This is a genomic window from Bifidobacterium sp. ESL1133 (assembly GCF_058107325.1).
Window position 1 is genome coordinate 1 of sequence record NZ_JBYLUI010000003.1, and the last position, 115343, is coordinate 115343.

The 115343-nt window shown below is 57.3% G+C and carries 76 protein-coding genes, 3 tRNA genes and 2 pseudogenes (1 of these 81 running past the window's edge); 19 read left to right on the forward strand and 62 right to left on the reverse strand.

Features of this window, described 5'->3' with window-relative positions:
* Window positions 1–247 (forward strand): hypothetical protein (locus AC3B5A_RS03665; RefSeq protein ID WP_489798981.1); only part of this gene is annotated, 247 nt, incomplete at its 5' end.
* Between the two features lie 372 nt (window positions 248–619).
* Here the strand turns inward: AC3B5A_RS03665 and AC3B5A_RS03670 are convergent.
* The 8 genes from AC3B5A_RS03670 to AC3B5A_RS03705 form a co-directional block, all read right to left on the reverse strand.
* Window positions 620–1405, reverse strand: a complete 786-nt coding sequence (locus AC3B5A_RS03670) for an HNH endonuclease family protein (RefSeq protein WP_489799262.1) — start codon at window positions 1403–1405, stop codon at window positions 620–622.
* Between the two features lie 126 nt (window positions 1406–1531).
* Window positions 1532–4180 (reverse strand): ATP-binding cassette domain-containing protein, encoded by a 2649-nt coding sequence (locus AC3B5A_RS03675; RefSeq protein WP_489798983.1) that lies wholly within the window; start codon window positions 4178–4180, stop codon window positions 1532–1534.
* Window positions 4181–4316: 136 nt separating this feature from the next.
* Window positions 4317–5396, reverse strand: coding sequence for a LacI family DNA-binding transcriptional regulator (locus AC3B5A_RS03680; protein ID WP_489799264.1), 1080 nt, complete (start codon window positions 5394–5396; stop codon window positions 4317–4319).
* A 98-nt stretch (window positions 5397–5494) separates the two neighbouring features.
* The gene (rnhB, locus tag AC3B5A_RS03685; protein WP_489798985.1) at window positions 5495–6208 is read right to left on the reverse strand and encodes a ribonuclease HII; all 714 of its coding nucleotides are present in this window, start codon (window positions 6206–6208) and stop codon (window positions 5495–5497) included.
* Window positions 6205–7086, reverse strand: a complete 882-nt coding sequence (gene lepB / locus AC3B5A_RS03690) for a signal peptidase I (RefSeq protein ID WP_489799266.1) — start codon at window positions 7084–7086, stop codon at window positions 6205–6207. The genes rnhB and lepB overlap by 4 nt, the downstream gene beginning before the upstream one ends.
* A 2009-nt stretch (window positions 7087–9095) precedes the next feature.
* Window positions 9096–9467 (reverse strand): 50S ribosomal protein L19, encoded by a 372-nt coding sequence (gene rplS, locus AC3B5A_RS03695; RefSeq protein WP_489798987.1) that lies wholly within the window; start codon window positions 9465–9467, stop codon window positions 9096–9098.
* A gap of 316 nt (window positions 9468–9783) precedes the next feature.
* A complete protein-coding gene (gene pgi, locus AC3B5A_RS03700; RefSeq protein WP_489798989.1) occupies window positions 9784–11478 on the reverse strand; it encodes a glucose-6-phosphate isomerase in 1695 nt (564 codons plus the stop codon).
* A gap of 130 nt (window positions 11479–11608) precedes the next feature.
* Window positions 11609–12790: a mannose-1-phosphate guanylyltransferase gene (locus tag AC3B5A_RS03705; RefSeq protein ID WP_489798991.1), complete on the reverse strand. Its 1182-nt coding sequence runs from the start codon at window positions 12788–12790 to the stop codon at window positions 11609–11611.
* 118 nt (window positions 12791–12908) lie between these two features.
* Here AC3B5A_RS03705 and AC3B5A_RS03710 point away from each other — a divergent pair.
* Both AC3B5A_RS03710 and AC3B5A_RS03715 read left to right on the forward strand, forming a co-directional pair.
* Window positions 12909–12984, forward strand: a tRNA-Thr gene (locus tag AC3B5A_RS03710).
* Between the two features lie 230 nt (window positions 12985–13214).
* Complete coding sequence (locus AC3B5A_RS03715; protein WP_489798993.1) at window positions 13215–17531, forward strand: RCC1 domain-containing protein; 4317 nt, start codon at window positions 13215–13217, stop codon at window positions 17529–17531.
* Here AC3B5A_RS03715 and AC3B5A_RS03720 read toward each other — a convergent pair.
* A complete protein-coding gene (locus AC3B5A_RS03720) occupies window positions 17452–18072 on the reverse strand; it encodes a 4'-phosphopantetheinyl transferase superfamily protein (RefSeq protein WP_489798995.1) in 621 nt (206 codons plus the stop codon). The two genes, AC3B5A_RS03715 and AC3B5A_RS03720, sit on opposite strands and share 80 nt — an antisense overlap.
* Before the next feature lie 289 nt (window positions 18073–18361).
* Here AC3B5A_RS03720 and AC3B5A_RS03725 point away from each other — a divergent pair, with 289 nt between their 5' ends.
* Window positions 18362–18718 (forward strand): DUF1516 family protein, encoded by a 357-nt coding sequence (locus AC3B5A_RS03725; protein ID WP_489798997.1) that lies wholly within the window; start codon window positions 18362–18364, stop codon window positions 18716–18718.
* Between the two features lie 387 nt (window positions 18719–19105).
* Here the strand turns inward: AC3B5A_RS03725 and AC3B5A_RS03730 are convergent, their stop codons facing one another.
* From AC3B5A_RS03730 to AC3B5A_RS03760, 7 genes and pseudogenes are all read right to left on the reverse strand, one after another.
* Complete coding sequence (locus AC3B5A_RS03730) at window positions 19106–21250, reverse strand: InlB B-repeat-containing protein (protein ID WP_489798999.1); 2145 nt, start codon at window positions 21248–21250, stop codon at window positions 19106–19108.
* Window positions 21251–21339: 89 nt separating this feature from the next.
* On the reverse strand, window positions 21340–21480 hold the full coding sequence (locus AC3B5A_RS03735) for a hypothetical protein (protein WP_489799001.1): 141 nt from the start codon (window positions 21478–21480) through the stop codon (window positions 21340–21342).
* A gap of 236 nt (window positions 21481–21716) precedes the next feature.
* Window positions 21717–24656: pseudogene (locus AC3B5A_RS03740) on the reverse strand (beta-ketoacyl synthase N-terminal-like domain-containing protein); the annotation flags it as partial.
* 86 nt (window positions 24657–24742) lie between these two features.
* Window positions 24743–31118: pseudogene (locus tag AC3B5A_RS03745) on the reverse strand (fatty acid synthase subunit beta domain-containing protein); the annotation flags it as partial.
* Window positions 31119–31233: 115 nt separating this feature from the next.
* On the reverse strand, window positions 31234–32826 hold the full coding sequence (locus AC3B5A_RS03750) for an acyl-CoA carboxylase subunit beta (RefSeq protein WP_489799268.1): 1593 nt from the start codon (window positions 32824–32826) through the stop codon (window positions 31234–31236).
* 8 nt (window positions 32827–32834) lie between these two features.
* Window positions 32835–34709, reverse strand: coding sequence for an acetyl/propionyl/methylcrotonyl-CoA carboxylase subunit alpha (locus tag AC3B5A_RS03755; RefSeq protein ID WP_489760400.1), 1875 nt, complete (start codon window positions 34707–34709; stop codon window positions 32835–32837).
* A 124-nt stretch (window positions 34710–34833) separates the two neighbouring features.
* Complete coding sequence (locus tag AC3B5A_RS03760; RefSeq protein ID WP_489760399.1) at window positions 34834–35808, reverse strand: biotin--[acetyl-CoA-carboxylase] ligase; 975 nt, start codon at window positions 35806–35808, stop codon at window positions 34834–34836.
* 113 nt (window positions 35809–35921) lie between these two features.
* Between AC3B5A_RS03760 and AC3B5A_RS03765 the strand changes: the two genes are divergently transcribed.
* The 3 genes from AC3B5A_RS03765 (at window position 35922) to AC3B5A_RS03775 (ending at window position 42587) form a co-directional block, all read left to right on the forward strand.
* Window positions 35922–37955, forward strand: a complete 2034-nt coding sequence (locus AC3B5A_RS03765) for a DUF6020 family protein (RefSeq protein ID WP_489799003.1) — start codon at window positions 35922–35924, stop codon at window positions 37953–37955.
* Window positions 37952–38902: a PucR family transcriptional regulator gene (locus AC3B5A_RS03770; protein ID WP_489799005.1), complete on the forward strand. Its 951-nt coding sequence runs from the start codon at window positions 37952–37954 to the stop codon at window positions 38900–38902. The genes AC3B5A_RS03765 and AC3B5A_RS03770 overlap by 4 nt, the downstream gene beginning before the upstream one ends.
* A gap of 331 nt (window positions 38903–39233) precedes the next feature.
* Window positions 39234–42587 (forward strand): RCC1 domain-containing protein, encoded by a 3354-nt coding sequence (locus AC3B5A_RS03775; RefSeq protein WP_489799007.1) that lies wholly within the window; start codon window positions 39234–39236, stop codon window positions 42585–42587.
* Between the two features lie 24 nt (window positions 42588–42611).
* Here the strand turns inward: AC3B5A_RS03775 and AC3B5A_RS03780 are convergent, their stop codons facing one another.
* From AC3B5A_RS03780 to AC3B5A_RS03805, 6 genes are all read right to left on the reverse strand, one after another.
* Window positions 42612–44087: an amino acid permease gene (locus tag AC3B5A_RS03780; protein ID WP_489799009.1), complete on the reverse strand. Its 1476-nt coding sequence runs from the start codon at window positions 44085–44087 to the stop codon at window positions 42612–42614.
* Between the two features lie 889 nt (window positions 44088–44976).
* The gene (locus AC3B5A_RS03785) at window positions 44977–45555 is read right to left on the reverse strand and encodes a thiamine phosphate synthase (RefSeq protein WP_489799011.1); all 579 of its coding nucleotides are present in this window, start codon (window positions 45553–45555) and stop codon (window positions 44977–44979) included.
* Complete coding sequence (locus AC3B5A_RS03790) at window positions 45545–46732, reverse strand: HipA domain-containing protein (protein WP_489799013.1); 1188 nt, start codon at window positions 46730–46732, stop codon at window positions 45545–45547. The genes AC3B5A_RS03785 and AC3B5A_RS03790 overlap by 11 nt, the downstream gene beginning before the upstream one ends.
* 41 nt (window positions 46733–46773) lie before the next feature.
* Window positions 46774–47916 (reverse strand): PfkB family carbohydrate kinase, encoded by a 1143-nt coding sequence (locus AC3B5A_RS03795; RefSeq protein WP_489799015.1) that lies wholly within the window; start codon window positions 47914–47916, stop codon window positions 46774–46776.
* Window positions 47916–49478, reverse strand: coding sequence for a purine-cytosine permease family protein (locus AC3B5A_RS03800; protein WP_489760390.1), 1563 nt, complete (start codon window positions 49476–49478; stop codon window positions 47916–47918). The genes AC3B5A_RS03795 and AC3B5A_RS03800 overlap by 1 nt, the downstream gene beginning before the upstream one ends.
* A 5-nt stretch (window positions 49479–49483) precedes the next feature.
* Complete coding sequence (locus tag AC3B5A_RS03805) at window positions 49484–50647, reverse strand: ADP-ribosylglycohydrolase family protein (RefSeq protein ID WP_489760389.1); 1164 nt, start codon at window positions 50645–50647, stop codon at window positions 49484–49486.
* A gap of 437 nt (window positions 50648–51084) precedes the next feature.
* On the opposite strand from AC3B5A_RS03805, the gene nrdF reads away from it, so the two are divergent.
* Window positions 51085–52080 (forward strand): class 1b ribonucleoside-diphosphate reductase subunit beta, encoded by a 996-nt coding sequence (gene nrdF / locus AC3B5A_RS03810; RefSeq protein ID WP_489760403.1) that lies wholly within the window; start codon window positions 51085–51087, stop codon window positions 52078–52080.
* Window positions 52081–52315: 235 nt separating this feature from the next.
* Here the strand turns inward: nrdF and AC3B5A_RS03815 are convergent, their stop codons facing one another.
* The 8 genes from AC3B5A_RS03815 to AC3B5A_RS03850 form a co-directional block, all read right to left on the reverse strand.
* Complete coding sequence (locus AC3B5A_RS03815; protein ID WP_489760388.1) at window positions 52316–52972, reverse strand: hypothetical protein; 657 nt, start codon at window positions 52970–52972, stop codon at window positions 52316–52318.
* On the reverse strand, window positions 52965–54185 hold the full coding sequence (dapE, locus tag AC3B5A_RS03820; protein WP_489799017.1) for a succinyl-diaminopimelate desuccinylase: 1221 nt from the start codon (window positions 54183–54185) through the stop codon (window positions 52965–52967). The genes AC3B5A_RS03815 and dapE overlap by 8 nt, the downstream gene beginning before the upstream one ends.
* A gap of 60 nt (window positions 54186–54245) precedes the next feature.
* Complete coding sequence (locus AC3B5A_RS03825; protein ID WP_489799019.1) at window positions 54246–55802, reverse strand: Maf family protein; 1557 nt, start codon at window positions 55800–55802, stop codon at window positions 54246–54248.
* Between the two features lie 77 nt (window positions 55803–55879).
* Window positions 55880–56845, reverse strand: a complete 966-nt coding sequence (gene thrB, locus AC3B5A_RS03830) for a homoserine kinase (protein WP_489799021.1) — start codon at window positions 56843–56845, stop codon at window positions 55880–55882.
* A 27-nt stretch (window positions 56846–56872) separates the two neighbouring features.
* Window positions 56873–58240 (reverse strand): homoserine dehydrogenase, encoded by a 1368-nt coding sequence (locus tag AC3B5A_RS03835; RefSeq protein ID WP_489760384.1) that lies wholly within the window; start codon window positions 58238–58240, stop codon window positions 56873–56875.
* Window positions 58241–58350: 110 nt separating this feature from the next.
* Window positions 58351–60078, reverse strand: coding sequence for a diaminopimelate decarboxylase family protein (locus AC3B5A_RS03840; protein ID WP_489799023.1), 1728 nt, complete (start codon window positions 60076–60078; stop codon window positions 58351–58353).
* A 216-nt stretch (window positions 60079–60294) separates the two neighbouring features.
* Window positions 60295–62100 (reverse strand): arginine--tRNA ligase, encoded by a 1806-nt coding sequence (gene argS, locus AC3B5A_RS03845; RefSeq protein WP_489799025.1) that lies wholly within the window; start codon window positions 62098–62100, stop codon window positions 60295–60297.
* 209 nt (window positions 62101–62309) lie between these two features.
* Complete coding sequence (locus AC3B5A_RS03850; protein WP_489799027.1) at window positions 62310–63500, reverse strand: DUF6382 domain-containing protein; 1191 nt, start codon at window positions 63498–63500, stop codon at window positions 62310–62312.
* Window positions 63501–63633: 133 nt separating this feature from the next.
* On the opposite strand from AC3B5A_RS03850, the gene AC3B5A_RS03855 reads away from it, so the two are divergent.
* On the forward strand, window positions 63634–63888 hold the full coding sequence (locus AC3B5A_RS03855; protein WP_489799028.1) for a hypothetical protein: 255 nt from the start codon (window positions 63634–63636) through the stop codon (window positions 63886–63888).
* Between the two features lie 85 nt (window positions 63889–63973).
* Here the strand turns inward: AC3B5A_RS03855 and AC3B5A_RS03860 are convergent, their stop codons facing one another.
* The 13 genes from AC3B5A_RS03860 to AC3B5A_RS03920 all read right to left on the reverse strand — a co-directional run bounded on the left by AC3B5A_RS03860 (window position 63974) and on the right by AC3B5A_RS03920 (window position 81608).
* Complete coding sequence (locus tag AC3B5A_RS03860) at window positions 63974–64384, reverse strand: hypothetical protein (RefSeq protein ID WP_489799030.1); 411 nt, start codon at window positions 64382–64384, stop codon at window positions 63974–63976.
* A gap of 110 nt (window positions 64385–64494) precedes the next feature.
* Complete coding sequence (locus AC3B5A_RS03865) at window positions 64495–64965, reverse strand: hypothetical protein (RefSeq protein WP_489799032.1); 471 nt, start codon at window positions 64963–64965, stop codon at window positions 64495–64497.
* Between the two features lie 231 nt (window positions 64966–65196).
* A complete protein-coding gene (locus AC3B5A_RS03870) occupies window positions 65197–65766 on the reverse strand; it encodes a hypothetical protein (RefSeq protein WP_489799034.1) in 570 nt (189 codons plus the stop codon).
* 42 nt (window positions 65767–65808) lie between these two features.
* Window positions 65809–67383, reverse strand: coding sequence for a T7SS effector LXG polymorphic toxin (locus tag AC3B5A_RS03875; RefSeq protein ID WP_489799036.1), 1575 nt, complete (start codon window positions 67381–67383; stop codon window positions 65809–65811).
* 50 nt (window positions 67384–67433) lie between these two features.
* Complete coding sequence (locus AC3B5A_RS03880) at window positions 67434–67994, reverse strand: hypothetical protein (RefSeq protein WP_489799038.1); 561 nt, start codon at window positions 67992–67994, stop codon at window positions 67434–67436.
* A 55-nt stretch (window positions 67995–68049) separates the two neighbouring features.
* Window positions 68050–68340 carry a hypothetical protein gene (locus tag AC3B5A_RS03885; RefSeq protein WP_489760374.1) on the reverse strand — a complete coding sequence of 97 codons (291 nt, stop codon included), beginning with the start codon at window positions 68338–68340 and terminating at the stop codon, window positions 68050–68052.
* Window positions 68341–68342: 2 nt separating this feature from the next.
* On the reverse strand, window positions 68343–68798 hold the full coding sequence (locus AC3B5A_RS03890; protein WP_489799039.1) for a DUF4176 domain-containing protein: 456 nt from the start codon (window positions 68796–68798) through the stop codon (window positions 68343–68345).
* A gap of 26 nt (window positions 68799–68824) precedes the next feature.
* Entirely contained in the window at window positions 68825–73474 is a 4650-nt protein-coding gene (gene essC, locus AC3B5A_RS03895) for a type VII secretion protein EssC (protein ID WP_489799041.1), read from the reverse strand.
* 108 nt (window positions 73475–73582) lie between these two features.
* Window positions 73583–73876 carry a WXG100 family type VII secretion target gene (locus AC3B5A_RS03900; protein ID WP_489760371.1) on the reverse strand — a complete coding sequence of 98 codons (294 nt, stop codon included), beginning with the start codon at window positions 73874–73876 and terminating at the stop codon, window positions 73583–73585.
* An 85-nt stretch (window positions 73877–73961) separates the two neighbouring features.
* Entirely contained in the window at window positions 73962–78950 is a 4989-nt protein-coding gene (locus tag AC3B5A_RS03905; RefSeq protein WP_489799043.1) for a hypothetical protein, read from the reverse strand.
* Entirely contained in the window at window positions 78947–79492 is a 546-nt protein-coding gene (locus AC3B5A_RS03910) for a hypothetical protein (RefSeq protein WP_489760369.1), read from the reverse strand. The genes AC3B5A_RS03905 and AC3B5A_RS03910 overlap by 4 nt, the downstream gene beginning before the upstream one ends.
* Window positions 79489–81210, reverse strand: coding sequence for a serine/threonine protein kinase (locus AC3B5A_RS03915; protein WP_489799045.1), 1722 nt, complete (start codon window positions 81208–81210; stop codon window positions 79489–79491). Before AC3B5A_RS03915 ends, AC3B5A_RS03910 begins: the two co-directional genes overlap by 4 nt.
* Window positions 81211–81535: 325 nt before the next feature.
* Window positions 81536–81608, reverse strand: a tRNA-Arg gene (locus tag AC3B5A_RS03920).
* 170 nt (window positions 81609–81778) lie between these two features.
* Here AC3B5A_RS03920 and AC3B5A_RS03925 point away from each other — a divergent pair.
* Complete coding sequence (locus AC3B5A_RS03925; protein ID WP_489799046.1) at window positions 81779–82393, forward strand: CYTH domain-containing protein; 615 nt, start codon at window positions 81779–81781, stop codon at window positions 82391–82393.
* Window positions 82394–82506: 113 nt separating this feature from the next.
* Here the strand turns inward: AC3B5A_RS03925 and AC3B5A_RS03930 are convergent, their stop codons facing one another.
* The 3 genes from AC3B5A_RS03930 to AC3B5A_RS03940 all read right to left on the reverse strand — a co-directional run bounded on the left by AC3B5A_RS03930 (window position 82507) and on the right by AC3B5A_RS03940 (window position 85773).
* The gene (locus AC3B5A_RS03930) at window positions 82507–83463 is read right to left on the reverse strand and encodes a tetratricopeptide repeat protein (RefSeq protein ID WP_489799047.1); all 957 of its coding nucleotides are present in this window, start codon (window positions 83461–83463) and stop codon (window positions 82507–82509) included.
* A gap of 67 nt (window positions 83464–83530) precedes the next feature.
* Window positions 83531–84544 carry a DUF8094 domain-containing protein gene (locus tag AC3B5A_RS03935; protein ID WP_489799049.1) on the reverse strand — a complete coding sequence of 338 codons (1014 nt, stop codon included), beginning with the start codon at window positions 84542–84544 and terminating at the stop codon, window positions 83531–83533.
* On the reverse strand, window positions 84544–85773 hold the full coding sequence (locus tag AC3B5A_RS03940) for a hypothetical protein (protein ID WP_489799051.1): 1230 nt from the start codon (window positions 85771–85773) through the stop codon (window positions 84544–84546). The genes AC3B5A_RS03935 and AC3B5A_RS03940 overlap by 1 nt, the downstream gene beginning before the upstream one ends.
* A gap of 176 nt (window positions 85774–85949) precedes the next feature.
* On the opposite strand from AC3B5A_RS03940, the gene AC3B5A_RS03945 reads away from it, so the two are divergent.
* Window positions 85950–86945, forward strand: coding sequence for an FKBP-type peptidyl-prolyl cis-trans isomerase (locus tag AC3B5A_RS03945; RefSeq protein ID WP_489760364.1), 996 nt, complete (start codon window positions 85950–85952; stop codon window positions 86943–86945).
* 160 nt (window positions 86946–87105) lie between these two features.
* On the opposite strand, the gene nucS is transcribed toward AC3B5A_RS03945, so the two are convergent.
* From nucS to AC3B5A_RS03995, 10 genes are all read right to left on the reverse strand, one after another.
* Window positions 87106–88035, reverse strand: coding sequence for an endonuclease NucS (gene nucS, locus AC3B5A_RS03950; RefSeq protein WP_489760363.1), 930 nt, complete (start codon window positions 88033–88035; stop codon window positions 87106–87108).
* 142 nt (window positions 88036–88177) lie between these two features.
* Complete coding sequence (locus AC3B5A_RS03955; protein ID WP_489760362.1) at window positions 88178–88456, reverse strand: F0F1 ATP synthase subunit epsilon; 279 nt, start codon at window positions 88454–88456, stop codon at window positions 88178–88180.
* The gene (gene atpD / locus AC3B5A_RS03960) at window positions 88456–89940 is read right to left on the reverse strand and encodes a F0F1 ATP synthase subunit beta (protein WP_489799053.1); all 1485 of its coding nucleotides are present in this window, start codon (window positions 89938–89940) and stop codon (window positions 88456–88458) included. The genes AC3B5A_RS03955 and atpD overlap by 1 nt, the downstream gene beginning before the upstream one ends.
* 8 nt (window positions 89941–89948) lie before the next feature.
* Window positions 89949–90896, reverse strand: coding sequence for a F0F1 ATP synthase subunit gamma (locus tag AC3B5A_RS03965; RefSeq protein WP_489760360.1), 948 nt, complete (start codon window positions 90894–90896; stop codon window positions 89949–89951).
* Window positions 90897–90899: 3 nt separating this feature from the next.
* Window positions 90900–92531, reverse strand: a complete 1632-nt coding sequence (gene atpA / locus AC3B5A_RS03970) for a F0F1 ATP synthase subunit alpha (protein ID WP_489760359.1) — start codon at window positions 92529–92531, stop codon at window positions 90900–90902.
* 61 nt (window positions 92532–92592) lie between these two features.
* The gene (locus tag AC3B5A_RS03975) at window positions 92593–93420 is read right to left on the reverse strand and encodes a F0F1 ATP synthase subunit delta (RefSeq protein ID WP_489760358.1); all 828 of its coding nucleotides are present in this window, start codon (window positions 93418–93420) and stop codon (window positions 92593–92595) included.
* A gap of 66 nt (window positions 93421–93486) precedes the next feature.
* Window positions 93487–94020 (reverse strand): F0F1 ATP synthase subunit B, encoded by a 534-nt coding sequence (locus tag AC3B5A_RS03980; RefSeq protein ID WP_489760402.1) that lies wholly within the window; start codon window positions 94018–94020, stop codon window positions 93487–93489.
* A gap of 48 nt (window positions 94021–94068) precedes the next feature.
* Window positions 94069–94299, reverse strand: a complete 231-nt coding sequence (gene atpE / locus AC3B5A_RS03985) for an ATP synthase F0 subunit C (RefSeq protein WP_489760357.1) — start codon at window positions 94297–94299, stop codon at window positions 94069–94071.
* A gap of 67 nt (window positions 94300–94366) precedes the next feature.
* Window positions 94367–95179 (reverse strand): F0F1 ATP synthase subunit A, encoded by an 813-nt coding sequence (atpB, locus tag AC3B5A_RS03990; RefSeq protein WP_489799055.1) that lies wholly within the window; start codon window positions 95177–95179, stop codon window positions 94367–94369.
* Window positions 95180–95581: 402 nt separating this feature from the next.
* The gene (locus AC3B5A_RS03995) at window positions 95582–96610 is read right to left on the reverse strand and encodes a homoserine O-succinyltransferase (RefSeq protein ID WP_489799057.1); all 1029 of its coding nucleotides are present in this window, start codon (window positions 96608–96610) and stop codon (window positions 95582–95584) included.
* 257 nt (window positions 96611–96867) lie between these two features.
* Here AC3B5A_RS03995 and AC3B5A_RS04000 point away from each other — a divergent pair.
* Window positions 96868–96941 (forward strand) — tRNA-Met (locus AC3B5A_RS04000).
* 71 nt (window positions 96942–97012) lie between these two features.
* On the opposite strand, the gene AC3B5A_RS04005 is transcribed toward AC3B5A_RS04000, so the two are convergent.
* Window positions 97013–97351: a winged helix-turn-helix transcriptional regulator gene (locus tag AC3B5A_RS04005; RefSeq protein WP_489799059.1), complete on the reverse strand. Its 339-nt coding sequence runs from the start codon at window positions 97349–97351 to the stop codon at window positions 97013–97015.
* A 262-nt stretch (window positions 97352–97613) separates the two neighbouring features.
* Between AC3B5A_RS04005 and AC3B5A_RS04010 the strand changes: the two genes are divergently transcribed.
* Window positions 97614–98252, forward strand: a complete 639-nt coding sequence (locus AC3B5A_RS04010; protein WP_489799061.1) for an SDR family oxidoreductase — start codon at window positions 97614–97616, stop codon at window positions 98250–98252.
* A gap of 195 nt (window positions 98253–98447) precedes the next feature.
* On the opposite strand, the gene AC3B5A_RS04015 is transcribed toward AC3B5A_RS04010, so the two are convergent.
* From AC3B5A_RS04015 to AC3B5A_RS04030, 4 genes are all read right to left on the reverse strand, one after another.
* Complete coding sequence (locus AC3B5A_RS04015) at window positions 98448–104507, reverse strand: LPXTG cell wall anchor domain-containing protein (RefSeq protein ID WP_489799063.1); 6060 nt, start codon at window positions 104505–104507, stop codon at window positions 98448–98450.
* A gap of 159 nt (window positions 104508–104666) precedes the next feature.
* Window positions 104667–105671: a hypothetical protein gene (locus AC3B5A_RS04020; RefSeq protein ID WP_489799065.1), complete on the reverse strand. Its 1005-nt coding sequence runs from the start codon at window positions 105669–105671 to the stop codon at window positions 104667–104669.
* A 110-nt stretch (window positions 105672–105781) separates the two neighbouring features.
* On the reverse strand, window positions 105782–106246 hold the full coding sequence (locus AC3B5A_RS04025) for a WhiB family transcriptional regulator (RefSeq protein WP_489760544.1): 465 nt from the start codon (window positions 106244–106246) through the stop codon (window positions 105782–105784).
* A 295-nt stretch (window positions 106247–106541) separates the two neighbouring features.
* Entirely contained in the window at window positions 106542–108086 is a 1545-nt protein-coding gene (locus tag AC3B5A_RS04030; RefSeq protein WP_489760545.1) for a hypothetical protein, read from the reverse strand.
* A 405-nt stretch (window positions 108087–108491) separates the two neighbouring features.
* On the opposite strand from AC3B5A_RS04030, the gene AC3B5A_RS04035 reads away from it, so the two are divergent.
* On the forward strand, window positions 108492–108986 hold the full coding sequence (locus AC3B5A_RS04035) for an inorganic diphosphatase (protein WP_489760547.1): 495 nt from the start codon (window positions 108492–108494) through the stop codon (window positions 108984–108986).
* A 271-nt stretch (window positions 108987–109257) separates the two neighbouring features.
* Window positions 109258–109821: a manganese efflux pump MntP gene (locus AC3B5A_RS04040; RefSeq protein ID WP_489760548.1), complete on the forward strand. Its 564-nt coding sequence runs from the start codon at window positions 109258–109260 to the stop codon at window positions 109819–109821.
* Between the two features lie 85 nt (window positions 109822–109906).
* On the opposite strand, the gene AC3B5A_RS04045 is transcribed toward AC3B5A_RS04040, so the two are convergent.
* A complete protein-coding gene (locus AC3B5A_RS04045) occupies window positions 109907–110848 on the reverse strand; it encodes a hypothetical protein (RefSeq protein WP_489760549.1) in 942 nt (313 codons plus the stop codon).
* A 231-nt stretch (window positions 110849–111079) separates the two neighbouring features.
* Here AC3B5A_RS04045 and AC3B5A_RS04050 point away from each other — a divergent pair, with 231 nt between their 5' ends.
* The 4 genes from AC3B5A_RS04050 to valS all read left to right on the forward strand — a co-directional run.
* A complete protein-coding gene (locus AC3B5A_RS04050; RefSeq protein WP_489760551.1) occupies window positions 111080–111958 on the forward strand; it encodes a winged helix-turn-helix transcriptional regulator in 879 nt (292 codons plus the stop codon).
* Window positions 111959–112091: 133 nt separating this feature from the next.
* On the forward strand, window positions 112092–112721 hold the full coding sequence (gene nth, locus AC3B5A_RS04055) for an endonuclease III (protein WP_489760553.1): 630 nt from the start codon (window positions 112092–112094) through the stop codon (window positions 112719–112721).
* A 49-nt stretch (window positions 112722–112770) separates the two neighbouring features.
* A complete protein-coding gene (locus AC3B5A_RS04060) occupies window positions 112771–114354 on the forward strand; it encodes an ABC transporter substrate-binding protein (protein WP_489760554.1) in 1584 nt (527 codons plus the stop codon).
* 67 nt (window positions 114355–114421) lie between these two features.
* A protein-coding gene (gene valS, locus AC3B5A_RS04065) for a valine--tRNA ligase (RefSeq protein WP_489799067.1) crosses the window boundary here: on the forward strand, window positions 114422–115343 show its 5' end (the start). The gene runs 1892 nt beyond the window's last position; only the first 922 of its 2814 coding nucleotides appear in the window; it begins with the start codon at window positions 114422–114424; its stop codon lies off the right edge, out of view.

A 115343-nucleotide genomic window follows, 5' to 3' on the forward strand; every position in this document is an offset into this window, starting at 1 on the left:
TATGGGAAACGGCACCGGCTACGACGCATCAGGCCGCTACGAAGTCGTGTACTTCGACCCCACCGACCCAGCCAACCGGAACACCTCCGACCGCACCCTGACCGTGAACGTGGTCTACAACAAGACCATCACCCGCATGCCCTTCACCGGCGGCACCGGAGTATTACTCGGTAGCATCATCGCCTTGGCGCTGCTTGCCGTGGCGGCCGCGCTGGTCCACTTGCGTAACAAGCGAGCCAACCAGTAATGCAATAGGCACTGGTTGTTGGATCAGCAAATAATCCAACAACCAACACACCACCGGCATCCCAGCCAATAACCAGAAGGCCCACACCATGCAGGTGTGGGCCTTCCCAATTTACTGACGCAACTCTCGCCAGCAGGAAACACACACCTCTTCGTCAAATAAGAACACACCACTTCATTCAGTAGGGACAAATCCGCCTACAACACTCTTTGCCCTAAAACAAAACGTTGAAAATCCACCAAACTGCAATATCGAAAGAACGTCATACCCTGCTTTCCGTCCCTACTGAACGTATCAACACCACCATGAGCTCGTTCCGCGAGCACTTTCCTACGCACTACACGACCACTACTCAAACAAGATCGTGGGACGTCAGCCCCTCCACTCCGGGATGGATTGACTGGGGCAATGCTTGAGGACCGCGCCCATCGCCTGACGCTCGGGGGTAGTCACAGTCAGGTCGTATGCAGATTTCACGCCAATCTGGCGAGCAACATAGCCGCACTGATACGAATGCCGGGAAGGCAACCAGTAAGCTGCGGAGGCAGAGCCTTTCTGCTGATTGGCCGGACCATCAACAGCCAGCAGATTGTATGTGTCATTGCCAAACGCTTGCAGCCGGTCGGTGTCCCATTCGCGCGCACCAGACTGCCATGCATTCTCCAATGCCACCACATGGTCTATCTGCACAGCAGAACTCGTGGTCTTGCCTCGCACAAAGTCAATGCTCTTGCCGGTATACGGATCATTCAATCGCCCCGACCCCACCGCACAACCTCCCGCAATGCGATACCGCACATCTTCCAAGTCTCTTGAGAGCACATCGTCACGCACTGTACAGCCATTGCCGTCATCGTCGGTGGTATTGTAGGCAAACACCTCACGCCGGTACCCGGTTGCATCCGGCATATCATCCGTGCGCAGCCCGGCGAGAATTTCAGCGGCGGGACCGATCGCAACATATTGCCCGGTCATCTGCGCAAAAGGCTTGCTCACATGAGGCAAAGCCATGCCCATCAAGACGCCGGTGAGTACCGCCAAAGCCAAAAGCACCATGAGCCTGAACCGCAAAGAACCCGTGTTCAGCCGCTTCCGAGAGAAATGCGAACCGTTCTGAGCACTCGCACCCGGCCAATGCCATGCATGGCGCGCCAACATACCATGCCATCCCATAAATCCCATGCGTCACCATTCTTCGTACCATTCATCATCACTATACAGTGTTATGAATATATACTAGAACAATGACTTTGTCATTTTACGAACCGCTTCCTGCAGCGCGCCTCACTCCTCCTCCGGGCGAGTCGGTACAGCACGCAGATCAAACGCCGGCTTCAACGCCGCCATGGTGAGCACGACAACCAGCAAGCCAGAAACCGCACCAGCACCATCAGCACGCAAGAACATAAGCGCGAGCAACGATTCACCAAGCACCGAAATCATGGCAAGCACCGCGTTCATTCCCTCAAAGATACCGACGCGGCGGCTCATCCGACCTCGCTCCAACCACAGCTTATGGCTTCGTTCAGCAAGAAGCTTCAGCCGAATCCCACCTTGCTGGAAGCGAGTGATTTCATTCAATCCTTGCATATCATCCAGCACCGCAGCATCAAGATTCTCCACATGCCGTTTCAACCTGGGCTTGATGCCACGCACACTGGCGTCATGCACCCGCGGGAACAGCACACCGGCGACAAGATACAGCAACACCAGCAGCACAGCACACCACACGTTCAGCAGCCCCATGACCACCACCAGCACTACGGAAGACACCAATGCCACGGCACGGTTCACACGCGCTCCTCCCGGATGCACCAGCCTGCTGCTCCCCAGCCAACGCATAGCTACACACAAGAGAGCACATACAGCCATCAGCGACAAGGCCGGTCCGGCATCCATCTGCCACCACGGGTGGCCGGATTGAGCGACAAGAGCCAGCACTCCACCCATCAACAGGAATACCTCGCTCAAGTGCCCCACAGTGCCTGCCAAGAACACACCGACCGCCTGCACAAACCGACCGATGGCACCGCGCTTGGGGTCAGCAGCAGGCACCACAGCACCAGCGGAACCGCCCCCCATCTCATCGACATCGATGCTCGCCGGCGCCGACGTGTGTCCAGGCACATCACCGCCCTCATTCGCCTTGGCACCGGACTGCACAGCCTGTGCCGAACCGTCACCTACGCCGCCGCTATTTTGCACAGCTTCGCTCTGATTCCTGAACATGGTGGCGTACAGACCTCTGGCCTCAATCAGCTCACCATGCGTACCAGTTTCAGCTACGGTTCCACCGTCGAACACCACAATCTGGTCGGCAGCCACCACATCAGACAACTTGCGCGTCACCATGATCACGGTCTTGGTGCGTGCCAGCTTGCGGATGGCAGCAAGCATCAGCTGCTCGCTTTCCAAATCCACATCGCGAGCAATGTCGTCGAACACATACACCTTGCTGTCGCGCAGCACAGCCCGCGCAAGAACGATACGTTGACGCTGCCCAGGAGTCAGGTTGCTCCCGCCGCATTCAATACGCATGTCCAAACCGTCTCGCTGGCGGTATATGAATCCATCGATGCGAGCGCGGCTCAACGCCAGCCACATGTCGTTTGCCCCGGCCTGCGCGTTGGCCATAAGCAGGTTGTCGCGCAGTGTACCTTCAAACAGGTGATCATCAGCCGAAACCACAGCGACCATGGATACGATGGAATCCACCGACGCATCGTTGACTTCGCACCGGCCAGGCCTGCCCAATACCGAATAATTCAGACGCACCGAACCGGTATATCCGGTATACGTGCCGGCCATAAGCAAGGCTGCGGTACTCTTGCCAGCCCCCTTGTCTCCTACCAATGCCGTCAATTGGCCCGACTTCGCCGCAAAGCTGACATCGTGCAGAGCCGCCACGTTCACATGTTCGTCCGCGCCGTCCTCATCTGCCTCGTCACCGACGCTCGCCTTCCTGCCGTTATGAGACGTCACCTTGTCATAGTCATAACCGACACCATCAAATACCACTTCAACATTGTCAGCACCGCCAGGCAAGGATTGCGCGCCTCGCTTGGGCGCCTGCACATCAAGCAATGCGAAGATACGGTCAGCGGCATTTTTGCCCTGTCGAGCAAGTGGCAGACACGAGGCCAGACCATGAATCGGCTGAATCACCATGCACGACAGCAGGGATGCAATCAGCGCGGCTGGCATGCTGATACGGCCTTGTGCATACTGCCAGAAAGCCATGGCAATACCACAGGCACCGCCACAATATGCCACCGCGTTCATCACTACAGGAGCCAAGGCATGCAACGGCATCAACCATACCACCAACACCACGATCACAGCGCACACAAAACCAACCCACGCGCCAGGTGCGTTAAGCGACAGTTCCACGACAAACAAGGTGAGCGGAGCCACTACAGCGAAGCATAATTGCGGTACCAACGACTCAAAGACACGCTGCACGGCGTCGATTCCCGCTCCTGCACTGCGCACCACATCCGCACCGTTGACCTGCTGACGGTAAGAAGGGCCAAGGTCAAGCATCTTGGCATACAGCTGTTCGCGCAACGTGAGCTTAATCTGTTCCGAGGCTTTGGTACCACAATATCTGGTAATGCGCACCGCACAGTATTTAATCAGCATCACCACGACGAACGCCAGGACGAAAGCCGAAATATCGTCAGGAAATGCGTTGAATGCGGCACCCGTTTCAGCTTCTCTTCCGCTGCTGTTCATAACGCCGAACGTCACCGCGGAAGCAGAAGAACGATCAATCTGAGAAACCAAGCTACCTAAAAAACCTACGACTGCGTACACAAACCCTATGTCCGCCAACAGCGACACCCACTGCGACGCCACCTTCATCGCAGCCGCAAGGCCGGTGCGTCTCGAGACGGACCATAACCGCTTGTCAATCATTTCCCAGCCTTTCACACAGGCACCAACTCGCATGCCGTCCCCATCATCTTAGCCATGACACCACACGGAATGTGGCATACAACACCCCGGAGCATCACGCCCACCCTTTCATGCCACTATGCACGAACGAACCAACAAATACGCCACCCGCTTAAGCTCGCGCAGCAGTACCCAAAGACCTGCGCTGCACCACATTCGCCGGCACCAGACCTGCACCATGCGCATACGCCGAAAACGCTGTCTCACCACCGTCACCAAGCAAACGCAATGCTTCACGCATGGCAGCGGAACCCAGCTGTTCGAAGTCCGGCCTGACCGTGGTAAGCGGCGGCAGCATATCGTTCATGGCAAGCATGTCGTCAAACCCGACCACGCTCACATCTTGAGGAATACGCAGACCGTGTTCATGCAGCGCACGCGCCACACCCACCGCCTGGGCATCGTTGGCGGTCACCACAACCGTGGGTCGAGCCGCGCCTGAGGATCCGCTGGCATCAAGTTCGTGGTTCATTCTGAAATACGCTTCGGAGGAATCCCACGAATCGCATTGCACCACGGTGGAGTCGATCGGTACGCTTGCACTCACCTTACGCCATGCCGCCAAACGCGTGACAGCATCCCTCCACTGCAACGGACCGGCAAAATACCAGGCGGAACGGTGTCCGAGCCTATTGAGCAGCACCGCCACGTCACGCACTGCACCCCATTGATCCACGCCCACAATGGCGGTATGGCGACGCTCTTCGCTGCGCATGGTGCGGCCAGCCTGCGCCATGCTCAACCCGCCGTGGGTAGCCGTGACCAGCACACGAGGCTTGCTCAATCTCATCTTGCACGCCGCGGAAAACATTGCATCGGTGGGAGCTATCACAATGTAAGCATCCACGTTCTGCTCTTCCAAGGCAAAACACCGGTTTTCGAACTCACGTTGTGTGCATAGTGCATCACGCATCATGGCGATGGTGACGAACAGTCCATTGTTCATGGCCAGCGCATCAATGGCAGCGATCACGGATGCGTCCCCAGGTCGGTTCAGTCCTCCCGCCACCACTGCAACAGTGTGCGAGCGGCTTGATGCCAGCGTGCGTGCGGAATTGCTTGGCCGGTATCCCAACATTTCAATGGCCTGCTGCACTTTGCGGCGCGTTGCCTCGCTGACGTGCGGGGCATGATTGATGACACGAGAGACCGTCTGATGGCTCACGCCCGCCAATTGAGCCACATCAAAAATAGAAGGGCGCTTGTTTATCGAGGGACGCTTGTCTGATGCGCTCGCACGCTCAGATACGTTGCCGCTCGAACCACGAACAACACCATTGCCGCTGCCGCTCATACCAAGTGCCAGCTCACCCTATGCAAGTCGCTTGGTCCCAGCCGCGCTATGGCTTCGCGATGCGCTTTCGAACCATACCCCTTGTTGCTTTCCCAACCATATGGCTCATACGCTCTGCTGCTCGCGGCCAGCTGTTCCATGAGATGGTCGCGAGTCACCTTCGCCACCACCGATGCGGCGGAAACCAGTGCACAGCTCTGATCAGCCTTGATTTGGGTTCGTACAGCGGCCGCCACCGGCACAACCGGTGCCATGAGTGTCCCCGCTGCGGCGGAAATATAATCGTTCGGGCCGTCGAGAATCGCGCCGACGCGAATGTTCCCGGCAGGCTCAGCATGGGTCGGCGCAACGCCGAGCTGCTGCTCGACATCACACAATGCACGCAACGCCGCCACCCCGAGTGCCGTCGAGATGCCCCAATCGTCGATCTCATCGTTGCTGGCCTGCCCTACCGCACTGGCAGCGCACCATGAACGCAACGGTTCCACCATACGCTCACGGCGGCGCGGTGTCAGCAGCTTGGAATCAGCCAAACCTTCAGGAACATCCGCGTGCATCACATCCGAAGCCCACATGGCCGCAGCTCCGACCATGACCGGGCCGGCAAGCGCCCCACGCCCGACCTCGTCGAACCCTACAATACAGTCGAAACCACTACCGGCCAGCTCACGTTCCAGTTCCAGGGTGGGCGCGACGTGCGTGGCATTCATCGGCCCGTTCTCGAATCGGCATCAGGCACGCTCTTGAACACCTCATGATGCGACGAGAGAGACCCGATGCGATTAAGCGGCCAGATGGTAAACAGCCCTACGCCCTTGATATTGCGTATGGGCACCAAACCATTGTTGCCATCATTGGTATGATACCTGGAATCGGCGGAGTTCGAGCGATTGTCTCCCAGCACGAATATATTGCCTGCTTTCACCTTGACTTCGAAGGGAAAATCGCTGGGAGACACGCCTGTTTTCAGGTAGACGCTCTCGTCGATAGCCTTGCCATTGATGGTGATCGGCGACCCTTTGCCCTTGCACGCCACGGTGTCTCCCGGCAGGCCGATCAAGCGCTTGACGAGTGTGTCGGTACCGGAGGCGCGTTCTGCGCTCAGCCAGTTCGCGGGGTCTTTGAAGACCACCACATCTCCTCGCTTGGGCTTGACAAGTTTGGGAGCCAATTTGTTGGTGATGAGATGGTCTCCGATTTCGATGGTATCCATCATGGAACCGGACGGCACACGGTAGACACCGACCAGGAAGATGCGGACGCACAGCACCAGCACCACCGGCAACGCGATAAAGATCATGAAGTCTTTGATAGTAAACCTGTCTTTGTCAGCGGTTTTCGTTGAGACATCGCCAGACTCTTTGACGATTTCTGCCTCTGGGCGACTGCTCTTCGCCAACGATGCCCCTTCACCAGCAGCGACAGTCGTGTTGATGGCCCTAGTGGGCACTGCACCTTGAGAAGAACCTGACGGGGGTACAGAACCAGCTGCACCCACAGCATTGCGAACCTCAGCGGCAGCCGATGACGGTGCACTACTGGAGGCTGCTGCAGCGCTTTCACCATGTTGCGGATCTGCCGACGGTATGCTAGAAGGTGCCTGCTGTCGTGCCGCTGCGCTGCCGTTGACAGCGGAAGTGGCGGAGGGCTTGCCGACATCTTGACTATCGCCCGGCTGCGGGTTGGGTGATGCCGCGTATGCATCATGCACACCGAGCAGGCGCCCGACCGAATTGCGCGTGTGTGGCGCTGCTTCCGGCACAGGGTCAAGCACCGGTGCGGCATCACTCACCGTAGCAGCATCGCTCTGACCGTAATCGTGAGACTGTGGCACGGCACCATAGCCGCTCGGCTCTTCATATGTCGCCGCATATGGTTCATCACGATAGCGGCTCTGTGCGCCGTATTGGCCTGTACCATATTGGTCCACACCGTACTGATCGGCACCGTGTGGTGCTTCGTACGTGGAAGAAGCGCTTGAGGCATAGGATTCGGGATGGTAATGATACGATGACGCGTAGTCGGGCGAGTAGTTATCTGACGCCGAGTAGTCCCTCACCCTCTCGTCAGCATGCGTATCATAGCTGCTTTCTGGGGTGCGGTATCGCCCGAAATCCTCATACCCTCTGGAAACCGGCAAGGCACCGGTGTAGGAAACGCCAGTCGAAGGAGATTCGCTCAGGTACGGTCCGCTGGACGAGGGTGCTGCTCCAGCGGAATACGGCGACTCCATGCGGTCTGCCTCACCCGAACCATATGCCGAGCCATACCGGTAGGCGTTGCGGGAATCATATGAGCTCTCGTCATCATACCTGCCAGCGGACGTATACTGCGTCACGTCGTTCCGGTAACGATCACTAGGTGCATAGTCCGCTCTCTCATCGCGGTGCGATGGAGCAGCATGAAAGTCTGCATGAGCATCTGACGGCATATGGTAGTCAGCCGCATAATAGTCGGAAAGGCCATGCCCCGTCACTGAATCAGAAGCAGCCTCTGCGGGTTCATGGCGGGCGTACGAATAATCCGCAGGTTCGCGTGACGGTGACTCATCGTGCACGCCGTACCGTGGCTCATAGGCTCCACTGCGCGGCTCATCATCCCAACGAGACGTGCGATACGTGGAATCGCCGTAATGTGGGGTGCCATACCCAGAAGGCTCAACGTGCGGGGCATCGTACCTTGAGCCATACGAAAGAGAATCGTCATATGAAGGCTGGGCGTGATACCCATCATGCCGCCATGCGGCCAGATCAACATCAGCCTGCGCAGAATCGCGGTAACGACCTGCGCCATACTCGTCATCACGATACCCGGTCTCACGGTAGCGTTCCTGAGAACGGTACTCATCGGCCGCACCGTAACTGTATGGAGCAGAATGTCCCTCACTGGGAAGCGGTGCATGCAAATCCGACGCCTGCAGATCAGGGACTTCCCTGCTCGGCGCCGGCCGGCGCTCACTCCAAGCAGAGGAGCCTGAATCATACGCAGATGGTGCTTCTGCACGCCACGAACCTTCATACCGCCGCGTCTCATCTTCACGCCACGAATCGCGCAGAGGCACATCGGCCGGAGCAGAGTACCTTGAAGTCTGAGCTGAGGCCGGCCGATAATCAGCACCGCCATACTGGCGATATGAAGGTGCATACTCACTTTGCTGCCGCTCAAGACGAACCCGATCTATGTCAGGCACGGCATCCCATCCGCCACGATTATCGGTTCCGTCTACTCGTCGGTACGAGCGCAGGGCATCATCGCTCTCATTGCTTCTCAACAACTTCTGCGCCCCTTCCTCTATAAGCTAACAGTGCGCGCCTCACCTGAACATTGCGGTCTTTTGCACGCACACTGACTCATCATACTCCATGTCATGCATAAACAGTGCTTATTCATGCACGGTATGCACAAATCTGAACACAACCCCCTCTTCCGCTGCGCCCAGTGCTGCCAGATATCATACATGGCAGGTGCATATTCCTTACAGAATAACACAGAAGCCGGGTGCTTCCCACCGACACAGTCGAACAAGGGAAACAACCCGGCTCCACAACGCGCGAGCAACGACCAATGAGCTCGACCGTACACTCACACGCTGGTGCCTCACGCCTTCTTAGCGGTGTGATCCTGGCGCTCGACGATTCGAGCAGCCTTGCCGCGCAGGTTGCGCAGGTAGTACAGCTTGGCGCGACGCACGCGACCACGGCGAGTTACCTTGATGGAATCAATCACCGGGGAGTGCAGGGGGAAGCGACGTTCCACACCGGTTCCGAAGCTGACCTTACGCACCACGAAGGTCTCGCGCACGCCGGCGCCCTGACGGGCGATGACCACGCCGGTGAACGCCTGGATACGGGAGTTGTTGCCCTCCTGAATCTTGACGTTGACCTCGACAGTGTCTCCCGGGCGGAAGTCCGGGATGTCCTCGCTGGCCTTCATGTGCTTGGCATCGAATGCCTCAATAGCGTTAACCATTGTTTTCACCTGTCGCTGCCGCATGTCAGCGCACAAATACGGGGCACGACAATCGTCGGAAAACGACGCCGGCCGCACCCAAACTCGTTTCAGCCAGAACCCTGACCGAAAGCCCACCGATTCGCTGCGCCTGAAGCAATGCCATAGGCCAGCTGAACTGAAAGAAACCGAACCCATGCAGCAGTCCAATTCCCGGCTTAAACCGAGTCACATTATACTTACCCAAGGCGACACACCCAGCCGAAATAAAAATCGGCGCGAGCCGAACCCTTTGACAGAGTCCGACTCACGCCGATTGCGTGTTACTTAGCTGCGCTTACTTGCGGTGTGCACGGTAGTAGCGGATAAGCGACTGGGTGGAGGCGTCCTGCGCCGCCAAAGCGTCGTCATCCTGAGAGATGGCCGGAGTGATCTCTCGCGCCAGCTGCTTGCCGAGTTCCACGCCCCACTGATCGAAGGAGTCAATACCCCAGATGGTGCCCTCAGTGAAGGTGATGTGCTCGTAAAGCGCGATCAGCTCGCCAAGCGACTTGGGGGTGAGGGCGTCGCCGAAGATGGACGTGGTGGGTCGGTTGCCGGTGAAGATGCGCGCGGGCACGATCTCCTCGGCAGTGCCTTCGGCACGCACTTCCTCTGCGGTCTTGCCGAACGCAAGCGCCTTAGTCTGGGCCAAGTAGTTGCCCAGGAACAGCTCGTGCACGTCCTGGCCGCTGTCCTTGGCGGGGTTCGGGGTGTTGGCAAAGGCGATGAAGTCGGCAGGGATGAGCTGCGTGCCCTGGTGAATGAGCTGGTAGAAGGCGTGCTGGCCGTTCGTGCCGGGCTCGCCCCAGAAAATCTCGCCGGTGTCGGAGGTGACGGGGGTGCCGTCCCAGCGCACGGACTTGCCGTTGGATTCCATCGTGAGCTGCTGCAGGTAGGCCGGGAAGCGGTGCAGGTACTGATCGTAGGGCAGCACTGCATGGGAGGCTGCCTTGAAGAAGTTGCGGTACCACACGTTCATCACGCCCATGAGCGCCACGACGTTCTCCTCGAACGGAGTGTTGGCGAAGTATTCGTCAATCTCATGGAAGCCTGCGAGGAATTCCTCGAAACGCTCGGGGCCGAAGACCACGGCGAGCGAGGTGCCGACGGCGGACTCCACGGAGTAGCGGCCACCCACCCAGTTCCAGAAGCCGAAGGCGTTGTTGGGGTCGATACCGAACTCGGCGACGGCGTCAAGGTTGGTGGAGACGGCGACGAAGTGCTTGGAGACAGCTTCAGCGTTCTTCTCATCGCTGCCATCAATGGCGCCGGAAGCCTTGAGCGCCTCGAGTAGCCAGGTGCGTGCCTCACGGGCATTCGTCAGCGTCTCGAGCGTGGTGAAGGTCTTGGAAACAACAATGAAGAGCGTGGTCTCAGGGTCGAGGCCCTTCGTCTTCTCAGCGATATCGTTGGGGTCGATGTTGGAGACATAGCGTGCTGAGATGCCGGCGTCAGCATAGGGCTTGAGCGCCTCGTACACCATGACGGGACCCAAATCGGAGCCACCGATGCCGATGTTGACCACGGTCTCAATCTTCTTGCCGGTCACACCGGTCCACTCGCCGGAGCGCACCTTACGGGCAAACGCGTAGATACGCTCAAGCACCTCGCGCACGTCGGCCACAGTGTCCTGACCGTCGACCACATACTTGCCTTCATCACTGGCAGGGCGGCGCAGAGCGGTGTGCAACACGGCACGATCCTCGGTGTTGTTGATGTGCACACCGGAGTACATATCCTTGGTGCGCTCGTCGAGCTTGACGGCCTTGGCCAAGTCCGCGAACAACTTGAGTGTCTCAGGCTTGATGAGGTTCTTGGAGAGGTCGAAGTGCAGGTCTCCTGCGTCGAAGCTCAGCTTTTCCACGCGCTCCGGGTCATCCTTGAACCACTGCTTGAGATTGACGCCCTCGTCCTGCAGATCGAGGTAATGCTGTTCCAAAGCGGCCCACTGTGGGGTCTGCGTGGCGTCAACAGGAGGATTGATAGCCATAACGTTCCTTTCGTTGCGGCACGGCGTCATACAAGGTAACTGCTACTAACATGCAGCGTCCGCGCCAACGTCCTTCACACAATTTACTCACGAAAGCCGACAGCGAAAACACCGCAGGTCGAGACGAACCTCACAGAATGTCGTCTCGGCCCTCTTGGTCTAGGTAAGCCACCATGTCTTTGACCTCCTGCGCGCGCGCCCGCGGAGCAATGAGCAACGCATCAGGAGTGTCCGCCACCACCATGTCATTGACTCCCAGCAAGGCGACGGTGCGGCCAGAGGACGGCACCACCACATCACCGGCACAGTCAAGCGAAGCAACCAAGTCGGCATCCCCGAGAATTTTCATGCGCCTCTCACCTGAACTGGGAAGCAGATTAGCAACCGAATTGAAATCGCCGACATCATCCCAGCCAAAATCGCCGGGAATGACCGCCACCCCTCCCTCGGCGCTCAACGGTTCGGCCACTGCATAGTCGAACGCGATTTTTTCAATGCCTGGCCAATAGGCGGCCATGGCTTCGTCAATGCTCTGCCGAGACTCGGGGCCCGACTGCGCGTCCGCCTGTTCATAGGCATCAGCAATACGTTCAATGGCCTCATACATGTGGGGACGGTACTCTTTAAGGCGTTCCAACAGCACGTCTGCCCGCATGACGAACATACCGGCGTTCCAACGATACTTGCCGGTAGCCAGATATGCCTGAGCCGTGGCAGCGTCCGGCTTCTCAACAAAGCTATCCACCAGACGTGCGTTTGGAGCGTCGGGAATGGATTCCCCCAAGCCGCGTCCCTGACGAATGTACCCAAAGGCGGTAGAAGGGCGCGAGGCTGAGATGCCGATGGTGGTGACATACCCGGCACGGGCCGCGGCCACCGCCTGACGCACCGAGGCTGAGAAGGAATCGGTGTCGCGGATGACATGGTCCGCCGCGAAGGAGCCAACCACGATGCGCTCGCCATGACGTCTGGCCAAGACCGCTGTGGCCAGCGCGATGGCTGCGGTGGAATCACGAGGCACCGGTTCAACGAACATGTTGGAAGCAGCAAGATCAGGAAGCTGCTCATGCACCGCCGCAGCATGCCGCCATCCGGTACTCACCGCAACGTGGCCGGGAGAGGCGAGCGCCGCCAGACGGGCGAATGTGGATTGCAGCAGGGTCCGCCCTGAGCCAAGCAAATCATACAGGAATTTCGGCTTGGAACCGCGGCTCAGCGGCCACAGCCTAGAGCCTGTGCCTCCCGCGGGCACGATGGCGTAGAAGTCTTGGAGGTCGTTCTCCCGTGTGTGCTGCTGATGCTCGCTACTCATGTGCCCATTGTCTCGCAAACCATTGTCAAGAAGAGGAAGACACGGCGAGTGCAGAAAATCTCAGGTGCATAGTATAGTTGTGGTCTTGTGCGCGGGTGGCGAATGCCGCTCGGGCGTTGCCGCTTTAGCTCAGTTGGTAGAGCGTCTCACTCGTAATGAGAAGGTCGACAGTTCGATTCTGTCAAGCGGCTCCATGACTCATGGCGACGAAGCCACACGTCATTGATTCAATTCCAACGCGTTTAAGACTACGGGTAAAAACCATACAAACAATCAATGTTAGGTTACAAAAGCGACCACACACTGCTTATTTGTGAAATATATCCAGCATTCGCCTAATTCCATATTACTTTTTCCAACCGCATTGTCTAGATAAAGATAGAAACTAGGCAAAACATGGTTTAGTGAAGGATTGACAATAGTCATGCACGTAATCAGTGCCCGTAACAGTCGTACGCATACCCCCAACAACAGCCAAACCTTCGCCAAGACGCATCCTCGCTCCATCTCAACGCACGCCATACACACCGCATACGCCTTCATTCTCGCCTTCACGCTCGCCACCGCACTCACCCTGCTCGCCACGCTCATCCACCCCGGCACCGCCGCGGCCGACACCCCCGACAGCGGCGCCACCAGCACTTCCATCCCCACCCCGGCACCATCGGTCACCGACCACGCCGCGCCGACTGACCGCAATACGACACCGGCCAGTCAAAGCACTGCAGTGAGCAAACCCCACATCAGCGACGACACCGACTTCGCTAACCCCTACGATTTCTCCCTCTCCCCCGACAGCGGCGCCGACTTGGGCGGACACAGCGTCACTATCACCCCTCCACCCGCCGTCACCTTCACACAAGCCAGCACCGCAGACCCGTCACCCACCGATGAAAACGCCTCCTCCTCCATGGCACTCGCCACCGACGGAGCCATCTACGCCTGGGGCGACAACACCTACGGCCAACTCGGCGACGGCACTACCACCGACCGCTTGGCACCCGTCAAGCTCACCATGCCTGCCGGCGTGCACCGCTACACCACCATCAGCATGGGCGGCACCAGCGCGCTGGCCATCGGCGACGACGGCAACACCTACGCCTGGGGCTGCAACACCTCGGGACAGCTGGGCATCGGAGCCACCGCCAGCACAGGCGGCACCACGACCCCGACCAACGACCAGATAACATCCACTCCCGCACCGAAGACCATCGGTGGAACCTGCACCACAGACGCGCCCAAAGACGGGGCCGCCATCAACTTCAGCAGCACTCCCGTGAAGGTAAAACTGCCGGTGATCGGCGAAACCGCCACGTCACCGGGCACCACCATCCACTTCACCGACGTGAGCACCTCATGCGGGTTCGCGGTGGCCATCGGCGACGACGGCAAAGCGTACGCCTGGGGTAACAACTACTACAACCAGCTGGGCATCGGAGCCACCGCCAAGCTGCAGCTGGCACCGACCGAAGTGCGCGGCGTTCCGGACGACGAGCATTTCACCGCCATCAGCGCCGGTCCGGGATATGTGATCGCCACCGGATACCACCACCTTTTGGACGGAAGCGTCAGCAACAACACCTACGCCTGGGGCATCAACAACTACGGTCAGCTCGGATTAGGGGACACCGGCAAGAAAACCGTACCGACGCTCGTTCCGGACATCTACAACGACAGCTTCGCCCATGGAACCAAAATAGACCTCTACCATCCACAGACCGTACACACCGACACCACATGGAAAGCCTCATCCGTCACCGCCAAGGTCCATACGCTGGCACTGGGCAGCGACGGCAACGTCTACGCGTGGGGTGCCAACGACCGCGGACAGCTGGGGCGCGGCACCACCGTCACCAACGCCAGCACACGAACCCCCGCCGCCGTACCCAAACCAGCCACCGCCGGCAGTGAATTCACCCAAATCAGCGTAGGCAGACGGCATAGCATTGCCCTCGACGACCGCGGGCAACTCTGGACCTGGGGAGACAACACCTACGGCCAGCTTGGCGACGGTGCCACCGACCCCAACGCCCCTGTCACCTCGCCCATTCACATAGCCATGCCGCAAGACACCAAAGTCACCAGCATCTCCGCAGGGCAGTTCGGCACATTCGCCTCCTGCGACGACCAATACGCCTACGACTGGGGCACCAACACCAACGGCCAGCTTGGTCTGGGACTAACCTCGCCCGACCCCACAACCACTCCCATCAAGGTGCGCATCGTCAAGATCCTGTCCGTCGCCTTCGACGGCACACCCACCGCCGCACCGGTCTACGACCCCGACACCGGCACGTGGACGGTGACCACACCGCCGCATGATGCCGGGAAGGTCACCGTCACCATCGCCTGGCAACTCGGCGAAAGCAGCGCCGGCGTGCAACCCGACGCCGGATTGCACTACACCTATACCTCCACGCTCGGCTCCGACCCGGAACACCCGGCTCCCGAGACACCACACTTCTACCCCGTCTGCTTCGCCACCAACGGCGGGAGCCTGCCCGCAGGCACCGACGCCAAGGCGACCCACACCTGCCCACACAAGCCAGACACCCACTGCCCCGCCGGACTGGGCCAGCTGTGCGAAACCATCGATCGCGGCAACATCGCACTCATGCCCAAGACCAACCCCACCAAGGACGGTTGGAACTTCGACGGCTGGTACGACGCTACGGACCGCCCCTACGACTTCACCAAAGCAGTGACCGAACCGATCACCCTCACCGCGCATTGGAGCCAATGGCACAGCATGACACCAATGGAGGCACCCGACTACGGGAAAACCGACATCACCGTCACCCCTCCCACAGGCGTGCGCTTCTACCATGTCAGCGCCGGAGGCTCGCACTCGCTGGCGCTGGGCACCGACGGCAACACCTACGCCTGGGGACTGAACAACTACGGGCGGCTGGGAGACGGCACCACCGCCACGCGCACCTCTCCAGTGAAGGTCAAAACGCCGGTAGGGGTGCGATTCATCCGCATCAGCGCAGGACTGTACCACTCCATGGCCATCGGCGACGACGGCAACGTCTACACTTGGGGTTGCGGGGACAAGGGGCAGCTCGGCGACGGACGCATCAGCAACGGCGCCAACCATATCAGCCAGACCACGCCGCTCAAGGTCACGCTTCCTGCAGGAGTGACCGCCACGCAGATCGCCGCCGGCGGTGGACATTCACTCGCACTCGGCGACAACGGGCGCATCTACGCCTGGGGCGACGGCGAGGCCGGAGAGCTAGGCGACGGACGCACCGGCGACGGCTACCTGAGCCCCACACCGGTCGAAGTCAACTTGCCTGGTGTCACGTTCACCAAGGTGTATGCCGGCAACAGCCACAGCATCGCCACCGATGCCGACGGCAACACATGGGCGTGGGGATACAACGATTACGGGCAGCTTGGCAACGGCACCACCAAAGGCTGCGGAACCCCACAGGCCATCGCCGCAACAGACACGTCGGGCGCCTCGACGACCAAGGTGGCTGTGTCGAATTCGTGCGACACTTCCCCGAGGGACAATGGCGGCGCAGGCGCTGCAAAGAGCGCAAGCGGCACAAGCAGCACAAGCACAAGCACAAGCACAAGCGGCGGTCGCGCTACCTCCACCACCAGCATACGGTTCAGAGACATCAGCGTCGGCGCCGACCACACCATAGGACTCGACGAGCACGGACACGTATGGGCTTGGGGGCGCAACCAGTACGGACAACTGGGACAGGGAACCGTCAGCGGCGCCAAGACCGCCAACCCCACACCCCAGCGGGTCACCATACCCGGCACAGGCGCAACCCAGCCCTTCATCACCCAGATATTCGCAGGCAGCAACCACAACCTGGCCATCGACTCCACCGGCACCGCCTGGACTTGGGGCAAGAACGACAAAGGCCAGCTGGGGTGCAGCACTTCACGCACCAGCTCCCTCGACTGTTCCAAGAGCGCAAACGGCTCCACAAGCACATCGACGAACATTGCCACCCCCACCAAGGTCAATATTCCCACCGGTGCAGGCATCGTCCAAGCCAGCGGCGGAGGCTCACACTCACTGGTCATCGGCACCGACGGCAACACCTACGCCGCAGGAGACAACAGCAACGGGCAGGTCGGCAGTGCAAGCGCCAAAACCACGCTGCCCCAGCGCGCCACCTTGGGACCGGTGACCATGCCCGCCCCCGCCACCACCATCACATTCGGCGGCACACCGGCGACCGCCTTCAGCTACGAACAGAAGCAGCACCGTTTCATCGCCACCACCCCGGCCCACGAAACCGGACATGTGGACGTCAACATCACATGGACGCCGTCCAACGGCAACCCCAAACAGACCGTCACATTCTCCGACTTCCACTTCATACCTACCGTGGCCGCCATCCCGTTGACCGGAGGCACGGCACGGGGCACACTGCTGGCGGTCATGCTCGCGGCTCTCGCATTTACCATGGTGGCGGTCTATCTCAAACGGCGGCGCGACGGTGCCGGTATCGCCGTAGCCGGCATGGGCAGCAACAACGTGGGTGTCAGCAACGTAGGCGGGGATAACGTGAGCATTAACAACATAAACAACCGCACGCGCCATACTGTTGACGTAGGCAGCGGCACCAGCAACCACAACAATACGGTCGACATCAGGGACAGAAGCAGAGTTCACAGTGAAACAGCAGTCAGCAGCGTCCCTCCAACACCACCACGGCGCTCGCCACAGAGCCATCATGGCTCAGCGAGACATGCCAAAAGATATTAGGAGCCGCAACCCTGCCGGTGCCTGCGAACGCAGCGGCATCACCGTTTAACGCAGCTGTATCAGCCGACCCAGCTGCGTCAGGATTCCTAACCATGTCAGGCTTCGCAACTGTGTCAGACAACCCAGCAGCATTGCCCGGCACAGCCACACCACTCGCTGCGATCGGCCGAATCGTTCCGGCCATATCTGCCAGTCCAAGCGATTCATGCAGCCTCGCCTCCACGTCACCAGAGAGCGTCACGCGAGGCCTGGAACGGGAATCGTCCAATATCTCCACCTTGTTCCACGGAAAATCGTCCGCAGTGTACGGGTATGGCAGCTCTCCCAACGCCTCGCACCATGCCTTGAGCACCGCTTCCTTGCCGGCCCATCTTGCCGCGAAATGCGCTGCTTCACCGTCATGTTTGGCCGTCGCCCGGCCATGGCACAGACGCTGCTCACGCACGGAAAACAGCTCACGCATACGGGTGCCCGGCTCAGCCAGTTGGTTCGCGAACGCCTCCACATCGACCACGTCGTGCCCCACACCCAAAACCGTCATAATGCCAGTGTATCGAGCAATCCGCCAACACGACGGTATGGTTTGTCCCTCTCCTATCCACACACTTGCCATTCGCATCTCGACGCAAATTTCAACACACGTCCCGCGGTCCGCATTCATGCCTCCTATCCATGCAGGAATAGACCCACACATGGGCGCGCTCACAAATTACTTGAACTTTATACAGGCACTGCTCCTACAATGAGCGAATACATGTCACAGCCACCAAACGGCGCGTGACCGCGGATGCGTTTGCAACTGCGCAATGAGAGAAGTACGAGGAGTGAATATGGTCTGGCCTTGGATGCATTTTATCGTAGGTGTGGTGTTGATTGTGGCGGTGGTACTTGGCCTGCTGACCAGTCCCAAGCAGAGCAAAATCTGGGCGATGGTGGCGCGCGTATGCTATCTGCTCATCTTGCTGAGCGGCGTGCTGCTGTTCTCGCACGGCTGGGAGAAGAACCCGGTGCTGCTCGTGGTCAAAATCGTGGTGGCGTTGGTGTTCATCGGGTTGGCGGAGATGGGATTCGCCAAGAAGTCGCGCGGACAGGCCGACGTCAAGGTGCTGTGGATTCCCGTAGTGCTCGGTGTTGTCGTCTTCGCACTGGGGCTCGTACTCACCCAAGGCTTCCCACTGGTGATGTAGCAACCATAACGGCTGGATGCCAGGCTGGGCGGCTCGCCCAGCGTCGCGGTTATGGCGCACCTCCACCACTTAACGCACCATAACCGACGCTAGCATCGTCTCAGCGTCGGTTATGGTGCGACTCCTACACCGAACGCAACAGAAACGACGCTCGGATTCAATAAGCGTCGGTTTAGGCGCAGCTCCACCACTCAACGCGACGCAACCGACTCCCGCATTCACTCAGCATCGGTTGCGTTGCACATACCCCACACAACGCAACAAAACCGACACTCACACCAGCTCAGCGACGGTTCAGCCGCGCACTCTGCACCAAACGCAACATAACCGACGCTCAGCTTCGTTCAGCGACGGTTATGTTGCGTCAACACCCAGACTGACCGAACATCACCGAACCATACGACGATCACGATATGCACGAATCACAGCAGCCACGGCCAGCAAAACCACCGCCGCCAACACCGAGAGCACCAAACCCTGACCGCCCGTGAACGGCAAGGCATACTGCACTATCCGCCACTGCGCATACAGGGTCACACCACCAACCGGCAACTGCACCAAATCACCCGGCTGATACGACATACCATTACCATCAGCCTGCGTATTCCAACCCGTAAAAGCATACCCATCACGAGTAAACCACGTGGCACCCGCCACCTTCACCGTCTGATCAGTCGACCCCTTCGACAGGTAACGGTTACCATCTCCCGTGCCACCATTCTCATCATAAGAAATCGCCTGCGGGTCGGCCTTCCACTGCGCATACACCGTCACGTCCCTCGTCAGCACAGTCGAGAAATCATACCCCTCAGCCTCCGGCTCACCCACCGGATCCGCATACGCCACACCCTGATACACGGGACGCACCGGACCGACCTTCGTCGTCTTCCACCCCAGGAACACATAACCCGGAACCTTCGAGCTGTCACCGACAGTCCAACCGGAACCGTCAGCCGCAACGGACCCCGACGACACCGTAACCGGCGACGGGCTCACCGACGAAGCACGCCCAGCAGGCGCATTCACATCGTATATTAGATGCACATCGGCAAGATACTCATACGAAACCGTAGCCGTCTGCGTTTCCAAACCGTGAACATATGTGATGACCGCGTCGACCACACCCGCGGCATGGGCCGGCGTCTTAACCTTGTAGGTGCTAGAAGCATCATCCCACTTCAGGTCCGTTCCCGGTGTGCCATCGAACGTGACCGAATCGACTCTCAGCGCCGGCGGAATCGGACCCGGCGTCGACTTCGCAGCCTTATCCGGAACGAGACCCGAACCCGTGCCTTTGTTGATGGTGGTGTCCGCAAGCTCACCATAGATATTGCCGCCCCACGACCAGCCAACGTTGTCATCCGTTATCGCAACTTTCTGGCTGCAACCCGAGCTTATTTTGAGGAATTTCTTCCCCGCATCCATTTTGATCGCCACTGGAGTCGTCTGTGAAACGGTCGCCTCACCTATGCCAAGCTGCCCGGAAGCGGCTGTTCCCCAGCTATATCCACGGCCATTGGCGTCGATAACCGACGAATGCATCACCTTGCTGTCGATCTGAGTGATTTTGCTGGTCGTCGGCACGGTGATCTTCACCGGTGTGGTGTCATTCGCCACCGGGCCATATCGAGGAGTGCCACCGCGGCCCAAGTTGCCGTAGATGTCGCTTCCCCATGAATACACATCGCCACTGTCAGTCAGCGCCAACGCATACTCGCTGTAGCACGTGTTGCTGTCCCCTCCCGTGCAACCCGTGTAGTTGACATCATTCGCGGCAGCCGCCTTTATTTGGGAGAACCTGACTCCGGCAGGATTGTTTATGGCAACCGGAGACAGCTGCTTCGAAGGGAAGTATCTCGTGTTGTTGAGGTACGGCCCGTAATCATCGGCGCCCCAGCCATAAATCCTGCCGTCCGTGTCGATGGCCAGCGAATGGACATAGCCCGCGCTGACCTGCACGAATTTCACTCCGGAAGGCGCGTTCACCGGCGTGGGATCCACCGTCTCAGCCGTGTTTCCCGTGCCCAACTGCCCCCAGAAGTTACTTCCCCAGGCATACGTCACTCCATCGGAACCGACAGCAAGCGCGTGCCCGCCACCGATGCTGATGGCGCTGTCTTTAGTAAAAGATACGCCTGCCGGCATATTCACACGAATCGGCATCGTGCTGCTGTTGATATCTCCCCAGGCATATAGATTGCCGTCAGACCCAACAGCAAGATCGTTGTCATAGCCGGCCTCGATGCGAGTGAAATGGACATTCGCGGGCACTTTGGTCATATTCACCTCGACGAATGCAGTGCGATCCGTCGTGGTTCCGTCGCCGAGTTGCCCTTTGTTGTTGTGCCCGGATGCATACGTCACGTTGTTTGCACCGAGCGCGAGAGTGTGGAGATAACCCGCCGACACGTCTTTGATCTTCACACCGACCGGTTGCGTAACCGAAACCGTGTTGCCGCCTGCAACCGGTCCTTTGTCGGGGGACATCGAAAACTCGCCCTCATACCCCGGAAGAGTCGTCCCTCCTGACAATGTCGAAGCTTGCAACCCCTTCGTTGAGCCACTTCCTATAAGGGAACCACCTGCCTGCGCCCCGGCAACATCATTTAACGAAGAGGCAGTTACATTACCCCCCCCCCGCGAATCGCGGAGTCACCAGTAACGTCGGCCGAGGCAAACGCCGACACACCAAGCACCGCAGCCAACGCCACAGCCGCAGCTGATGCGGCTACCACACGCCGCTTCGCACCCATACGAGCCATAATTACGTCCCATTCTTGCCAACGCACACCAACCACTATGTGCTATACACCACAAACAATACCTCACACTTTAGCAGAACCCGCATATATTCACCAAACCACATACACAGTAGCCTTATCTGAGTAACGACATAACAAAAGGAGGGGCGAACACCACTTAAGGTGCTCGCTCCTCCTTTGCGTTATCCGCTTCTGCGTTATCTACCTAGACAACTCCAGGCAGCCGCTGGCCGACCTTACTCGAAGTAGCCGTTGGCTCCCAAACGAGCATCCGGGTTGAGGAGCATCTGCTTCTCGACCTCATGCGCGTTGTAGGACTTGGAATCCTCGTGGAAGCGACGGTTGTCAATCGGCTCGTAGAGAGCAGCCTGACCCATCATGCCCATCAGACGATGACGCTCACCAGCGGCCAGACGCTCGTTGGCTTGACGACGCCAATCTTCCAGCGCACCGGCACCGGCATACTTGGCCACCGACGCCTCGAAGGCACCGGGGCTGACCAGCGCCACGAACCCGGAGACGTGACCGAAGCCCAGTGAGGTGGCCAGACCAGCCTTGACTGCGCCGACCTTGAGCGGCTCGCGCAGCCAGACCATGTGGTCGTCCTTCTCCAGCTTCGGGTCAACGCACTCAAGCGACGCGTTGGCCGGAATGACACCGGAACGGAAGAGCTGGGTGAGGCCATCAATCTGGAAGATAGCAGCACCACCCATGGCATGGCCGGTCAGGGTCTTCTGCGAGATGACAAACAGCGGGTTGCCCTCCGTGCGGCCGATGGCATGCGCCACGGTGTTGTGCAGCTCGGACTCATTGGTGTCGTTCGCATTGGTGGAGGTGTCGTGTTTGGAGACCACGGCAATCTCGTCCGGCGAAACACCAAGCTTGGCCAAGTCACGCACCAGCTTGGAATCCTTACCACCCTGGGCTGCGGCGAGCGCGCCGAGACCGGGGGCAGGAATCGAAGTGTGGGCACCATCGGCGAAGCTGTGCACATAGCCGACCACTGCAGCCACAGGCAGACCCATCTTCAGCGCGATGTCACCGCGAGTGACGAGGATGGTGCCGCCGCCCTGCGATTCCACGAAGCCGTCACGACGACGGTCGTTGGAGCGCGAGAAGAAGCGGTCGGAGATGCCCTTGCCATACATCACATTGCAATCGGCGGTGGCACCCATGTTGCCGAAGCCGATCACCGAGTCCACACCGATGTCGTCGATGGCGCCGGTGACCACGAAGTCGGCCTTGCCCAGCGCAATCTTATCGACGCCCTCTTCGAGCGAGACCGCTGCGGTGGCGCAAGCCGAGATGGGCTGCACCATGTCGCCGTAACCACCGATGTAGGACTGCATGACGTGGGCGGCCACCACGTTGGGCAGCGCCTCCTGCAGGATATCGGTGGGAATCTCATGCCCCAGGAACCGATCGAGGTAGAGCTTGCGCATGGATGCCATGCCGCCGAAACCGGTGCCCTGCGTGCTCGCCACCATCGAAGGATGGACGGTCTGCAACACTTCTGAGGGGCTGAAGCCCGCTGAGATGTAGGCATCAACGGTGGTGACGATGTTCCACAGAGCAATCTGATCAACCTCGCCGACCATGGAAGCGGGGATACCCCACTTGACCGGATCGAAGCCCTTGGGGAACTGGCCGCCCACGGTGCGGGTCATGGCCATGCGCTTGGGCACGCGAATCATGGAGCCAGGCTGACGGGTCACCGTCCATTCGCCCGATTCGCCGTCCTGCTCGAAGGCGGTGTGCTCGGGGTCGATCTTGGCATACTGCTGCGCCATCTCCTCGGTGGGCACCGAGAAGACCACCTCGTGGTCGAGATAGATCTCGGTCTCTCCGGAGACAGTGTCGTCCAGATAATCCTGGCCCATCTCGTCTTCGAAGGGACGCAGGCCGGAGCGTGCCACAACCTCGTCGTGGTAACGTTCAGCGATGTCGACTTCGGGAACCAAGGTGCCGTCGTTGTCGTACCAACCCGGTTCAGGACTGTCCTGCCATTCAAGCAGACCCATGTTCCAAGCCAATTCCAGCACAGCACCCGCGGAAAGGTCAACCTCACCGCTGGGATGGATGCCAAGTTCGGCCTCGGCGCGAGTACGACCGGAACCCCAAGTGCCGAGCTCGCCGATGGAGACGATGACAATCTCATCTTCAGGACGGGCGCTCACACCTTGCCAATCGGCCAGATCGATTTCGGCCTGACGCGGAGGCTTGGGGGTGGGCAGCGCCTTGATAAGCATGGCGGCACCGTTGGCATTGGTGCTCTGCGGTTCGTCTTCGACGGCGGTCTGCGCTTGTGCCTTGGCTTCATCGGCCTCAGCCTCGGCGCGCAACGCCACGATGTCGATCGGTTCGGAACCCAAACCGCCGGTCAGGTCGGCGCTCAACGGAGCTTCGACCGCCTTGGCACGGGAATCGAAGGATGCCATGTCGAGCAGTTTGACCGCCACCTCGTCGGTGGAATACGTCTGGATGCCGTGGCGTTCCACCACGTCGACCAGCGGATCGTTGCCGCCCATAAGTCCTGTGCCACGCACCCATCCGATAAGCGGGTGAGCGAAGGTGACACGGCCGGACCAGTCCTTTTCGGCGTGTGCACGGGTCACGATGGCATCGAACGAGGACTTCACCTCACCGTACGCACCGTCACCGCCGAACACACCGCGGTTCGGAGAACCAGGCAACACCACGTGAAGCTTGTGCTGCACGTCGGTGTCGGCACCCAAGGCTGCGAAACCGGTGATGGCTCGCTCCACACCCCAGAGCATGAGGCGCGCTTGGGACTCGAAGAGACCGCCGGAATCGGCCATCGTACCGTGCATGGCAGGAGCTGCGAACGGGAAGAAGAGGCTCGGCTCATATGCCGGCTTCAAAATGGTGGTGGTGGCACCGGTCGTCTTCTTAGAGACGGTGCCCACCCACTTCACCAGCGCATCGACATCGCGATAGCTGGACAGGTTGGCCGGAACCACCCACAGCTTGGCATCTCCCACCGCATGCTCACGATAAGTCTGCTCAGCCCATGCCTTGAGCGGCTGACTGAAGCTGTGCGAAGTGGCAATCACGGTCGCGCCGCCTGCCAGCAGACCGCTGACCACCTGGCCGGCAATAGAGTGCGAGGAAACACCGGTGACCACGGCCACATCACCCGCAAAGCGCGAGGCAGCAGGGTCTTGGCTGGGCTGGGAAGACGCCTGCCCGGCAATTCGGGTGAAGGTTTCCGCCATAGCGGCATTGCCATCGGCCTGAGCCTTGGCAGCGAACCACTGCGCCTGTTCGGCCACAGTCTGACCTGCACCCACAAAGCTCAACGCACTGACGCGCTCATCGTGGTTGTAATACAGGCGAGCCAAATCCTCACGAGCCGAAGCCCAACGATCATCGAGCAGCAGAGCCTTACGCTCATCGAAGCGCGGCTCAACTTGGGAAACCCAGTCAGAGCCGAGCTCGGCCTCGACCGCATTCACCACGGCGGAATTGTCGTCCTCGTCAGCTTCGGGAGCCGGAGCGACCACACCAAGCTCGTTGAGCACGAAACGTGCGGTGGAGGCCAGTACACCGTTGGATCCGGTGACCTTGGCCGCAAATGCGTCGAGTGCGGCAGAATCGACCACGGAGCCACCTGCGGCACCACCGGCACTGGGCAGTCCCACGACCACGCCATGATCGGAAGCCACCTTCTGCACAGCGGCGTCAATAAGCGCGTTGGCTGCAGCTGCGTTCGAAACCGCATCCGAACCGAGGCTGGCGAGGTCTCCCCCACGCGACGACGTACCTTCACGCGTCTCGAGCACCAGAGCCGACAGCACAGCGGATACCCAGCCGGGACCGAGCTGCCACGTGTCGCTCACGCGCTTCTCCACCTGTGCCAGCTTGACGCCGGCAGCGCCGAAGAGACCGCGAATACGGTCTCGCACAATGTCAGAAAGCACCGGACCAAAGGCCTTGTAGTTTGGCGCCACCTTGTTGACCAGCGCGTTGAGGTCGGTGATCGAAGCTTCCGCAGCACCGTCGACACTGGCTACACCCAGCTCGGAACTGATGTCCATGAGCAGCTGATTGCGACGAGAAGAGACGCCGTTGGTGAGCGAGTCGGTGGTGTCGGATTCACCGATTTGATCGGGGCGCACCTTGGCGGCGTAGGCCAGCAATGTGGCGATGCCGTCAGATGCCTTGAAGGGCAGGTCTGCAGGACGTTCACCGGAAGCAGCGACCGGGACCGCAGTTTCGACCGCGGCAGGCGCAGCTGCGGCAGCGGCGGGAGCTGAATCGGCTGGCACAGCTGCAGCGGTTTCAGCGTTGCCTGTAGCAGGCGCGGCTTCGACTTCAGGTTCATCGTCCAGCACGAGTGAGTCGGAGTCGGTCATATAGACACGCCCCTCGTCACGACCGAGGTTGTAGACGGCAACATGGCTACCGGAGAAGTCCGGCAGACGCAAGGTCTTGGCAGCCATGTTGGCCATGGTGGGCTGGTTGCCCAAGCCAATCTCCACGAAGCTCTCCACGCCGAGACCGCCCTGGGAGCGATCACCGAACATGAGTGCCTGGGTTTCGATCCAACGCACAGGAGAAGCGAACTGCCAAGCCAGCAACTCAGTGAAGAGCAGACGGCCGAGCTTCTGCTCGTCGGCGGCGTAGGAGTCCCACAACTGTGGGTCGTCAAGCACGGCCTTGATTTGCTCGGAGGGCACCACGTCGAGAATCTTCTGCGCGAATTCCTTCGTCATCTCGAAGGGAGCAGCCACGAGGTTCGGGATATAGCGTCCCACCAGTCGCGAGTAGTCCAGATGTTCCGGAAGCAGCTGGTTGAGCTTCTCACGGAAGTCCGGCACGCCGCCGCGCAGCATCTTGGAATGGAACGGCATATCGAGGCCTGCCACGTACATCATGGCGCCCTTGCCGCCGTATTCCTTGACACGGCGGGCGCTGTCCTCGCCCAAGGCCTTCAGACCGGCAAGCGTGCCTGCCACCACGTACTGCGAATCCGCGATGTTGTAGTTCACGATCTGCAGGAACTCGCCGGAAGCCTCAGACACGGACTGAACGTACTCGTCCACGCCGTCGTCGCCCACACCGAACTGGTTGGGACGCAGTGCGGCCATACGATAGTTGGTACGGCCGTTCTCGTCGCGCTCCACCAGGCTGTTCATGGCGGAGCCACGGTGGAAGACGAGCTCCAGCACCGTCTCGAACGGAATGATGCCGGCGAAGGAGCTGAGCGCGTTGTATTCGCCCAGCGAATGGCCGGCGAAGTAGGCGGGCCATACATCGCCACCGGACTCACGCAGGCGAGCGGTCTGCGCGTACGCCACGGTGGCAAGCGCCACCTGGGTGAACTGAGTAAGGTTGAGCAGACCGTCCGGATGATGGTACGTCACACCGTTGGCGGTGAGCGTGGTGGGGTTGTCACGCACGATGGCAAGAATCGAGAAGCCGAGCTTCTCACGTGTCAGCTTGTCGGCACGCTCCCACGTCTGGCGGGCGGCAGTGGACTTGGCACGCTCATCGAGCACCATGCCCTGCTGCTGAATGCCCTGACCGGGGTAGACATAAGCGGTGCGCACGGGGCGTACTGCTGCAGTGCCGCGAGATACCAGGTCTCCGTCGATGCGGCAGGTGACCTCCATGAGCATGCCGCCGTGGCGAATCTTGCCAATGCGCTCTACGGAAATCTCAACCTTGTCGCCAAGCTGCACCATGCCGTACATGTTGTATGTCCAGCCGGCAATCTCGTAGTGGGCACCCTTCTCGTCGCTGGCCTGCATCACATGCTGAGCGGCGGCAGACAGCCACATGCCGTGCACCAGCGGCGCCTTGAGACCCGAGACACCGGCACCACGGTGCGAGGTATGGATGGGGTTGAAGTCGCCCGAAGTGCGTGCGAACGCGGTCATCTCGTTCGGCGCGGTCAACGTGACACGGCGCATGAGACGGCGCGGCGTGGAAGCCACCAGGTCTTCGCTTTCGCTGTGTTCGAACGGCGTGCCTTCACCGGAGCAGCGCTTGCGATAGCTCAGGTAGTCGCCATAATCGGGAGCGGAAGTCGGCAGTTCTTCGGAATAGGCACGGCCGCGAATGGCAAAGCGTTCCACCTCGTGCGCCAGCGTTGTGCCGTCGGCGGCGGTATGTGTGACATGAATGGTGACCACACGTCCCGAAGCGGATTCGAAGTAATCCTCGGCCCAGCTCATCAGGCTGACGCTTTCGCCGACGTGGCTCAGCAGTTCCTCTTCAGTAACTTCAAGTTCAATCAAGTGGTCGAGATGCACTGCATTGAGCAGGCCTTCGATGACCGGGAAACCGTGGACATACACGGAACCAAGAGCTGCATAGATGGCAGGCCATGCCGGCCCCACCAACGCGTCAGGGGCAATGCGCGAAGCATGCAGGCTGCCGGGCAGATTGCCTGCGGTTGCCGCCTCGTGGTCATAGCCCAGGTTGGCGGACAGCGTGTACTTGGAGTGCGAACGACCGAAGGGATAGACCTTCTTATCGCCCACCAGCTCGATCTGCGGCATAGCCTCAAGCTTGTCACCAGTGACAGCGGTGTTGCCGATGCCGGCCGTGTCGGCAAGCATGGCGTAGACGTGCTGCGGCAGGCGCTCACGGTCCACTACCGGGAACAGGCCGGAGGATTCGGGGCGCAGGTTGAGCGGGATGACGATGTCACGCACCGCGTGCTTGTCCAAGCCTCCGTCGGGATCGTTGTCCCAGAAGGTGTCGAGGTGGATGTCCAGGTCGAACTTCTGCACGCCTCCCTCAATGCCAGCAGGCTTGATCTCGTAGTACTGGTCGCCGGTTTGTGTGCCGAATGCAGGATTGGCCATGAGGTGGCCGACCCAGGAGATGTTCGGGGAACGACGGATATACTCTTCGGCATCGGCTGCGGCGCTGAGCTCAGCAAACGCGGTCTGAGGACGCGCCTGGGGGTCGAGTGACTTGGCGCGTTCCAGCGCTGCCGCTTCGAAACGGCCGAGGATGGAACCGACAGGCTCGTCCACGGTGGTGATGCCGGCCACAGAGATCGGTCCCGGAATAGCGCGCACAGAATCAGCGGAATATCGCGGATCTTCGGACTGCCACAGCTGATCCTGACCCCACCAACGCAGCAGGTCGTTGTCAATGGCAGGTACGAAGGGCATGGGCTTGTGGAATTCGTGCACAAGCGTGGTGAACCAAGCCACATCGCTCGGAGAGACGATGAGCTCAGCTGCGCTCGGGTATGCCTTGGCAAGACGTTCGATAGCGGCCGCAGGGTCGGATTCCACGTCGGCGCGTGAAGAGAAGAGCGAAGCGAACTTGCCGGACTCCTGCTCGCACACGCGAGCCTCGATACGCTGCAGCAAGTGCAGGAATCGATCCGCGAAGGTCGGGTCGGCCCAGGGGAAGGACAGCTCGGCGAAACGCTCGGCCCACTGAATGTAGGTCATCTTGTCGATGTCGCCGAAGTAAGGACGCGAGGTCTTGCCCAGCGCTTCGATAATCTCGTCGCGGCGGGTCTCCAGCTCCTCAGGGTGCTTCATGACACGTACCAGCAAACGACCGCAGCGAGCTGAAGCATTCTCCAACTCGTAGATATCGGCGTGCAAGTGGCTCAGACCGGAAGCCACACCGCCCTCTGCCACCTGACCGGAGGGCACCCAGTTCTCACCGAGCGGTGCGAACGGGTCGGAACCATCGGGGGTCGGTGAAATGCCGGGTGTAGCCACAAGCATGCGCTTGACATCAGGGTTGGTGTGGGCTTCCTTCGCCGTCATGGCGGCGGTGCCGATGAGCACGCCATCCACCGGCATGTTCGGCCGATCGTAGGTCTGGGCCCATTGTCCGGAAATGTAGTCGGCAGCACGCTCTGGCGTACCGATGCCGCCACCGGCAACCAGTACCAGGTTCTCACAGTCGCGCACGTCGGCGTAGGTATCGAGCAGCAGAGCGTCAAGCGACTCCCACGAGTGGTGGCCACCGGCGGCGCCGCCTTCCACTTCGGCGATGATGGTGACAGGTGCCACAGCCTTGGCGATGCGCACCACCTGACGAATCTGATCCACGGTACCGGGCTTGAAGGCCACGTAGGGGAAGCCTTGCTCACGCAAGGAGGATACCAGTTGCTTGGCTTCGTCGAGTTCGGGGATACCTGCGGAGATGACGACACCGTCGATAGGGGTGCCGGAGTCGCGCTTCTTGGCCACGATGCCTGCCGGACCGAACTGCAGGTTCCACAAGTAACGGTCCATGAACATGGCATTGAACTCGATGGTGCGCCCTTCTTCAAGACGCTCCTCAAGCTCAGCCACGTTACGGTCGAAGATAGAGGCAGTGACCTGGCCGCCGCCGGCCATCTCTGTCCAGTAGCCGGCGTTCGCGGCCGCGGCCACGATTTCGGCGTCCACGGTGGTGGGGGTCATGCCTGCCAGCAACACCGGGGGCTTGCCGGTCAAATCGGAGAACTTGGTGCGAATCTTCTCGCCTGCCGGGGTGTCGATGACGCTCGGGGCGAACTTGCTCCAGTCCTGCGTGCGGGCGGGTTCCTCGTCGAGCGTGGAAAGTGCCGCGCGCTCTTCGCCGCGCGTGGCCTCGACCACGCCGACGCCGGTGCCTTCGACCAGAGAGCCGACGAGCTTACCGACCGTGGTGCCGGGGCCCATGTCCACGATCCACAGCTTGGTGGGATCGGTGGAGTCGAGCAGCGCATTGATGCGAGCCGCCCAATCCACATGGTTGACCAGCACTTCATCAGCCAGAGTACGGGCACGCTCTGCGTCCAGACCGCAAGCCTTGGCCCACGCCACCGCAGATTCGACGGCCTCGGCCATCAGCGGGGAGTGGAAGGGCACGGTGACTTCGAGATACTCGAGCGTGGGATCGAAGACTTCGCCACCACGCACCTTGTCTTTGCGCAGCTTGTCTTGGTGAGCATGCTCTTTGCCGACTTCGATGGCGAAAGCGGCCAGATCTTCGGGATGGCCGGAAAGCACGTGGTTGTCCACCGCGTTGGTGACGGCGATGGCGATGGGGCCACGCGGCTTGGCTACACGCGCGATGAGGGCGTCGATCTGACGCTTGGTGGCTCCGCGCACCGACAACATGGGGGTGGCATCCCCGGACTTGCTGGAGATGGGCAGCAGACGAGCCTGACGAGTGCCCGCAGCGCCGATCAGGCGTGCGATGGCCAGAATCTCGTCGATGGCACCACTGGCCTGATCGATGGAGCCAGCGTGCTCGATGGCAGCGACCATATGCTCGGCGATGATGCCTTGGGAATGGCCAAGAACCGCCACCGGGTGTGCCTGAGCCACATCGTAGCCCAAGCCGGCAGCGTCAATCAGGGCGCCGAGCTGGGACAGGGCGATGCCTGGAACGCTGGCTGCAGCCTCAGCCGCCTCACCGAGGTGTGCCGGATTGGCGTCGAAACCGAACAGGTCGACGCTGCCGCCCATGGTGGCCAGCAGGTCGGGGGTGACTGCGGACAGCAGACGCTCGGAAGCCTCGGCATGTTCACGCAGCTTGGATTCAAGCGCCGGGTCGGTGCATTCGTCGTCCAGAGCCACCGTCCAAGGGGTGGACTGGCCGCCGAAGGCGAGCGCGTGCGGCTCTTGGCTCAGGCGGTTGAAGAAGAACGTGTTATCGGTCATTATCTTCCTTTGGTATATGGGATTTCTCAATGATAAGTGTGTATAGGGCAAGTGTAGGGCACGGCCAGTGAGACTTGGGCGGACATGCGCATTTTTTGAGCACGCCGCCAAAACCCTACATCGGCTGGTTTCCGTGGTGCTTGCCGGTACGGCTCACACGACGTTTGGTAGCAAGGAGTTTCAACGACTCGCAGATGGCGTCACGCGTCTGGTCGGGGTCGATCATCGCGTCGATCTGCCCTGTTTCCAGCGACAGGTTGGCGTTGAGCGTCTCACTCTCGTATTCCTCGATATATTGCGCACGCAACGCTTCCACGTCCTGACCGCGTTCCTTGGCTTTGTGCAAGTCTTTGCGGTGGATGATGTTGACCGCACCCTGTGCGCCAAGTACGGCAATCTGACTGGAAGGCCATGCGTAGTTGACGTCGGCACCGATGGATTTGGAACCCATGACGATGTAGGCACCGCCGAATGCTTTACGCAGCGTCACGGTGATCATCGGCACCTGCGCATTGGCGTAGGCATAGATGACTTTGGCACCACGGCGAATGATGCCGGCGTGCTCCTGGTCGCTGCCGGGCTTGTATCCGGGTGTGTCCACCAAGGTGATGACAGGCAGGTTGAATGCGTCGCACAGGCGCACGAACCGGGCTACCTTTTCGCTGGATTCCACGTCGAGGATACCGCCCTGCACGTTGGGCTGGTTGGCCACAATGCCCACACTGCGGCCATCGATGCATGCCAGTCCCACCACGGCGGATGCGGCGTAAAGCTCTTGTACCTGCACGAACTCGCCATAATCGACGATGCAGCGAATAACTTCGAGCATGTCGTAAGGCTGCCGTTCGTTCTCGGGCATGATGGAGTTGAGACGTTCGGCGGTGTCTCGGTCGGCACGCTTCTTGGCATACGCGTAGGTCGGCGGCTGCTCCTCACTGTTGGAGGGCAGGTATGCGAGCACGGTGCGCGCATAGTCGATGGCGTCCGCCTCGTCCTCGCCCAGGTAGTGGGCCACACCTGAGGTGGCGTTGTGCACCAAGCCACCGCCCAGATCTTCCATGCTGATGGTCTCGCCGGTGGCTGACTTGACCACATCGGGACCGGTGACGAACATGTTGGAGTTCTCGCGCGTCATGATGATGAAGTCGGTGAGTGCCGGGCAGTACACGGCACCGCCTGCGCAAGGGCCGAGAATCAGGGAGAGCTGCGGGATGAAACCGCTGGCCTCACAGGTTTTCTTGAAGATGCGACCGTACTGGGTGAGTGCGGCGACACCCTCTTGAATGCGTGCGCCACCTGAGTCGATGAGCGCCACAACCGGCACTTTCAAATCGAGCGCCATGTCCATCAAGTGGCAGATCTTCTCACCTTCGGCATGTCCCAACGTGCCGCCGCGCACGGAAAAGTCCTGCGCGTACACAGCCACCTTGCGACCATATACCTCTCCGAAACCGGTGATAACCGCCGATCCCGCAATGCCTTGGTTGATGTTGCCGCCGGAAAAACGGCCGATCTCATGGAATGTGCCGTGATCGAACAACAGGTCGAGGCGCTCACGCGCGGTGAACTTACCTTTGGCGTGCTGGCGGTCATGAGCCTTGCTCTCGGCTTCTCGCGCCAGTTCCGCGGCTCGAGCCACGGCGGCGCGGACAGGTTGCTTGGCCGGGGATGGGGCCGCAGTGGCGGTCTGTGCCGAAGCGGCGGTCATACTCTCGCTCATCGGCTTTCCTCCTTGGACGCAGAGTCGGCGCTTTGGCTTTGGGACTGGTGCCCCAGATCGAGCTTGACGAGCGTGGTTCCGGCATTCACCGACTCGGAAGGCGTTACAAGAATCTTCTCCACAGTACCGCCGACCGGTGCGTACACGTAGTTCTCCATTTTCATGGATTCGAGTACGGCGAGCAGATCGCCCTTGGCGACCTTCTGGCCTTCGGCCACGTTGACGCGAGTGACGATGGCTTGCATGGGCGAGGCAATAACGCCGGTTTTGCTGCCGTCGTCAACCACGGTGGTCTCGGTGCCCGCACTGCTTGCAGAACCGCCACGCAGCGGCTGCTTGGGGCGTTTGACCCCTCGCGGACGCCCGGAATCGGTAAGGTCTTCCATCACGTCACGCGGCACGGTGAGCTTGATGCGCCGACCGTCCACCTCAATGGCGAACGACTCGGTGGCGGTGGCCTTGGGAGCCTCATCTCCGCTCAGGGAGGCGGGCTGCCCGCTACCGGCGTTGCTGGGCTTGCGGTTCAGGTACTTGCGCTCCAACCATTTGGTGGATACGTCGAAGTCCTGTTCGTCACGCTCGGCGGTGAACTCAGGATCGTTGAAGATCTGTTCGAACAACGCCTTGGGGGTCGGTACGCCTTCCAGCTTGAATTCCTGAAGGGCACGGCGCACGCGGGCCACAGCCGTGGGACGGTCTTGAGCTGTGACAACAAGCTTACCCATCATCGAATCGAACTTGGGAGAGACGGTATCTCCCACTTTGACGCCGAAGTCCACGCGAATGCCGGCGCCCGAAGGCCAGTTGAGGCTTTCGATGGTGCCTGAACTGGGGGTCAGGTTCTTGGCCGGATCCTCACAGGTGATGCGCAGTTCGAAGGCATGACCGTGGTTTTCGTGCACCTGGGTCAGGTTCTCGCCGTTGGCGATGTTGATCTGTTCACGCACCAGATCCAGACCGCACACCTGTTCGGTGACGGTATGCTCGACCTGCAGGCGTGGGTTGACCTCGAGGAAATACACCTTGTGCTGTTCGGTGACCATGAATTCGCAGGTGCCCAGACCGACATAATCAACCGCACTGAACAGGCTACGCGAGTAACGTTCAAGCTGGTCCAGCTCGTCGTCGGTCAGGTAAGGCGCCGGAGCCTCTTCGATGAGTTTCTGGTTACGGCGCTGCACGGAGCAGTCACGCGTGGAGTAGACGGTGAAGTTGCCGTGGGAATCGCGGCCGGACTGAGTCTCGACGTGACGCGCCTTGTCGATGAAGCGTTCGATGAAGTATTCGTCGAGGTCGCCGCCCTCGAGCGCGTCATGGTTCATATAGAAGCTACGCAGCTCGTCGTCGTTGTGTACCAACGTGATGCCTTTGCCGCCGCCGCCGTCGGTGCGCTTCATCATGACCGGGTAGCCGTTGGTCTGCGCGAAAGTGAGCAGCTCACGCATGTCGCTGACCGGTTCGGAAAGACCCGGAACCGGTGGAACGTGAGCTCGCTTGGCGACCCTGCGGGCGGTGATCTTATCGCCCAGATCGGTGAGGGCGGTAGGGCTGGGGCCAATCCAGGTGGCACCGGCCTTCGTCACCTTTTCGGCGAAAGACGGCACTTCGGAGAGGTATCCGTAGCCGGGGTGCACTGCATCGGCGCCACTGCGCCGCATCACCTCGATGATGAGATCCTCGTCGAGGTAGGCCCGGTAGGAGTCTCCTCGCAGCAGGTAGGCTTCGTCGGCCATATCGACGTATTGTGCGCCGCGGTCCTGCTCGGCGTACACAGCAACGGTGGGGATGCCCATCTCTTGTGCGGTGCGGATGACACGCAGCGCAATCTCGCCGCGATTCGCCACCAGCAGTTTGTTGACATTCTTGACCATGGTATTCAAGATAATCCGAACCATAGGCCGCCAGCAGGGTGTGAAATTACAAAAAATCCAGCAGGTTTTGTTCCCTCACACAAACCTTGACCCGCCTCGCTCACCGCACGTCGGGAACACTCTGTCAGGCAATGACACCCACGTCCGCAGTCTGCACCACGTGGCGCTCCCCCTGCTCGTCTTCCACAGTGAGCGACGCATCGGCGTTCATCGCCACCGCACGGCCGGTCAGGGTCGAGCCGTCCATGAACTTGGCCTCCACCTGCTGTCCCAGCGTCCAGCACAATGCGCGCATACTCTCCAGCAGCTCGCCGCGTGTGCGGTCGGGAGTCTCCACCAATGCAGACAAACGCGAGCGCAGGCGACGAGTGATGTTCGCCGATAGCGCGTCTCGCAGTTCGCGCGAGTCAGGAAGGGCTGTGTAGAGCAGTTGCAGTGAAGTGGAGATGGGTGTGGGCAGGTGGGCTTCATCGAGATTCAGGTTCAGCCCAAGGCCGAACATCACGCCCACAGCGTGACGACATCCTGCAAGAACGGCGTCGGCAGGCAGCGTGACCAGTTCAGTGAGGATGCCTCCCAGCTTGTGCCCATCGTAGAAGATGTCGTTGGGCCATTTGATGGCTAGATCATGGTTCGGGTCGATGAGCTTCGCGCCATACTCGTCCAACGTCTCATGCAGCGCTTCCACTTCGGCGAGACCTGCCTCGATGGTGAACCAACCGTTGAACTCAGGGTTCGTCACAAGGTCGTACGGCAATGCCGTGGCATAGGTGACCAGGAAGGAGGAGCCTGCCTCATCAGACCAGGCGCGACCGAGCCTGCCATGCCCTGCGCTCTGGCAGTCGGCGCACATCGCCGCCATCAGCGGGTTGCCATTTTCGTCAATTAGCGGCATGGAACCGTCGCAGATCATTTGACGTGCCAGGAACATGGTGGAGTCGATTGCGGCGAGCGGCACGACTTGGTCAGCCTCTCGTTCGGTGCGCGGCATGGCCGGCAGGACGGCTCCGGCCTGCTCGGCGAACGCCGCATATTCCGTGCGCACAGCATTGAGATCGGTTATGGCGTGTTGGCTATCGGCGGCGTGAGGCTCATGCATGATGTCAACTCTACTGGCCGCACCGCCCTTACTTCCGCACAACCGCCACATGACTGCCACATCAGGGTTGCGTGCAGCACAGGCGGTTGCGCGTTCGGGCTAGAATCCTTGGCATGACCGAGTCCCAGAAGCGAGCAGAACCGAGCAGATCCACGCACAGCCACCTTGGACGCCGCAGCAAGGCCGCAACGTTTTGGGCGGCGGCACGCTGGGTCTTGGCGATGGCGGCCTGCTTATGGCTGGCCTTGTGCACGGCGTTGGGTCCGCTGTACCGGCAGTTCGATTGGAATCCGAACGGCGCCAGCATTGCCCACTTCTCTTGGAACAACGCAGCAGTATTCGCTCTGGCGTTCGCCATCTACGCTTCCGTCGTCATCGTTCTGGCGAGGTTCGCCCAAGGGCGTCTGGCGCTGCCCCGCAAATTCGCCGCATGGCGTCGTCGTCTGGCTGCGGCGATGAGCGCATATCGCCGCACCGGAAGGGCGGAAGAACCAACCGTCGCTTCCGCTTCGACAGAGTCACGATCCTCCGTCATCGCCAATATTTTGCATGCTCTGGGACGCGTGGCACGACGGACACCACAGTTGCTCAGCACCGCTATTATGCGCGCTACCGGCAGCTGGTGGGCCATCATGCTGGTATTGGTCGTGGGCTGGCTGTGGGTACCTACCACGCTGGTCAGCGCGTTCGGAGCCGATCTTCGCAATCAGTTCCGCGAGTTCAGTTGGGCTTGGAACCAGTGGACCGGCATCAAACAGCCATACATCGGCTTCTTTTCCTTTGTACCGATGGATATCTACCCGACCGCGCACTACCTGTGGCCAAGCAATCCGACCTATCTGACCGACCAGCACAACATCGTGCTCACCATAGTCTACGGTGCCGTGGCCGCAGCCTCGCGGTATCTGACCAACAGCAACGATCTGGGTATCACAGCACTGTCATCAAGTCAGTTTCTGTTTGCCGCCTTTTCTCTGGCATCCCTGTCCAATCGTTTTTTCAATCGCCCATGGCGTCACGAGGACAAGAGCCGCGTGGGCGCATGCCCGAGATTCATCATCATCGCATTCCTGCTGTTGTGCCCGCTCGTTCAGTTTTCCACAATCTCATTGACCAAGTCCCCACTGTTCGCCTTCGCGTTTGCCTGGTGGTTCGGGATCAACTGGGAAATCATGGATCGCGGCAGAAAGGGCGAAGACGGTCAATATCGACACACCAGAGCGCACACGTTGGTGGCTCTGGTGCTGTCCACATCAATCATGCTCATCAGCGCCAAATATGCTTGGTATGTGGTGGTCTTCCAGTTCGCGATCATGCTCGTAGCCAACCGGAAGCATTGGAAAACCTACAGCATCGGCATGCTGCTGCCAGTCATCATCATTCATGGTGGTCTGTCGCTCGCCATATCCAGCGGTGCCATTATCGGCGGAGACCCCATAGAAAGCCACGGCGTGCAATTGCAGCAGATCGCACGCGTAGCCAAACTCAGCCCTCAGAGCATCCCGGAGTCAGCCAAAGCCAAAATCGCCCCCATCGTCAACCTGGACCAGATGGCCGAAGCCTATTATCCGCAAGACGCCGACCCGGCGAAATCGTCGGGAATACAGTCCAAGAAAGTAAGCTACCGGTGGCGTACAGTAACCAAGGACGACATGAAGCAGCTCAACTCCGCATGGTTGGATATCATCAAAGCCAACCCGGTGGTGGCGCTCGACGCAGCATTGTCCGAAGCGTACGGCTACTTCGATGTGACCGACCCACCATATACCGACATGGCCTACTACGTGTCGAACCCGCAGCTGGAGAACGAGTCCCCCACCATCGCCTCCTGGTGTGGGTCATGGCGCACCAATGTTGTCGGCGCAGTGGAGCAGCTGGGTTCCATTCCCGTGATTGGATGGTTCTTCCACGGCAACTTCTATGTGGTGCTCACACTGCTCGTCGGAGCTGCCGAAGTGCTGTCGCGACGATGGCGCACCCTGTCTCTCCACCTGCCCTTGCTACTGCTCATGGGTGTGATGATCACATCTCCCGCCAACAACTTCGAGCGTCATATGCTCCCGCTGGTGTTCGTGTTCGGTTTCGTGGCCCTCACCTTTGTACTCGAAACGCGTGAAGCTCGCACAGCGGCTAGACTGGAGGCATGAGCGTGAAACAATCACCTGATTTCCTGGATCTGGCTTCGGGCAGCAAGCCGAGCGCGAAACACACCGCTGCGTACGAGCAGACAGATGAGGCAGAGCGCGATTCGACCTCAACCAGCGAGGTCATCGTCGAACGCACGCCGGCAAGCACCGGCACTGATGGTGACAAGCCTCTTGACATTAATCTCGTTGAAGCACTATCCAGTAGCGGCCGACTGGAAACAGCAGCGTTCGAGTGCCTCGCGGCACATATCAGCGACCAGCGCGCACAGGCACTGATGCACATGTTGGGCTGGCCTGACACGTTCACCTGTTTTGCACTCGCAGGGACGCCCGCCACATTATTCGACACATGTGCGCAAAAAATTAGGCAAAGTGTGCATGACCTTGGAGGCACCCACTGCCTCATCGGACGTAACGAAGACGCATGCGTCGCCCTTATCGCAGTACACAGCGCCGTCACGCCAGAAGTGACCTGCACCGCCACACTGCCCGCTTTCGACACCAATAGCCCAGTGGCCCTAGGTTCCCAAATGACCGGCATCACAGGCGCAGCCGACACAGTGACCGCCACAATTTCCACTCTGCATGCCGCATCGGCATTCATGGGGCCCACACACCCACTGCGCGCCGCAGACGCTCTGCCCGAACGCGCTCTAGCGGGAGACAAGGCTGCCAAGCAGGAGCTCTACCATACGGTGTATCGCCGCTTGCAGACCAGCGACGACCAGATCAACCTTGACACCGTGACGGCATTCCTGGAACATGGAAGCGCCCTTGACACCGCCGCCCGTGCGCTGAATGTACACCCCAACACCGTGCGTTACCGACTCAAGCGCATCGCAGAAACCTGCGGGTGGGATGCCACGAACCCGAGAGACGCATTCGTGCTGCACACAGCCATCATCATCGGAAGAATGCAAGACCGCGCCAATGAGAAGCAACATTAACGTTGTTATACAAATAGCATATCTTCCATGTGATTTATACAACTTCTCATATCTGCAGTAAATAGTAATTACTTCTACTTTCTGCCTAAGAGATGCACATTTTCATGTAGCTCACCTCACACACCTCTAAGAATTTAGACATACAGAAATAGTCTTACTGTTCCCTTATAGGCATTTTGCATCGAAGTAACTAATATTGGACTCTCGCCGTTCTTATCCTTCACTGATACCTTATCCACATTCCCCGTTGATGCCCATATGGGCCCATCACGCCGATTTTGGATGAGGTTATTTTTTGAGGATGGTCAGCACGCACAATCAACACCAGGCAATGCATGGCATACGCCGCCACCGCACCACCATTGCAGCGCTCACCGCAGCAGTATGTGCGGTAATCCTGTGCGTCACCGACCACAGTTGTGCCATAGCCGCACCCAACACCACGTCTTCAGCACCTCAAACACGCACAGCTGAGCCTCTCCCCGCCAGCGATGCCACATCCCCGTCCAACACCGTCAGCCCCCTCGCCTCCGTTCCTTCCAAACCTGTCAGCACCGCTTTCACCGCCTCCCCAGACACAGGCATCGAAAGCGGCAACACCCCAGTGGAAATCACCGCACCCAGCAGATATACCTTCACACAGGTGAGCACCGGCACCACCGCGAGCGTGGCCCTCAGCGCCGACAAGACCATCTACGCCTGGGGCAGCAACGTCAACGCGCATGTAGGCCCCGGTTCCTCCGCCAAAGTCGCGGATCCCAAACCAGTGCCAGCGACCAACACCGACGGCACCCCCGTCACCTTCTCCCAAGTCTCCACCGGTACCAACCACACCCTGGCTTTAAGCACCGACGGCACCATCTGGGCTTGGGGCAGCAATTCGCGAGGCCAACTCAGCAACGGCAAAATCGCAGGTAAAATCACCGCACCCACCCCCATCACCATCTCCGGCTCCACCGCGCCATTCACCAAGGTCAGCACCGGCATGCGCCACTCTCTGGCACTCAGCAGCAACGGCCTGATCTATGCATGGGGAGACAACGCCCGCGGCGAGGTCGGCGACGGAAGCAAGACCAGCCAAATCTCCACACCCACCATCGTCAGCCCCTTCGACCCCGATGCCAACGTGCACACCCGCCTATCCTTCATCGACATCGCCGCGGGAGACGACTACACCCTCGCCATTGATGTGCACGGCAACCTGTGGACTTGGGGAGACAACAAAAACGGCACCCTCGGCAACGGCACAAAAACCGGAACAGCCACCACCCCCACCCGCATACTTGTTCCCGGCGTCACCTTCAAGACCGTGCAGGCCGGAGACAACCATGCGCTCGCCTTAAGCAACGACGGTCGCGCTTGGGAGTGGGGCACAGGAGCGGACAACCAATTCACCCCCACCCCTCTCGCCATGCCGAACGGTGTCACCTTTACTTCCATCAGCGCAGGAGCAAAGCACAGCATGGCCATGAGCAGCGACGGCAACGTCTACGTATGGGGCAGCAACATCGACGGACAACTGGGCAACGGCACCAAGTCAACCACGCCGTCCCCGTCCCCAACTCCGGTCACCGCTCTGACAGGACAGCATATCGCCACCATCAGCGCCGGCGGCAACACCTCGATGGCACTCGACCGCGACGGCAACCTGTGGGCTTGGGGAGACAACACCAACCTGCAGACCGGAGCAGGCAAGCTTGATGGCACCACCATGCTGACCGACCCTGCCAAAACCAGCGATACCTTCTACCACATCATCCTCACTTCCGTCACCTTCGGCAGCACCCCCGGCAAAGGACTGGCGTACGATTCTGCAGCCGGACGCTGGCGCGTCACCACCCCCGCCCATGCTCCAGGCACCGTGACCATGACCATCAATTGGACGTTCAACGGCGCGGCACAAACGCCCACCACAGTGCCTTTCACCTTCACCCGTGTCGCCATGGCGGCTCCACTGACCGTCACCTTCGATACCGACGGCGGCTCCGAACCTCCTGCAAGCCAACAGGTTTCAGGAGGCATGCGTGCCACCATGCCTGCAACACCCACCAAAGGCAACCACGCCTTTGCCGGCTGGTACGACGGTGACACCCTCTACGATTTCAGCAGACCGGTCACCACCAGCCTCACTTTGAGAGCACACTGGCATCAGTACACCATCAGCCCAGACTCCGGACCGAGCACAGGAAAAACCACCGTAAGCCTTACTCCGGTCAACGGTCGTAGTTATGTACAGCTGAGTGCCGGCTACACCCACACGCTCGGACTCGACACCAGCGGTACCATCTGGGCTTGGGGACACAATCAGAACGGCGCCGTCGGCGACGGCACCACCACAGTGGCTCTCTCCCCGGTCAGGGCAGCCGCCCCAGCCGGCGTACGTTTCACGCAAATCAGTGCAGGCAATGACTTCTCCATGGCCCTTGACACAGATGGCCACATCTGGACATGGGGATACAACAGCAACGGCCAGCTCGGCGACAGCACTACCACCACCCGCACAGCCCCCACCTGTCTCAACATCACCAAAGACGGCATTGCAGTAGCGTTCAACTCAATCAGCGCAGGGCAAAGCTTCGCACTGGCCGTCTCCACCAACGGCGACGTCTGGTCTTGGGGACAAGGCAGCAGCGGCCAGCTCGGCAACGGCACACTGGACGACAACACCACACCGCACCTTGTGAACACTGGAAACCTGTTCTCCAGCGTGGCCGCAGGCAGCACCTTCTCCCTGGCATTGAGCACCTCGGGCACCATCTACTCTTGGGGCAACAACGCGTCCGGTCAGCTCGGCGACAGCACCACAGACAGCCGCGCCGTCCCGGCAGCAGTCACATCTCCAGACCACGCCAGATTCACCGCCATCAGCGCCGGGTATATTCACGCTCTGGCTCTGAGCTCCTCGGGCACCATCTACGCTGCGGGAAACAACACCTATGGCCAGCTAGGATTAGGCACCACCGGCAACACCTCCACCTCTGCTTTTACCTCCACTTTTACCGCGGTGAAGGCTCCAGACTCGGCGATCTTCACCGCCATCAGCGCCGGCCAATATCACTCACTCGCGCTGAGTGCCACCGGCAACGCATACAGTTGGGGCAAAAACGCCGGAGCAGAGCTCGGCAACGGCAAACAGGGCGGAAACGTCACCGCACCTGCCGCTGCCGCCACAGGAAAACCGGACACCACGTACGCCGGCATCAGCGCTGGTGAGAACCATTCCATCGCCCGTTCCAAGGATGGAGCGCAATACTCGTGGGGACAGAACTACTCGGGTCAACTAGGCGTCGGGCGCAACGCCAACGGTAGCGTCACCGCCGGTTACCTCGCCCCGACAAGAAACCAGCAGACTGCGCAGGCACATGTGACCTCCATTCAGTTCGGCGGCACCAACGGTACCGACCTCGCCCATGCATCTTCTTCTGACTACGCGTCTTCATGGACCGTCACCACGCCCAGCCACACCGCCGGCACCTATCCGGTCACCATCAACTGGGAACTCGACGGAGTGGCACAACCCGCGCAAACCTTGCAGTTCACGTTCATCGCCCCTCCTGTTCCACCGCAAAGCAGGCTGCCGTTCACCGGCGATTCGGCTCCTGTATTTGCCGGCCCCATCGTCGCTGTACTGCTGGTAAGCACCGCGCTTGGGCTGCACGAACTGCGGGTACGTCGCCGTCCATAGCATCGCACGGCACGTGAGCCTTAGTCATGATTCCTGTTCTTCGGCGGCATCAGGCCTTGCCGAAGAAAGGTCGATGTCACGCAACTTCACAATCTTGGTATGGTGCTTGATTTTATAGCCAAAGTAGAGCGCCGCCACCAAGATGACACTGAAATAAGTGGATAGCACGGACCCCCAGTCACCCTGCGCAAAGCCTTGAATATCCTGCCCGGCAATAACAACCGCACAAATCACCAAGGCGAGCACCGGACCGAGAGGGAACAACTTGGCATGATATTTCAGTTCCGACAGCTTATGCCCCTGCAGTTTGAACGCACGGCGGAACCGCAGATGGCTCAACGCAATACCCATCCAAGCAATAAACCCGGTAAGCCCGGTAGCAGTGACCAACCACATGTAGAACTTCGGCCCGAAGATGCTCGAAGCAAACGCCGCCAGCTCCACCAACAGCGTTGCCGCAAGCGCCGCGACAGGAATACCGCGTTTCGTGGTGTGGCTCAGGAATTTCGGGGCGTAGCCTTGCTCAGCCATAGAGAAGAGCATACGACTGGATGCGTAGGCACCCGTGTTGACCGCAGAAAGAATGGAGGTGAGCACCACGGCGTTCATGACGCTGGCAGCCCCCGCCAACCCTGCCCGCTGGAACACGATGGTGAAGGGCGACATGGCCACGTTGGAGTCCGACGCATTGAGCAGGTTGGGGCTGGTATAGGGGATGAGAGCAGCGATGATGAAGATGGAGAGCACGTAGAACAGAAGAATGCGCCAGAACACCTCGTTGATGGCTTTGGGCACGGCTTTGCCCGGGTTGTCGGATTCGCCGGCAGTGACCCCAACCACTTCAGTGCCTTGGAAGGAGTAACCGGCGATCAGGAACACGCTCATGATGGCCGGCAGTCCGCCAACGAACGGTGCATCCTTGTACATGAAGTTCTTCAGCCCTACTGCAGGCTGGAACATGATGCCGCAGATCATGGCCACGCCTACTACAAGAAAGACGACGATAGTGACGACTTTGAGCAGGGAAAGCCAGAATTCGGTCTCGCCGAACGCCGAGACGTTGAGCATGTTGATGAGGAAGATGATGACCAGCACCGCCAAGCTCCATACCCATCCCGGAGAGTTGGGGAACCAGTACTGCATGAGCAGGGCGGCTGTGGAGATGTCCACCGCACCTGCGATGGCCCAGTTAAGCCAGTAATCCCAACCCATGGCAAAGCCGAGCGCCGGATCGACGTATTTTGAGCTGTAGACGGCAAAGGAACCGGAGACCGGCATGTGGGTGGCGAGCTCACCCAAGCTGGTCATGAGGAAGTAGATCATCAACCCCATGGCGGTGTAGGCCACAAGGCCACCGCCCGGGCCGGCTTCGGAGATGGTGGATCCGGAGGTCATGAACAGACCGGTACCGATGCAGCCGCCGAGAGCAATCATGGAGATATGACGGGTTTTCAAGTTGCGCTGCACCCCCGAGGAGTGCCGTTCGTTTCCTGTCGTCACAGTGGTGTCGGTTCGCGTCAACTGGGCCTCCCGTTCGTGCTTTGCTGCATCATGTCGCGCGCGGCGAAGAATTCTTGACTGTCGAATTCCGTCGGGACTCCGCCAAGAATCCGTCAGAGTTCTGTCAAGACTCCGCCGAAACTCCGCTTTCGTTTTCGCGCATTGCAAACAGTCTTATCCTAGGCGTCTGCGGCTCGCAGCGCACGAAATGCCCACATGTTCATCGCACAGCCGAGCAGATGATAGTGCAATCACCGCGAACGCTGCGCTCGGGGCGGTATCGGATGGGGAACCCCACCGTGCGATAACGAAACGCTGCGCTCGGGGCAGTATCATGCGTACATCCCACCGCGATGGCGAAACCGTCACAATTTTGGGCATTGACACAAATATCGACAGGAAATAGCCGGTTTCTGCCGATATTTGCGCCACACAACAACTTGCAATCAATCATCACACTTGGCGCTCAACAAGGCATCGCTGCCCTACCTGCAACGTTGAATGCATTGAATGCGACCATTGGTTACCCACTGGCACCACGCTTACGGTGGATTCATCCTCACCACCATGATGCACGCCACACAACCGACACCAAAACACCCTCAGCAATGGAATCGCCATCACGCACTCTACTTACGCAACACAACCGACGCTCACGTTCAATAAGCGACGGTTCTGTTGCGTTAATCGCCAGCTTGCTGTTACCTTAATGAGCTATGTAACAATCACGATGCACACGAATCAACACCACTGTTGTTTTTTCCTATTCGCGATTGGATCACACCGCACAACCCCCAGCAATCGTAATTCGGCCGCGCATTCAGTAGACAACTCGACAACGTGTGCCTAACTTGATGAGACTGCCAACAATCGTCACCCAACCTCACCGTCAGCAGACGACAGGCACACGGCTCAGCTTGCGTAGAGCGGATATATGAGATTCACTCAGACCAGCAGCCACACCCGTTTCAATCACCAAATAGTCCACACACCCATCAGGCAGTGCGTTGGCAGCCTCCACGTCGGCCTCATCAGCAACCGCAAGCCCTACGATGGCTTCGCCCCCAAGCAAAGCGCGCACTTGCACCGAAGGCAAATCCTCGTTCCCAAGCTGCACACCGTCCACTTTGATGCCCATACGCCGGCACACCCATGCCACATCCACGTAACCTTCCAGCAACAACGGCACTGCACGGCGCACGCCGGCGTTCGCCATAGCCACCGCCACTGCAGCGGCAAGCGCGGTGACCGTGCGAGCGCTCTCCTGCTGCGCTTCCACACGAATGAGCGTCGCGCCTGCTGTGAGCGCAGAACCTACCACCGTTGCCGCAGGCCGCTGCTTCAGGTCGTGCGCGCTCAGCGTCACGCACCGAGCAAAATCGATCTTCCCCCGCATCGAGGCGTAGGGAAAGTTCGGGCTGATAGGAATGTGGGTCATGCTCTCAGGCACGGTGGAATCAAGCTGCATGGCCGCTCCCTTCACTCTCATTCTGGACTGCAATCGCAACAGCCACACGGTCAGCGAGCGCCTGGCTCATGGCTCGAGCGCGATCGTCCGTCAGCCCGACTGCACTGCGCAACCGCTCCACCACGGCATCGGGCCAGCTCAGCAAGCCTGTCAAATCGTATCTGCCCCAAGTTTCGATCAGCTGCAACTGCCGTCTTGCCGAGGGTTTGGTACTGCTCATATAAAACGGCTTGGCAGCATAGTCGCGCTTGTCCACATGCAACTCGTCGACCCACAGCGACGCACCGGTATCGTAGATTGGGGCGGGCCACACCTGCAACGTTTCTACATTGCGGATAAGCCCAAAATTGTTATAATGCCGGTCAGTATTGCGCATCAGCCAGTCCACTAGCAGCCAGTCGTCCGTAGCTTCCAGCACATCTTGACGTGCTGCGCCGAACCGCTCGCCCGCAACCAGCCACTGCTCTTTGGAGCCCATCTCGTTACTGGCTTTTACGGATTCCAACACTTGCCATGCAGACACCAGTTCTTCGTCACCGCTCACCATGCACTCGCACAGCGACACTAGATGGTTGTGTTCTTCGCCGAGCTTGTAGAGCACGGCAGAGATGCCGAGCCGTTCGCACAGTTCACTGGCAATCACCTCGTTTACTGGCTCTTGCAGTGCACGCCCACCTTTAACCAACATTCTCTTGCCATCGGCACGCACCGTCCAACGCTTCGGCAGATCGCCGCCGGTCGAAGCGTCCGGTACGTCAAAACTGACATGCGGTGAGGACGTGAACGACGTGAGCAACGTCAGCCCTAGCTCCTCGGAGAACGGGTTGTCGAAGAAGTTCACGTCTTCCCAGCGTTCGGTACCATCGACAGGTTTGACCCAATATTGGTCGGACAGACTCAAGCCGCGAGATTGGTTGAGGAGGTCTTTGGTTGAAGCCAAGCCGAGGCTTTGCAGCACTGGAGCAATGCCATCACGGGTCTGCGGAATGGCTCTGCCGGACCACCAGGAGTCGATTCGGCCGGCGTGCACGGCGACGGTGCCGTGCCGTTTGAATTCCAGCGGCAAGCGTCTCTCATCGAGCACCTGGCCTTGCCCGACCGCCTTGGCTTGGGAGGGGTCATACTCGAATTCAAGCACCGGACGCGTGCGGCACATGATGACTCTGCGTTCGTTCACTCTCTCCCCCCTTCAACTCGCCGGCAAACACAACGCCAGGCTCACTGTTGCGCGTTGTGGTAGCACTCTAGCAACCGCGCTCTGCTGGGGCAAGTGGCCGGGCCGCGCTGACATACCGACAGTGCGGCCGCGCAGTTGGCCAAGCGCACCGCTTCGAGCATGGGTCGGCCTTCCAACAGCATGGCGCACAGCACGCCGGCGTGCGCGTCTCCGGCTCCGTTGGTGTCGAGCGCGGTGACACGGTACGCGGGGATATGCACTGCGGTGCCGGCATTGAGGCCGCTACTGGCGTCGCCATGTCGCTCCTCGTCAGCAACGCTCTGTGAGGCGCTACCTGCAACACCAGCAGCGCCAGTTTCGGCAGCTTCTACAGACTCACCAAGTGCGCGACCATCGCACACCCAGGCTCCTTGAGCACCCACGCGCACTATCACCCAGCTGCCCAGATACTGTGCCAGCTCCTCGCAACGCTGAGCGTCGACGTTCGTCTTACGCGTGCCGCCGCTCGCCCGATGCGCTTCGCCACCGCTATCACTGCTGCAGTCGCCCGCCTGCCGCTCACAGTCAAGTCCGAAGCGTTCGCACAATATGCCAGCCTCACGCTCGTTCACCGACCAAATTGGGTGCAGCGAACGCATGGTTTCCAAGTCGTCGAGCGCTATGTCGGAGACAACCGGACTGGGATCAAACAACGCAGTAAATCCAGCATGCTCACGATACTTGCGTACGAATCGTCTGATGGCTTCCGCATTGGCGGCATGCACCAACGAATATCCGGTCAGGTACACCACACTACCGGGCTCAATCGCCAACTGTTCGTAAGTGTCAACCGGCACCATGGTCTCAGCGCCTCGCGTGGAAACGAACGTGCGTTCGCCGTCCGATTCGGTCATGGCCACACTGATACCTGTGTCCTGCCCGGTGACGACCGCACCGGTACAAGGCACGTCGATGTCGCGCAATGCTCGAGCGGCTATGTCTGCCATAGCCCCTTGCCCCAACGCTCCGGCATAGGCGGCAGGGGCACCCATCTGCCGTGCCGCGTAGAGCACGTTGAATCCGCCGCCCGCACTCAGGGTCTGACTGTCGGCAAAGCAGTCGCCACCGCGCTCCGGCATGTGATCAATGGCCAGCGCCATATCAACGCACACCTGCCCCAAATGCACGATCGACGGCTGTGCCATCAGGCGCGCTCCTCACCGGTAACGCTGTTGCCGTTTGAGGAGACAGCACCGCTTCTGCCACTGCCATCGATCAAGCCCCACAGCCAGTACATCACTCCGGAAAGCAGCAGCGAGACCAGCCACGCCAAGCCGTTCTTACCGACGACCGTGTCCGCCCAAGGACCAGAGAACCAAACTTCGCTGTCCGAAACCTGCGCGGTAACGAACAGGAATCCGACTACCAAACCGACCAGCCAGCTGCACACCGCACGCACGTTCATACCATGCCAATACCAGTACTTGGAGCGTGAACTCAGGTCAAGCAACGAATCCGGGTCGTAGGTACGGCGCGAAATCATATCGACCAAGAACACTCCTGCCCACGCGGTGAGCGGTTCGGCAAGCAGTGAGATAAAGGTGACGAACGGACCGTAGAAATCGTCGGCACCGAGCATAAAGTACATGGCGGCAAGCGTGGTGACCACGATGTCCAGCGAGACAGCAGCCACTCGAGGCACACGCACACCGAGCGTAATGGTGGTCAGTCCTGCGGAATAGACCGAAAGATTGTTGGACATGAGCAGCCCGGCAAACGCGGCGATCAAGTACGGCACCGACACCCATACCGGCAGTGCCGTGCGTACGGCGGCCACCGGATCAGCCGCTGATGCCAAACCAGATCCGCCAGCGGTGAGCACCGACCCCACGCCGATGACCAGAACCAGGGGTATACCGGCACCTGCCGCCGCCGAAAGAATCAGCGAACCGGCCTTGACATGCGTTTTCTGATAGCGGGCCATGTCCGCCCCCGAATTGACCCAGCCGATGCCGGTGCCCGAGGCGATGGTACCGATGCCGACGATGAACGCGCTCATCGGGCCGGGTTTGGCGGAGAACAGGCCGGACCAATCCACAGTAGTGACAAGGTAGAGCGCCACCAGCAGCGTCAGACCGCCAAAAATCCACGTGGCCCACTTCTGCACCGTGGCGATAAACGCGTGCCCAGCTACCGAGATGACAGCGGTAAGCGCCACGAACACGGCCACACAAGCGAAGGTAAGCCACGGATTGTCACGGTAACCCGCAGGCACACCGAAAGCAATGACACACAAAGACAGGAGCGCGGAAGCACCGGTGATGGTGTTCACGCTCTCCCAGCCCAAGCGGGAAAGCAATGACACCAGCGTGGGACCCACGTTGCCGCGCACGCCAAACGCAGCACGGGACAAGGTGAGAGAGGGCGCACCGCCGCGCCTGCCGGCCACCGAGACCACGCCCACCAGCGCGAAGGAACCGAACGAGCCGAGCGCTGTGGCAAGCAGCGCCTGCCATACGTTCAGCCCCAACGCAATCAACGTGGCACCAAGGGGAATACCCAGAATGGAGATGTTGGCGGCAAACCACACCCAGAACAGCTCTCCAGGGCCGCCGTTGCGCTGATCTTCAGGAACCGGTTCGATCCCGCGCTGCTCAACATGGGAGAGCAAACTACCGGACTGCTTCACCCCAGTAGCTGAGCCCGTACCGGCACCCACCTCTCCTGATTGCACACCATTCGATTCATGAGTCGCCAGTACGGCCATAATTCTCACACCTTCCACTCACCGCGGCGTATATCCACCAGCGAGGCGGCCACCGCTTCAAGATTCAATTGCGAAACACGTTCCACTGTACTCGTCAGATCCAACGGGAATGCATCAGCGCCCGCCGCCGCACCGAGCATGGCACCGGCGATGGAAGCGATGGTGTCGGTGTCCCCACCGATATTCGCCGCCCCCAACAGTGCTTTCAGCGGTTCGTCCGCGTACCGCCATGCCAGAGCGAAACTGACCGCCACCGACTCGTCGGCTTCCACCGACGTGCCGAAGTTCTCTCGCAACACCTCAATGAAAGCCCTGTCAAGCGACCGGTGTTCCTCTAATTCCAGCTCTCGCGTGACTTGCGTGTCCGCTATCTCGCCCAGCTGTTCGGCGTGCAGATTGAACGCGTCCGCCGATATCTCACTGTCTGCAACGGCACGGGCCAAACGTATTCCCTGCCGCGCCTTGGAGACCACATTGGCCTTGGGACTCCATGCACCGCGCATCGCCGTACTCTCAGCGATCGAGAGCGCCTGCTCCAGCGCGATACGAACCGGCAGCCCGGCCACGCCAAGGCTCACAGCAGCCGCCACCAGCAGAGCGGAAAGGAAACCGGTCTCAGTATTGTGGGTCACTCGGCACGATTCATACACATAATCGGCAAATTCCGGATTCGTGCGAGTCGCACTCGAAACACCCTCCGTCAGCAGCACTGCACTATGAGCGATGCCGACCGGCGCCACGCGCATGGCCGCCCCGTTGGTGGTGCCGGTACGCCCCGTAGTGGTGATGTCAGCACCCGCACGCACCTGTTCCAACGCAAGTTTCGTCGAGGGTCCCAGCAAATCGTGCGATCCGCGAGCTTTCATGCCATCTTCCCAGACCAACAGCCTCTGCGCCAACAGGTACGGGTCAATATGGCCATGCCCTTGCGCTATAAGCGATGCTATCAGCAGCGCCTGTTCGGTATCGTCGGTCACATGACCCGCCGGCATCCCAGGCGCAATAGGCTGAGTGCTTGAAGCGTCCATCAGACCAGTCACCGTGCCGTACGTATGGTAGATCTGCGTGACGCTCATACTCTGCGTGGGCATACCCAGCGCATCTCCAAGCGCTAGGCCCCGCAATGCACCAAGCGCATGATTAATCTGTGTTTTCTTCACCTTCTCCACACATCTAACTATATGCCGCACCCCATATGCGGCACGCTACGCGCCTTTATCTCGACCGGGTAAATTTACATGTTCGTAAATTTTATAGATCACTCTCCTGGCACCTCGTCATACAGTCAAGTTCGGGCGCTCCCACTGACCACCACCCCTCACATTTTTGTTCTTTTCGTCACGTTTTATGCGCCTCGTCAAATCCCATAACCTCAGGGCTACCGTCCTCAATGCGCATTGCTTCGCGGTTTTTCCGCCCGGAAAACACCGTTTTCCACCCCGCCAGCGTCTACTCGATACGGTAGATTGAGCTTCATTGAATACCCCTGTTCGTTAAGGGGTTCGCGCGCCCGCCCGGCCGCCACGAGCGACGTTCCGGCGCGTTTCAACGCTATAGACACGGAGGAAACATGGCAGAAGAGGTCAAGCTCGCCGACGACAAAATGATGGCTGAGTCCATCACCCCGCCTGAGTTCAAGGACAACCCCAACGGGCGCATCCGCCCCGTGAACTGGAACAACATCCAGGACGACAAGGACCTCGAGGTGTGGAACCGTCTCATCGCCAACTTCTGGCTGCCTGAGAAGGTGCCGCTGAGCAACGACATCCCTTCCTGGAACAGCCTCACCGAGCACGAGCGCGTCACCACCGTGCGTGTGTTCACCGGCCTGACCACGCTCGACACCGCGCAGGCCACCGTGGGCGAACTGGTGCAGATTCCGAACGCCATCACCGAGCACGAGCAGGCCATCTACACCAACATCGCCTTCATGCAGAGCGTGCACGCGCGGTCGTATTCCTCCATCTTCTCCACGTTCTGCTCCTCCGAGCAGATCGACGAGGCCTACCGCTGGGCTGTGGGCAACGACCTGGTGCAGGAGCGCGTGCGCATCGTCATGGCGCAGTACCAAAGCGACGATCCGCTGAAGCGCAAGATCGCCGCCGTAATGCTCTCCTCGCTGCTGCTGTACGCAGGCTTCTACCTGCCGCTGCACTTCTCCAGCCGCGCCAAGCTGATGAACACCGCCGATATGATTCGCCTCATCCTGCGCGACAAGGCCATCCACGGCTACTACTCGGGCTACAAGTACCAGAAGCACCTGGAACTGCGCACCGAAGCCGACAAGGCGATGCTCAAGCAGTACACCGACGACCTGCTCGAGCAGCTCTACGACCTGGAAGTCAAGTACTCCGCACAGGTGTATGAGGGCTTCGACTTCATCGACGACGTGCAGGCATTCGTGCGCTACAACGCCAACAAGACGCTCATGAACCTGGGCTATGAGGCCAAGTTCTCCGCCGCCGAGACCAAGGTGAGCCCCGAGATCATCGCCGCGCTCTCCCCCTCGGCCGACGAGAACCACGACTTCTTCTCCGGCTCCGGCTCATCCTACGTCATCGGCAACGCGGAAGCCACCGACGACGACGATTGGGATTTCTAAGCATCGCAAGGTAATCTTCAGATAGCAAAGACCCCGGGACGAACGCAGCGTGCGCCGCCCGGGGTCTTTTCGTCTTTGAAGGCTTGCAGTACCGCCACAGTCGTGCATATTGCAAAGCGCGACTCTCATGTGCTTTCCCGGCCAGATGCCTGCAATCCTGCCTTCGCAGATATCTTATTGAGACCAAGCAAGTCGAAACCAGGCAAGAGCTTCATAGTCTCAGCCGCTGCACGCGCTATAGCACGCTGCTACCGTAAAACTCGTCGGTTCCCAATCCCTTGCACGTCAGGCACAGCTGGCCATTGGTCCATATCACCACATCGTGTTTCTTGTATGTCTGCTGGTTTTGCGCCGTACCGCCACCATCAACGGTGTTTTCCAAGTCTCGTGGGGCTATTTCTCGGCGTTCGGCAGCCTTTGGCGAGACACTGGTCACCATAGTGCCTAATTGACGCCCATCAGTATCGGTCACATGTTCTTCACGTGTCTGTTCAGCATCTAAATCCTGCTGCTTGAGCTGAACCAACATCCGCTGCGCTTCGTCGCTGCTGCCGAACTCAGTGACCGTAACATCAACAGCACTGTTGGCGCTGCCACCCTGATATCGTCCTTGGTACGTATGTGGTGCAGCATTGCCGGCTTCAACGTCAAGCGTCGTGTACACATCAGATATATTGTGCATCACCTGTGCCACATCCTCGTGAGCGCTCACCGCGCGGCGTGCCCTGACGGTGAGGAGCGGTGTCTCGGGCGTGGCATCGGGTTGCTGAACCGGTTGTTTGCTGCACAGAATTCCCAATACAACCAAAGTGCACAACAGCAGGCACAGTGCGCCACTCGCGGCAATCGCAAGCGTGCGCACTGTGCCTTTACTTCTGGCACCCTCAGTCATCGAACAGCCATTCGCTCAGGATGCTGGCCATGGTTTCCAGTTCGCTAGCCGGTAGCTGCTCGTCAGCCTTGTGCGCCAACAGCGCACTGCCGGCACCCAGGTTGACGGCAGGGACACCGAGCGCGGAGAATCGCGCCACGTCCGTCCATCCCAGCTTGGCTTGGGGGTCGCGTCCGGTGCGCCGCTTGACCAACGCGGCCAGCGAGCGCGACAGCGGCGCATCCATGCCCGGGCGCGCGGCAGGAGACTCGTCCTTCATCTCGATGCCGAACCCGGCGAACATGCCTCCCTGCGCCACGCGTTCTCCGCCTCCCAGAACCGGCTGGTCGGCAGCGGAACCGCCCATCATGAGCGCTTTGGCCTCCTCCAAGGTCTTGTCGGGCGCGAAACGGTAGTTGACATGCACCCGGCATTCGTCGGGGATCACATTGGTGCCGGTGCCGCCGGAGATGAGCGTGGCATTCACCCCTTCGCGGTAGGTCAGGCCGTCCACTTCCACATCTTCCGGCTCGTAGGATTCCAGCCGGTTGAGGATTTCAGCCGCGGCATGAATGGCGTTGCTACCCATCCATGCGCGAGCCGAATGCGCGGCAACACCGTGGCTCACCACGTCGAAGCGCATGGTGCCGTTGCACCCGCCTTCGATGCCGCAGTCGGTCGGCTCGCCGATGATGGCGAAATCGCCGGCCAACAGTTCCGGCCGCTCCTCGGCCACACGGCGCAACCCGTTGAGTTCGGCGGCCACCTCCTCATGGTCATAGAACACGAACGTCAAATCGTAGCGCAACTGCGCAGGATCGAACGAGGCAGCACCCACCTGGGCTGCCAGATACAGCATCACCGCGTCAGAGGCCTTCATGTCGGTGGCTCCCCTGCCCCACATCACCTGCTCCCCTGGATGGCTCGCTGCCACGTCCTCGCGAACGCGCGGGTCGTCCGGCTCAAGCCAAAGCGGAGGGAAGTTGTCGATGACCGGTACCGTGTCGAGATGCCCGGCGAGCACCACGCGTTGCGCTTTACCGAACATGGTGAGAGCCACCACCGTGTCTGACAAGCGGTGCACTTCCAATTGCGCATACGATTTCAGGAACCGTTCCACCTCGTCAGCCAGTTCGGTTTCGCTGCCGCTGACGGAATAGACGCCCATCAGCGCTTCGAACAGCCCCACCAACGCGTGCGGCCGAGCGACGTTCTTATCGATGTTCAAGTTCATGGTTCGGCCCCGTTTCGAATAGTTCGTTGCTAAGATTCATGATTCGGTTGTACCGGTAATCTACCTTGAGCCGAGTTGTTCCAACCGTTCGGCAAACCCAGGCCAGTCCACGCGTAGTGCGGTAAGCAGTTTCAAATCGCCCACCTTGCTCACGGGCACCCATTCGATGGTCAGGCTTTCGTTGTCGTTGGCGCGCGGTTCCACACGATGCCCCGGCTTTTCGAAAGCGAACACCGTAGTGTAGGACCACGGCCCGTGATCCTCGCGGTGAGTGCCGACCACTTCAACATCGTCGGGCGTGATATTCGCCTCCTCATACGCTTCGCGCAGCGCACCTTCGATAGGATTCTCACCCACCGCCATCGCGCCTCCCGGCACGCCCCATGTACCGCCTTCCGCACTCCAGACGGCACGATGCTGCATAACCACATCAGTGACATGCCCCTGCTCATCACGGCGAGCCAGCAGTACTCCGGCAGCGCCGTTCAGCCCCCAGTGCCGTCTGCCGCATGCGCAATCCACCCAGCCATCCCCCGGCTGACGAATCGTGCCTTGCGGTGCCTTGGGCGTTGCGGCAGCGACAGCAGGATTGGGCTCGACCGCACTGCGGGCATCGGCACCGAGGGCTTCTTCGGTATTCCACAAATCGGTCCATGCGAATCCCAGCGAGCTCACCATACGACGCAACAGCGGCAGGCTCAGTCCCAACACCCCACTCGGGTCTCCGTCCACACTCTCGATGAACGCTCCGCCCAGTCCCTCCAGTGTGAAGCACCCAGCCACTTCCAGCGGTTCTCCCGAAGCGATGTATGCCTCAATCTCTGCGTCCGTAAAGTCAGCAAAGGTCACTGTGGCATGGCTGGCGGCACGTTCCTGCCGCCCAGAGGCCAAATCAATAACGCAATGCCCGGTCCACAGCTCGCCACTCTTGCCGCGCATGGCACGCAAACGTTCCCTTGCCACTTCAGGCGTATGCGGTTTGCCGAACGCCTCACCATCGAACAGGAACATCGAATCGCAACCTACGATGAGCACCTTGGCATCCGCCCCGGCAAATCCTGGATCCCGCGATACAACAAGTTCCAGCGGCTCGCTGATGTGAGGGATATCCAAACCCGAAAAGTCACGGGTCAGCGTGGGGTCGCTGGCTCGCTGCTCATCTGCAGCACGCTCATCGGCCGAGCGTTCCACTGTATGGCGTGAAACAAGCACGGCACCGGTGCCTTCATCCACTGGGGCATCATCACCACTCTCACCGCCGTCGCAACCCTCGCAGCTCTCCCGCAGATCGCACTGCGCTTGCAAATCGCCCTGCATCTGCGCATCATTCCGCGCTTGCAACGGGAAGGCGGTAACCTGCTCTCCGCTTGCCTGCAATGTCGTCTCCGCAACCAGACGGTAAGCGTCATATACCTTCTGCGCCTTGGCTTGAGCCAGAATCATCACTCGCTCTTCAGCACTCAACGATTCCACCGTGCGCCCTTGCACAACAGCTTCATGTTCCAGCGCGGCCGGCTCATCCACGCGCGAGACACTCACCGTCGGATTCACCCCCGCAGCACGCAGCACATTGCGCCGAGATGGCGACTTCGAAGCCAAAATCACAGAAACAGTCATAACGCTCCCCATTCACGCGCCGCACGACGCAACACTTATCTCCATGCTACCGCACCGCACTTGGAAACGCACTCGGATTATTGCGACTGCACCACAACGCCGGAAACATTGACGGGCAAGTGCAACACACGCCAATGGCCACTGCCCAGCTGAGCCGAGGCAGCACGATCAATCGCTTCGTCTTCGTCACCGTAATCCAGCACCAACACACACGGCCCAGCACCGGAGACTGAAGCCGCAAAGCCTTGGACGCGCAACCGTTCGATGAGTTCCCACGAAGCCGGCATCAGTGTTTTGCGGTACGGTTGATGGAGCCTGTCTTGCGTTGCTTCAAACAGCAAGTCCTTCCCCACAAGCCCTGAAGGCGCGTTAAGCGCCGCGGGGAGCAGAGAGGCACGGGAAACGTTGTATATTGCGTCTCCGTAAGGCACTTCAGCCGGCAACGCCTGGCGCGCCATCTCGGTAGACAGTTCAACGTCGGGGATAAACACCGCCGCTCGCAACGCCTCGGCCACCGGGTAGGTCACCGTGCCAAAACCACCGTCACGCTTCCAAGAGACAGTAAGACCGCCAAACACCGCCGGAGCCACATTGTCCGGATGACCTTCGATGCTTGCCGCCACCTCGAATATGCGCATGCGGTCAAGCGGATCCTGCCCGCTGAACGCCGCAGCCGCAGCCACACCCGCCACAATCGCCTCGGCGGACGACCCCATGCCGCGAGCCTGCGGAATGCGGTTGTACGCCTCCAAAGTGAACCCGAACGTCGGTACCCCAAACTCACGAGCTGCCTGGCGGAATGCAGCAACCACCAGATGGCGTTCGTCTCTCGGCAGAGTGGCCTCGCCCTCACCGTGAATGATGACCTCTACCGAACCACCATCCGCAGCCCCGCCACTGTGGCGGGTGAACGTGAGATCGTCCCAATACTCGAGCGCCAAACCTGCCGTGTCAAAACCCGAACCAAGGTTCGCGCTGGTGGCAGGAACCCGAACCTGTACCTGGTGAATTTCCTTGCGCTGTTGCGGCTGCTGCTGGTTCATGTCCCCTCCAGACCCGTGGAACGACGGCTAGTCCATCACTCGCAGAATCGACGGCTCACCTATCACGAAGCTGAAATTACACACGTCTTCCATGCACCGGCGCAGTGTCACTTCATCACAGCGGTGCGTCACCACACGTAACGTCTGCAGCTCACCCGAATATCCGGGATTGTGCGCTGTCGGTTTCAAATCCTGGTTGATGCCGTTGATCGACACCCCGTAATCCGCGAATTTCTGGGCAATCTGCGCCAAAATTCCAGGTCGGTCGCAAATGCGGAAACGCACCGCAAACTCCGCCTTCGAAGCGTCGAGCGGCGCCTGCGGCAACGTGTGGTACAGATCGATCGCCGGCCCCCACGCCCCCTGAACGACATGCCGAGCCGCGCTCACCACGTCGCCAAGCACCGCCGAAGCCGTGGGCGCGCCACCAGCCCCAGGGCCGTAGAACATCAGATCGTCAGCGGCCTGAGCATGCACAAACGCGGCGTTGAAGCTGCCACGCACGGACGCCAGCGGATGATCCTTCGAGATCAGCGCCGGGTAGACGCGCGCAGAAACACCATCATCATCGTGCTGCGCCACGGCCAACAGCTTGACCACTTTGCCCTCTGCGGTGGCAGCGGCGATGTCGTCTGCGGTGATTTTGGTAATCCCCTCCACAGCCACGTCGTCGATGCTCACCGGTGTGTGGAATGCCAAAGATGCCACGATAGCTGCCTTGTTGGCCGCGTCTTCGCCTTCAATGTCTCCTGTGGGATCCGCCTCGGCGTAGCCTTTGGCTTGCGCATCCTGCAGCGCTACGTCGAAGTCGAGTCCCTTTGTGGTCATCTCGTCAAGAATGTAATTCGTTGTGCCGTTAAGAATGCCGAGCACTTGGGTGACGTGGTCGCCGGACAGCGACTCGCACAGTGGCCGAAGCAGAGGAATAGCACCGCCCACTGCTGCTTCGAAGAACAAATCAACGTGATGGTTCGCGGCAGCCTGGTACAGTTCAGGTCCAAACTTGGCCAGCAACGCCTTGTTGGCCGTGACCACGGATTTACCGGCTTGCAAAGCGCCAAGCACCAGCGTGCGTGCGGGTTCCAATCCACCGATAAGCTCGACAACAATATCGGCGCCATCCACCACGGACTGTGTGTCTTCGGTCAAAAGTGACCGGTCAATCCAAGGTGCATCAACGGATTGGGGATTACGGCAGGCCACGCCGGACAGTTCAAGCGGACGCCCCACACGGCGTGCCAACTCATCACTCTGCTCAATCAGCAGACGTGCAGCCTGTGAACCGACCGTGCCCGCCCCCAGCAAACCGATGCGAATCGGGGTCTGGGCTTGGCCGGCTTCGGCAGCACACGCCACAGTCTCGCCGTTGTTGGGTTGTACCGCTGTTTGGACCATATGCCACCGCCTTGAACCGTTGCTTGATAGTTGCTTCCATCGTACGGAACAAATCCGACAGATGCCGTATTCGTCTCAGGCACAGCGGGATTGGCATATACCGGGCGGGCTCACCCCTGATCGAGGTCGAGCAGATCTTCGATGGTCTGGCGGCGCAGCATGACGTGTGCCCCCTCCCCGCTGACCGCAACGACCGCCGGGATGAGCGCCTGATTGTAATTGCTTGCCATGGTACGACCGTACGCGCCGGTGACCGGGACGGCGAGCACGTCGCCGCGTTTCAGGTCGCTCGGCAGCCGGCACTCGTTGACAACGATGTCTCCCGACTCGCAGTGCATGCCCACCACACGGGCCAGCATAGTTTCTGCGCCAGTGCCATTGTCTGCGCCGCTCATCACGCGAAGGCTGTCGCTCGTCTCTTCAGCAGACTGCTGCTGAACTTCCTCACGCTGTGCAACAGATGGCTTGATTGCGCTTTCGGTCTTCTCACAGCGCCCGGCCACCACCGCCGTGTAGTCCGCGCCGTATAGGGCCGGCCGAATGTTATCGCTCATACCGCCGTCCACGGAAACGTACACACGTTCTGCAATCGGTTTGCCAGCACTGTCTTTCGTACCCTCAGGCAACGCCACATGCTTGATGGCCCCCACTCGGTACAGTGTGACGCCGGCAGGTCCGGCGATCCAACGTCCCGGTTCGAAGGAGATGGCCGGCGCAGGCATGCCCAACGCCTGGTTGACCTGATTCGTAGCGCGAGCGAGCCTCCCCAGCTCCACCTCGATGTCCATCGAATCTTCGGCATCGGTGTACGCCACGGAATATCCGCCGCCAAGATCCACTTCCGGCAGGATATAGCCGTCGGTGGCGTAGAAGGTGCGGCGCAGCAGCATCATGCGCTGTCCAGCCTGAATGAAGGCATTCGCATCATGAATCTGTGAGCCGATGTGGGAATGAATGCCCACAAGTTCCAAGTCGTCACTCAGTGCGGCGATATTGTTCAGCACAGCCAACGCCGGCCCTGCCGCCACTGCTTCCATGGCGTCCATCAGTGCACGGTCAGTGCCGGAAAGAGGGGGCAGACTCGCATCGTACGGCGAATGCATGCTGTAATCCAGCGCATGCCCAAGAGTTGCCTCTTTGGAACCTGAGACGTCTGCACTCCCGGTTGTTTCAAGTCGTACCGCATCGTTGCCACAATCGCCGCCGTGCTGCGGGACTGGGTCATCCAACCGGTCAAGCACGTCGAAAATCTCCGGCCGGGCGCCTTGCGGCAGCAACGCAACACCGAACTTCTGATCCTCATGCGCTGTGGAAATGTATTCGTGGCCTCCGGCATGAATGCCACAAGTGACGCGTAGCATAACCCTGGCGCGTTTGCCGACACGACGCGCAATTGCCGCAATGCGTGCCGGCTCTCCCGGCTCATCGACCACAATCTTGTCAAATCCTTCGCGCACCGCGAGTTCAATCTCCTCGTCGGATTTATTGTTGCCGTGCAACACCAAGCGGCGCCCGGGAACCCCAGCGGCAAGGGCGATGCGCATCTCCCCCATGGAACATGTGTCGACCAGCATGCCTTCCTGAGTAACGATGCGCGCCACCTCGCGAGTCAAAAATGTTTTGGCTGCAAAACTCACGTGTGTGGTGGACGTGGGGAACGCTTGGGCTGCCGCACTCACGAATCGGTGCGCACGGGAACGCAGCTCGTCGGTATCCATAAGGTAGAGCGGGGAGCCGAACTCTTCCAGCAATGAAGCAGCGGTACGTCCGTGGAACGTAAGTTCACCGTTGTTGTCCCAAGCGGTGGCCTTCGGCCAGATAGGGCTGATTCCTGTCATATCGTTTCTCCTTGCCAACTGTTGCTGCAAACCCACCTCGCTTACCGGTCCAATCGTTCCGTGAGTACTTGCGTGGGCATCGTGGCGGTACTGCCATCCCGCAAACCGCTGAATTGCAACGTTCTTGCAAACGCACCACCATGCAATACCAGCACAAAGTACTCACGGAACACGAACCCTATTCATGTTTATGATGAGGCAGGCTTCCTGAGCGGATCACATCTTGTCTGGAGCGCTCACGCCCAGTAGGTCGAGCCCCGAGGCGATGACCTGGCGCGCGGCATCGTTGAGCTGCAAGCGAGCCGCGGCGCGAGCCGGTTCCGGATTCTTTGCCACGCGCAACGCCTCACGTTCCGCCTCATCGCGCCGTTCCTCAGGCTCGGTGAGTTCCATCGGTACCACGCGTTCCAAGTTGTACCACTTGTGGTAAGCGCCTGCGAGCGATTCCAGATAGTGTGCAATCTTGTGAGGGGCGCGCAGGTCTCCGGCTTCAGACACCGTGGCGGGCCATTGTGCGATGGCGGCCAGCAGCTCACCGTCGGCTTGTGTGTCAAGCAGCGACAGGTCAGCCTGAGCGTACCCCAGCTCACCGATGCCAGCCGCTGCGGCGTTGCGCGCCACATTGCAGCTGCGTGCGTGAGCGTACTGCACGTAGTAGACCGGGTTCTCGTTGGAATGGGAGGAAAGCAGATCCAAGTCGATGTCGACACTGGTGTTGTAGTCGGTACGTTCCAGGGAATAGCGCGACGCATCCACGCCGATGGCTCCCACAAGGTCGTCGATGGTTACGACGTTGCCGGCGCGCTTCGACATGCGCACCGCTTTGCCGTCCTTCATCACGTTGACCATCTGACCGATGAGAATCTGCATGTTCTCGCCCGGTTTGTCGCCGAATGCGTCGCACATGGCCATCATGCGGCCGATATAGCCGTGATGGTCTGCACCAAGCATGTAGATGGCCACATCCGCCGGATCCTGCGCGCGATGGCGCTTGTCCCAGTAGTAGGCGATGTCGGCGGCGAAGTAGGCGTACTCACCGTTGGATTTGAGAATGACGCGATCTTTGTCGTCACCATGCTTGGTGGACGCAAACCAGGTGGCGCCGTCCTTCTCGTAAATGTCGCCACGCTCGCGCAGATAATCAATGGCTTTCTGCGCAGCTCCGGACTCATAGACGCTGTTCTCATGGAACCATACGTCGAAGTTGACGCGGAAATCCTTCATCGACTGCTGGATTTCGGCAAACATCATGGGCACGGCACGCTTGCGGAATTCCTCGCGCTGCGCCGAATCGCCCTCACCCAGAGGTTCGCCGTCCTTGTCTGACCCGCTATCGACGCGGGGCAGCGCAAGCACATCGATACCGTCCGCTTTGCCTTCGGCAATCACGCGGTCTGCAATTTCGTTGATATAGGTACCTTTGTATCCGTCAACGGGCACCGCTTCACCGTGTGCCGCGGCCACCAAGGACTTGGCAAACCGGTTGATCTGCTCGCCGTGGTCATTGAAATAGTATTCGCGCACCACTTTGGCACCGTTGGCTCCCAATACACGAGCCATTGCGTCGCCAGTGGCTGCCCAACGCACGCCGCCGATGTGGATGGGGCCGGTAGGGTTGGCAGAGACGAATTCCAAGTTGAGGGTTTTGCCGCCCAAATGTTGGTTACGTCCGAAATTCGCACCTTGTTCCAGCACCGTGGTCACCACCGCTGCCGCAGAAGCAGAATCGAGCGTGATGTTGATGAAGCCAGGGCCCGCAACTTCCACCGAGCTGATACCGTCAGCTTTGCCGAGTTCGTCGGCAAACGCCTGCGCCAGCTCACGCGGATTCATGCCAGCCTTCTTGGCCAGCTGCATGGCTACGTTCGAAGCCCAGTCACCATGAGCACGATCTTTGGGGCGCATCACTGCCAGCTTGCTCACTTCAGGTATGAGATCATCGGTCAGGTTTCCGGCAGCACCAGAGGCCACCAGAGCATGTGCGGTGTTCGAAATCAGTTCACTTAAGGCTTCAGGATTCATTCGTCCAATTCTACTGTGGTTGGGTGACGGGATTTTACACCAGCACAACCTGCGTGCCGTGAGACAGGTCTCCTCTCACTACCAATACCGGCATTGAGGTTTGAGTTTGATTGAAAATTAGGTTCTTGCCTGTTCTTGCCTGTTCTCGCCTCATGCACGCCCATCTTCAGCTGTCCCATGCTCCTTATGCCGGTCTTGTTCATTGCTGTTTACACCTCAATATGCAGTGACTCATCGGCCACGACAAATGCTTCCCCAGCACGGACGGGGGCGCGTTCTCCTTTGGCGAGTTTGATGCCACGCACCGTAGTACCATTCGCTGAGCCAAGGTCGGAAACCCCGAATGTCCCATCTCCCATATCGACAATCAAAGCATGAACACGACTCACGTTGGTGTTCCCGCGCACTCGGGCCGCACACTGAGGCAAGCGGCCCACCACCACTTCAGCTTGTGCTTGGCACAGGCGCGAACCATCACGTTCACGAATAACAGAGAACAGGGAAGACCGGGCAAGAGAAGGACTTGGGGTGTCGCGCTGCAACTGCCGAGAATCGTCTGGAGCAAGCAATCGCGTTCCGGTCTCCTCCAAGCCGATGCCTGCCGCATCCTGCGAATCCTCACTCAAGCGCGCGGTGACATTGGCTTCTGACAATATCGATTCAACATTCAGCTCCGTATCACTATCGGCCGATTCCTTCACATCTATAGGGTTTTTGCTCTTGCCGTTCGTTTCAGAACCCGCCGACAGGCCGAATGGATCGAACCTGGCATGCCGCTCGGATGCAACCGTGGATTCTGCCTGAGCCAGAGACGACTGTGAATCTTGCTGCCTATGGGAATCGAGGTGAAAATGCGTGTTGAGGACATCATTAAAGTCAAAAGCCGAGAAAACGGAAACACGTTTCACATAGTCGTCAACATGCCGGGTCAGCTCAGCATCGGATGGCAGTACAAAGCGGATATTCCGCGGTTGCGCCAAAAACTCCAACAGCGTCAGAATACTGCTCTTCGCATTGGGCGCTGGCGTTATCGGCAGACAGCAGAACAACAGGTTGCCGCTGTCTACGTAAATGGCTTCCGGCTCGAATCTGACAGATTCCATAGGCAGGTCAGTTTGTGCGCATACATCCCCAAGCGCGCCCACCGAGCGCAGAAGCTTCTGGTATTGCACTCCCGAAATCCCCATACCCAAGTATTCCTGAAGTGTAGGGTACCCGGTGATGTCATAGTAGAACAGGTTTTTGCTGCCTTTCACCTCATATTTGAATGGCAGCAGAGATGAAGAGGGCCGTGTTTTCAACCATTCTGCAAGCTTGTAGTCAAGTTCTTCACCACGCGTCGTTCGTATCAGCAGTGTAGCCGCACCGGTGGCTCTGTCACGTTTCTTGTGTTCCTTCATCGGCAACCTTCCCTACTACCAACTTCATTGCTGTTCTAAGTATAATATGAATCCATGAATCATAGAATATCCATATATTCAGTTATTTTGGGATTATTATGTCCACCTGAACACAGCATGCAAGGAGTGAAAGATGAACGAGAAGGTCATGCTTAACATCACACTGCCAGCGACTCGTCGCTCGTATGATTTCAACGTCCCCCGCAAACTCACTATCCATGAGACCGCTAATCTTGTCGCTGAAATCCTAGCCAACCGTGAACCGGATTATTACCATGCCGGCGGCAATGCGGCGCTTATGGACAAGCAGACCGGCACGCTTCTGGATCCGCGCAGCAATATCAGGGAGTCGGACCTGAAGAATGGTTCACAACTCGTTCTGGTGTAACTCGTTCCATCTGGCCGGCCTTCGACGCAGACCACTCGTTTATCGAAAGGCAATCACGAACGAGCAAGCACAACAGTGCTGCCTGTTACCGGCGTCTCCTCCTATCCTTTGCGCGGCGTGCCTCTTTTTGGCGGCGCGCTTCGGCAGCTTGCTGTTCTATCAGACCTACCGTTTGAGAGCGTTCATTACTGATAGTAAATAGATTGAACTGCAGCTGGTTAATCTTACCGTCGATCGCACTACGAGCTGAATCTATGTCCCTTCGCAGCTCATCAACACTCTTTTTAGCCTCACGTTTCTTTGACTCGAATTCTTCTCGCTTATCACCTTGCCACGTTCCACCGGCATCGTACCGATCGACAGGTGTTTCCACATCCACTTGCACACTGTAGGCGATTCCCTGCAACGAACTAGCAGCGGCTCGCAGTCGGTTAATCTGCCCGTTCACCACAGACGACTGCCTGTCCAAATCCACAACAACACTTTGCAAACTCATGGCTACGCCTTTCATAAAACATCGATAATTACATTGTAACTTATGACACATAGCGCGGGAACTGTCATTTTCTTACCCTGTGCCGTCCGCTCACACCGACACACAAATCCTCAACACACCCCACACAACACACCCAACACCACAGCACCCACAACCCACAACACCGACAACGCCAACACAGCCAACACCACACGAGCCCTCACCACACTACGAGCAGACTCCCACACCACAATCCAACGACGATACCAACCCAACACACCACCATCACCAACACCACGACGCTCACGACCATGATCACGACGCAATTCCACATCCCACGCCACCGACAACGGCAACGACGAAGCCACACGCAACACCACCACCAACACCACACCAGACACCATCGCACCCCATGCAGCAGACCACACCGGCCTCATATCAGACGGAAAAATGTCAATAAAACCTATTCCCCGGATACCAGATATTGACATCATCCACATGATCAGTACAGACTTTTTCTCACTATGCACCGCACGAGACTCAGCATCCCAACGATGCCAACGCTCCACCCAAGGAGCCTTCCAATCACCACGCACACCCATCAACGCTCCTCCCCGCCATCAGACACCTTCGAACCAGAACCCACACGAAGCCCGACACCATCATCCACCTCAGGAATCAACGGATTCGACACTACAAACCACACTCCTTCAACAAAATTCAACTTAACTTACTTTTAGCCATTACTTCACCGATACATACGAATATCATTCAATGCATCAAGCTGAGCAATAAAAATGTTCCTCATACCAGTCCACCGGGTCGACCGTCTATCAGAACCAGATGATAGAAGGCGAGCCGTCGTCATCCGGTGCGACCACCACCACAAACTGCTCCATAAAATTCACATACATCTGAGGCAACACCCAAAACGCAGCCGACAGAATAACCAACGACCAATCACGATCAGCCACCACATACATCACCACACCACACAACAACGGCAACACCATAAACACACGAGACACCACCATAAACAACCGAAAATCACGACACACCAAATGCTTCGACATACGACGCAACAACACACCAGCAGGCACAAAATACACACCCGTAATCAACAACGGAATACCAAGCACCACCAACGTCCACGACACCGGATCACGCAACTGAGTGCCCCCACGCTCAAACACCGCATCCCAAATCATCAAAACAGACATCAACACAAAAAACGCGGCAGCGAAATAAGCAATATAAGCTAAGTTACGAGTGCGCCTGCGAGCTGTAGGAGTTTTCCTACCGCCAAATACTACAAACCACGACTCCTTACCGTCAGCCTCATCCTCAAACCGCAATTTTGCATTCTTATTAGGCAAACCAGCCGTCAACGGATTCCACACCACAACCACACTCCTCACAAACACAACCAATACTTCAACTCAGATTCAACGCAACGCATGAACGTCATGAGACATATCAGACTCAGACAAACGTCCATTGTTTGAGCGCGTTGTCTGCCGCGGCATACGCACATCATTCAATGCATCAGGCTGAGCGGTAAAGTGCTCCGCATACCAATCCACAGCATCAAGCAACTTTCCACGAGTCTCCACACTCAACTTACCATTCCACACCACATCACCAGCCACATGTTCAACACCAGACTGCACCAACGGCTTACCTTTCTCAGAGACGTTATCCAAGACACTTCCTACGCCTTGCTGTGCGCCAATCGCCGCAAGCTGACCAGAAAGACTGTTATCTGTCTTATCTTTGATAAGCTCACTAATTTTATCTGTCACTGCACTCTCAAAAGCATCAGATACCGCATACTCAGTCGCCGTTGCAGCCATCGACCCCCACACCGAATGCCCAGTAGCTTTTGCAGCTTGATACACATGTGTAATCGGCTCTACCTTAGACGCAGACATCGCCGTCACTGTCCCACGCGAACTAGCGATGAAAGTCGGAGGGTTATTCTTCACAATGTTCACCAGTGTACCGCGTAACGCCGTAGACAACCCAACACCAGTACCTATCACACCCTCAGCACTGTTATACAATTTCTGATTACCCGAAAACACCGTATCTCGAATAAGATTGAACGAATGCCCTGACTTATCAGCAGATATATCCTCAGCACCTTCCAAGAGATCAGAACCACTCATCGTTATCTGTGCCAGAGCCAGAGCAAACACTACCGGAGCAGCTGCACCGCCAGTAGTCAGAATCGCTGAAACACCAGCAGCAACACCTAGAAAAGCACATACCACTTTTACTATACCGTTTTCGTGTCTTGTTTTGACTATTTTCTGTTCCGCAACCTCATACTCCCTAAGATGCTGCTTCTGCCACTGCTTCATCCCCCTCACCGACTTCATTGACTCCACATACCACGGCTCAGCAGCCAACCCACCAGCACTATAATGCCCGCCACCAGCATACGAACCCAATCCTGACAGCAACCGCTCAAGACTATCCAACGAATTGCCGAACTGTACCGCCTTCGCCCTCTGCTGCGACTCATAATCACCGACCCGCTGCTGCAAATCACGAGCCACCTTCCCACTACGATGCACCAACTCAATAGCAGAACCCGCATGACCAGACGCAGACACCCCCACCACATCACTCACACTCTGCACCACACGCACAAAATCAGCATTCAACTCAGCAGTACGAGACGACCTCCGCTCAAACCAAGCAGCAGCATCATTCAACGTCCCATCATCAAACCGAGTCTTATTAGCTCCATCAATACCGTCATACCCATCCGCATACAACACAAACTGCATACGCAACTGCTTAGCCACCGTCTTCATCATATCCACAGCAGCCTTCTGAGCCTCACCCCAATACGCCTTGACACTGTCAGCAGTCTTACCCTTAAAAACATCAGAATTCTGCAACCTTTTAATCGCACTCGTCACACTATCCAACGCTTCATCAAGCTGCTGCGAATAAATATCCACCTCAGTGGCTGTATCCTTAACGTTCGCTTTCACAACATAAAAACCCATAATTCTTTCTCCTATCTATAAACCGTATGTGTCGTATTCTTAACTACGCATCACAATACGCTCTGTGTCACCACAGAATCAGATAAATCCTCATCATCCATCACCACCACAAACTGCCTCATCGCATTCACATACATTTGAGGCAACACCCAAAACGCCGCCGCCAAAATAACCAACGACCAATCACGATCAGCCACCACATACATCACCACACCACACAACAACGGCAACACCATAAACACACGAGACACCACCATAAACAACCGAAAATCACTACTTGCCAATTTCTTCGACATCCGCAGTAACAAGACACCAGCAGGCACAAAATACACACCAGTGACGAACACAGACATGCAAAGTGTTAATAGCCACCACTGGAAATCGTCATCTACTATCATCATTCGTACACCAACTGCCGCAATCAATATCGCACCCGTTGCAAAGAAAAAAGCAGCATACGACAGATTGCGGGTGCGTTTACGAAGCGACGAGTAATGGTTCACAAACCACTTCGTACCAACAACCCCAAGCGGCCTCCCATCATTATCCTCATCAGCAAAACGCAACCTCACACCCTCATCAGGCAAACCAGACACCAACGGATTCCACATAACAACCACACTCCCTAAAAATTGACATAACTTACTTTTATACGAGTCTTAACACTTAGTGCTGCTGCACCATAGACATAAGACCCTTGCTAGCAGTCTGATCGGCCTTCTCGAGCTCGGCAACAGCCTTGGATAGTACTGCAGCATCATCACTCAACACCGAAGCATATTGCTGAACATCACGGTAGAATCTCTCTGCAGCACTGCGATATGCCTGCAATGCCATGGCATTACCCTCCATGCCTGGCAGAGACATAGAAATAGATTTCACCTTTGAACCGGCATCACTACACCCACGCGTCAGCTCATCAAGCCTCGCCTTATTCAGCTGAATCATCCCACCCATATTCACTCCTCACCTTTCACAGTATTCTCATCAATATCAGTCTCAGATGCACTATCACCATTCTCAAGAGACTCGGTACCGTCAAGATTGTCAGACTCAGCGTCGTGCAGGTCCGCATACGCATCTTCAACAGTCTGATTAATATCCTCCTGAGTTAGCGGGTCAGGATGAGCTTTATCCATGGTAATGAATCGTAGCGCCTCATCGATGGTCTTCACCATCTCAGCGTTCTCCTCATCATGGAACCCTTTAAACACAACCTGCTTAATATCTTCATGATTGAAGTAGAACAGGATGTCACTCATCATCCCCTCGGGATACAAGCATCCACCGTAATCAACATAAACCATGCCTTGATCGCGCGGCACAGACACACCCCGAGAAACAATCATTAATTTTTTATCGTTGCCTCTCACCTCAACGACACTACCCAACGGCAGAAAATCTGGAGCATCCATATTCCTTATTCCTTTCTTTCCGATTCTTAAGAAACCACTTTGACCTCATGCGGAACACCATCAACAGTGCTGTACCCGCCATCATCGCCAAGATTCTTTTTACGCTGTCCGTAAGTCAGCGGAGTGACAACGCTTTGTGATTCAAAACCAGACCCAATCCAAAGTCCATTGTTTATTCCTATTTGCGAAGTAAACCATGACTCACTATTGACATTCCGCGCTTCTGCAGCAGCATCAAACATAACGATACGAATGTTGTCTTTAAGCCGAAGTCCTTCCAGCCATTTCGTAAGTTCCACAGCTACACCAGGTTCGGCTCGTTGCAAAGCATTACTCATTCCCGAAACAAATATCAACATGGTTTTCTCAGGAAGCTCTGTGAAATTGGCTGCGGCATCGAGCCACTCTACAAATTCATGAGCATCGACAGATTCGATCTCACAGATACCGGGCAGTTCCTCAAGTTGCTCGCTCACATCAAAAAGGTACGTCTTGAACCGTGTATCAATGGAACTTACCCGAATCATCTCTTCTATGAAAGCAGTGCCTGCCTGCACCTTATTGTACGAACAACGTTCAATAGCATGAGCATCAAAATCAAACTCTGCTGGAGATAGGTCGTCAACATGCAACCCATATCGTAGATTAAGCGAATTGCCGACTTTCGGTAGCTGTTGCAGCACTGCTTGAGTTACATGCTCCGGCAAAACCGGCACAGCTTGGGCCGCACCGAGCACATTGCCCTCAACGTTCCTTACTTCTGCGCGTAGATCGGCACATATTTGCACCGCATACCCAAACTCGTCGGCATCACGTCCGAGCACTTGCGCGCCCTGGAACATAAATGTGGTGTCTTCACTCTTGACCAGGCCTTGAGCAAAGGCGGTAGGACGAGATACTCCGTTCATGCTGCCCAGTAGATTCATGTACTCGTCCGCGTTATCCAGCATGAACACCATACGCTGCTTCACATTGCTGGCAAGTCGCAACCTTACGTCGCTGGAAGAAGAAGCTGTCAGCAGCAATGAAATACCTACACGCTGACCATCACGAGCTATTTTAACCAGCCGATCCATCAGCTGCTGTTCGTAAAGCTCGGTGAAAGCGGCGATGCCGTTAATCACAAACACCACTGCTGGCATATCGTCATGCGTGGCGGTGTAGCGTTCGAACGAACCGCCGAACGGCACCAGCGTGCGCCGTCGATCCTGGATCATCGCATCGAGCATGTCGAATAGGCGCATCACTTTCTCGTCTTCGCCATTCACGATCACATCGCCCACCTGCGGGGCCGCTGCCAACGCAGTCAATGATTCCGAACCGAAGTCAATCGCATAGATATTGCATTCACTAGCCGTGTGTGTGCGTACCAGATCAAGTAGCATTGCCAGCAACACCGATTCCATGCCCGAGTCTGCGCTGCCATACAGAACCGCATTACCGCCAGCAGTCAACGGCAATGTGAGCAACCGCTGCTGCTGATGCGCCGGATCATCAAGTATGCCAACAACCGGCTCCAGCACATATCCATCCTGCGCGGCATACTCATCAGGCTCCTCGAATGCAATGTCTTCCGCCACTTCGGCGCTGTCCTCCAACAATGCCGCATCACGCTGCCGCACCTCTTGCCGATGCTGTTCCACACGCTCAAGCGGCAACAGTTCCGGCAAAGGATCCAGCCAGAGCTGGCGCACACGCATATGCTCACTCTGCGCCACTTCAGCAATGTGCTGAAGCACGACCACCAACTGTGGCGCCGCGCCTTCTGCGGCAAGCCCGTCGTGCGTCTCCGGCTTTGCCGCGGCAATTACCTGCCCGAGATTGGATATCAAATCTACAGAGTCATCCACTTGCTTTCGGTATTGTTCCGTAGGTACATAGGGGCTTCCCGAATAGGCAGCCTGCCCCAAGGCAAACATCTCGTTGTACCCTACCAGCATATAGAACCGGCCTGCCTGAGTCAGCTCCGCCGCGTCCGGTCGCTGTATCATCTCTTGTGAATCGGCGGCATCAGCCACCTTAAGTGAGACCTTGAAACGGGAATTACTCCAAATCTGGTCATTGACCACACCACTTGGCTTCTGCGTGGCCAATACCAGGTGCACTCCCAACGAGCGGCCGATGCGCGCCGCACTCACCAACTCGTCCAGAAACTCAGGCTCCTGCTGTTTCAGTTCTGCGAACTCATCTGCGACGATGAACAAGTGCGGACATGGCTCGCTCACCAAGCCATCGCGATACATACGCAGATACTTGTAAATATCGACGTTCTCGCCACCGGCCACCTCGCGCGCCTCATTGAAGAGCGTCTGCCGTCGTTTCAACTCGCTTTGAATCGAAACCATGCTGCGCACAATGGCAGCACCGTCAAGGTTGGTAATGGTACCGGCAAGATGCGGCAACCGTATACGATTGTTGTCAAAGGCACCAGCCAAGCCACCGCCCTTATAGTCGATAAGCACAAAGGCCACTTCTTCAGGCGAATATTCCACACACATGGACAGTACCCATGTGATGATGAACTCTGATTTTCCAGATCCTGTGGTGCCCGCAATAAGACCGTGTGGGCCGTGGAATTTCTCATGCAGGTTCAGATTGAACGGCTCCCCTTGTGAATCCACACCGACTCTGGCCGCCAATGTCTCGGAAGCATGCGATTCATTCCAGCGAGCTTTGACATTAAGCTGTTCAACATTGCCAGCCTCATACATATCAAGGAAGTTCAGAGAATCAGGCAATACGGAGTGCGCTTCGGCCACATCAAGACGCACCTCAGCGAGCGCCTGCGAGAGCCTGAGGCAGTCCTCATCGCTCGCAAAGGCATCAGCTACGAAACGTAGTCCTCCATTGGAGGTGTCATCCGCGCCAAGCAACATTCCCTCGCTGCCATCCACCGAAATGATGGCGGTGCACTGCTTGGGCAGATCGTTACGATTCGCCGCCTGACATACGAGAGTAAAACCAGGAGCGGGCCTTCGGGCAAGGTCGTCAATGAAATCGCTTTTCTCCATGAGACTCTTTGACGTGCAGACCACCACGTAGTAAGGCATCGCAATACTGTCTTTGTCGCTTTCTTCTCGACGCTCTTCGGCGATCTTGCCGAGATGCAAGGATAGGCCAGACGTTTCCTGTGCGGAAGTGGCCAAATATCGCTCTGCTCGGTCGTCCGAGAACATGTGGGGCAATGCCCCGGCCCAAACCCACCGCTCACGCTCATCCGGATCGCACACCAGCACTATCTTGACATCTTCGTACGAATGCAACGCGGCAATTTGCGCCACCAAACCTTGCATCAGAGCAGTTGCAGTGTCCTTCATACCGTGCAGACCAACCACGGAGTTTTTGGTCAGCCGCAAGGCAACCGGAACATCTCTGACCTCTTTCGGTTCGCGTGCCAACTGATAGACCACCTGCGACAAATCATCTTTTTCAACAGCAAAATGCTCTTCAGGATACCGTATATCTGCATTCAACGGAATGGTCCCCATCCCCAAACGCAGCTCTAAAAAGTCATCGTGAGCGCTCGTACGGTCCATCATGCGCGAGTCTCCCACAACCACACGTTGGATGCTCTCCTGAGTGCTGATCCTGTTTTCACTCAGAATACGCTTTTGCTGTTGCGATGCCGCTGCAATCCTGCTGCGTACACCATCAAGATATTCGGCGTACCGTTGCCGTCTTTTTACCTCTTCTGCAGCAATCTGCTTATTCTGCACTCGCTTGCTCAGTATTGGCCAGATCACGCTGCCCAACAACATGGAAATTGCCATGACAGCAGTCGGCAGCACAGACATCAACGACCCACCAGGTTGCTGCGCCTGGGAGAACGAGGACGCACCGGATACCAGCGAAGCAAGTACCATGAACATTGAAGGACCGACCTGCATTGCGGCCGACGTCTTGTCAGGCTTTTGCGCAGCCGGGGGCTGATCCACCGAAATGGCAAAGGGCTCTACGTCCCTTTTGAATCTAGGTGCCGGGTAAAAATATTGTGAATCATCGTCTCCATCAATACCATCGTCTTGATCATGGTCCACCACTGGCGGCTCATGGTATTCCACGCAGCCATCTCCCAATCGGGGCTCAAACCCAATGGGACGGTTATAACTGATGAAGTTGGCTCCCACAGTTATTTTCAATCCTAGGATTTCCACCGCATCAGAGGGGTTGATCTTGCACGGGGTAAGCGCGGCAATCCGAACACCATTTACGTATGTGCCATTCCCTGAGTCAAGATCGGTGAGTGTAAATAATCCGTCGGCAAATTCAAGACGCGCATGATCAGTGGAAACGTATGGCGAATCGTAGACGAACTCATTATGCGGCGATCTGCCTATCGTCAACGAACCGTCTGCGGTAAAGCCGGTAATGGAAAATGTTGTATCCCCAATACCTGTTGGAGACACAATGATGGAAGCTTCAATGTCTCCTCCGCGCACCGTATACGCACAGGTTTGCAGCGGGTCAATGTCAACTCGGTGATGCTGATGCCCGGCCTCATCAAATAATTCTGTTCCTCTGCGTGGAGCCAGAGTCCACGCCTCGTGCCGAGCCTCCACCAAGGCCAAGCGACGATGTTCTTCACCCTCAGAAGTCGTGAGCCATTGGATGCCGGAAGCCTCATCCGGCAGCGCAACCGCACTGATTCTCGCGTTCTCAAGTATGGTGAATAGCATATCTTCTCCCTGCTCCACATCTCAACATTGCTACATTTCTTGGTTCAGCCACCGCATGGTGCGGCAAAGCATGCTCTGCCGCACCATAAGCTGCTGGTAGGGCTAGATTCAGCCGCGGAAACCACTCGCGATCTGCGAATCGGTATCTTCAAGCGTCTGAGCCGTCTGGTCAAGAGACCTAGCGATCTCGTTGATCAGATTTTCTGCCTGCACAAAGCTCGGGCGCAGCTCCTGGAAACGCTGTGCATATGAGCGGCTCGAGGCGCCTTCCCACTCGCTCTGCAACTGTTGGAGCAAATTATCCATCTTGTGGATCACTCCATCAACGTTGTTGGCCTCTGTCCTGTACTGTCCAGCACGCTGGCGCATGGTATCCGGCGTAATCCTAATTTGACCTGCCATGGTTATTTCCTTTCCATAACTCCCGAACCTCACGGGATTTCCACGCCGACTTTCGGCGCAAATCTATAATGATGCTTTCGGATCTTTATCTTCCGAAAACATTCTTCTGGTACGCTGTCGTTCGTCTATATCTGATCAACAGCACAACTCCCAGCGCAGCAAGTGCGATGGCAAGAATGGTGATAACAATGCCGGGCAGCAGCAGTCCCTTGACCATGGCGTACGACCACCAACTGGAGGCGACTATCACATTGCGATATGCGGATACTGTCGTGTTCCCCGCCATATCAACTGAGGTAAGCGTAATGCTATGAGCCTTTTCATCGGCATTGAGCTTGTATGACATTGGTGCCAGCACATCATCACCCGACCACTGCGCGACATTGTGTCCATCGACGTTCATCGTGACTGAACGCAGTGCCACATCGTCATGCGCGTCCACCACAAAATTGTGCGTCGGCTCGTAGAACACCGATTTGTCGCCCAAATCCGCGATCTTCGAAGATGGAGCATGACCGTCAACTGCAAAGTTGACTTGTGCGTCACCATTGCGTCGCTCATTCTTCTTGTTCATCGTATTCTGTGACAGATTTCCCGCTTCGTCCACGGAAGTCATACGCAGCCGGTAATAACCATCATCGCTGAACAGTGATGCAGGAAAATCGTAAACTGCCATCTGCCACCCAGATGAGTCTTGCTTGGTCATGTGGTAATCGGCTCCGTCGTTGATGGAAGATACTTGTTGATCGTGCACCAACTCCATATGCGACTTTGCGATATCGATACCGCTGACATTAATTTCAGTCACTCTGATAGCGCGCGGAGACTTGATGTACTTACCAAGCACGTCCTGCGCGCTCTTGTCCAGAATATAGTTCGACCCAAATCTGTTGAGGCTGTACACGACTTTCTGTTCGCTCTCATTGCCGGCCTTATCTTTGATCGTGGCCGTTAATGTATATACATCGTCATTGTCAACGGTGTGCCCAATATCTTCAAACGATACTGTCGTTGATGTTTCTCCTTCAGACTCGGAATCCTTGACATAGGCAAAGTTGTCTTTGGCTTTTCCACGCTTGGCGCTTTCACTGCGCGATTTCCCCGGTATATGAGTGCGAGTCAGCGTGTAATCGGTGAGCATAGAGTCAAAGTTCGCGTCGCTGAACTCTATCTTTGGCAACAAAGTGCCTGAATACGCCGTCTTATCGTTGACACCAGAAATCACAACCTGCGGCTTTGTCATATCAACGATGAATTCAGGCTCCTCAACCACTTCCGCCACGTTGCCGGCCAAATCCGTAGCTTCGACTCGCAATGTGTAGTGTAATTCCTTGTCGAAGTTGACTGTCGCCTGACGTTCGTAATCTTCGTCCGCCGCACTCCATCCACTGGCTGCAGGAGGAGTGACCGCACGTCCCTTGTCATCCTTGGCGGTTGTGCTGATAATGGTCTCATCCGCGCTGAAGTTACGTTCAGTTTGACGGATAGTGGCTTTACGCGTTGCCTTGTAATAATTGCCAGACTCGGCATCATCGTTATCAAAGCTCAGAGAAAGTATCGGTTTCTGTGTATCGATGGTGAACTCTTCATGATATGGATGAGCACGATGCTTCGCAGGATCGGTTAGGCTGACGTCAATCGACCAGTCTCCATCTTGCTCGCAGGGCAAATCGGCGACCCATGTTTTACCATCGCCATTGTCGTTCTTGAACTTTCCGGCAGTAACACGTCCTTTTGACCCGTCAACTGCATACATGACAACATCTCGCCACTCATCATTGGTTTTGATAAAGTCAAAATTCGATTCGACAACAGTCACCGTCCCGTGACGTTGCGCCTTGTAATATTTCCCGTTGCGCACATCATTATTGTCATAAGATACGCTGATGACCGGCGCTGCCTTGTCAATAACGATTCCCGAAACCTTCTTTGGCAGATTCGCCGACTTCGCGTTCCCTAGATCGATGTGCGCTTGATTACCGGCCTTGTCTTTGATACTGACGACCGAGCCAGCCAACACCAATCTCTGCGAATCGTTACCGAATGCGATATTCACATTGCCATTGCTGCTGGTCGTTATGGCTGGGTGCTGAGCGTCGACTTTTTGCCACTGCCCAGAGAACTGTACCGTACCGTCATCAATACCTGAAACCGCATCTGCAGTTTGCACTGTAATATGTTCATCACCTTGTGCGAAAATCCATCCCCATTGAGCAATATCGACATCGGAGTAATGGACTTCCGAGAAATCCGGGGCCGTGTAATCAACGCAGAAGTGCGAATCCTTACTGAGCGCTGTTGTGGAATCATGCCCGATAGGCACATAATCGAACCATAACCGGTACTCGCCTTCAAGGGAACGATGCTGCCCATCGATCTGTGACTGGGGCATAGGTACACTTGTTGACCACTCGTTCGAGTTGCCGGAATCCTGTTTGAAATCAGGCAACTTGACGCCCGGAAACTCGTTGCCACGAGATGCCTCGCCATCACCATTGCCGCACTTCCACTGTTGTTGTTGCTCATGTGCACCGCATAATGAATACCTCAGAGGGCCATCAGAACGGCCGGGCAGATGACGTGTCACATCAAACCACTTATCATGAATGGTCAGCCGTGCACTCACAGCCCCACGATGGTAGAAAGGATTGCTGCTTTCGGGCGCTCCCTGATTATCGACAAGAGTGATATTGGACGTGACACTTCTAGTATCATTGACCACAACCACATCAAATCCAGGATTGAATGGCGAACCGTCACTTGCCAGTACCGCGTCAGCATCAGTCATTGTGGTATCTGTAGTGCAATTACCAGCATAGTCACACATTGATGCCACCATGCTACTTATTGGATATGCACCATCAGCATCAAGCTCAACACTGGCTGAAAAACCAGACAACTCGTCGGTGTTTAAAGTCGTTGTAACACCTTCGTGAGAAGGATGCTTACCCTGTGCTACAGCAAGCGCATCAGCATAATCATCGTAACGTACATAGCTGAATGAGAATGAACTCACCCCGGAAACTTGTCCTTCACTCAACTCTCGCTTTACAGCATTTTCTCGAGCATGCGACCGCGTGTCTGAGACTCGTCTAAGGAGATCTTCGGCATCGACCTTGATTCCAATATGACGCTCAGGATTAGTGGCAGCAACCGTGACAGGCACTGTCCCAGATTTATCCACAAAGGAATTGTTCTGCAGCCACGTATCCGCAGATGAATCAGATAAGGTGACCGCTGCCACTGCAGTGGGAGCTGTGCCGTCAATTAGTACGGAGTTTATCTTAGCTTCCACAGTATTACTGCCACCATTCACAGCATTTGTCGAACTGCTCAGCATGGTTGGCACAGTTGTGTAACTCAGCGTATATGTTACTGAATAACGTCCCTCACCAAGCACCGTATTTTCATCGTTTTCTGTCTTGCCTGTACGAGCATTCACATCACAAGGATGTTTTCCGATACACCGTGCTATGTTGCTGTTCGCATCTTCCGATGAGGGGTTGTAGGTCACTTTGGGGCCAAACACACTCAAATCGTTCTTAAGCGCATTACTCAGTTCGTGGCTAAGATTCGGAACAACGGTAACTTGCTTAGCTTTGAGTGTTTTCCCTTCACAAGAATCCTCATCCGAAGCCCCACACAGCACATTCGAAGACATATCTTTGATCTTTATACCGAAAGAGTCATGATATATATCAGTACTCGGGAATGCAACAAATTCCATCTGCTGCACCGAACTACCGCTATCATTCGCATCTGCGGCAAAGGGAGGCATCTTATCTAACGTTGCCACATCACCTGCATTACCGGCTTGGTCAAACGCACGGAGGGCAAAATCTGACAGCTTTACTGTGCCGATTGTTCCTACCCGCCCTATTTGCTTTGTTCGAATCAACAAGCTCTGATCAATATTGAACTCACAATGCAACGTATCATCTGACGGACTATTGCGCCCGTTTTCTGCTGAGCATCGCACTGCTGCAGGGTCCAGTACGTCCCCTTTGTACATCACCTGAAATGCTTGCGGCCCCGACACGGTAGCATCTATCTGCTGCTGACTCACAGATGCAGTACTGCTGGTAGGCTTAGGCTTCCAATCGGTAACCTTTACCTTCACTCGCACACCACGCTCATCGACTCGAAGTGTGTGCTTACTTCTATCTAGGCTAACCTGATTGTCATCATTAAAATCTATGCGTTTCCCGGCCTCGTCAGGCTCAACCACGTCAGAGATTCCTACAATAGGTTTTCCTTCATCTTGCGAAACAGGAATTTTGACAATACTTCCTTTGTCAAAGGTAACTGGGTGCGCATCGTTGCCTTCGCCAACAATCTCTTGTAGTGCATCGCCAAGTTTGACGTAGATGAAAGAACCATGCTTTGCAACGGATATAGAATCCACAGTCGCCGAAAGGTGCACAGCATCTGCTGGCCACTGATCATTGGCACCCAGTGAAGTAGCTACTTCGTAGCCACCATTATCGTCACCCTGATGTAGGCAACCATAGTCATCATCATGGTTTTCCGATGCTGCATCAACCACACAGACTTTGAGCTTAGCCTGCTGCTTATCTTGTGCCTGCCATACGCGTAATTGCCCGGGCCGACCTAGAGGCGTTGTCCAATCTCCGCTAAAACCAGCATCCTGCGCTTTCCCCGCTACTCCCCCATAGGTTAGGATGCGGATGTGCTGCGCAAGAACACTCATGTTGCCATCTGCGTTGCGATAATAAGGAGCGATTGGAATAGATGCCTTGCTATCGTTTGCCGAGGTCAAAGGTGAGGAAGGAGTGGCTTGATTTTTCCCCAATACCGGCTGAATCGCAGACTGCAATTGAGCCAGTTGCCGATCGACCAGTGGTTCCAAGTTTGCTGTATCTGCAGTTTGGTCTTCTCCGCCACCGTTAGCCTCTTGCGTAGCGACGGCACCGCCATCGCTGCGCGAACCGGTCACAGCGTCAGCAGCATATGCAGCTGCTGAAACACCCAACCCGAAACTTCCAACGATAGATGCCATAGAGATAATCAATGCAATATTGCGAAGTTTCCTCTTATTCGTTCGTTTCATCATCGTTGCTCCTCCCCGAGTAGCGTCGTGCCCAGTTGCTCTTCGTCGGTTCTCGGAACATCTCGTTTACCAGCAGACTGTTGCGCCGCAACGTTCTGCGCTTCATGAGACTTTTCATTGCTTCCTGAATTCGCATTTGCCAGTAACGTTGTACCTTGCTGAGCATCCGCTTCTTCTACTAGCAACGTCGTTTCCGTGTCTTTTGCATCGTCTTCACTACCGTCAGATACTGAATGAAGTGAGCCATTGGTCATATCCGTTGAGGAACCCACACCTAAGGATGACAAGTCCAACGCCTTACCAATTTCACTCGCATCCCAAGGGCTCTCAAGTGCGGAACCTTCAGCGCTTGAACGGCGATTTGTTGCATTCCATCGACCACTGGTATGCTTCAACTCAGCAATGCGCTTTTGTGCAGTCTTACCGGTAAGAGTGTCTCGTATTTCTCTAATATTCCAAGCTTTGAAACACGCCACCGCTGCAACTAAGCACATGCCAGCAGCAGTGAAAAGTACCGCAGCAGTTATCTGAAATCCTGAACTCATCGCTTTGCCCCTTTGCCGGTAATATCTATAAAAGCTTCGCTAACTGCTTGTTGCGCAGGTTCCACCGCTCCTAACGCCGACTCATATTCTTGTCGCAGCTCGTCTGTTGCAGGACTCACTTCTTGCGCCAAACGCCGTGCTGCTTGCACCGCCTGTTCCAAATCTTTTTGAGAAACACCATCAGCTCTGAATTTGCGCGGGTAGGTACGCACTGCGTTGAGTATCAGATTCGCCGTTGACAGGCGCATGACATCATTGTTACTCGTCTTCATATACTCTGACAGCTGCATCATCTCTTTGAAATATGGCGCATATTTGCCTTGATCTTCACCCTCATTGATCAGCGGCACAATGGTGGTTTCAAAATTGGCGATAGTGAGATACAGAACCGCCAACTGTTGGTCTTTGAATTCATAATCGCCGGCTATCTTCATCCAGTGTTCTGCGGCCTGCATACGCACATGCTGCATCTGTGAATTTCCATTGCCATTCTCAGATCTCGACGGCGTGTAGTAGTACCAATACAGTTTCCCGATGCTAAATGCCAGCTGTCCCCATGATTCGCCGTTCCGTTGAAGGCTGTCGGTATTGGCGCTCAGAAGCTGCTGTAGTTGCTGATGCTCGGTGTCGCTGAGTATTCCATCTGACTCATAACGCTTAATCAAGCCGTTATATGGTCCTATCTCAGATGACCTAATGCCCGCTGCAGCAACATATTGAGCCTCAGCGTCATTGTTGTTGACTGCTTGCCCGGCCAAATCCATGTGATGCTCATAACTTGAATTTGCGGTAACCGCCCCAGCACCAAGCACCGCTCCACCGGTGATGAGAAATACCACGGAAGCTGCGCACAGCGCACAGAACACATGCCATTTAAAACGCATACTACGCCGAAGCTCAGCGTCTTTATCTGCTGCATGTTCAAGATCGTATGCCATGGCTGCACAATCGCCATACCGCTTCTCCGGATCCTTGTGCAAGGCCTTGGCAAGAACACGTTCCAGACCTGCAGATACTTCTGGAAGCATCTGCCTGATCGGCGGTAAATCGTACGGTTCCTCATCCAGTTTCTCACCAACGAGCAGCACATAGAGCAGCGCGCCGAGACTGTACACATCAGTTCTTGCACTGCATCTTCCGTGCTCATCGTATTGCTCTGGAGCAGCAAATCCTGGGGTACCCATCCTAGGTTCATAATCGCTGGGAAGCTCGCCATCCTCAGGTGGCATCTCACAAGCGATACCGAAATCGATCACACGAATAGCACCTTCGGGAGTAACCATGACATTGGACGGTTTCATGTCTCGATACACCATTGGCGGGGTGCGTTCATGCAGATAATCAAGCGTATCGCATAGCTGAATGCCCCAAGATATAACCGTACGCTCAGTCTGCTTTCCCTCCGATGCTATAGTTTGCGCTAAAGTTTGCCCTTCCACATAGTCCATCACAATAAAGAAGCTGCCATGCTCCTCAATCAAATCAACGATTCTCGGAATCGCGGGATGATCGAACGTCTTTATGAGATTCGCTTCGCCGACCAATCCATCAATGATGCGCCTATGCTCAGCATTATCTTTGATATGGCGAATTTCTTTGATCGCCCACTGCTTGCTAAGAGTAGTGTCCAATGCCAAATACACAGTTGACATACCGCCACAGCCAATTTCAGTCAAGATGCGGTATCGGCCTCCGACTATTCTTCCCCCTTCGCTCATAATGATTCCCGTCTCTCGCTCGCTTTACAGCAATACCCTCACGCCAACTCACGTGAGCGGTAAATTTCAACTGCCTGTCTTGTTTTTCATTACTCTACAGAATGGATGAAATTTGCAAATATTACATATAGGGCAATATGGTATAGATAAATATACATATTCGTGCAACTAACCAATTACTTGGTCAATCAAGATACATATATTTCAAAAAGCACATTAAAAAAGCTTAGAATAGTGACGCAAATCACAATTCACCAAAAGAAAGAAGAAGAAAACCCGTATATAACTGTATACGCGTTTCAACACCGGCCCCATTGCACATGTGTGGGCTGAATGGGATTCGAACCCACGACCTTCTGTTCCGGAGACAGACGCTCTATCCACTGAGCTACCAGCCCTCAACCTGAACCAGTGTACACACGTACTCGAACAATGCCACGCCGCACACCGAACCCATCACGCGCCAACCTCTCGTCCGGATTCGAACCCACCGGCTCTCCTAAGCAAACCGCACAGCCAACACTCAAAGACGCCGCACACCGCTACACTTAAAGCCATGATTCCCGAGATGAACGAATTTGAATTCGACCGTCGCTTCTACTGCAACGCCGTACCCAAGACGCTTTCCAGCGATGATTTCTCGGCGCTCATTGTGCAGAGTTACTACGTGCATAGCGACAACTACGCATTACGTGTGCGGTTGAGCAGCAAAACCACGCACATCACCATGAGCTCGACCGTCAATCCCATCGACGTTCTTGCCCAATATCAAGACAACTTCACCGAGGCTTCGCTCACCGTCAAAGGCCCGTCTGTAGGAGGCACACGCTACGAGGCAGAGCGTGACCTCGACCCCTTCATCGCCGCAGAACTTATCAAACGCGGTGGCGTGACGATGATTAAAAACCGTTTCAGCGCATGGATCGGTGAAGACGGCTGGGATATAGATGTATTTGGAGGCTGCAACGCGCCTCTGGTCATTGCGGAAGCCAAGCGCAGCAGCCCGGTGACCAATCTGATCATCCCCGACTTCTGCACCACCGAGATTACCGATCAAGCCCGATTCTCCAACGACGGCCTGGCAGAAAACCCGTTCAACCGTTGGCAAAGTGACTTTGAACAAGAACTGCGCGAGGCGGGCCCACACTTCGAGCAGATTTACGGTACCAATCGCACCGTTTGATGGGTTACGCAGCTGAGGCGCACACGCTCAGCTATCAACGTTCCAGCCATTGCCAAGCCGGGTACAACCTGTACACATCGCAATACCCGACCTGCAATCAGTAAACCCTGCAATCAGTACATCAAGCCAGCCAGACGGCGCCTTGCACTCTTCAATCGGTCATCGTCCGCTTCGGGAATGGTGAAATATTCCAGCAGACGCAGCCGAACCGGCTCGAGATCCCCACGATGCCCGTCAGCAAGAAAATCCAACAGCCGACTGAACGCATCACCGATCTGACCGCCAATCATATCGATGTCAGCCACCGCCAACTGCGCATCCACATCATCCGGTCGGTCTGCGGCGGCAGCACGTACCACCCGCACATCAGCATCTGCCGAACGGCCCAACAGCAACGCCTTGGAACGTTCACGCGCCGCCAACGCGTCATTGGGGTTGGCTTCCAGCACAGCTTCATAGGCCGCAGCGGCCCCGGCATAATCACCTTGCGCAGCCAAATCATGAGCCTGCCGGTGTTCCTGCGGCACTTGCGCTTCCTCAGAGTGCTCTGCTGCGGCACCCTCCTGAGGATCCCCCGAATAAGGGGCACGACCCGCCACACCTGATTGCTGGGCAATCTGCACTATCTGCGGCAACAGTTCATCAGCCACTCGTTGCAGTTCCTCATCACCAAGCAACCCCTGAGCAATAGGCATGGGGCGGCCCGCGATAAGCGCAAACAAAGCCGGAGCACCCTGAACCTGCAGCATTTGTGCCACCGTTGGGTTCTGCGCGATATCAACGCGAGCCAACTGCATCTGTCCGTCCAATGCATTGACAGCATCACCCAAAATCCGAGCCATGGAAATCAGTCTGTCGTCATTGTCCACCCACAGCAGCAACAGCACAGGGTACGTGGCAGAAGTCTGCAGCACAGCTTGGAACGTCGACTCATTGACGTCGATAACGTAGCCACCTGCCGCAGGGGCACCACCTGATTGCCCTGGGTCAGCTTGCACCTGATGCTTCAGCGCGCTTAAATCAACCGCGCCTGCAAGGGAAACTCCCGGACGTGCCTGCTCTCCTGCCATGGTGCCTCTTTCCTGCGCCTACCGGCGCTGGTGCTCGTACAACCTCAATTGAATATCACTTGTTTTATCAAAGCGCTGAGACCTGGATGGGCTGACGCTCAGCTCCCACGGCCGTCACCTTCTGCCCGGAATGAGCCGCAGGAATATACAACGCCACTACATTGACGTAGGAGACCTGCATTTTGCTCGTGGCCTTGCCGTTGCCGAACAACGCACGCTCTTCGTCCGAGGCAGGCTGCGATTCACGTCCTTCACCGGCCGTACGAGTCCACCTGGAATCAATGCGCGCCACTACCAAGTCACCCCCGTCGGCGGAGCGCATGACGGCCATCTGATCTGCGGCCGGCGTGAAGGTTTGCGACTGTGTGCCGTTGTTTCGCGCCATGCCGTCCTGCACCGTCTGTGACAGTTTCGAGAGTTCGGACCGGAAGTGATCATCGGCAAACTGGCCGGCATATTTGCTTTGCCCACCGTTGGCGAGCACATCGGCATATTGTGCCACGGCATCTTCAGGAGTCATGATGAGTCCCGAATCCTTCGGATTGCCCATCTGCGAACCGATTGAGGGGATAGCGAACTTTGGCAGCGTCACCCCGGGGAACAACCTCGCCACACCCCACAGCTTGTAGTTGCTGTGTGCGTCCGACTGTTCCATAACCATGAGCCTTTTGGACTGCTGGTCGTGCGTGGTGGTCGTAATCGAGAAGACGGCACGTGGCCACCCTGCGGTGGTGGGAATTACCGTCTGCGAGATATCTCGCGGAATGGTGGCCTTTGCATCGAGCGTGCCTGTAGCTTGGGCGATCTGCAATTCACTTTTGCGCACGTCAAGTGCCGGGCCGAACACCTTGGCATCGAGCCCATCCGCACTTTTGGCTTGATCAGCGCGGTCGAGCGCGTCGAGGATGCCGCCACGAATCTTCTTCTCCTGGGCTTCGGTCAGATCGGGCACTTGGTCTGTGCCTTGCGGTGCCTGCGCTTGAGGAACCTGACCCTCGCAACCTGATACACCGAACATAGCGGCTATGGCGAGCGCGGATGCCGCCAATCGTTGCGCCCATCGCTTCGTTGATACATTCATCACTTGCCCACCTTGTCACTGCTCTGAAGGCCACCATGAGACATATGACCGACTCCTGCCGGAGGCTTCGGCACTGCTGAGGGTGCTGGAGGTTGAGCCGGAGCGCTGGGGGGCTGCGGAACCTCATTCGACAACCTGGTGAGATACGTTTCAAGCTCACGCGGATCAATTACTGAGGTTTCTGCGGTTTCCTCGCCAAATACAGGCTTTGATCGAGGTCCATTGGCAGAGGCAAGACCTGCCAGACTGGCGGATCCTCCCACCGGCACTCCGCCTAGACCGCGGTCGATGAGCGCCGTACTTGCAGATGCTCCGGTATGTTTGGCTGCGACTCGAGCCACGATGTTGTTGGTGGTCGGATCGATAATGCTGGGACCGGCTTGTTCTGCGGCCGCTGCCGCGCGCTGAGCTTCGGCTTCCTGTGCTTGCTCGCGTGCTGCGGAGGTGTGACGCCCCGGACCTGAAGAACTACGGATGTTTCGAGCCAGACCTTGAATGCTTCCGGTGAGCGCTTCGGCCACACTGACCTCTTCGGCTGCACGAATCTGTTTCTGCCTCTTCCTTCTCTGGAAGTGTTCCTTCACCTGCTTGGCGTCAAGAGACAGCACGGAAGCACATAATAGAGCCACTAATGCCAAAACCGCTGCAGCGATGTAGAACGGACCGGTGTTGTTGGAGAGCTTGGTTCTGTCCCAACGCATGCGCACCTGTGCAGAGGACGAGTCCGATCCCAAATCGACTACCGCCACCTGACCGTCGTCGGCACCACCGTTCAGTTTCACATTCCGCGCCCCGCAAACAACACTCGACCACATATCTGATTGTTTGAACGGTACAGCACTGCCACCGAGCGGTTGCCCGTCAGCTTTCGCCGATGCGGTGGAAAGCGTGGACCAATCGCTTAAACCTGTGATACGCGTATATTTCGCCCCTGAGAGCCAGCCGTTCACATCCTTTGCAGTTCCGATGGCCACGCACATATCTGTGCCGGTTTGAGCTTCCGCGCCTTTGCCGTGCTTGCCGTTTGCTTCACTCCGGCCCACAGAAATCATGGTGTTTCTGCCTGGCAGATTCAACACGCCAGCATCGGTAACTATGTAGCGGCTGCCGGACACATCGGCGCTTGCATCAACCTGATCACTCGGCTTCCAGACTGTGTCGTTGAGCAGTCCCAGCACTAGAAAAGCCAGCGCGAGCAGCCCGAAAATAGGCGTGACCACGCCTCGCATGATCCTCGCCTTTTTCGTCGTTCTGACGTTTTTCCGCCGTGCTCTGCTTGTTGTAGAAGTCATAACAGCGTCCATTCTACAGCGTCAGCCTGATAGCAGCACATATATAAGCGCCATTACGCGTTAGCCGAGTCTCCCAGCTATGGAAATCATGGACAGCCGCTAAGGTAGGAAACATGAATAATATGAACAAGTTCCATCGCATTGTTGGTAGTGCGATGGCTGCCGTTTGCGCTTTGAGCCTAGCAGTCGGGCTGGCGGGATGCGGCAGCGATACGGCAGCCGACCAGAAGAAAAAAGACGACACCTCACAGACCAGCAAGGCTTCAAAAGACGACATGGTGCAGATGGCCGGAGTGAGTGCCACCGGTGAGCCCGGGCAGAAACCCCAAGTTTCCTTCCACACTCCAATGAAGGTAGTCAACCATTCCTATGCCGTGATTCAGAAGGGCAATGGGGCTGCGCTTAAAGACGGCGAACGCTTGTGCGTGCAGGATGTCTCCTTGAACGCCAAGGACGGTTCGGAGCTGATGAGCTCGTGGGAGAAGAACACTCCTGACTGCTCGCTTGTCTTGAGTTCGAAAAGCATGAACGCCACCTACTACAATGTGCTCAAAGATCAGAAGATCAACTCCACCGTTGCGTTCGGTGTGAACGACAATAATTCTGCTGGCACGTCCTATATCATGGCGCTCACCATCGTCTCCTCATCGCCGAACCGCGCGCAGGGCAAGAAAGTCGACAATATCCCGGAGAAGCTGCCCAAGGTCTCACTTGACAGCAACGGCAAGCCCTCCATTGATCTGAACGATTTCCACTCTGACGGCAATCTCATCGCGCAGCCGCTCATCAAGGGCGACGGCAAAGTGGTTGAGGCTCAGGACACCATCGACGCCCACTACACCGGTTGGATACGCGACAAGAACGGCAAACCCAAGCAGTTCGACTCCTCCTGGGACCGCGGAGAATCGTCAAGTTTCTCGCTGCAACAGGTTGTCTCGGGCTGGACCAAAGGTTTGACCGGGCAGACGGTCGGATCTCAAGTGCTGCTGATCGTTCCGCCGGACGAAGGCTACGGCAGCACGGAGCAGAAGGGCATTCCCGCCAACTCGACACTGTACTTCGTGGTTGACATTCTCAACGACCAAGGTGTGGTGCAGTCACAGCAATAAGCGACACTGACATCGAGAAGGGGTTGTGCAACGTATAGTGACGTTGCACAACCCCTTTTAGTTTCGGTATCCCAGACCACTCCATCGATTGCCACAGCGTTGACCCGCTTTGCAGCCTTCACACGGCTGAGGTCGGAATAGGTATACAAAACAAGCGCGATCAGAACAGGCGCAAGCTGTCGTCCTCTGTTCCCTTCATATCGTCGTAGTCCAAAATCAAGCATTCGAATCCGCGGGATTCCGCCAATACTTTGGCTTGCGGCGTGATGGTCTGCGCTGCAAATATGCCTCGCACCGGAGCAATGAGCGGATCTTCATTAAGCAACGCACAATATCTGGTCAGCTGCTCCACACCGTCGATGCCTCCATGCCGTTTAATCTCAATGGCGACATGACCGCCGTTAGCGTCTTTGGCCATGATATCAACGGGCCCAACGGGAGTAGGGTATTCACGTCTCACCAACGTGGCGCCCTTGCCGATGCGTTCAATTTGCTCAGCGAGGTAGCGCTGCAAATGGTCTTCCACACCGTCTTTGACAAGCCCGGGATCTTTCCCTAAATCATAGGTGTGATCAGAATAGACATGGCTTACCGTCACTTCGAGTATGTCGTTGGACTTTTGCGCCGCAACTCGGAATATCTTTCCGCTGCTCTCCTGCACCACGGTTTTGGCCCCAGACATGCGCGAGTTGCCGAACAGCGCAGCCTCATCGACCAGTAAATCGGTACCGTCGTCCTCGAATAGCGCGACTTCTTCAAGTTCTCCGCTGCTTGCATGTTCAGCAGCGTTCATCGCTGTTTCCTGCGGCTCCGCAACATCTTGCGGGTCTGCAACTGCCTCATTGTCCACTTCGCAAACGCCGCCGTCTTCACCTTCGACGTTCCTCTGCTCGTCACTCTGCTCTTCGACAGCGATTTCCTTGATAGTGCAGGGCGCTGCCATCCAGTTCAGCGGCTTGTATGAGCCCAATTCTGAGAAAATCAGAAAGCTGTTATCTGCCTTGATCAACAACACACGCTTCGCCTCTGGAAGGTAAGCGTTAAGCCTTCCGGAATATTCAGCACTGCAGTCAGCAACAATTATTCGCACCCCTCCACTCTACCCGAAACCCGAAACCTTGATGTGATACAGCCCACGCACCTCGAAAACCAAACGAGGGCACCCGCCATCTGTGCGGATGCCCTCGTGCCTCACTGTGAAGCTAGGTAGAGAGTGGTTCATCGACTCACGATTACTGCGCGGAATCGCGAACCTCACCCTCTTCCACGGCTACGGTAAGCAGGTTAGAGTCAAAGGAAATGAATCCATCGGTCACCGAGAAGGTGTGGCGCCGGCCTTCGGTATCAAGCGCGGAAACAATGCCACCGGTGATGACAGTGAGCACCGGCTCATGCCCGGGCAAAATACCCATGCCACCTTCAGAAGCGGGGATAGTGACCGAGGTCGCCTCTCCGCTCCACAGCGGACGATCCGCGGCCACGATGTTCACCTTCATGGAAGACCCAGTCATCACTCACCGTATTCCTTCTGCATATCGTGCCACTTGTGCTCGAGGTCATCGATGCCTCCGATGCCGGAGAACGCCTGCTCCGGAACCTCGTCGTACTTGCCGTTGCAAATACGGCTGAAGGCCTCGATGGTCTCTTCAGCAGGTACGTAAGACCCTTCGCGACCGGTGAACTTCTGCGCAACGTAGAAGTTCTGACCGAGGAACTGCTCGATCTTGCGGGCGCGATTCACGGTGGTCTTGTCTTCCTCGCCGAGCTCGTCAATGCCAATCAGGGCGATGATGTCCTGCAGCTCCTTGTTGCGCTGCAGAATCGCCTTGACCTGGTTGGCGGTGTCGTAGTGCGCCTGACCCACGTAGCGCGGATCGAGGATGCGCGAGGTCGAAGCCAGCGGATCCACGGCCGGGTAGATGCCCTTTGAAGCGATGTCACGAGAAAGCTCCGTGGTGGCGTCCAAATGGGCGAACGTCGTGGCCGGGGCCGGATCGGTGTAATCGTCGGCGGGCACGTAGATGGCCTGCAGCGAGGTGATCGAGTGGCCGCGCGTCGAGGTGATGCGCTCCTGGAGGGAGCCCATCTCGTCCGCCAGGTTCGGCTGGTAGCCCACGGCGGAGGGCATACGCCCAAGCAACGTGGACACCTCGGAACCGGCCTGCGTGAAGCGGAAGATGTTGTCGATGAAGAGAAGCACGTCCTGGTTCTGCACGTCGCGGAAGTACTCGGCCATCGTCAACGCCGTCAGCGGCACGCGAAGACGGGTCCCCGGCGGTTCGTCCATCTGGCCGAAGACCAACGCGGTCTTCTCCAAGACGCCAGCCTCAGCCATCTCCCCGATCAGGTCGTTGCCCTCACGGGTACGCTCGCCCACGCCGGCGAACACGGAAACGCCGCCGTGGTTCTGCGCCACACGCTGGATCATCTCCTGGATGAGCACGGTCTTGCCCACGCCTGCACCACCGAAGAGGCCAATCTTACCGCCCTCGACGTACGGTGTGAGCAGATCGATGACCTTGATGCCAGTTTCGAACATCTGCGTGCGGCTCTCAAGTTGCTCGAACGCCGGGGGATTGCGGTGAATGGACCACCGTTCCTTGATGTCGATATGTTCGTCCGGCGTGGCATTGAGGATATTGCCCGTGGCGTCGAAGACATGCCCCTTGGTCACGTCGCCGACAGGCACCTCAATGGGACCGCCAGTGTCTCGCACCGTGGCACCACGCACCAGGCCGTCGGTTGGCTTCAGCGCAACCGTTCGCACTGTGGAGTCGCCGAGGTGCTGCTCAACCTCAAGGGTAATCTCCTTAAGCGTCTCGCCTTCCTCATCGCCCACATTGCTGATGGCAACCTTGAGAGCATTGTAGATGTCAGGCATGTGGCCTGCCGGAAACTCGACGTCGATCACCGAGCCCTGAACGCGTGTCACGCGCCCGGCGCTGGGGTCGTTCGTCGGCTTTTCGGCAGCCGCCGTAGACTGGGTCTCAGCCATATGCGTCCCTACTCTTCCTTCTTGTTCAGCGCATCCGCGCTGCTGATTATCTCAGTAAGTTCCTGGGTGATCGAAGCCTGACGCGAAGCATTGAGTTTGCGCGTAAGCTCGTCGATCAGATTGTTGGCGTTGTCGGTGGCAGTGTGCATGGCGTTCTGCCTGCTGGCGGTCTCCGAAGCGGCCGCGGTGAGCAGACATTCGTGAATACGCGACTGCACGTATTTCGGCAGAATCGCATCGAGCACCTTCTCGAAGCTTGGCTCGAACAGGTACAGTGGCGGTGTCTGCGGCTCTGGCACCGCGGCATCGGTATCCCCACTGGCACCCTGCGTTGCAGCACTGTCTCCGGTTTCAGCAGAATCCACTACCTGCACCGGCAACATACGCAATACACGCACCTTCTGTACCACCATGTTCACGAACTCGGTGAACACGATATACAGCTCGGAAACACCTCCGGCAGAAGCCGGCTGCATATAGCGCTGCAGCAACTCGTCGGCAATCTCACGCGCTACTTCCACGCCAGGATGGTCACTGCTGCCCTCCCAGGTATGAGCAATCACGCGGTTGCGATACTTGTAGTACGAGATGCCACGGCGACCATACACATACAGCTCGGGCTGCTTGCCTTCACCGTCGAGGCGCGAGAGCAGCGATTCCGTCTCGCGAATAATCGAAGACGTGTATGCGCCGGCCATGCCTCGATCCGCCGTCAGCGCGAGCACGGCCACCCGGGGGTTGCTTTTGCGCTCGGTGACGATCGGATGGTCGATATCGGTGTGCACGGCCAGCGCCTGCACGGCGTCGAAGATCGCATCGCTGTACGGCTTCGCATTCAAAGCTACAGTGCGAGCCTTGGCGATGTGCGAAGACGCAATCATCTCCTGCGCGTTGAAGATTTTACCCAGCGACGCAGTGGAGTTGATCCTTGTTTTCAATGCGAGTTGAGACGCCATACGCTACCTGTCTCCCGCCTTGATTTGCTCCTGCTCGACCTGAGCCGGTGTGAAGTCGTCCTGTTCCTTCTTGGAGACAAGCGGCGTGCCGGCCTTCGTCACGTACGTACTACGGAAATCCTCAACGGCCTTCTCCAAAGCCGCTTCCGTCTCGCTGGTGAAATCTCCGGTATCGCGAATTGTGGAGAGAACGCTGGTGTTGTGGTCAACGTAGTCCAGCAGCCCCTTCTCAAACGGCAGCACATCCTCGATTTCCAAGTCGTCAAGCTTGCCGTGCGTACCGGTCCACACCGAAACCACTTCCTGCTCCATCGAATAGGGCGAGAACTGCTGCTGCTTGAGCAGCTCGGTCAGGCGGGCGCCACGGGTGAGCTGGGCCTTGGAAGCCGCGTCCAAATCGGAGGCGAACATGGCGAAGGACTGCAGCGAGCGGTACTGGGCCAGCGAAATCTTGAGCGTGCCGGAGACCTTCTTCAAGGCCTTCGTCTGCGCGGCGCCGCCCACACGGGACACGGAGATGCCCACGTCCACGGCGGGGCGCTGGTTGGCGTTGAACAGGTCGGACTGCAGGAAGATCTGGCCGTCGGTAATCGAGATGACGTTCGTGGGGATGTAAGCCGAGACGTCGTTCGCCTTGGTCTCCACGATCGGCAGGCCGGTCATCGAGCCGCCGCCGAGCTCGTCCGAGAGCTTCGCGCAACGTTCCAGCAGGCGGGAGTGCAGATAGAACACGTCGCCCGGGTAGGCCTCGCGCCCCGGCGGGCGACGCAGCAGCAGGGAAATCGAACGATAGGCCTCAGCCTGCTTGGAGAGGTCGTCGAAGACGATGAGCACATGCTTGCCGTGATACATCCAGTGCTGACCGATGGCCGAGCCGGTGTAGGGGGCGATGTACTTGAAACCTGCGGAATCGGAAGCGGGGCTGGCCACGATGGTGGTGTACTCCATGGCGCCGGCCTCTTCCAGGCTCTGGCGCACGGAGGCGATGGTGGAACCCTTCTGGCCGATGGCCACATAGATGCAGCGCACCTGCTTCTTGGGGTCACCACTCTCCCAGTTTGCCTTCTGGTTGATGATGGTATCGATGGCGATGGCCGTCTTGCCTGTCTGACGGTCTCCGATGATGAGCTGGCGCTGGCCGCGACCGATCGGGGTCATGGCGTCGATGGCCTTGAGACCTGTGGAAAGCGGTTCGTCCACCGGATGGCGGTGCATCACGTCAGGTGCCTGCGCCTCCATGATTCGGCGGCCTTCGCTCTTAATCTCGCCCAAACCATCAATAGGTTTTCCTAGCGGATCGACCGTACGGCCAAGGAATCCGTCACCTACTGGTACGGACAGCACCTCACCGGTACGGCGCACCTCTTGGCCTTCCTCGATGCCTGCAAAGTCACCGAGTACAATGACGCCAATCTCACGTGGATCAAGGTTGAACGCCAAGCCGAGCGTGCCGTCTTCGAACGTCAGCAGTTCGTTGGCCATGCAACCAGGCAGTCCCGTGACGTGCGCGATACCGTCGCCGGCCGTAGCAACATATCCCACCTCTTGGGCGGGAGTGTCGCTGGGCCGGTACGACTCGACGAAATCGTCGAGCGCCTCGCGCACCTTGGCGGGATCAATGGTAAGTTCTGCCATTGCATCACTCCTTATTCATTAATTGTTCTGGCTTATGCCAGTAAGTCTCGCTTTGTCTCGTTCACACTTGAGCTTTGACGCTGCGTTTGAGCGCATCAAGCTGAGCCACCACGGTGTTGTCCCACACCTCGTCGCCCACCTGCACCCGCATACCGCCAAGCACCGATGGATCGACGACTGAGTGCACATGCACCTGCCGTCCAAGCTTTGCCGAGTAAACCTCGACAAGTCTCACCATCTGATCGTGAGTCAGCGCTGTGGCCGTGGTAACCGTCACCATCGACTCTCCCATATGACGGGAGAACTTGGCAATCAGCCATTCCACGGTTCCCAAGAATCGACGGCGCCGCGGGTTGAAGGCGATATGCTCAATCAAGTGCATCGTCACCGTATCAAGTCCACTGTCGTCGAACACGCTGTGCAAAAGGTCAACGCGTGCCTGTGCAGGAGCAGATTCGTCGCCGAGTTTGCTGCGCAGTATCGGCATGTCAGTCAGCACCGATTGAATCTGTGCCAACTCGACCGAAACTTGCAACGTGCTGTCTGCAGCATCCGCGGCATACATCATCGCATCCACCGCGAAATCCTCCACGGCATTGGCGATGTCGGAGACACGGCTCCACTTGTGTGCCACCAAATCAGTGAGAATCTCAAGCGTCAGAGGGTGGACGGCATCACCGACAATCCTCTGAATCAACGTCACTTTGTCGGCAGTGTTCCGCGAAGGATCAGTGAGCGAACGCTCAACCTGAGCATTGCCGTCAAGCAGGTCAGTGAGCTCAAACAGCTCCTCGCCGATGCGCCCGGCTTCGCGACCTGAATCACGAAGTTTGGGAGCCAGTGAGTCTCTAGACTCACGATCCGCACTCAACGATGCTTCTCCTCGCATGTTCACCCCTTCCACAAATCATCTTGTTGCCTTTGGCTGCACCGACAAGCACAGCCATTTTCCGCGTCACTGACGCTGCTTCTCGTCTTCACCGCCCAATTGTCCAATCATCTGATCGAGCATCTGGGACTGTGCAGCGGAGTCTTGCAGCTTCTCACCCAAGATCTTGCCAGCCAACGCCGTAGCCAATTCGCCGACGTCACCTTTGAGACTCACCAACGCCTGCTGCTGCTGGGAGGCGATGGAACGCTCCGCATTGGCAGTAATCTGCGCAGCCTCGGCATCAGCCTTGGTATGCGCGTCGGAGATGATGTGAGATGCCTCGTCACGGGCTTCGTCTTTGATCTTCGATGCTTCCACGCGAGCGGAATTGAGCTGATCTTCGTACTTCTTCTTCGCTTTGTCCGCATCCGCCTTGGCCGCTTCAGCCTTGGAGATGTTGCCTTCGATCTTCTCGGCGCGTGCGTCGAAGATGGCGTTGAACTTGGGCATGAAGAACTTGTAGAAGAACAGTGCGACGATAACGAGAATGATCAGGGACCACACAATGTCGTACACCTTGGGAATGAACAGGTCAATGCCGCCCTCTGCAAGTGTCATCATGAAGCCCTCCTTTCAGTTTCGTGTTTCAAGTACCGTCGTCCAGGCTCAGTGAGCCATGATGAAGGCGACGAAACCGATCAACGCCAACACCTCGACCAGAGCCAAGCCGATGAACATGATGGTCTGAATCTTGCCGCTCATCTCAGGCTGGCGGGCCGTGGATTCCATGGCCTTGCCGAACAGGATGCCCAGACCGATGCCGGGGCCGAGAGTTGCCAGACCGTAGCCGATGACGCTCAGGTTGCCAGCGACCTCCGCGAGAGTGATGATACCCATTTGTTTTCCTTTCTAACGTGGAGAATTCACATTAAAATCTTGATTATGCCGTACGTACGGCAGCGAACTACTCTTCCGGGTAGCTCAGGTTGATGTAGACCGTGGCCAGGATGGAGAAGACATACGCCTGCAAGAATGCGACGAACACTTCGAAGCAAGTAAGTGCGAACCCACCGACGAACCAGAGGGCGCCCACAGGCAAGCCCACCAGCTTGTTCGACAGGTCGAAAATCTCGTACTGCGCATATGCCAGGCAAGTCGCCACCATCAGATGCCCCGAAATCATGTTGGCGAAGAGTCGAATCGTCAACGAAGCCGGACGAATGATGAGCAGCTCCAGAATCTGGATGGGCGCATAGAGAAGATAGATAGGCCACGGAACACCGGGAGTAAAGACCTCTTCGCGTATGAAGCGGAAGAAGCCGCGTTCGCGGAAGGCAGCCACCCAATATTGCACCAACACCCACACAGCGAACAGCAGAGGCATGGCAATCGTCGCCGTGGCGGCCATGTTCATGCCCGGAATCACACCGCACAGGTTGAAGACGAAAATCGTGAAAAACAGTGTGGCAATCATGGGCACGTAGCGCTTGCCGCGCAACTCCCCCATGGTCTCGTAGACTACACTGTTCTGCACGAATTCGATGCCTGACTCAATGAGTCCTTGCCATCGACCAGGGATAAGCTTTGCACGGGACGCGGTAAGACCCAAAATAAGCAGCAACAACGCCGTGGCAATAACGCGGATGAGCACAATACGGTTCATGGCAAACGGAGTGCCTTGGAACAGGATCTCCGGAGGCAGGAAGTCCTCTACAGACGGCAGTTCAGGCCCCGAACCGGCAGCTAAAACCATACCTTTGCCAACCATTCCCACCATGGTTACCTCCTATAGTTCCCCTTGCTGTCCCAAGTCTATGCCTGACGCTGGAAATGGCAGTGAGCAATCTCACTGGCTATTCAGCAAATGGTAAAAGAACGAGTGACGACGGTTCGAAACCGGGTACACGCTCTTCGACTTCGAACAGACGGTTAGTGATTCTACGCCACTCCTCGCTCATTTGTAAGTTTTGCTCATTTTCGTTGGAAAATCAAGGATTTTCGGGCGTTTCACGGCCTGATCCAGAAGCAAATTGTCTCTTGCAGCATTCATATATTGCGACATTAAATACAATATTGTCGAAATATAAATTGTTTATAAGACCTCTCGACATGCATTCAACTTTGACTTAAGAATCACACGCCATCACACACCAAAAATATACTCACCAAGACAACCGTCTCAACGAAGTCCATAGCCTCGGGTTCGCAGAGTCGTAAACCCATCGGAACGAGCCTTCCCGGGAGCATGCCGCATGGCACGATCCGTCCCCAACCGCTTCTGCGAACGCAACTGCGGAACCTCATGCAAATCATACGGAGTGGTCTGATACACCCAGTTCAGCCAGTTGCGCCACAGCAGGTTTGCATGCGCACGCCACGAAAACAACGGCTCGGCAGACGGGTCATCATCAGGGAAATAGTTATACGGTAACGGCACATCATGCCTCCCCTGAGCCATGTCACGCTCATATTCCTCACGCAATGTGGCCTTACCGTATTCCCAGTGCCCGAGCACGAACACCTCCGAGAAATCACGCGCAGCAATCAGCCCAGGACCAGACTGAGGCCCCCACGTCAGCACCTGCAAATCACCGTTGGCAGCCACGTCCCCCTCATTGACCCCAGCAAGCCTTGAGTGAGGCTGCAACGAAATCTCATCAAAACCGTTCGTCAGGAAACAGTACTCATCCTGCAAAAACTGCGGGAACACCCCGAACAGTTTCTCATCCCTGAGTTCCTTCCGCACACCATACCCACGATATAGGCCCGCCATCGCCCCCCAGCACAGGTACATGGTGGAGAACACATGAGTCTGCGCCCAGTCGAGGATGGCAGTGAACTCATCCCAATAGTCCACCTGTTCGAACTCCAGATGCTCCACCGGGGCGCCGGTAACAATCAGGCCGTCATAGTAGTTGTTTTCGAACGCATCAAGATTCTCGTAAAACTTAAGCAGGTGATCGGCGCTAACATGGTGGGACTCATGGGTGGAGGTCTTCATGAAATCGACCTCCACCTGCAACGGCGACTTGGAGATGAGACGCAGCAGCTGCGTTTCAGTCTCCACTTTCTTCGGCATCAGATTAAGGATGACCAATTTCAGAGGACGAATACGCTGGCGTCGTGCATCAGGATTCTCCAGCGCAAAAATACGCTCCGAGTCGAGAATGGCTCTGGCAGGAAGACCGCTGGGAATGTTGATAGGCATGGCACCATTATGGCCTCGTAGAAGGACGGGTACAACATCACTCTGTTGACGCGTAAAACTTCACTCTCTTCAACTCGAGTCTGCAAGAGACGAATAACCGCAGCGATTTAGCGCACCACCTACATCCTGTAATGAAATACCACAGTGACGCACATGATGAAACACACGATGAAATACACGTGAAACGCCGAGAGCGAAACCAATTTGACTCATGGCACATTCCCCGTAATAATAGAGAGCGTTGCTTAGGCGACCGTCGCGGGGTGGAGCAGCTCGGTAGCTCGCTGGGCTCATAACCCAGAGGTCCATAGTTCAAATCTATGCCCCGCTACTAATAACCGCGGAATTCCAACGAATTCCGCGGTTTTATTTTAATGGCAGCCCGATGCAGAGGCTGTTGGACTAATCGGAGATCTGATCGAACGCAGCATACAGGGATTGGAACAAACCTGCGCTTTTCTCGGCAATGATGCGCCCTGCCTCGGTAAGCGAATAAACGGAACTACGCCCCTCTGACTTACTCTCAATCAATTTATCATCGGAAAGCATGGTAAGCGTGTAGGAGAGCATACGATCGCTGATACCGTCCACACGGCGGCGAAGCTGTGAGAACCGTGCATCACCTTCACACAGCGCCGCAAGCACAAGGATGCTCCAACGGCTCGTTACATCGTTAAGCAGTGCGCGTGCAGGGCACTTTGATGAAAACATATCGTAGCGCGCCGGCACAGGCTCATTCATCGCCACTCCTCCTTCTTCTTCCTAGGCCACAGCAAGTCTCAAGCGCAATAATACTCTGCACTCATCAACCGGCAACAGCAATTCGCTGGTTCACTATGAGCTAACACTAACATTTTTATAGTGGTAACATTTTGTTAGTCCACACTGGGCGGGCACAACTATGAACGAAACAGTGAGTCTTCAGCTACGTTGCCACGGCAACAGCAGCATGACCATCAGCAGTGCCACAGACAACATACCTCCATCTAGAAAAGGACATAACATGAGCAAGAACATCGCAGTCGTGGCAGCCAACGGCAAGGGAGGACAGTTCATCGTGACAGAGGCAGTGCGGCGCGGATTGGACGTGACGGCAGTGGTGCGCGGCGAAAATAAAACAGACGCGCCACATGCCATCATCAAGGATCTCTTTGACCTTACGCCAGACGATCTCGCTGGTTTCGATGCTGTGGTGGACGCGTTCGGCACTGCGCCAGCGAACGCCGACGAACACATCACATCACTTAAACACTTGGCAGATATCCTTTCCGGTACCGACACCCGACTGCTGGTTGTCGGCGGCGCGAGCAGCCTCTATACCAACAAAGAACACACCTCCCAGCTTTCCGACACTTTCCCATTCCCAGAGGAAATCAAAGCCGTTCCCTTGGCCAAGAGCGCAGCGCTCGAGCAACTTCGCCAACGCAGCGACGTGCATTGGACTTACATCAGCCCTGCAGTCGACTTTCAAGTGGATGGCGAGCGCCGCGACACATACACTCTGGGCGGAGAGGAATACACCACGGACGAGAATGGGGTCAGTGCTATTAGCTACGCCGACTACGCCATCGCCATAGTGGACGAGATTGAAGCCGATACAGAGCACACGCATGACCACCAGCGCATCTCCGTGCGCTGGTAATTTGTGCGGCAGTGGGACAGGAGGACGGAAGGACAGGCCACACTCATGACGTATAGGCACTTCAACCACAAAATGGCATGAGCCCAAGAGAGGCGTAGCCCGATTGAGAAAGAAATAAAAGGCCGGGGAGAAGACCTAAGTCTTACGGAACATCCGAACAGATGTCTCCCCGACTTTTCCCTTCCGTTCACTTTGCTACACGGCAGCCGGCTTGCTGCCGTCCAGTTGTGCGCGCTTGCTGCGGGTCACCACGATAACTGTGCCACCGGCAGCCGCAACAATCACCACCACAGCAAGAGACATGATGGCCACACCAGTAGCAGGCAGCGGATCAAGGCGACCGTTCCAGTCATCCGGATTGGCCTGCACCTGCGTTTCCCGGCACAACTGCTTGCCGTCGATAGTGACACGATCGGCTGACACCTCATTCACCCGGTCTGTTGAAGCAGCAGCATCGGAGGCAATGTTCTCCGCCGGCTTGACACCAACAGCAGGCTCACCCTCACTAGGCTTGACACCGGCAGGCTTAGTGTCAGCCAGCTTAGCGCCGTCAGGCTTGCTCTCGCCATCACCCTTGCCGGCATCAGGATTGCCGGTATCAGCATCACCGTCCTTGTCGAACGGGTGGGTATCGTCCACCCGGCATTCCAGCAGCGGGGTGCCGGTGACCTTGGCCCTGTCGGTGTGAGCGCCCTGCACGCCCTTGAGCGTACCGGTCACTTCCACCGAATCTCCGGGCTTGAGGACGAGAGTGTCCCAGTTGTCGGGGTATTTCAGGTCAACGACCTTGCCCTGACCGATCACGGTCTCGTCCTCCAGCTTCAGATCCTTGGCCTGATACCAGGCACCACGACCATCCTGCGGATCAACCTTCGAGGTGTTCGAAATAGTGAACACAATCTCCGTATCCCCGCGCATAGTCAACGCCTGATCAGGGGTGTCACGATCACCGTCGGGCCAGCCGGAAGGTCGATCCCACTTCTCGATATGCAACCCCGGCGTCAAATCAGGAGTACGCGTCCACACCACATTACTCGGCAACACCTTGTCGTTGTAATGCTCATCGAACCGGTTCTCATGACGGTCGGTAACCTTGAGACGCTTGACCTGGATGTAGGCACGCCAGCCGGCCTCATGCTTGGTGTCCGCAGAGATGAGAGCACGATACACGTCGGTCGCGTTCACCGTCACCAGGCCCTTGTCGTCCTGACTCACGGTGAACAGATCACCGGTCACCTTGAGCTTGGAGGAGTCGAACCCGGTACCGGCGATACGATCACCCTTCCCGGCGACCAGTTTGCCGTCCCTATACAGGTCGCGGGTGGCGTACACCGCCCACTGACCCGTGTACTCGTCCACACTCGGATCCAATTGGTCGGTGATGTTCCACCGGTCCACCTGCGGGTAGGCACGGTTAGGCGGCAGGATGCTGGAGTCGAGCTGGTAGAGGAACCTGCTGTCCTTCCACACGCTCTTCCCGTTCGCCGATTCGCCCCCGACGTTGATGACCACGTCCTTGCTGGGGTTGATGGGCTTGACCGGGTTGGACACCTGATTGGTCACATCCTTCCTGTTGTCGGTGATCTGGGTGGCCTGGTTCTTGATCACATGCCCGTCCGTGACCTTGATGACCTTGAACGGCAAGGTCACATCAAACGTGCGACCACACAGACTCTGATCAATATACGGCTGAGAAAGCGGGTCAAGCTTGCGTTCACCGTAGGCTTTCAGATCCGTGGGTTGCGGGTCACCCTTCACCGTTTCACCGGTCGCAGGAATGATGGTGTCCACGGTCTTGGCGAACACGTAAGCCACACCCTTGTTGATTTGGATGTTGAACTTGGACGTGACATCCTGGCCAGACGCTTTATCCTTAACCGTAATGGCCTTGGAATCCACGTTCAGGTAGTCCTGTTCGTAGTCATCGACCAGGCCAAGGCGTTGCATCCGATAGGCCATATCCTTCAGATCATGGGCATCCAGGGTCAAGTGGTATTCACCCTTGTCACCCAACAGGAAGGTCTTGCCGTCCACGCTCACGGTGGGTTTGCCCGTCTGGGTCACGTCCTTGGAAGGGGTGATCTGAGGAGGGGTGTTCTCCACCTGATTAGAAGGCACCACACCGTTGTTGACGGTAAGCCATGCCTGGTTATCAACCTTATGACTGGTCGGCGCATCATCCTGCACCCGAGCCTCAAACCTGATGGAAACCCGAGGGTGGCTGCCTTTCTTCCAGTTCGCCAACACCCACGGCTTGTTGAACGCAACCGTGAACGCATGAGCCGAATCATCCCACACACTCGTCCATTGGGAGCGGGGAATGATCTTCCCCGTGTTCAGGTCAGTGATCTCCAACGTCGGCTTATCAGGAGTCGTATACCGGTCATACGTGTCCATAACCTGCACCTTGGTGACCTCATACATGTCCGTGGCCGGGATCAACGGTTCGGCATTGACCTGGTATTCGAGCTTCTGACCGGGCAACACATGCTTGCCGTCCACGCTTTCCATATCCCCGCCCTGCGAGCTTTCGGCAAGCACGTCCTTATGGATCTGCGGCACCGTCACGCAAATACCAGGACGATTCGAATCCACACCGGCACTACCCGCCTGCTGGCCACCAAGGTTATCGACCGCCGGCCCGTTGCCGGGGTTCGAGCACGTGTCCAACTGGTCGCCGGGCTGCTTGCCATAATCGGCACGCAGTTTGGCCGGGTCGAAGTTGACCGTGAACGGGACGAGCATGCTGATCTGACGCGGCTTACCCATCAGCTTCAACCCGCTCGTGTACTCCGGCTTCGCCACCGCCTTCACCGTACTGCCCGAAACCGTGATCGTGAACTGGCTTGTCACGTCACGACCCTTCGCGTCAATGGCCTCCAGAGAGGATTGCTCGGCGGTGGTCACGGTAGCGTCGTAGATACGGATCTTGGAGGCGCCTTGGAAGTCAACGATACGCTCCGCGTTGCTCCAATCATCACGCAGACTGATCGACGGCACTCTGGCCAGCGTGGCCGGCACGGTCGCGTTCACCACGCTAGCCACACGGTCGCCCAGGCGGAAGCTATGCGCATCCGCACCGGTCTTGTTGGACTTGGTCGGATCGATCACCAGCTTATAGTCGTTCGAATCAGAGAGCGGGTCGCCGTTCTCCAACCCGACCCAACTCTTGTCAGGGTTGGGCGTCCACACGAACACGGGAGGCACGTTGGTCTGCACACGCTTGCTGTTCCACTGCTCGAACCCGGTGTTCGTCAGCTTCACGTTCTTACCGTTGGTGCGGGTGGCGTCCTTGAACCGACCGCCAATGTAAAGCTTGACGAGATGGTCGGCAGGCATATTCTCCGTACCCTTGAGCACCGAAGGCTTGGCAGTCGCCACGGTTGTGGTGCCGACCACTGTGATGGTGAACTCACTGGTACGGTCCTTGCCGTCGATCCACACCTTCGCCTTGGACGCGTCGGTGAAATCAACATACTTGGCGGCATCCGACCAGTCGTCGGTGATCTCATACTTGTTGAGATCCGTGGCAAGGTTCTTGGGCAAACGACCGTTCACGACCGCTCCTACCTCGTCGCCGGGGATGAACACGTGATTATCCTCGCCGACGTTGTTGGTACGGTTCGGATCAGCGGTGTTCAACGCACCGTTGGCGTCGAGCAGCCAAGCCTTGTCAGGCTTGGGACTACGCACGAACACCGGAGGCGTGTTGGTGGGCACCTTCTTGTTGTTCCACTGCTCGCTGCCGGTATTGGTCAGCTTCACTTCCTTACCATCAGTATCCGTAGCCACCTTGAACGTACCACCAACGTAAAGCTTGACCGGCTTATCGGCCGGCAGGTTCTCGGTACCTTTCAGCACCGAAGCGTTGGCAGTGGCGACCGTGGTGGTGCCGACCACCTTGATGGTGAACTCACCGGTGCGGTCTTGACCGTCGATGTATACCTTGGTCTTGGACGTGTCGGTGAAATCAACGTATTTCGCGGCGTCAGTCCAGTCGTCGATGATCTCATACTTGCTCAAATCAGTGGCAAGCCCCTTGGGCAGACGACCGTTCACGACCGCTCCCACACTGTCGCCGGGCACGAACGTACGCTGATCCTTACCAACATTATTGGTACGGTTCGGATCGGCGGTGTTCAGCGCACCGTTGGCGTCGAGCACCCAGACCTTGTCAGGGTTGGGAGAACGGATGAACACACTGGGGATATTGGTATCCACACCTTCGTTACCCCACTGCTCGTTACCGCTATTGGTCACCGAAGCACCTTGAGGCACATCAGTGAGCTTGACCTTACCGACAATGATGAGTTTCACCGGCTTGTCGGCAGGCAGATCCTTCGTACCATTCAACATGACAGCCTTGGCCTTGGCGATGGTCTTCGTGCCGGAAACCGTGACCGTGAAATCACTGGTGCGGTCCTTGCCGTCCACATACACCTTGGCCTTGGAAGCGTCTGAGAAGTCCACGTAGGATGCAGCATCGGACCAGTCATCGGTAATCGTGTAGGCTTCCAGATCACCGGTCAGACCGGCAGGAATACGACCGTTGACCACCGCACTGATCTTGTCTCCAGGCACGAACGTGCGATTGTCCTTACCGGCCTTGTTCGTACGCCCCTTATCAGACGCGACCAACGCACCATTCTCATCGACCGTCCACACCTTATCCGGCTTAGGGGTCACCTTCGGAATCTCCTTGTGATCGCCGGTCTGGCAATTCTGATTATCACCATTCCAGCAAGCCTTGGAATCATCCTTCAACACCTGGTCCTGCTTGGTGACTTTGGGATAAGCGGGTACATGCAAGGTCACCAGACGAGGCACCCAATCCTTGACATGAGCCTTGACGATGATCTTACCCGACTGACTACGGTCAATGGCAATGTCAGCACCGGTGGTGGCACCGGACTGGCCGTCCGTGACCTTGACCTTGGACAGGTCGTCATGGTCCGAGGCGCCAATCCATGCGTCCTGCAGGATCGTGTCATACAACCACACATGAGCCGAACCGGCAGTATGCGCCGACACACGCGCCACGTACGGCACGGTGTTGGCGACTACCGAAGCGCTGGAGGTTGGTGTCACGTCGTCTTTCTTCCACAGCGTTTTCGTGGGTTTCACCGGTTTCGTATCCCATGCCTCGGCAGGATCACTATCCGAGTAAGACACCGGGCCTGCCATGTGCCCTGATTGCGGCACGTCCAGACCGAACCCGAAATGACCGGCAGGCCATTCCGACCATCCGAAATCAGCTGGAGTGAAGTTAGGCCCTTGGGTGATCGAGTTGTTGCCCATCAGGAAGTTCTTCGACCGGCTCTCATGACCGCCGTTGGGGTACCCGTACCAGTGCAGGGTGCTGGTGGCCCAAATGTTCTCACCGATCGTGGAACCGTTGTTCGATGCCACGACCTGATCATGCACCGCACCGGCACTACCCGTGTTAGCAAACCCGCCCTGCTGTTGGGTGTTCACGCTCAAGTTATAGTTGTTGACCGGCTGGTCATGCTTCAACACCACACACGACTGCGTCGTACGCGCAGACAAAGAATCCTTGGCAAGTTGAAGCACATATTTAAGATAGTTGTCTCGATCTGCTGCAGTAGCCTGAAGAGTGTTGGTCAGCCCGTCCCAACTATCTGTTAGAGCTGTTGTGAGTGCCCACTCTGGTGGCAAGCCTCGGTAGACGGTCTTGCCCTTGTAGCCGTCGCCGATGAAACTGCCGACGAGTACGATGCGATAATCTGAACGCACACCGCCGTAATTGCTGATGGCATCGTTGTATGCACGGTCGCATGCGCCGTCTTCATCCATGAACGCTTGGGTACCGCGGCCATCTTTCCCGAAGGTTCCAGCGCTCCAAGCGTCCCATTTACCCATCTCGGTATACGCGTTACCGTCACGGTTGGGCGTATCCCAAGCCCACCAACGATACTCATAACCAGAACCGTTGTCTCCGCCGATGACACCACCAATACCACCGGAGCCGCCGCCATCATCATCTTGTGCGCCGATTTCTGGCCGGTATGAGTTCAGCCGGGCTTCAAGGTCGGCGCCCGAGCCTTCAACCGTGCCGACACCACCGGCCATGCCCGCCAGTGTGCTCTGTTTCACGGCTTTCGTAGTTGTTTTCTCCGGTTGTGCCACGGCTGTCACTGCGCTGCCGGCGAGCATCGAAAACGCCACCACACCAGCAGTGATACTGGCGACCAGGCGTTGTGCGAAGCCGGAATGATTCCTGCCTACATCAGACATAGGAACCGTCCTTTCGTTCTTTTGAACACTCCCGTTTTCGGGAGATGCTCTACCCTATGCCGGCAAAGAACGAACGTTGGGCGGACAATGCACAAAAAATAAAAAGAGCCGAACACCATACAGATGTTCGACTCTTCAGAAGCAGGTTTTCGTAAACGATTATTGACAATTCATCATATTAGGACCACACGCATTCAGGTCAGGATTAGCATGTTCATTGAACCAAGCTTGTAAATAATCAGGCATTTGACCATTAGAACTACTGCCGCTCCCGCTGATGGTGCCTCCAACACCATTGCTACCGCCATTAGGTGATGTCGGCTTTGCCGGTGCGGGATTATTATTCTGTGCCGGAGCGCGATAGTTATTATTGACGGGAGCACGGCCTTGCGAACTATTACCCTTCGACGAACCACCATTACCACGTTGCAACTGACCAGACTGCCCACTAGCAGACGAGTTGGCTTGCGATGCAGCAGCCGCCTGCTCAGCCTGAACCCGTGCAGCCTCGTCAGCCTGCGCTTTGGCATCCTTGGAAGCGTTCACCGCATCGACCGCAGCCTGAACACCATTCGCATCCTTCCTGTCCAGCACGTCCTTCAACTGGACCCGCACGTTCTCGTCGGCCACCTGACCCGCGGACCCGTCATACACCTGCTGCCCATCAGACAACGTCTTCACATCACGCGAATCATGAACTTTCCTCACATCAGCACGCAGAACAGCCAGCGCCGCATCTGCATGAGCCGCCGAGCTCTTTGCCCTGGCTGCCGATGATTTCACATCACGATTCTTAGTTGCGTCACATGAGATCTCAGCCCCCAATGTTTCGACTTTCATATCTTTACGCAGTGTTTCCAACGTCTCACGGTCAGCTACATCTCCGTCCGCAACAGCCGAGGCAACCTTCGCTTCCCCATCACGATAGGTGCGATACGCGTTGTGACTCTGCTCAAACTGACTGACAGACTGTGAACAGTCAGCATTCGCTTTGGCAAGCTCCTGCCGCTGCCACACCAATATCCCTATAATGGTTGACACACTCACAATGACGACAACCAGAAGCCACCATTTCCAATGGTTTGTTAGTTTGCAAGTACCCGATTGAGAATCGTCAGGATTTTGATTCTCTTGCTTATTTGAAATGTGTGAAGACTCTTGCATGGCTGTACTCTTTCCTGAGCTCGCTATGTTGATGCGTATTGACGTTGCTACGTATTGTTAATTAATCAGAGACACTTTTGGCACGACATACTTCTCCACCGCACCAGCACCTAGCTGTCCCTTTCTCTATGATTCAGGTTGGGCTTGACACCGCTACGTCTCTGTTGCCGTTTCCGGCTCTCCAACTCACGCGCATAGTCTCGCGCATCGGGATGCGTTGTCAACCATACAAGAAGGCTACGGTATCGCGTTCTCTCAGTCCCTTGGACTAGATTCACACCATCCTGCACTGCTAATCTGGCTATTCGTTTCCGCATCGTCCACCCCAACCCACCAGCGATACCGCAACGCTCATGTGCAACGATCGCTCGAGCCAAACACTCGTTGTTCAGGGGGCAAGCAGCGCAAACAACCGCACCAGCACGACGCATAGTTCGTTGATCTGCCGTAATAACGCTTGCTTCCCCAAGCCCCCACATGTGGTCACTCCATGGCGCAGGAAACGCTCGGCATAGCGGCACAGGCTTACATGATTCTTCTCGTGCAGATACGCGACGAAATCCCATATTGTTCATGCTGCCAGCCTTTCCGACCACTCTGACAGACTTTTACGATTTGCCTCAATACACTGGCAAACGCATGTATCGCGGAACTTCATAACCACCCCTTATGATTAAGGGGACGAGCCACTTATAGCTCGTCCACATGTCAACGCTGACGGGGTGGGAGCCTGCAAAACAACTACCCCGCCGGCATCTTGTGGGTCTTTACCAGCACCCAAATCTCAGCGCCGCAAGCACGAACAAACGTATGTTCTACACTCTTGGACCATAGCAATACACAGGTGTGCATCGTCTCACCGCACCACCCCTATTCCTTGACAGACCTTGGCACAACTTGCGTGGGAGCATTCGCCCAATCTCCTCCGTCGCTTGGCGCCTGACTCACGTCACCCCCAGTACCGGGAGAAGAGGGTTCAGGAGCAGAAGGAGCAGGAGAGGTATCTCCAACGCCGCCGTCGGAAGGCGCCGCCGGAGCAGCGGGAACAGGATCACCAGAATCGGGGACTCCACTGTTTGCGGCCGGACCATTTGGAACGTTCACATTGCCAGAATCGTTCGATGCAGGCGTGCGCGGAGTTTGCCGAGACCCACGCGAGCGCCGGTTTGTTGACGAGTCAGAGGACGATGCACTGCTGCCTCCATTGTTGGTGGCGGTGCTGCTATTGGAGTTGTTATCGGCATCGGCTTGTTTGTTCATACTGTCGGCGACTGCATCAATGGCGTTCTGCAGGGCATCTGCAGTTTGTTGCAGTTCCTGTTCATCAGCGTCTTTGTCCGCCAGCAGTCCCTTGGCATTGTTGATTGCTTGTGCCAGCGAATCACGTGTGGCCTCATCTGCGACTTTTCCTTTGGAATCATCCAGCATCTTCACCGCTGCGTCATATTTTGCTTGAGCTGTTTCACGTACGGTGCCAGTTGCCAGCGCATTATGGGAAGCGGTGACTGCTTTTGCGGCCTTTACCGCTTTGCGCATGGCATCGGCTTTGGTGTCCATGGTTTTAGCAGTGCTCTCCAATACCTTGGCGGTGTCTCCAGCTGAGCAGGAAGGCACGTCGCCATGTTCCTCGACAGCGCGCACCGCTTTGTCTAGTGCGCTGACAGTTCCGGCATCTTTCACATCACTTATGGCGATACTTTTAGCCTTTTCCACACTGTCTGACGTGTATTGGCGAACAACCTGAGACAAATCGTTGGAGGATGACTGGCATTGCGACAAAGCATCACTCTGCTTCTTGCGAGATTGTATCCACAGCACTCCTGCGACAAGCGCGATGACAAGAACAATAACCACTGCAGTCACGATAATTTTCCGACGATTCCCGTTTGTTTTGCTGCTCTTAGCGCGGTTACTGTCTGCACTATATGGCTGCGTAACGTCGTCAAAACTGCTTCCGATGGCATCGGCGCTGACACCTGTGGTGGTAGCTGGTTTCTCGGATGCCGGAGCGGGCTCCTTTGAGAAAAGATCGGTGCTGTCTGCAACGAGTTGTGTTACGCTATCTTCGCCAAGGTGCGAATCCATAGGCTCGAATATCGTTTCCGGCTGTTCCGTTGGTGCATCGTCGTCAAACAGCGCACTGTTGATTGGCTCTGTCTGCAGACCAAAATCCATACTCGCGCCGGAGCGGGTGGTGCCATCAGAGCGAGTGAGACCATCAGGACGTACGGCATCTTCAAACAAACCGTCACCACTTGTATGGGCCGGAGAGGTTGCATCGTCCATATCGTCGAACCCGACACCGTCAAACGCCGCGTCATCAAATACCATTGTTCGATCACGGTCAGCAACGCTGCCATCAAACTCGGCATCGTCTGCAATCCCGTTGTCTCCTGTCACTTTTACATCCCCCATGACATCCCTTTTCGTCGGCCTGCAGGACAGCTATTTTCCCTGCACCATTCGTCGCACACTCATTATCTCATTGCCACTCGAATCTTTGCCCCATCATGTCTCCTATCGTGTCTGCCAATAATGACTGGATCTCATCTTCTCAAATACACACGCATGGCGAAATGATTCCCGGTCAATGTGGACGAATACTCACCCTCCTCGGCGTGTTGTGGATAACTCGTCCGTTTGCACGACACTTGTATGACACGTTCACACCAACTTGCATGACAATTTCTCTGTTTCATACTCTCCGCCGTCAAACGCGCTCCAGCAATCTGCCCAAATGCCATTGTCCGCCCAACTCGACTTGGGACTGCGCTAAACTTGGGCACAAGATACATTCACTTAAGTCATAGGAGAATAGACATGGCCGATACATTCAATGTCGTCGTTGAGATCCCTCGCGGTTCGAAGAACAAGTACGAGGTCGATCAGGAGAGCGGCCGCGTGTTCCTTGACCGTACCCTGTTCACCGCTATGGCATACCCTGACGATTACGGCTACATCGAGGGCACGCTGGGTCAGGACGGCGACCCGTTGGATGCACTCGTCATGCTGCCGAATTCCGTATTCCCCGGCTGCGTGGTGGAGTGCCGCGCCGTAGGCTTGTACCACATGGAGGACGAAGAGGGTGGCGACGACAAGGTGCTGTGCGTGCCGGCCGACGTCCGCTTCGACGATATCAAGGACATTGACGATGTCAGCTCCTTCCACAAGGATGAAATCAAGCATTTCTTCGAGCAGTACAAAGCTCTGGAACCAGGCAAGGAAGTCATGCCTGGAGATTTCTGGACCGGCGCCGACGAGGCTTGCAAAGAAATCGAATCTTCTCGCGAGCGTCTGGCCGCTTCGAAGAACTAACAACCTGCGTGGGCGCAGAAGACGCTCACACCGCACGGTTGCCTCGCGCGAAGCATGATGTGTCTCCAGCTGTTCTAAGACACGTCATTCAACCATTTAAGGGCAGGCCCACCAAACCAGGAGCCTGCCCCTGTGCGTTTCTTTTCTGCCCGATCGCCACAGCACTTCCATAGTTACTCACCTACATGCATGCGTACGGGGCACGATATGCCGCATTGCGCTTCACTGCAATATCCCGGCGCTATCGTTCACTGCTACATTGAGGACAGCCATGATTGTTACCATTCTGCTCATCGCCGTTTCCGTCTCCATGGACGCGTTCGCCGTCTCGATTGGAAAAGGTCTTGCAGTGAAACGCATCCTGCCACAAGATGCCGCTAAAAATGCGCTGTGGCTTGGTGGTTTCCAAGGTTTGTTCCCCGTTTTGGGATTCTTTCTCGCTTCAACGTTTGGTAAATACATCGAAACGGTGGATCACTGGATTATTTTTGCCTTGCTTGCCCTTATCGGCGGCAATATGATTCGTGAAGCACTCAGCGATGAGGAGGAGGAACAGACGGCGCAATTTGACTGGAAGCATATGCTTCCGCTTGCCATCGCCTGCAGTCTCGACGCGTTTGCCGTAGGTATCAGTCTCAACTTGATGAGCATCAATATCTGGTTCGCTGCGCTGAGCATAGGACTGGTCACCGGAGTGTTTTCTGTGGTCGGGCTATATGTGGGACGCGCTTTCGGCGCACGTTGGCAGAAGCCTGCGGAGGTTGCGGGCGGTGTTATTCTCATCGCAATCGGTTTGAAAATCCTGCTCGAGCATCTTGGCATCATTGCTTGGTAAGCATCATTGCACGGTGAGGGGCAACACACTCTTTTCAACCGTTTACATGCATGTGTCATAGCAGATAACACCGCTGGCACCCCACTCAGACCAGCAGCATCATCAACGCGCCCAAAAACACCACCAGTCCGCTGAACATCACCGGCAACAATGCGATGCCCACCATGGCACCAGCGCCACTGGGCTTCGCTCCGTTCCGCTCGACCGAGTCCCCAGCTGACTTGCCGTACGTACCGTTGCCACATGCACCGTTGCTGTACTCGCCACTTTCATGCGCGCCGACCGCCTCCTGAGGCACTCCCCAAGACAGCACAAGCCCCGACGCACCAGCATTGCGGTACCACCAGTACGGCAATGCCATCAGCACCAGTACCACCAACGCAACAAGCGCCAGCACTGCAAGATGCATCCCGCTGATTCCCATACCATCGCGCGCACGCAGTCCACGCAAGAGCACAGGAGTAAACAGCCATCCTGAAGCCGAAGCCATCGCTGCCCCACTCAGCAGACTCGAAGACAGCGAAGCAACCATATGCGACCGTTCACGCCGCACCATCTGCGACAGAAACCCGACCACGACCAGCAGGCACCACAGCGCAAACAGCCCTAGCGCCCAGTTATGCAATGCTTCCAACAGCGCTGCCGTGTCGACGTTGCCATGCTCGTTCACGCCGTCCACAGCGTTGGCTCCACGCATGGCACCGAGCAGATCCCGGTACCCCAAGAATGCGAGTTCCACCGCGCCGACCACACTGACAAGACGATCCAGCACCGGCGCACGAGTCGGCAAGACCCCAACAAACGCAACCAGCACAAGCACCACGATATTCATAGAAGCGCCGACTTGCGCCCCCGCCCCGCGCCACCACACAAGCACTGCCAGCAGTACCAATACCACCAGCGAGACCACATGCGTCAACACTATGGGGGCGATTGCACGAGCAGCAACCGGTTCCTGCCTGTTGTGCGGTGCACTGCTGCCACCATGTGCTGCCGGCGATGCGCCTTCTGCGTTCGAGTGTGCCATAAACCCTGCCTCTTGGTACAAGACTCCAGTGGACCGTGTCCACAACCTACGACTAGAATACAGACAACCGCGCCGAATCAGCACGGTTACCAACAAGCTGTCAGTAAGTTACGATGAGCAGGGGCACACCACCACATACGGCGGTGACACCGTTACTTATTACCAACTCTTATATCCGCAATGCGGTTCTTCCTCAGTTGAAGTACCGCGGTGCACGCGGAAGGGGGAGCGATGCTCGATATCACGCTGATGACGCTCACGGCCGATCCGGCCAGCGTTATTCCCTCATTGGCCTTACTCTCCTACCGTGTTCGAGTACTGCCCACCAATGCTGCAAGCATAGTGAAACTTCCTGAGCAGACCGTGCTGCTGCTTGACGCACGGGAAGATCTGGTTCTGGCAAAAACACTGTGTAACCTGATACGTACGTCCGGTTTGACCGTTCCTATTCTTCTCATTGTGACCGAAGGCGGATTCACAGCGGTCAACGCCCAGTGGGGTATCGCCGACATCATTGTTGATTCTGCGTCCCCGGCTGAAGTGGAGGGACGGCTCAGGCTTGTTGGCGAACGTGGCTCCAACCCATCGCAGTTCACAGACTCCCAGGGGGTTGCCGAAGTCGGTGACGGGTGCATCTATGCCGGGGACTTGGTGGTTGATGTGAAAGGATATACCACTACACTTAGGGGCGAGCCTATTGATTTGGCGTACAAGGAGTTTGAGCTGCTGAAGTACTTGGCGCAGCACCCGCATCATGTGTTCACACGCTCCCAGCTCCTGCAGGAAGTGTGGGGTTATGACTACTACGGCGGTACACGTACCGTCGACGTACACATACGACGGCTGCGAGCTAAACTGGGCGGAGAGTATGAGCATCTCATCGGTACGGTACGCAATGTGGGATACCGTTTCGACCCCACCGACGGTAGGTCAGAGACCGCGCAAGCCAACGATGCCGAGCACCCCGTCGCCGGTGACACCCCAACCATCGGCACTGCCGCCACCGACTCTGCTGTCTCCACTAACCCTGCTGAATCCACTAACTCTACCGATTCCACCGATTCCACCGACTCCACCGATGCCGATCCTGCGCTGAAAGCCGGCGCCTGATATGCCCGCGACCAAAGCAACCCGCACCGGCAGCGCTGCCGCATCCCGCACAACCCACAAAGCAGGTGGAGCTGCCGCACGTAAACCAGCAACACACCGATCGAAAGAAACCAAAAAAGCACGCATTGCCCGCATGCACGCACAGTACGAAATACTGCGTGAACTCATTCCCAATCCCAAATGCGCGCTGGACTTTTCCACTCCTTTCCAACTACTGGTGGCCACCGTTCTCAGTGCACAAACCACCGACGTACGGGTCAACAGCGTTACACCAGAACTCTTCGCACGCTTTGGCGAGCCTCGTTTACTGGCCGTGGCACCTGCACAGGTGGTGGAGGACATCATCCATCCTGTCGGCTTCTACCATATGAAAGCCGCGCATATCATCGACCTATCAGCCCAGCTCGTACGCCGCTTTGGCGGCAAAGTGCCGGCCAATATGGACGACTTGGTAACCCTGCCGGGAGTGGGACGCAAGACCGCGAATGTGGTGCTCGGCAACGCGTTCGGCGTTCCGGGATTCCCGGTAGACACTCATGTCACCCGGCTTACCGGCCGATTGCACTGGCGCACTGACTGGAACAAACCCCACCCAGACCCAGTACATATCGAACACGAAATCACCGCTTGCTTCGCTCCCGAAGAGTGGACCGACCTTTCTCACCGTCTCATTCTCTTCGGCCGCTCCACCTGCCACGCCCGCCGTCCCGACTGCGCGAATTGCCCACTGAACGATACCTGCCCTTCCGCCGGAATCAACTGATGGCCGCCACAGCAGCACAACTCAGCCCCATCAGCTAGACTGCTGCAGTATGGCACAACGAGAGAAACAGCACAAACGCGGCCCGGGCATCACCCGTGCCCTCGCGTTCCTCGTTATTGTCGCGCTCTTGGCAGCCGGTGTGTGGTTCGGCGTAAGTTGGTACGGGCGCAGCCACGTGCTTCCCGACTTCTTGTCGATCAAAACCGGCCCCACTGCCACGGTGGGTGTGCACGGACCGGCTCCCAAGTCCCTCGATATTCGTGTGGCCGGCAACACCGGGGACAACGCCGACGACAATAGCCTCAACAACTCCATGCTGCGTCAAGTTCTGGTCGGCAATGTGTATGAGACGCTTGTGGGACGCGACGAGCACAACAGGCCGGCTCCCGGCATTGCCAAAAGCTGGAAGATATCCAAAGACGGTTTGAAATATACGTTCACCCTGAACGAGAAGATGCGGTTCTCCAACGGAGACACCCTTGAATCATCCGATGTCATCAACTCGTTGCAGATCAAAACCGACGGCAGCGACCCGGCTGCGGAAACCGACGGCCTGGTCAATATGAAATCGGCCGAAAACCCTACCCCTTCGACCGTTGTCATTCATCTTTCCAAGCCGAACCCAAGGCTGCTGTACGCACTCTCCACCAGCTCCGGCATCGTCTACGATTCCTCGGCCAACATCGACTATGCCAAACAGGCATTGGGATCGGGGCCGTTCACCGTCTCCAGCTTCCATAAGGGCGATTCGATCGTACTGGAACGCAACCCTGTATATTGGGGTAAAAAAGCCGCATGCCAGCAAATCACCGTGCGATATTTCAACGATACAGGCGCTCTGAAAACCGCCCTGCATGACGACCAGATTCAACTGGCGGCACTGCGTCCCTACGACAATCCGGATGCCTTCCGCGACGACCAATCCCTCACTGTTTCCACAGGAGAAACCACCTCCAAAGTGGTATTGGCACTTAATTCAGGCCCCGACTCCATCTTCTCCGACGAGCGTGCCCGCAAAGCCGTGCGCTACGTCGTCGACAACGCGGCACTGGCCAAAAGTCGCCCGCAGGCCGCAACTGTGCTTGCAGGCCCGGTAAGCCCACTTGAACCGGGATATGAGGATCTGACGGGCCGTTACCCGCCAAACCTAGCCACCGGGCGCAATAACATCAACTATTTCTCCCCGTCGTACATCGGCACATCAAAGTTCATTTGCCCGCAAGAATACGCGGATTTAGGGCAGGCTGTGGCAAACCAACTCAACCAGACCCGCCTCAACGTGGCCATCGAGATCCTTGATGACAGCGCGTTCTACGCCCGTTTGCAAAGCGGCAACTATACCATGGCACTAACCACCATGAACCGCACCGGAGACGCCGGCAACTTCGCCAATTCGTTGTTCGGCTACCAGAACAGCGAGGCACAGCAGCTTTACAGCAAAGCCATCACGGCGAACGGTGACGAGGCCTACCAGAGCGATTTGCGCGCTTACGCCAGCGTGCTGTGCGACGATGCCGCCTCGGATTGGCTCTTCACCGAACACAGCACAATAGTGTCCACGCGCGGCACCACCGGCTTCCCTGTCGACATGACCGATCAGCACCTGCCGCTTTCCGGTCTGAAAGTGAGCTGACCCAAGCCCACACACCACATGCGCCATCACTCGTGCATGTCATTATTCATGCTTAAACTTGGCCTTTATGACTACTGAGGACAACAAGAGCATCCAGGCGAACCTCTCCGCGCTGCCCGACCGAGCCGGTGTGGACGGACTCGAGGACAAGTGGCGCGCCGACTGGGACGAGAACGGCACCTATGAGTTCCGCATTCCGCGCAACAGCGACGGCAAACCCGACCGAACCGCCGTCTATTCCATCGATACCCCGCCGCCCACCGTCTCCGGAAGCCTGCACGTGGGGCACGTCTTCTCATACACCCACACCGATGTGATCGCCCGCTACGAGCGTATGCGCGGCAAGCAGGTCTTCTACCCCATGGGCTGGGACGACAACGGCCTGCCCACCGAGCGGCGCGTGCAGAACTATTACGGCGTGCGCGTGGACACCTCGCTCAAGTACGATCCCGACTTCAAACCGCCCTTCGAGGGCACTGACGGCAAGAAAGTCAACGCCAAGGATCAGGTTCCCATCAGCCGTAAGAACTTCGTGGAATTGTGCGAGCGCCTGACCGCACAGGATGAGCAGCAATTCGAGGAGTTGTGGCGCTCCTTGGGTATGTCCGTGGACTGGAAGCAGACCTACCACACCATCGGCGAACATCCGCAACGCGTGGCTCAGAAGGCGTTCCTACGCAACTTGGCGCGCGGCGAGGCCTATCAGAAAGATGCACCCGGCCTGTGGGACGTGACGTTCCAGACCGCCGTTGCTCAAGCCGAGCTGGAAAGCCGCGAATACCCGGGCTTCTACCACAAGGTGGCATTCCGCTTCGAAGACGGCACACCGATTTACATTGAGACCACGCGCCCCGAGCTGCTCGCGGCGTGCACCTCGCTCATCGCCAACCCTGATGACGAACGATACCAGCAATACTTTGGACAGTACGTCTATTCGCCCCTGTTCAAGGTGAAGGTGCCGATTCTGGCGCACCCTGCGGCCGAGATGG

What these genes read in the sequence shown, in the direction of transcription:
- AC3B5A_RS03900 (WP_489760371.1), bottom strand. Translation starts at nt 73,876, where the DNA reads ATGGCAGGTCAAATTAGGATTACGCCGGATACCATGCGCCAGCGTGCT.
- AC3B5A_RS03965 (WP_489760360.1), bottom strand. Translation starts at nt 90,896, where the DNA reads ATGGCGTCTCAACTCGCATTGAAAACAAGGATCAACTCCACTGCGTCG.
- AC3B5A_RS03945 (WP_489760364.1), top strand. Translation starts at nt 85,950, where the DNA reads ATGAATAATATGAACAAGTTCCATCGCATTGTTGGTAGTGCGATGGCT.
- AC3B5A_RS03905 (WP_489799043.1), bottom strand. Translation starts at nt 78,950, where the DNA reads ATGATGAAACGAACGAATAAGAGGAAACTTCGCAATATTGCATTGATT.
- rplS (WP_489798987.1), bottom strand. Translation starts at nt 9,467, where the DNA reads ATGGTTAACGCTATTGAGGCATTCGATGCCAAGCACATGAAGGCCAGC.
- AC3B5A_RS03860 (WP_489799030.1), bottom strand. Translation starts at nt 64,384, where the DNA reads ATGAGTTTGCAAAGTGTTGTTGTGGATTTGGACAGGCAGTCGTCTGTG.
- atpA (WP_489760359.1), bottom strand. Translation starts at nt 92,531, where the DNA reads ATGGCAGAACTTACCATTGATCCCGCCAAGGTGCGCGAGGCGCTCGAC.
- AC3B5A_RS03915 (WP_489799045.1), bottom strand. Translation starts at nt 81,210, where the DNA reads ATGAGCGAAGGGGGAAGAATAGTCGGAGGCCGATACCGCATCTTGACT.
- AC3B5A_RS04035 (WP_489760547.1), top strand. Translation starts at nt 108,492, where the DNA reads ATGGCCGATACATTCAATGTCGTCGTTGAGATCCCTCGCGGTTCGAAG.
- dapE (WP_489799017.1), bottom strand. Translation starts at nt 54,185, where the DNA reads ATGAACTTGAACATCGATAAGAACGTCGCTCGGCCGCACGCGTTGGTG.
- AC3B5A_RS03735 (WP_489799001.1), bottom strand. Translation starts at nt 21,480, where the DNA reads ATGGCTCGTATGGGTGCGAAGCGGCGTGTGGTAGCCGCATCAGCTGCG.
- AC3B5A_RS03885 (WP_489760374.1), bottom strand. Translation starts at nt 68,340, where the DNA reads ATGGGTGGGATGATTCAGCTGAATAAGGCGAGGCTTGATGAGCTGACG.
- AC3B5A_RS03940 (WP_489799051.1), bottom strand. Translation starts at nt 85,773, where the DNA reads ATGCGAGGCGTGGTCACGCCTATTTTCGGGCTGCTCGCGCTGGCTTTT.
- atpD (WP_489799053.1), bottom strand. Translation starts at nt 89,940, where the DNA reads ATGGCTGAGACCCAGTCTACGGCGGCTGCCGAAAAGCCGACGAACGAC.
- AC3B5A_RS04005 (WP_489799059.1), bottom strand. Translation starts at nt 97,351, where the DNA reads ATGAATGAGCCTGTGCCGGCGCGCTACGATATGTTTTCATCAAAGTGC.
- AC3B5A_RS03760 (WP_489760399.1), bottom strand. Translation starts at nt 35,808, where the DNA reads ATGCATGAGCCTCACGCCGCCGATAGCCAACACGCCATAACCGATCTC.
- AC3B5A_RS03935 (WP_489799049.1), bottom strand. Translation starts at nt 84,544, where the DNA reads ATGAATGTATCAACGAAGCGATGGGCGCAACGATTGGCGGCATCCGCG.
- AC3B5A_RS04025 (WP_489760544.1), bottom strand. Translation starts at nt 106,246, where the DNA reads ATGAACAATATGGGATTTCGTCGCGTATCTGCACGAGAAGAATCATGT.
- AC3B5A_RS04020 (WP_489799065.1), bottom strand. Translation starts at nt 105,671, where the DNA reads ATGCAAGAGTCTTCACACATTTCAAATAAGCAAGAGAATCAAAATCCT.
- AC3B5A_RS03835 (WP_489760384.1), bottom strand. Translation starts at nt 58,240, where the DNA reads ATGGTCCAAACAGCGGTACAACCCAACAACGGCGAGACTGTGGCGTGT.
- AC3B5A_RS04010 (WP_489799061.1), top strand. Translation starts at nt 97,614, where the DNA reads ATGAGCAAGAACATCGCAGTCGTGGCAGCCAACGGCAAGGGAGGACAG.
- AC3B5A_RS03980 (WP_489760402.1), bottom strand. Translation starts at nt 94,020, where the DNA reads ATGACACTTGCAGAGGGCGGCATTGACCTGTTCATTCCCAAGGTGTAC.
- AC3B5A_RS03785 (WP_489799011.1), bottom strand. Translation starts at nt 45,555, where the DNA reads ATGCAGCTTGATTCCACCGTGCCTGAGAGCATGACCCACATTCCTATC.
- thrB (WP_489799021.1), bottom strand. Translation starts at nt 56,845, where the DNA reads ATGAACCAGCAGCAGCCGCAACAGCGCAAGGAAATTCACCAGGTACAG.
- AC3B5A_RS03840 (WP_489799023.1), bottom strand. Translation starts at nt 60,078, where the DNA reads ATGACAGGAATCAGCCCTATCTGGCCGAAGGCCACCGCTTGGGACAAC.
- AC3B5A_RS03975 (WP_489760358.1), bottom strand. Translation starts at nt 93,420, where the DNA reads ATGCGAGGAGAAGCATCGTTGAGTGCGGATCGTGAGTCTAGAGACTCA.
- AC3B5A_RS03750 (WP_489799268.1), bottom strand. Translation starts at nt 32,826, where the DNA reads ATGACCGCCGCTTCGGCACAGACCGCCACTGCGGCCCCATCCCCGGCC.
- AC3B5A_RS03775 (WP_489799007.1), top strand. Translation starts at nt 39,234, where the DNA reads ATGCATGGCATACGCCGCCACCGCACCACCATTGCAGCGCTCACCGCA.
- nrdF (WP_489760403.1), top strand. Translation starts at nt 51,085, where the DNA reads ATGGCTGAGTCCATCACCCCGCCTGAGTTCAAGGACAACCCCAACGGG.
- AC3B5A_RS03930 (WP_489799047.1), bottom strand. Translation starts at nt 83,463, where the DNA reads ATGGCAGGAGAGCAGGCACGTCCGGGAGTTTCCCTTGCAGGCGCGGTT.
- AC3B5A_RS03925 (WP_489799046.1), top strand. Translation starts at nt 81,779, where the DNA reads ATGAACGAATTTGAATTCGACCGTCGCTTCTACTGCAACGCCGTACCC.
- nth (WP_489760553.1), top strand. Translation starts at nt 112,092, where the DNA reads ATGCACGCACAGTACGAAATACTGCGTGAACTCATTCCCAATCCCAAA.
- AC3B5A_RS03865 (WP_489799032.1), bottom strand. Translation starts at nt 64,965, where the DNA reads ATGGGTGTGCGTGGTGATTGGAAGGCTCCTTGGGTGGAGCGTTGGCAT.
- AC3B5A_RS04030 (WP_489760545.1), bottom strand. Translation starts at nt 108,086, where the DNA reads ATGGGGGATGTAAAAGTGACAGGAGACAACGGGATTGCAGACGATGCC.
- AC3B5A_RS03765 (WP_489799003.1), top strand. Translation starts at nt 35,922, where the DNA reads ATGACCGAGTCCCAGAAGCGAGCAGAACCGAGCAGATCCACGCACAGC.
- rnhB (WP_489798985.1), bottom strand. Translation starts at nt 6,208, where the DNA reads ATGAATGCCACGCACGTCGCGCCCACCCTGGAACTGGAACGTGAGCTG.
- AC3B5A_RS03875 (WP_489799036.1), bottom strand. Translation starts at nt 67,383, where the DNA reads ATGGGTTTTTATGTTGTGAAAGCGAACGTTAAGGATACAGCCACTGAG.
- AC3B5A_RS04060 (WP_489760554.1), top strand. Translation starts at nt 112,771, where the DNA reads ATGGCACAACGAGAGAAACAGCACAAACGCGGCCCGGGCATCACCCGT.
- argS (WP_489799025.1), bottom strand. Translation starts at nt 62,100, where the DNA reads ATGAATCCTGAAGCCTTAAGTGAACTGATTTCGAACACCGCACATGCT.
- AC3B5A_RS03670 (WP_489799262.1), bottom strand. Translation starts at nt 1,405, where the DNA reads ATGTTGGCGCGCCATGCATGGCATTGGCCGGGTGCGAGTGCTCAGAAC.
- AC3B5A_RS03755 (WP_489760400.1), bottom strand. Translation starts at nt 34,709, where the DNA reads ATGGTCAAGAATGTCAACAAACTGCTGGTGGCGAATCGCGGCGAGATT.
- AC3B5A_RS03910 (WP_489760369.1), bottom strand. Translation starts at nt 79,492, where the DNA reads ATGAGTTCAGGATTTCAGATAACTGCTGCGGTACTTTTCACTGCTGCT.
- AC3B5A_RS03825 (WP_489799019.1), bottom strand. Translation starts at nt 55,802, where the DNA reads ATGACTGTTTCTGTGATTTTGGCTTCGAAGTCGCCATCTCGGCGCAAT.
- AC3B5A_RS03855 (WP_489799028.1), top strand. Translation starts at nt 63,634, where the DNA reads ATGAACGAGAAGGTCATGCTTAACATCACACTGCCAGCGACTCGTCGC.
- AC3B5A_RS03890 (WP_489799039.1), bottom strand. Translation starts at nt 68,798, where the DNA reads ATGGATGCTCCAGATTTTCTGCCGTTGGGTAGTGTCGTTGAGGTGAGA.
- atpE (WP_489760357.1), bottom strand. Translation starts at nt 94,299, where the DNA reads ATGGGTATCATCACTCTCGCGGAGGTCGCTGGCAACCTGAGCGTCATC.
- AC3B5A_RS03720 (WP_489798995.1), bottom strand. Translation starts at nt 18,072, where the DNA reads ATGACGGTTTTGGGTGTGGGGCACGACGTGGTCGATGTGGAGGCGTTC.
- AC3B5A_RS03795 (WP_489799015.1), bottom strand. Translation starts at nt 47,916, where the DNA reads ATGGCACAGCCGTCGATCGTGCATTTGGGGCAGGTGTGCGTTGATATG.
- AC3B5A_RS04045 (WP_489760549.1), bottom strand. Translation starts at nt 110,848, where the DNA reads ATGGCACACTCGAACGCAGAAGGCGCATCGCCGGCAGCACATGGTGGC.
- AC3B5A_RS03705 (WP_489798991.1), bottom strand. Translation starts at nt 12,790, where the DNA reads ATGAGTAGCGAGCATCAGCAGCACACACGGGAGAACGACCTCCAAGAC.
- AC3B5A_RS03815 (WP_489760388.1), bottom strand. Translation starts at nt 52,972, where the DNA reads ATGACTGAGGGTGCCAGAAGTAAAGGCACAGTGCGCACGCTTGCGATT.
- AC3B5A_RS03850 (WP_489799027.1), bottom strand. Translation starts at nt 63,500, where the DNA reads ATGAAGGAACACAAGAAACGTGACAGAGCCACCGGTGCGGCTACACTG.
- AC3B5A_RS03880 (WP_489799038.1), bottom strand. Translation starts at nt 67,994, where the DNA reads ATGTGGAATCCGTTGGTGTCTGGTTTGCCTGATGAGGGTGTGAGGTTG.
- AC3B5A_RS03955 (WP_489760362.1), bottom strand. Translation starts at nt 88,456, where the DNA reads ATGACTGGGTCTTCCATGAAGGTGAACATCGTGGCCGCGGATCGTCCG.
- AC3B5A_RS04040 (WP_489760548.1), top strand. Translation starts at nt 109,258, where the DNA reads ATGATTGTTACCATTCTGCTCATCGCCGTTTCCGTCTCCATGGACGCG.
- AC3B5A_RS03995 (WP_489799057.1), bottom strand. Translation starts at nt 96,610, where the DNA reads ATGCCTATCAACATTCCCAGCGGTCTTCCTGCCAGAGCCATTCTCGAC.
- essC (WP_489799041.1), bottom strand. Translation starts at nt 73,474, where the DNA reads ATGCTATTCACCATACTTGAGAACGCGAGAATCAGTGCGGTTGCGCTG.
- atpB (WP_489799055.1), bottom strand. Translation starts at nt 95,179, where the DNA reads ATGGTGGGAATGGTTGGCAAAGGTATGGTTTTAGCTGCCGGTTCGGGG.
- AC3B5A_RS03725 (WP_489798997.1), top strand. Translation starts at nt 18,362, where the DNA reads ATGGTCTGGCCTTGGATGCATTTTATCGTAGGTGTGGTGTTGATTGTG.
- AC3B5A_RS04050 (WP_489760551.1), top strand. Translation starts at nt 111,080, where the DNA reads ATGCTCGATATCACGCTGATGACGCTCACGGCCGATCCGGCCAGCGTT.
- AC3B5A_RS03715 (WP_489798993.1), top strand. Translation starts at nt 13,215, where the DNA reads ATGCACGTAATCAGTGCCCGTAACAGTCGTACGCATACCCCCAACAAC.
- pgi (WP_489798989.1), bottom strand. Translation starts at nt 11,478, where the DNA reads ATGGCTATCAATCCTCCTGTTGACGCCACGCAGACCCCACAGTGGGCC.
- AC3B5A_RS04015 (WP_489799063.1), bottom strand. Translation starts at nt 104,507, where the DNA reads ATGTCTGATGTAGGCAGGAATCATTCCGGCTTCGCACAACGCCTGGTC.
- AC3B5A_RS03800 (WP_489760390.1), bottom strand. Translation starts at nt 49,478, where the DNA reads ATGGCCGTACTGGCGACTCATGAATCGAATGGTGTGCAATCAGGAGAG.
- AC3B5A_RS03770 (WP_489799005.1), top strand. Translation starts at nt 37,952, where the DNA reads ATGAGCGTGAAACAATCACCTGATTTCCTGGATCTGGCTTCGGGCAGC.